The sequence below is a fragment of the Chryseobacterium sp. Leaf405 genome (genome assembly GCF_001425355.1).
Taxonomy (GTDB): domain Bacteria; phylum Bacteroidota; class Bacteroidia; order Flavobacteriales; family Weeksellaceae; genus Chryseobacterium.
Map to the genome: position 1 here is coordinate 461,370 of NZ_LMQN01000012.1, position 115,343 is coordinate 576,712.

Below are 115,343 nucleotides of genomic sequence, written 5' to 3' on the forward strand. Positions count from 1 at the left end.
CCTTTTATTCTTTGAATATTATTTAAATCTGTACCCTACGCCAGCTTGTAAAAATCCGATTTTAGTGGTAAAACCTCCTTTGTTAATTTCGATGAAGTTGAAATTGTATCTCGCATCTACAAATACATTATCCGTAATCTTATATTCTGCGCCTAAGAACGGGAATAAATTTAATGTTTTTACATTTTCATAATCGTGAGAAGTTGATCCGTTCACTACTTGATCTGTTTTTACTTTTTCAGACACATTAATTCCAAAGTTCATTCCGACGGAAGCTGATAAATTAGGAATGAAATAATATTTTACGGAAACAGGAACCTGAACCTGTGTAAGCTGATAATCAAACTTAATATTTCCTCTTTCAATAACTCCGAAGTCTGTAAAATCTACAACCGGAAAATACTGCTTCCCGCCAACCTGCGTGTACAGAGCTTCTGCCTGAATGCTGATTTTAGAAGATATTGGCTGCTCTGCAACAATTCCTGCATAGAAGTATGATTTTGAATCTAACTTTTCATCGAAAAATTTCATCGAAGACAGTGAATATCCTGCTTTTACTCCGAAGCTTAGTTTCAAATCGGATTCAGGTTTTGAAACTGTTGAGTTTTCTTGGCTGTTTTGAGCATTTGCTAATGCTGAAAATGATAATAATAGAGCGAATGCAAAGTTCTTTTTCATAGTTTTAAATTTGATAGTTTTAATTTTTTATGATAATAAAAAAGTACACGAAAAGTGTACTTTAATATGTTTTATAATTTGATCTGAATATTATCCGTGCAATTGTTTCCAGATTGCATCTTTCAGTTCCATAAGACCTTCGCTGGTAACTCCCGAGAAAAACAATGGCTGTTTATTTTCGGGGAATTCTGAAGCAATTTCTTTCTTCAGTTCATCATCTAAAAGATCAGATTTTGAAACGGAAATAATAAAATCTTTATCCAGTAGTTCAGGATTGTATTCTTTCAATTCGTTTTCCAGAATTTTAAACTCCTGGAAATGATCTTCAGAATCTGCAGGAATTAAAAATAATAGGATTGAATTTCTTTCAATATGTCTTAAGAATCTGTGACCAAGACCTTTACCTTCAGCAGCCCCTTCAATAATTCCCGGAATATCTGCCATTACAAAAGACTTGTAGTTTCTGTAATCAACAATTCCTAAATTTGGGGTTAAAGTCGTAAATGCGTAGTTCGCAATTTTTGGTTTAGCAGCAGAAACTGATGCTAATAAAGTAGATTTTCCGGCATTCGGGAAACCAACAAGACCTACATCCGCTAAAATTTTAAGCTCGAAAACCACGAAACCTTCCTGCCCGTCCATTCCCGGTTGTGCAAAACGTGGAGTCTGGTTGGTAGAAGATTTAAAGTGTTCGTTTCCTTTTCCACCTTTTCCACCTTCCATAAGGATGATTTCCTGTCCATCCTCCATAATTTCGCCAATGATTTCTCCTTCTTCGTTTTTAGCGATAGTTCCGATTGGAACATTAATGTAAACATCGGCTCCGTAAGCTCCTGTTAACTGGTTTTTTGCTCCGTTTTCACCACGGTCAGCTTTTACGTGACGTGTATAACGAAGCGGAAGTAAAGTCCATTCCTGAGAATTCCCTCTCATGATAACGTGACCGCCTCGACCTCCGTCTCCGCCATCAGGACCACCCTTGGGAATATACTTTTCACGGCGAAGGTGAGCAGAACCTGCACCTCCGTGACCGCTTTTACAATGAATCTTTACGTAATCTACAAAATTTGACATAATTTTTTGTTGTCAGTTAATGGTTGTCAGTTGATTGCTGACAACTATCAACCATCAACTATCAACTGTTTTTTATTTTACTTTTTCTACTTCAGCAAAAAGTTTTTCAGAAATCTCATTGATTTCTCCTACACCGTTGATCTCTACATATTTACCTTGTTGTTTGTAAAGTTCGGCTACTTCTGCTGTTTTTGTGTAGTATTCTTTTATTCTGTTTTCGATGATCTCTACATTGCTGTCGTCTGATCTTCCGCTGATTTCACCTCTTTTTAGTAATCTTTCTACCAAAAGAGTATCTTCAACCACTAATGAAAGACAAACATCGATCTCATCATTCAGTTCTTCTTTTACAATTTTTTCCAACGCTGCCGTCTGAACTGCCGTTCTAGGATATCCGTCAAAAATAAATCCTGCTGCATCGGTCGGTTTTTTGATTTCGTCAATCAGCATATCTGTCGTTACCTGATCCGGAACCAATTCTCCTTTATCGATGTATGATTTAGCCAGTTTCCCAAGCTCAGTATCATTTTTCATGTTGAATCTGAAAAGATCACCTGTTGAGATTTGTTTTAAATTAAATTTCTCGATTAAGTTTTGCGCTTGAGTACCTTTTCCACTTCCCGGAGGACCGAACAGAACAATGTTTATCATAATGTTGTTTTGCTTTGGCAATTGGCGATGTGCTTCCTGCTTTTAGCTTTTTTAGTTAATATTTACTTTTTATTGAGATATAATTTTAAAGCTAATAGCCGAAGCTAAAAGCTTACAGCAATTTAATGGTTAATTTGTCCGTCTTCTAATTGGTAAAGATTCGGTAAGTTTCTACCTAATTCATCGTAATCCAATCCGTAACCTAAAACAAATTTATTTGGAATTTCCTTTCCGATATAATCAAGTTTGAAATCTTTCTTATATACTTCAGGTTTCAGTAAGAATGAAGCAATTTTTACAGACTTCGGACGTTGCGTTTCGTTAAAATATTTGAAAAGACTTTCAACGGTATTTCCAGTGTCTACGATATCCTCTACCAAGATAATGTGACGGTCTTTTACATCTTTCGTTAATTCCATTTTCTGGTAAACGATTCCTGTAGATTCTGTTCCGGCATAAGAACTCATCTGGATAAATGCGATCTCACATTCTCCCGGATAATGCTTCAAAAGGTCTGAGAAAAACATGATAACTCCGTTCAAAACCCCAATGAAAACAGGAACTTCATCCTTATAATCTTCATAAATTTTTAAAGCTGTAGCTTTTACAATCTCCTGAATCTCGGCGTCGTCCAAATAAGGAACAAAAGTTTTGTCGTGAACTTTAATACTTTCCATAAAATTTTTAGTAGGCGGCAAAGTTACGGATTTTTGATGAAAGTTTCTTATGACTTTGAAGGGATTGTATTTTAGGGTATTAGAGTTTTTTGTGTTAGTGAGTTTTTTCCCTTTGTGCCATTCAAAACGAATCGTAGTGGAGTAAAGAATTCATTTTAATATAAAGTTGACAAATTTCTGCTTGAAATTGTTGTGTATTTTTTATTAGTAAAGGCGTTTGACTACGTCGAATCTTCGATTTCACTTAGCAAAGACTTTGAAATCGAAAAATTCCCCTCCTTTGGAGGGGTGGCAAAAATTTTAAAGAAATTTTTGATGGGGTGGTTTATTTAAGCATAACTAACTACTCCGTCTTTTTGCTTCACAAAAATTAACTCTTTTTAAAGGAGGGGAATTTTCGAAGTCTATTACTAATCTTCGAAGTACAAACTGAAACCTTAGCCCCGATTGCAGTGAAAATCCTTTTTTGAAAAAAAAGATTGCAACGGAAAGCGGGAAATAGCTTCAAAAAAATAGTTGAAAATTATTATCTTTATACCTCACAAACCCCAAAGTAACAGGATGTAGGATACAATTTCTTTCAGATTTAATAAACAATAGCAGAATATGTTATTGCAGTTTAACTTTAATTATAGAAAGAAATTATGCTTTTTCTACACAATATATCTTTTGGGTTTCCTGCGGGGAATCTGCTTTTTAATTCTATCAATTTAACAATACAAACTCACACAAAATCGGCTTTAGTTGGGAGCAACGGCACGGGAAAATCGACCTTGCTGAAAATCATGGCGAATGAAATTCAACCTTTAGAAGGAAATGTCGATAGTCAGGGTGATTTATTTTATGTTCCGCAAATGTTCGGGAATTTTAATGATCTGACGGTTGCAGAATGTTTGAAAATCGATAAAAAACTCGAAGCCCTACAAAAGATTACGAGTGGGGAAGTGAATGAAATTTATTTTGAAACGTTGAACGATGATTGGGACATCGAAGAACGTTGCCAACAAGCTTTACAATATTGGAAACTCGAAAATTTAGATTTAAATCAAAAACTTGAAAGCCTGAGTGGCGGACAAAAAACAAAGGTTTTTCTTGCAGGAATTCAAATCAACCAGCCTGAAATCATTTTATTGGATGAACCAACGAATCATCTCGATTTGGAAGGTCGAAATCTGTTGTACGATTTTATTGAAAAAACGAATTCAACCGTTGTGCTTGTCAGTCATGATCGTACTTTGCTGAATTTTGTCGATACAATTTTTGAATTAAGCAATCAGGGAATTTCAACGTATGGGGGGAATTATGATTTTTATGCTGAACAAAAAGAAATTGAAAATGAAACCTTGCAAAATGATATTCATTCCAAAGAACGGGCGTTGAAAAAGGCAAAAGAAAAGGAACGCGAAACCGTTGAACGAAAGCAAAAACTTGATGCACGAGGAAAAGGAAAGCAGGAAAAATCGGGCGTGGCGAGAATTATGATGAATACACTGCGAAATAATGCCGAGAAAAATTCTTCGAAATTAAAATCCGTTCATGCCGATAAAATCAATGATATTTCCGGTGATTTGCGGGATTTGCGTTTGTCGGTGAAAAATGTGGATCAGATGAAAGTGAACTTTAATGATTCGAATCTGCATTCGGGGAAAATTTTGATTTCGGCGGAGGAAATTAATTTTAAATATGACCAAGAAAATCTTTGGAAAGAAAACCTCAATCTTGAAATCCGAAGCGGTGACAGAATTTCAATTAAAGGTTCAAACGGTTCAGGAAAAACGACTTTGATTAAGCTTTTGTTGGGAGATTTGCAGCCGTCAGTCGGAACCATTTCAAGATCGGATTTTCAGACGGTTTATATTGATCAGGAATATTCTTTAATCGATAAACAATCAACAGTTTACGATTTTGCCCAACAGTTCAACGATCAAGCGTTGCAGGAATCTGAAGTGAAAACCTTATTGTCAAGATTTTTATTCGGAAAGGAAACCTGGGACAAAAAATGTGATGTTCTAAGTGGTGGAGAACGCCTGCGACTTCTTCTGTGTGGACTTTCCATCAGCAATAAAGCGCCCGATATGATGATACTCGATGAACCGACAAATAATTTAGATCTTCAAAATGTGGAAATTCTGACGAATTCTATTAAAGATTATCATGGAACTTTGGTGGTGATTTCGCATGATGGGGTGTTTTTGGAGGAGATTGGGGTGAAGAGTGAGGTTTTGTTGAAATGAGATAAAAAAAGCTTTTCAAAATACCTGAAAAGCTTTTATTTTAACAGTTTTTATTTAGTGCCAAAAAAATAGGCATATAAGTATTTTAAACCAATTATTATTATTGCAACTGTTAAGCTTATTAATACCTTTCCTGATATATCTTTTATAATATTTTTATTCTCTATTTTTAATTCATCATTATAGGCTTCGTCACCTTTAGTTATTAAAATACCTGACGGAATTTTAAATTTGCCGATTTTTCTACTGAATTGATTTGCAAAGAATCTGGATAAAACTAAACCTATACTTGTTATTGTTGCACCAATCAGCAATGTTCTTTCTAATGTTATGAGGTTTAAATCTTTAGAAAGATCTAATTCTTTAATGATTAAATTTTGATATATAAAACCTAAAAATAGAATTAATAAAGGGCAAAAATATAAAATTGATTTGCTAATATACCCTTCATATTTTTCCAAAAATGACTGGAAATTATTTTTACGTTCAATTGTTTTTAAGCCTTCATTCCATTCGTTAACTATATTAATAAGTTCGTTTCCTAAAACCTGATTAATAAAATCAACTTTTACCATTCCTTCTGCACGCATACTTAAAAGATCACTCGTTTCATCAGTGTTTAACATAAAGTGGAAAAGATCTTTTGGTGGTATAGCACTACCAATTCTAACTTTTAAAGTATGTCGTTGAGGAAGATGATAATTCGGTATTGAAAATGTTAAATCCCATGTAATACTTATGGTTTGTGTTCTTTGATTAATAAATTGCCAATTTTCTCTACTAAATTCATCCCACGAAGCATATTCTCTAATATTACCTTCTGTAAGGACAAAATTTAAAGTAACTAAAAATGTTTCAATGTTGTGGTTTTTTAATTTATTTCCAATTCTAGTATTTAACTCATGGATGTCAGAAAGTGAAATGATTTTTCTTTCTCTAAATAGTTTTAATTGAGTGTCAGGTTTAGCATTTGCCCAATAATAAATTGATTTAAAAGCATCAATGTCGAAAGTTGTTCTTTTTTCTGGAAGATTTTGACTGTTTTTTTCAACTAAGTTTGTTTGTGTTTCTGGTAAACTTTCAAATTTCATGTTTGTTATGTTTTATGGTTAGTTTTGTTCAAATATAATAAAAGGTAATCACATGATTCCCACTCAACCCAAAAATAAAATCCACCACAAATTTGCCCACCCAATTTTTTAAAAGTAATTTTGCATGAATCTAAAATAAAAGTAAAATATGTCAACTTACGTAGTTGTAGGTCTTCAGTATGGAGATGAAGGTAAAGGAAAAATCACGGATGTTTTATCGGCAAAATCGGATTACGTTGTACGTTTCCAAGGAGGGGACAATGCTGGTCACACAGTTTATGTAGGGGATGAGAAATTCGTTTTGCACCTTCTTCCATCGGGAGTTCTTCAGTGCAAAGGGAAGTGTATCATTGCAAACGGAGTAGTGGTAAATCCTAAATCTTTCATTAAGGAGGTGAATCAGATCGAAAGCAAAGGCTTGAGAACAGATCACATTTTCATCAGCAGAAGAGCGCATGTAATCATGCCTTACCACATTCTTTTGGATACGTACCGTGAAGAAGAGCACGGAGGAACGCAGATCGGAACGACGAAAAAAGGAATCGGACCTTGCTATGAAGATAAAATTGCAAGAGTAGGTATCAGAATGATCGACCTTCTGAATCCTGAGATTTTAAGAGATAAAATCGAGAAAAACTTAAAAATTAAGAATTCTCTTTTTGAAAAATACTACGGAAAACCGACTTTAGACGTTGAAGAAATCTACAACGAATATTTAGAAATAGGAAAACAGCTTCAAGACAGAATCGTTGATACGGAACTGGAATTAAATGAAGCGATCAGAGACGGTAAAAACGTTTTATTCGAAGGAGCGCAGGCTTTGATGCTTGATATCGACTTCGGAACGTATCCATACGTAACTTCATCTTCTCCGTCAACTGGAGGGGTTTGTACGGGCGCGGGAGTTCCACCAACGTCACTTCAAAACTTAATCGGTGTTGCAAAAGCATACTGTACAAGAGTTGGAAACGGACCTTTCCCATCAGAATTAGATAACGAATTAGGAGAAAGCATCAGACAAATTGGTGGTGAATTCGGAGCAACAACAGGAAGACCAAGAAGAACAGGTTGGTTAGACCTTGTTTCTTTAAAACACGCTTGTATGATCAACGGAATCAATAACTTAGTAATTACGAAATTAGACGTTCTTACAGGAATTGAAAACCTTAAAATCGTTACGCATTACAAAACTGAAGACGGAAAAATCATCGATTATTTCACTTCTTCAACAGAGAAATTGTATAACTACGAGCCAATCTACCAAGATTTACCGGGTTGGACTGAAGATTTAACGAAAGTAAGAAGCTACGACGAACTTCCTGACACAGCTCAGAAATACATCGAATTTATCGAAAAGTATTTGGGAATCAACGTTTACTTAGTGTCTGTTGGTCCTGAAAGAAGCCAGAACATTATCAGAAAAGAATTATTCTAAGGAATTTTTTAATAACATAGGAAGAGACTGTCAATTTTGATGGTCTCTTTTTTATTTGAAGCTATTTCCCGCTTTCCATTGCAATCTTTTTTTCAAAAAAGGATTTTCATTACAATCGGGGCTAGGGCGTTTGTCTGTCAATGCAATATTCGGTCGTACAAATATTCTTCTATAAATTTCATAAAAAATTGATTTTAATTGTTTTATCTGCGAAAGATTAGATAATTGTTATTGTTAGCATTGTTAAATTTAAATATTGTCATGTTAAAATTATAAATATTAACATTTTGTTAAAAAATTGGCAAATTTTTTGATATTGGATTAAATATTGTCAACGAGAAATGAAAGAATGATAATCGAGTAATTTTAACAGTTTAAATATTTATAGTAATGAAACACATGCAAAATCAAGAGTTTCGATTAAACGAAATCCTTTTCGAAAACCGTAACAAAGAATATGGAGCATACGCTTTAAGAAATGAAGCAGACAGAATTCTAACAAAATCACTTTTTATCGGAGTAAGCTTATTGGCTGCAGTATCTATTACACCAATGATTATTTCGGCATTTAGAACTGCGGAAGTAATTCCTAACAAGGATATTTATGAGTTGCCACCTCCGGTGTTTATTCCAAATGATCCTACGGTTAAACCACCAGTTACAGTAGTTCCACCTCAACCTGCTTCTGCTGCTGTAAAAACTTTTGATAACAGAGTTCCTGATCCAACAGCAAATCCAACCAACGAGCAAGTTATTGAAAAAATTGAAGGTGCCGTGGCTGGAGTAAAAAATAATTCTGATGGTATCGTTGCTCCACCAAATATTCATGTTAATACAACTCCAACAATTGGGACAGGACCTGTAATTAATACTGTTCCTCCACAAGTAATTACTCAGCCTGTTGATAGAAATAAGATTGTAGATCCTAAAGATTTGGCGCAAGAGGCTAATTTTGGTGGAGGTTTAGAATCTTTCAGAAATAAGGTAATGAATACCTTCGATGGTTCAGGTTTTGAATCCGGAGATGTGATGAGAACAACCATTACTTTTATTGTAGAAATAGACGGAACGATTTCAGGAATTAAAGCGAATGGTGCAGATGCAGACTTTAATAGTGAAGCGATAAGAACCATTAGAGCTATTTCTGCAAAAGGAAAATGGACTCCTGGAAAAAACAAACAAGGTGAATCCGTAAGAAGCGCATTTAAATTTCCAATAACTATGAAGTTTGATAATTAAGATATAAAAATCAAATCCTGAACAGTTATCCACAAAGAATTTTTTTTGTGGATAATTTTTTTTAATGTTAAAACGCTTATTAACAATATTTTAACTCAATTTTCATTTTCTTCATTCATTAAGAGCAAAGAAAAAAGTGTATTTTTGAATCTTAAAGTTCAAGCAATGGGAAAAATTATAGGTATCGCTAATCAAAAAGGAGGAGTTGGGAAAACCACTACAGCTGTGAATTTAGCAGCGGCGTTAGGGGTATTGGAGAAAAAAATATTAATCATTGATGCTGATCCTCAGGCTAATGCAACTTCAGGTTTAGGGGTTGAAAATGTTAGATATTCTACTTATAATCTCTTGGAAAATAGCGTAGACACTATAAACTGTATCAAACAAACAACGACTCCGAATTTGGATATCGTTCCTTCTCATATCGATTTGGTAGCAGCCGAAATTGAACTGGTAGACAAAGAAGACCGAGAATATATGCTGAAAAAAGCATTGGCGACGGTAAAAGACGATTACGATTATATCATTATCGACTGTGCTCCGAGTTTAGGTCTTATCACGGTAAATGCCCTTACTGCCGCAGATTCTGTGATCATCCCGATTCAGTGTGAATATTTTGCATTGGAAGGTCTTGGGAAGTTATTGAATACCATTAAAAATGTTCAGAAAATTCATAATAAAGATTTAGATATCGAAGGGTTGCTTCTTACGATGTACGACAGCAGATTGAGATTGTCTAATCAGGTAGTGGAAGAAGTAAATTCACATTTTCCCGAAATGGTTTTTGAAACGATTATCAGCAGAAATGTACGATTGAGCGAAGCACCAAGTTTCGGAGAAAGTATCTTAAATTACGATGCCGAAAGTAAAGGAGCTGTACAATATATTCAGCTGGCGGAAGAGGTTTTATTAAGAAATGAAAAATTAGTAAAGAATTAATAGGGTTTGGAGCATAATATGAAGGACAAGAAAAGAGCTATGGGACGTGGTTTAGGGGCAATTCTAAGTGCAGAATCCAAAACCATGATTAATTCTGCTACCGATGAAGGTGCAGACAAATTTGTGGGGAATATTGTGGAAATATCTTTAGATGATATTTATCCCAACGCTACCCAGCCAAGAACTTATTTTGATGAAAAAGCATTAAACGAACTTGCTCTCTCCATTAAAAATTTAGGGGTGATTCAGCCTATTACGTTAAGAAAAGACGGAGAAAAGTTCGAAATTATATCTGGGGAAAGACGTTTCCGAGCAAGTAAAATTGCAGGTTTAGATTCGATTCCTTCTTATATTCGTCTGGTAAATGATCAGGAGCTTTTAGAAATGGCTCTTGTTGAAAATATTCAGAGAGAAGATCTTGATGCTATTGAGATTGCATTAACATATCAAAGATTGATGGATGAAATTGGTCTTACTCAGGAAAATCTCAGCCATAGAGTAGGTAAAGACAGAAGTACTATTACCAACTCTATCAGATTGTTACGATTGAACCCCGATATTCAGAATGCGATCAGAAGCGGTGAGATTTCTGCAGGACACGGAAGAGCAATCATCAGTCTTGAAAATGAAGAGCACCAGCAGGTCTTATTTGAAATGATTATTCAGGAAAGACTGAATGTTCGTCAGACAGAACAGGCGGCGGCGGCTTTGAAAAATCCAAAATCACCTGCTGCAAAAAAAGCAAAAGCAGAGCTTTCTAATAATTATAAAAGAGTTCAGAAAACAATTTCTGATATTTTAGATGTAAAAGTGGAGATAAAAGCTTCTCCGAATGGTAAAAAAGGTAAAATTGTTCTTGATTTCAAAAATGAAGATGAGCTTGAATATATTTTATCTCATATTAAATAAATGAAAAAAATACTTTTCACTTTTTTCTTGTGTCTGTTTGCTGTAGCATATTCACAGGTAAATCCTAACGATACGATCCGGGTAGAATATCACCCGAAAGACAGCGTGTCTATAGAAAAAAACAATACCAAGCCAAAGTCTGAATCGAAAGTCATTGCAGATCTTGAAAAAGCAAACGGACCGACGACGAAAACTTTAAAACTTAATCCTACGAAAGCGGGTTTATATTCCGCTGTACTTCCGGGATTGGGACAGGTTTATAACAAGAAATATATCAAAGTTCCCATCGTTTTGGGAGCGGTAGGAACCGGAGTTGGGATTGCAATTTGGAATGATAATCAGTATAAAAAATATAGGGAATATTATCTGGCAAAACTCAACGGAACGCCTAACGAATTTGTTGACAGCCATCCTTGGTTAGATAAAGTAGCGTTGGCAAATGTTCAGGACAGGGCAAAAAGACAAAGAGATTATGCGATTGCAATAACGGGTTTAATTTATATTTTGAATATTGTAGATGCCGTTGTAGATGCTCATTTATATCAGGCTCGCCATGATCCGGATTTAACTTTTAATCCTACAGTCATTCAGGATCAATACGGAATTACTCCACCTAAAACGGGTTTAAGTTTAAGTTATAGATTTTAATAAGGATATACTGTTTTAATTCAATACGTCTTTGCTAAGTGAAATCGAAGATTCGACATAGTCAAACACCTTTGCGAACGAAAAAATATGCAGATGGATTTTAAATGAAAACTTTGCGATATTTGCATTAAAATTAAAAACATATAAATAAAAAATATGAAAATAGCATTAGTTGGATATGGTAAGATGGGTAAAATCATTGATGAAATTGCTACAAAAAGAGGTCATGAAATCGTTGCCCGATTAAAAGAAACCCCAACTGCTGAAAATCTTAATAATCCGGATGTTGTCATAGAATTTTCTTTGCCGGAAGTGGCTTATCACAATATTAAAGCTTGTCTTGAAAATAAAGTTCCCGTAATCTGTGGAACAACGGGCTGGCTGGAAAAGAAAGAGGAAGTTGAAAAACTGACTGTTGAAAATGACACGGCTTTTTTATATGGTTCTAACTTTAGTTTAGGTGTAAATTTATTTTTTGCTTTAAATGAAAAGTTAGCCGATTTAATGAAAAATTTGGATGAATATTCTTGCCAGTTAGAAGAAATTCATCACGTTCATAAGCTTGATGCACCGAGTGGAACAGCGATTTCCATTGCAGAAGGTATTTTTAAAAACAATCCGAAATTTGACGCTTGGAAACTGGAAGAAACTCAAGGGAATCAACTAGGTATTTTTGCAATCCGCGAAGATGAAGTTCCGGGAACTCACAGTGTTTTCTACAGAAACGAGGTGGATGAAATTGAAATCAAACATACCGCTTTCAATAGAAACGGTTTTGCATTGGGGGCAGTTGTCGCTGCAGAATGGATTAAAGATAAAAAAGGAAATTTCGGAATGAAGGATGTTTTGGGGCTTTAATTTTGTAACAAAATCCCTACATTGCGAACTAATAGTAATAAATAAAGAGCAGTAAAAATTACTCATTGCTCATTACCAATTACTCATATTATAGATTAGGCACAAAAATTTATGAATTATTTTTTAACGTATACAGTTTATGTTCTCATCTTATCAGTATTGATGGGGATTTCCACTTGGAAGCTGTTCAAGAAATTGGGGTATAGTCCGTTATTCGCTTTTATACCTTTTTACAATTATTTCATTATCCTTAAAGAAACAAAACATCCGAAATGGTGGGCACTTTTATCGTATTTGCCAATCGTGGGACCGATTATGATGTCTGTTTTTCATTTGTATTTAATGAAAAAATTTGGAAAAACTCTTTTCAAAGATCAGTTATTGACGGTACTTCTTCCGTTTATTTATATGGCAACGGTAAATTATGGTAAAGATGTGGAATTGGAAAATGAGACAGAAAATGATTTATTCTTAACTGATGAAGAGAAAGAAGCGAAAAATAAAAAGAAGGATTCTTTCTTCGGATCTGTGACTTTTGCAGTGGTTTTCGCAACAATTATCCACGTTTTTGTTACGCAGCCTTTCGGAATTCCTACAGGATCTATGGAAAGAACTTTATTGGTGGGTGATTTCCTTTTCGTAAACAAATGGAGCTACGGATACAGACTTCCGATGCGTCCTTTAGCAATACCTTTCCTGCAGGGAACAATCACAGATACAGGTGAAAAAGGAAATCCTAAAGATGATCCTAAATCTTATGCTGACGGTGTAAAATTACCTTACGCAAGAATTTTCCAATTCAATAAACCTCAGAGAAATGATATTGTTGTGTTTAATTACCCGAGGGATTCTGTTCATACAGCAATTGATAGAAAAGATCCTTATGTTAAACGATGTGTTGCAGTTGCGGGTGATACTTTTGAGATGAGGAACGGAAAAATGTTTGTTAATGGAAAGCCAGAAACGGTTTTAGGTGACCAAGATGTTCAGCATGCTTTTTTAATTGAAGCAAGTAGTGAGATTGATGTTCCTGCATTGTATAAACGCTTAGGATTTATTTCTATCTTAGTATTAGATAATGAAAGACTTTTCTCTCCTGGAGCCCCTAATAAATACAATATTAATCCAAAGAATATTGTATACATGATGCAACTTACAAATTCTAGACTTAAGGAAATTAAGGCCTTGCCTCAGGTGGTTTCTGCTCATGAAGAAATTATGAATAAAGGTGATGGAGGAGTTGCTTATCGAGATCAGTTAAGAACTAAAATAGATACAACAAATTCTATTTTCCCTATTAATAAAGGGTGGAATCAAGATCAATATGGACCCCTTAAAATTCCTAAAAAAGGAGACATTGTAACGATTAGTCAGGAGACATTGCCAGAATATCAATGGATTGTAAAAAATTATGAGCATAATACATTAGAAAATAAGAACGGAAAGATTTTCATCAATGGGAAAGAAACAAATCAATATACCATCCAACAGGATTATTATATGATGGTTGGAGACAATAGAGATTCTTCTTTGGATGCAAGATTCTTTGGCTTTGTTCCGGAAGAAAATATTGTAGGAAAACCGATGTTTACTTGGATGAGTATAGAAGGAGTTTTTAATGACTCGCAATCTTCATATCAGGCTGACGGATGGAGAATCCGTTGGGACAGAATGTTTAAAGCAACCAACACTGGAGAAGCTAATAAAACTTCTTATTGGTGGGTTGCAGTAATGATTCTTATCTTATTCTTCGGTTGGGAATATTTTATGAAGTTATTCGGAAAGAAAAAAACAGAAGACGATTTATAAATTAAAATAAATAAGAAAATAAAATGAAGTATTTGAAAAAATACTTCATTTTTGCATTATGAATATGAAGAATGTATTATTACCGGTATTTTATTTACCACCAATTTCATGGTTTTCAGCATTTTTAGATGCTGAGAATGAGATTTTATTTGAACAGTTTGAGAGTTTTCCGAAGCAAACATATAGAAACAGAACCAATATTTATGGTGCCAATGGAAAATTGTCATTAATAATTCCGATTGCTCATAATAATAAAAGAGAATTTAAGAATATTGAAATTTCTTACACCGAAGATTGGAGAAAACTTCACTGGAAGTCAATAAAAACAGCGTATCAAAGTTCTCCTTATTTTGAGTTTTACGAAGATAAATTCAGAAAAATATTTGATTTGAAAGAGAAAAATTTATTAGATTTTAATCTTAAAAGTCTTGAGATTATCCAGCAGATTCTTAAAACGGAAAAGGCACACTCTTTGAATATAGAATATATCAAAAATCCGGAAGAACTCAATTTAAGAGAAAGTTTTTCGGCTAAAAATCCTTCAGAATTTGAGATGAATGAATATTATCAGACATTTTCAGATAAGCTTGGATTTTTGAAAGATTTATCAATTTTGGATCTGATTTGTAACAAAGGACCGGAATCTTTGACTTATATTAAAAATATTAAACAATCATACTAACATGAAAAAGGTATTATTAGCTGCTGTTTTTTTAGTGGGCTTTAGCTATTCTTACGCTCAGGAAGCGCAACTGAAGGCTGACCAGAATGAAGATAAAGATCTTAAAACTTGGTATCATAAAGATTTTGGAACAACAAAAGTATACGGAGTAAATACTGAAAATGCATATAAATTTTTAGAATCTAAAGGTCTTAAACCTAAAACAGTTGTTGTCGGAGTGCTAGACAGCGGAGTGCAGGTTGATCACCCTGGATTGGTGAAAAATGTATGGACAAATCCAAATGAAGTTCCTAATAACGGTAAAGATGATGACGGAAACGGTTACATCGACGATATTCACGGATGGAATTTCATCGGTGGTAAAAACGGAGACATCGGAATCGATAATATGGAAGTAACGAGAGTTGTTGCTAAATACAAACCAATTTTTGAAGGTGATGATTCTACTAAAAACAAAGCAAACCAAGCTAAAATGCCAGAAGAGTTTGCGATGTATATGAAGTCTAAAGAACTTTTCTCTAAGAAAAGTGTTGATGCTAAACAAGGTTTTCAGACGTATACTATGATTAATAATGCCATTCCAACAATGGTAAAATTGTTAAATGGAAAGACTGTTACTCCTGAAAATGTTGCTTCAATAAAACCTGCTGAACAAAAAGATGCAATAGTTGTTCAGGTTTTAAATCAAGTTGCTCAAAGCCCTGAGTTTAAAGGAAAATCTCCTGCTGAGTTTGAAAAAATAATGAAAGAGCAAATGAAAGAAGCTTTGGATTATTTCGGACCTCAGGCAAAGCAGTATGATCTTACTTACGATCCAAGAAAAGAAATTGTAGGTGATAATTACGATGATTATTCTGAAAAATCTTACGGAAACAACCATTATGAAGGTTCTGATGCAGAACACGGAACTCACGTTGCGGGTATCATTGCAGGTCTTCCAAACGGAAAAGAGGTTCAGTACGGTGTTGCTTCAAAAGTGGCAAAAATCATGTCTGTAAGAACAGTTCCTAACGGTGACGAAAGAGATAAAGATGTTGCTAATGCAATCAGATATGCAGTGGATAATGGTGCTAAAGTTTTAAATATGAGCTTTGGTAAACCGGTTTCTCCAGGTAAGAATGTTGTTTGGGATGCGTTCAAATATGCTCAGGATAAAGGAGTTCTTTTGGTAAAGGCTGCGGGTAACGAAAACGAAGATGTTGCAGAACATATTGCCTATCCAACTAACTTTAAAAATGTTACCGATGAAGCGCCATTCGTAAATAACGTTTTGGTGGTAGGGGCAAGTACAAACAAAAATGATGCTTTGAGAGCTGGTTTCTCTAACTATAATAAGAAAATGGTGAATGTTTTTGCTCCAGGTGAGGAAATCTATTCTACTGTTCCTCATAACGAGTATAAATATTTACAGGGAACTTCAATGGCTTCTCCTGTAGTAGCTGGTGCTGCCGCTGTTTTGTTAGCGTACATGCCAAATCTTACTCCGGCTCAGATTATTGAGTCATTGGTAAAATCTAGTAATTTAAGTACTGTTGGTCATTTTGGTGACTATTCTCAGGCTGGTGGTGTTATTGATGTTAAAAAAGCGGCAGAATATGCATATTCAAAATTTTACAACGGAAAATCAGGTAATATGAAGACTGAAAAATCCGTAAAAAAGGCTGTTAAAAAATAATTTATCTTCCTGTTTTTAAGGTAGAAGAATAAAAAGTCCGAAATTTTCGGACTTTTTTTATTGATAATTTAAAAATTTGGCACGGTTTTTTGTAACTTTAAACTAACAAATAATAAACAACAAAAATGAAAAAGTTACTACTTGCAGGTGTATTGGGAACTTCACTTTTCGCAGTGTCTTGTTCCGGGGTTAAAAATGCTCAAACGGCTCAGAGCCAAAGATCAGAATTTCTTAAAATGAAGGGTGATTGGCAGATCACAAGCATTAATTATGATAAGAGTTTCAAAATTAAACCTTTCGATGATGGTGTAGATGCACAGTGTTTCGTAGGAAGTCACTGGAGGTTGATTCCAAATAACTGGACGGGAGCTTATACATTAAACGGAGGCGGATCATGCGGAGCAGGTTTTACACAGCCTATTAAAGTAGATGTGGTAAGCGGAAATACATTTAATTTCAAAAAAATCGCAGACGGTACAAAAGCCAAACAAAATACTGCAGGATATGCGTTAACGCTTACAAACCAAAGTACAGATCAATTCTCATTAGAACAGAATATTCCTTTTGACGGAGAAAATGTAAGAGTTGTTTACAACTTCGAAAGAACAGGAATGAAATAATTTAAACTTTAAATATTAAAAAAAATGAAATTTTCAAAAACATATATAGGTGCTCTTTTCTTATCATCAGCTTTATTGCTTACAAGTTGTGAGGCTGTACAGAATTCTAATCATCAGCAAAGAGGTACGGCAGTAGGTGTGGCATCGGGAGCTGTACTTGGAGGGATTTTAGGAAACAATGTAGGAAAAGGCGGAAATGGAGCTATTGGTGCTGTTTTAGGTGGAATTATCGGTGGTGTTGCAGGTAACGTAATCGGTAATAAAATGGATAAGCAGGCTAAAGAAATTAAAGAAACTTTACCGGGAGCTCAGGTGGAAAGGGTAGGAGATGGTATTAAAATTACTTTGAATGAAAGTATTGTAAACTTTGCTTTCAATTCTTCGGATCTTACTGCTGTTGCAAAAACAAACTTGGATAAATTATCTCAGGTTTTAGCAAATAATCCTGATACGAATATCAATATTTACGGCTATACAGACAGCGTTGGATCAGATTCTTACAACTTAAGTCTTTCTGAAAGAAGAGCAAATTCGGTAAAATCTTATTTACTATCTAAAGGGATTACTTCTAACAGAATGTTTGCTAAAGGTGAGGGAGAAAGTTCTCCAGTCGCTACCAACGATACCGATGAAGGTAGAGCAAAAAACAGAAGAGTAGAATTTGCCATTACTGCAAATGAAAAAATGATTAATGAAGCTCAACAGGGGCAATAAATTAATTAACATATAAATATTTTCGTAAATAACCGCTATTGCGGTTATTTTTGTATTTTTATGGTGATTATTTTTGAAATCATTACTTTTGCATTTGAAATAACATAAATGAAGAAATATTTAAAGCTGCTCCGCATAGAGCAATGGGTGAAAAACCTGTTTGTTTTTGTTCCCCTATTTTTCTCAGGTAATATCAAAAACATTGATTTACTTTCCAAAAGTATTTTTGCCTTTATCATCTTCTCGTTGGCAGCAAGTGTTGTTTATATATTAAATGACTACAACGACATTGAAGCAGATAGACAACATCCCGAAAAAAGAAGAAGACCATTGGCAAGTGGAGCCATCTCAAAACAACAGGCTATTGGTATTTTTATTGGTCTTATTGCTGCCGATATTGCGCTTGTATTCTTTGCTCAGGCCTATTTTCATCAACCCTTATGGAAATTTGCCACAATTGTAGGCTTCTATTTTGTGATGAATCTTGCCTATACTTTTAAATTAAAACACGTTCCGATTATTGATATTTCTATCATAGCAGTCGGATTTGTGTTAAGAGTTTTGGCGGGAGGTTACATAACAGGAATCAGTATTTCCCAGTGGGCAATTCTATTAACGTTTGTTTTAGCATTGGTTTTAGCAATTGGAAAAAGACGTGGAGAATTAATTAACGCTCAGGTTTCGGGTAAAACTAGAAAAGCTTTGGACGGTTACAACGTTCAGTTTGCAGACATCGCACTTTCGATTTCCGTAACATTGGCAATTGTATGTTATTTAATGTTTACATTATCACCGGAGGTTCAGGCAAGATTTCACGAAAGAGTTTTTTATACGGTAATTTTTGTGGTTTTTGCTTTTTTGAGGTACTTACAGCAGACATTAGTCTACAACAGAACAGAATCCCCTACAAAAATTGTTTACAGAGACAGATACATTCAGGTTACTCTATTACTATGGGTGGCTGCATTTCTAATTCAAATTTACTTTAAAAAATGAAGCCGAATTTTATACAGAAAGTCACCAATTGGGGCAATTTTCCCATAGTAGAAAAAGAAATGAAGTCTGAAGACAGCTTCAAAAATATAAGAGAATTTGTATTAAATAATAATGAAGTCATTGCAAGAGGAAACGGAAGATGCTACGGAGATGCTTCTTTGGGCGAACATATATTTTCAACAAAAAAATTAAATAAATTCATCAGTTTCGATCGTTTGAACGGAATTATTGAATGTGAATCGGGGGTTTTGCTTTCTGATGTTCTGGAAATTTCTGTTCCGCAGGGATATTTCCTGTATGTAACGCCGGGAACAAAATTCGTTTCTGTGGGAGGTGCCATTGCTTCTGATGTTCATGGTAAAAATCACCACGCAGAAGGTTGTTTTTCGGAATATGTGATTGAATTTAAATTGATGATCGAAAACGGTGACATCATTACTTGTTCAAGGGAGGAAAATGCAGATAAATTCTGGTCAACGATCGGCGGAATGGGTCTTACGGGAATAATTCTTACCGCAAAATTCAAATTGAAAAATATTGAATCCGCATATATTCGTCAGGAAAGTATTAAGGCGGAAAACTTAGATGAAATTTTCCAATTATTCGAAGAAAGTGAAAATTGGACGTATACTGTTGCTTGGATCGACTGTCTTCAAAGAGGAAAAAATATCGGAAGAAGTATTTTAATGAGAGGTGAGCACGCTTTTCAACACGAATTACCTGAAAAATTTAAAGAAAAACCTTTACGGTTAAGTAAGAAATTTGAGCCAACTGTTCCGTTTTACTTTCCCGGGTTTGTTTTAAATGCTTTAACGGTGAGGATTTTTAATTTCCTGTACTATAAAAAACAGTCGAAAAAAGAAGTTAAGAATTTTACAGATTATGAAACTTTTTTCTATCCGTTGGATTTTGTTCAGGATTGGAATAAAATTTATGGAAAGTCAGGATTTATTCAATATCAGATGATGATTCCTAAAGAAACCGGAAAAGAAGGCATGAAGAGAATCTTGGAAACAATTGCCAATAGTGGAAACGGATCTTTTTTAGCGGTTCTGAAATTGTACGGAAAAGAAAATCCGCAGGCATATAATTCTTTCCCTTTTGAAGGATATTCTTTGGCACTGGATTTTAAAGTGAATTCTAAGCTGAAAAAATTAATTGATCAGTTGGATGAAATTGTTCAGCAATATAACGGAAGAATTTACCTTACAAAAGACAGCATGAGCAGATCGTCTTTGACCAATTATCTGAAAAATGTTCAAAGTTCCAAATTTGTTTCTTTACAGCACAAAAGAATCTTAAATAATATTTAACACAAATGATCGTTTTAGGAAGTACATCGGAAGTAGCACAGGCTTTTGTAGAAGAAGCATTACAGAAAGGAGAAAAATTTGAAAAAATATTTCTTTTTACCTCAAATAAAGAAACGACCGAGAGATTTGCAAGACATATTGATGTGAAATTTCTTCAACAGACACAAGTTATAGAACTTGATTTAATGAAAGAAATCGACTATAATCAGTTTGAAAATATCAATTCAAATCTGTTATTCTGCGCAACCGGATATTTAGGCGACGGAACAGAAGAAGGTTTGTATGATAATAAGAATACAGAGAGAATTATTGATATCAATTACTCAAAATTGGTTCCTGTGATAAATTATTTTGCTCAGAAATTTGAAAGCAGAAGATCGGGAACAATCATTGGTTTGTCTTCTGTGGCTGGTGATCGAGGAAGACAGAGTAATTTTATTTACGGAAGTGCAAAAGCAGCTTTTACAGCATATTTAAGTGGATTAAGAAATTATCTTTTCGATAAAAAAGTTCATATTCTGACTGTAAAACCAGGATTTATGGCAACCAAAATGACAGAAGGTTTACCCCTAAATCCTAAATTAACGGCAACTCCGAAACAGGCAGCAGCGTATATTTTCAAGGCGTATAAAAAGCAGAAAAATGTTGCATATGTTTTGCCGATCTGGGGAATTATAATGATGATTATCAGGAATATTCCTGAATTTATATTTAAAAAATTAAAGCTTTAAGTAAAATGAAAAAATTGTATTGTTTTGATTTTGACGGAACTTTGACTTACAAGGATACCATGTTTATGTATCTGAAATTTTATGATCCTGCAAAATTCCGATTACAGTTTTTAAAACACGTTCCGCTTTTTGTTTTATTAAAATTGAAGCTTGCCGAAACCGAAAAGGTGAAGAAAAGTTTTATTGGTTCTATTCTAAAAGGGCAAACTCAAGAAAAAATAGAGAAAAAATCTAAGCAGTTTTTTGAAGAAAATTATCCCAAAATTGTGAGGGAAAATGCGCTTGACTTTATTCAAAATATAGATAGAGATCATACGAACAGTCTATTAGTAACTGCCTCTCTGGATATTTGGGCAAAACCCTTTGCCGATGCATTCAAAATGCAGCTTGTAGCCACAAAAGCCGAGTTCCAGAACGGTGTTTTCACAGGAAATTTCATTGGAAAAAACTGCAATGGAAAAGAAAAATTAGTGAGAATAAAAGCTGAAATTAACGATAATAAATACGATAAAATCATTGCTTTTGGAGATACTTCCGGAGATAAGCCAATGCTAAAATGGGCAAATGAAGGACATTATCAATTTTTTCACTAATTTTGAGCGGTAAAAATGTAAGAATCAAAAGATACTTTGAATTTCATAGATCGGATGATTTTGGGCATTTTGTGTAAATCATATTCCGTAGAAACTAATATATTCAAAGTAAAAATGAATAAAATATACTTAGATAACGCTGCGACAACGCCGCTTTCAGAAGAAGTTATCGATGCAATGGTTGGTACCATGAAGATGAATTTTGGGAATCCGTCTTCAACGCACAGTTTTGGGCAGGAAGCAAAAATTCTTATCGAAAACGTAAGAAGACAGGTTGCAGATTATCTTCACGTTACCCCCGCAGAAATTATTTTTACCTCTTGCGGTACCGAATCGAACAACATGATCATCAAATCCAGTGTAGAACATCTTGGAGTTGAGAGAATCATCAGTTCTCCTTTGGAGCACAAATGTGTTTCTGAAAGTATTCTGGATATGAAATCTCGTAAAGGTGTAGAAGTAAACTATATCCGTCCAAACGAAAAAGGAGATATTGATCTTAATAAATTAGAAGAATTATTAAAGTCTTCCGACAAAAAAACGTTGGTAAGTCTAATGCATGCCAACAATGAGATCGGAAATCTTATTGATATTAAAAAAGTTGCAGAATTGTGTAAGGCAAATAATGCAATTTTTCATTCAGATACAGTACAGACAATGGCTCATATGAACTTGGATTTCTCTGATATTCAGGTTGATTTTGCATCTTGCAGTGCTCACAAATTCCACGGACCGAAAGGTGTGGGTTTTGCTTTTATCAGAAAATCAAGCGGTTTAAAAGGTATCATTACGGGCGGACCACAAGAAAGAAGTTTAAGAGCTGGAACTGAAAATGTTGCAGGAATTGTAGGTTTAGGAAAAGCATTAGAACTTTCTCTTAATAATCTGGAAGTGTACACAAGCCATATGCAGGAAATTAAAAGTTATGCTGCAGAAAGGCTTACAGCTGAGGTTCCGGGCATTAAATTCAATGGGAGAAGTTCTGAGGAGGAGAATAGTCTTTATACGGTTTTAAGTGCTTTATTGCCTTATAAAAACCCTTTAATCGGACTTCAATTGGATATGAAAGGAATTGCTATTTCTCAGGGAAGTGCATGTTCTTCAGGAGCTTCAAAACCTTCAATCGTAATGATGATGGTTTTATCTGAAGATGAAATGGATCATTGTACACCACTCCGTATTTCTTTCAGCCATATGACAACAAAAGAAGAGATAGATGCTTTGGTGGCAGCTTTAAAAGAGATTTCTCAGAATTTCGTTATAGAAAATACAAATGTTGAGCATAGATAATCCTATTACTCAAAAAGCGTAATTTTGAATATCCAAATGAAGGATAATCAATAAAGAATAATATTAATTTAAATAAAAGAAACAAAATGGCTTTAGAAATTACAGATAGCTCATTTCAAGAGGTTTTAAAATCAGACAAACCGGTATTAGTAGACTTTTGGGCAGTATGGTGCGGACCATGTAGAACTTTGGGACCAATCATCGAAGAAGTAGCAAACGATTTCGAAGGAAAAGCAGTAGTTGGTAAAGTAGATGTTGATAACAACCAAGATATTTCTATGAAATATGGTATAAGAAACATTCCTACAGTTCTAATTTTTAAGAACGGGGAGGTTGTTGATAAATTGGTTGGAGTAACTCCAAAAGAGGTGATTGCTGAGAAATTAAGTGCACACTTATAAAAAAATAACTTTGATAATGAATGTCTTCCATTTTTGGAAGGCATTTTTTGTGTAAATAGTTTGCAGGTAATAAAAAAAGTTGTAGTTTTGCAACCACAATAAACAGAGAAGCATTTAGCGTTATTGTATAAGAGATCCGGTAGTTCAGCTGGTTAGAATGCCGCCCTGTCACGGCGGAGGTCGCGGGTTCGAGTCCCGTCCGGATCGCAAAAGTTTTTTTTCAATTTACTTTTAAAACAAAATTGATCCGGTAGTTCAGCTGGTTAGAATGCCGCCCTGTCACGGCGGAGGTCGCGGGTTCGAGTCCCGTCCGGATCNTTCAATTTACTTTTAAAACAAAATTGATCCGGTAGTTCAGCTGGTTAGAATGCCGCCCTGTCACGGCGGAGGTCGCGGGTTCGAGTCCCGTCCGGATCGCAGAAAGTTTTTTTCAATTTACTTTTAAAATAAAATTGATCCGGTAGTTCAGCTGGTTAGAATGCCGCCCTGTCACGGCGGAGGTCGCGGGTTCGAGTCCCGTCCGGATCGCAACTACATTATCAAAATGTAATACAAAAATCTTTAAAGCATATGTTTTAAAGATTTTTTGTTTTTAGACCATTTAAAAAGAGTCAAAATCTATAGAGGAATTAGAATAGTTATATACTGCAAGAAATTTCTATATTGTATTTTTGAAAAATGGAAAGCAAGAATATCACATTTATATCTAATTACAAAAAAATAGGATTTACTCATTTTAATCAGGATGATTTGGAATTGATAAATGGAGATTTTTACAAGCCATTTATCAAAATTGTTTTTGTACCAGAAAATTATATCATCAAGATAGATTTTAAGGTGTATGAAATTGAACAGCCAGCATTGTTTTTCATCAATACCAATCAATATTTTTCGGTTGTTAAGGCTACAGAAAAACCAGCACATTTAATTTATTACAATCGAGATTTTTATTGTGTACAGATTCACGATGCAGAAGTAGCTTGCGATGGATTATTATTCAATAATATTTTCGAAATTCCAAAAGTCAATCTTCAATTGAATGAAGCTAAACTTGTTGAGCAACTTTTACATCAAATTAAAGATGAGCTTAATGAAAAAAATAGTTCTTCTGAGGAAATGTTCGTGTCTACCTGAAGCAAACCATCATCCGCGCCACACGAGAATGGAAGAAGCAAAATCTGGCTACTGAGGAAATTATGGTACCACCTGCAGAACAGGATTTCTTTAGGAATTTCAGTCGTTTGGTTGAAATTCATTTTAGAGAAAAGCACAGCGTTGCTGAATATGCTGAATTGCTCAATCTTGCTCCGAAAACACTTTCTCACAAACTCAAAAAACTGAATCTGGAAAATCCAAACGAAATCATCAAAAACAGAATTCTATTGGAAGCTAAACGTCTGTTGGTGTTTACAGAGTTAACCATTAAAGAAGTCGCATACGATTTAGGTTTTGATGACCCGGCATATTTCAATATAATATTTACACAGAAAATTGGAATTACACCGGCAGGTTTCAAAAAAGAATTAAAAACCGAATAAATTACATCGAGGGAAAAAAGTACAATTAATTCTGACTTTTATGTCTTTTTTAGGATTTTACGTCGCCATAACTTTGCTCTATCAAAATACAACAATTAAAATCATAGTTATGAGACGTACATTTTTAAAAGGCATCGCCTTATCAGCAATTACTTTGTTTACATTCAATTCAAACATTATGGCACAGCAAATAGTACCTGCAGCGCAAGACCCAAATATCATTGAAGATATCAGAGGTTTTTTAAAAGTACTGAACAGTGGCGACGGAAAACCTTTGGAGCAAATGTCCCCCGAAGATGCAAGATTAGTTCTGGTAGGCGCACAAAAATCTGTAACCTATGACTATTCTGATATTGAAGAAACAGAAAAAACCATTACACAAGATGGATTGAGTATAAAAATTCACGTTGTAAAACCTAAAGGAGCAAAGGCAGGTTTACCGGTATTTATGTTCTTCCACGGAGGCGGTTGGGTTTTAGGCGATTATCCTACCCACAAAAGATTGGTGAGAGATTTGGTTATAAACAGTGGTACCGTTGCGGTTTTCCCAGATTATACACCAGCTCCTGATGCTCATTTTCCGGTACAAATTAACCAAGCTTATGCAGCTACAAAATGGGTAGCCGAACACGGAAAAGAAATCGGTGTTGATGCCACAAGATTAGCTGTTGTCGGTAATAGTGTTGGAGGTAATATGGCTGCAGTTGTTGCACTAATGGCTAAAGATAAAAAAGGACCGAAATTGACTCAGCAAATTTTATTATGGCCAGTTACAGATGCTGATTTTAGCAGACCATCTTATACTTCATTCGCCCAGGAAAGATTTTTAACAACGCCTTTGATGAAATGGATGTGGGATAATTATTTACCCAACGCCAATGACCGAAAAAATAAATATGCTTCTCCAGTACAAGCCTCTTTAAATGAGTTACAAGGTTTACCACCAGCATTGGTTCAGGTTGCAGAAAATGATATCTTACACGATGAAGGTGTGGTTTATGCAAGAAAATTAGACGAAGCTGGTGTACCTACAACCATTACAGAATACAAAGGATTTATTCACGATTACGGAATGCTCAATCCTTTAGGGCAAATACCTGCAGTACAAAATTCTATTAAAGAAGCAGCTGTAGTTTTACATAATGCTCTGTTTGTAAAATAATTGATTTACTTCTATAAAATTAAACCTCCAGCTATAATGTAGTTGGAGGTTTTGTTTTAAAGATGAAATGCTCAAAATCTAATTTTAATGCAACCTAATTGACGGATTGTGATATTCCAAATTACATTGTTTCTGTTTTCTATATATAGTGAATGAAATATAAAAAGCACGATATATAGTGTTTCTTATATTGGTTAATTTTATTGTAAGTTATTGATATATAAATTTTTATAACCATTGGCACACGGTTAGGAATAACTTTCATAATGTTTTATTTTAAAGTTAATTATGAAAATCATTTCTAAACTGATGCCAATGGATGTAAGTGTTTGTTTAATAGTATTTTAATTGTTGTTTATTGAGTTGTTTGTTCACTTTATATAGTGAATACACGAAGCCTGTCACTACAAGTAGTGATATTGTTAAGAAGTATTTACTACAGGATATGTATTAGACAAATCTTTCTATTTGCGTTACAGATTGATAGGTACGCTGCAGATTATTCTATCATTAAAAAATTCTGGCAATTTGCAATTCTGTTTCAAGAAGCAAAATTTTAATTTTTTAGCATTATACAGGTTTTAACATAAAAGACTTTCACATAACTATTTTTATTCTTAATTAGACAGACAATTCTATTTATTGACCTCTGAATTTGAAAGCTTGTTCTTTTAAAATTTGAAGAATTATGGAAATCTGAATCAAGGATCGTTTACAAAAATAATTTCAAAAATATTTTGGGCAACATTGAGTAGAATGTCAAAGTAAAATATATTTTAAATTTTGATTCGAGATGTAATTTAATATTTCTTTATTCGATTTATTTTCTGCAATTATCTAAATAAAAAGTTACTTAAAAATGAAATTTCAGCTGTACTCTGATTTTAATTTTTTAAAGGTTGATGCCCTTAGTTAATTAATATTTAATACAATTTCTTTATATTTAATAAATATGATGTTTATTTTTAAATACTATATCGGGCTATCTAACATAAATATAATGAAGTTTGAAAAAAAGATTTGTGTTCCTTTATTGGTGTTATTTTTCTTTCTCCCTCTAAGGGCTCAAAAAATAATCTCAAAGGATGTGGTCAATCATTTGTTGCAAGAGGGGGATTCTCTATCTGATCAACTTATTTTTAATAAAAGTTTACAAGCGTATAAAAAAGCTAGTTCCTTTTCCAAAAAGATAAATTTTCAAAATGGTGCTATTGAAAGTGATCTTAAAATTGCACGTACACTTAACAATTTAGGATTTTATAAAGATTCTTTCAAGTATCTTGACTCCATTGAAAAAAAATATACGGATCAAATATCAGAAAGACCGGAGTTTAAATACCAAATCATTGAGATTACAGGTCTGAATTATTTAAAGTATGATTTTAAACGCGAGGCTGTTGTAGAATTTAGAAAGTTACCGCCGTTAGTAAATCTTTCCTTTAAAGAAAATACTGCTAGACTCAATGCAAAAATAAGGACCAACGTACTTATTGCTTCCTGCTATGAGTTTGTCAACAACGATACAGCTTATCACTATATGAGAAAAGCTGAATCAATCATAAAATCAGAAAGGCTGGATAGAACTTTAGATATTCCGAAGATTTTTCAACGCAATGTTTTATCTGTTTACAGAAATTTGGCAGACTATCAGCAATATTTTTCTAAAAACCTGGATTCAGCATACTATTATAGTGATAAAGTACTTGCTTTGGGAGAATATATTAAATCTCCCTATATGTATATATATTATAGACAGAGAGCACAGATCCTTCATTCCGATAAGAAACATAAGCAATCATTAGTATTTTGTCGAAGGTCTCTGAAGATAATAAAGGAAAAAGCAGTGAAAGAAGATCTTATTGATGTTTATAAACTAATGTATGAAAACTATACCTCGTTGGGTGACGAAAAAAATGCAGCATTCTACAGGGCTAAATATGTGCCTCTGAAAGATAGTCTGGTAGGTACTCGTACGGAAGGTATTATTGTGTCATCGGATCACATGAATTCCAAAAAGAAAATGATCAAATCTCAATACAAGAATAAAGACAGGAATTTTGTTATTGTTGGATTTTTTGTGATAATATTTTTCATTTTTATAATATATATTGTAATCAATAGAAAAAAACAAAAAGAATTAAAAGAAAATATAGAACTGAAGAAAAAAAAGTTATTAGAGAAAGAAAACGAAACTCAGGAGCTGAAACTCAAAGTAAAGGAAGGCTTTGAAGAGGTCGTTTTGCTTGCAAAGACGAATAGTCCCGAATTCGTTACACTTTTTATTTCGGTCTATCCCGACTTTTACCAGGCACTTCTTACGGTCTATCCAGATATCAATACAGAGAATTTAAAATTTTGCGCATTATTGAGACTGAGCTTTTCTTCAAAGGATATAGCAACATATAATTTCATTACACCACGCGCTATACAATTGCGGAAGAACAGATTAAGGAAAAAGTTGGGAATTTCATCGACAGAAGATATTTATGGATGGCTCAACAGGTTGGATAACAAATAAACTAGTCGGTGGATCAATAGTGATATAAGCAAAATATTGAAAACTAAAATTACTTTTTTACCATTATAAACGGATTTCACATAACAAGCCTTTTATCATATCAAATAATAAAAAATGGCAAATAGTTAAATACGAAGTCCACAGAAATCTATCGGGTCAGATTGAAAAATCTATGCTGAAATGACACGCAACATTTAAAAATTCTCACCTTTCAAATGTGACTTCTTTTCTTTAGATATCGCGGAACGATTTTTTATCCCACTCTCAACTACTTTAACTATAAAACATAATCGGAAAACAGCCTTATTTTTCTGCATTCTGAAATTTATTATGTTAAATACAATATTACATTAAAATTTCATTGATTTATTTTAGTAATGTAATATTTTGATTTTCAGAATATTGAAATTTTAGATATTTTTGAGATAGGTGTTTTTTTTGCATTTTAGAAAGTTTTATCGTGATTTGTAACAGAATTTATTGCCAGACGGAATTAATTTTACAAAAACATAAAAACAATGAAAATGCAATTTTTTTTTATAAGATTTTTTACAGTCCTTATCAGATCGATAATGTGTTTTAAGCCATGGAAACAGCCTAAGTTAATTTACCAAATGCCCTCACATTTTTCTTTCACATAAAAATAAATAAATAGAAAGGCAATTTTTATTCTAAACTATAACTCCTTCATAGAATATCCTCAGTCATTAAAGAAATTGTAGTGCCATTTTTTATACGTCAGAAATGATTTAGCCAGCTTATATTTTTATCACATTCATTTACTAACACAAATTTATATAGTTGCTGTCCTGTATTCTCTTTTTAGAGATACAGGTTAGGCAATCCTCAATTCAAAAGATTTAAAAAAAATAATACACAAATAAATTCAAAAACATGAAAGTTATTTACATTACGGCCTTGTTGTTATCAACAATGGTGTACTCCCAAGTAGGAATTAATACAGAATTGCCAAAAGCTACCCTGGACGTCATGGCAACGCCAGCAGATATTACCAAAACAGATGGACTGATAGCGCCGAGGTTGACTGGTAATGAATTGAAAGCTAAAGACGGTTTATATGGTGCGGATCAGCTTGGAACGATTATCTATGCCACATCAGCAGCATCACCGGTGACTACGAAAACCGCCAATGTGACCTCTTCAGGCTATTATTATTTTGATGGAAGTATTTGGGTAACGTTTACGCCTGCTTCCACAGGACAGATAGAACCTTGGAATGTACAGGGCGGAACAACACCTGCCACGATCAATGCGCAGAACATTTACCAGACCGGTAGCGTAGCCATTGGTAAAAATGCCGCATTAGCAGGCACCAGGCTTGATGTGGCTGGTGCAGTTAGAATAGGAGCTGCTCATACGGGAACTGTTGGCGCTAACTCTGCAGCCTTTGGAGAAAATAATACCGTTTCTGGCGAAAGTGCAATGGCTTTTGGCGTAGAAAATCAGGTTACTCAGTTTACGGGTGCTGCGATAGGTTTTGCCAATTCAGTTACTCAAGAATATGGTATCGCATTTGGTCAATCGAATAAGGTGCTTGTCGGAACAGGAAGTTGGGGTTCTGCAGCATTTGGTCAAAACAATACGATAAGCGGCAGTAATTCTCAGGTTTCCGGTGTAAGTAATAATATTTCTGGGGCGAGTTCTACTGCTTTTGGTCAAAATAATGTTGTCACTGCAAACTTCGCACAGTCTTTTGGTTATGCAAATAACGTAGGTGGGACAGGTTCTTCTGCATTTGGTCAAGAGAACAAAACACTTGGCACAGTGAGTGCTGTTTTTGGAATTGGTAATATTGCCGCATCGCCAGGCGAATTGGTTTTGGGCAGCGGTAATGGTATTACTGTAAGCTCTGTACCTTCAAATGCCTCAAATGGTGCGGGCATTGTGCTAGGAGCTTCAACTGATCCGATTTTTCAGATTGGTAATGGCAACGGTACAATGATCATGGTACCTTCTGCTGGCTATCAGGTAAGATTTACAGCAACTTCCACTGAAAATTTCACTGTATTGGCAACAGAATCTGGAGGGTCAGGTAGCGGAAATGTCACCAATGTGACCATACAAAAAATATAAAACTCAAAGTATTTAGAGATAAATATTCGAAAAACACAAACGATGAAAATTGTTTACTTTACAGCATTATTTGCTTCTTCTTTATTGGGAGTTAATACAGAAAGAATTACCCAAAGCTACACTCGATGTCATGGCGACGCCGGCGGATATTACCAAAACAGATGGACTAATTACGAAACTGTAATAGGAATAAATAATGCTATTGCCGTAAGTACTCCTAATTTATTCATTCCTACAGATCCTATTTTTCAAGTAGGGAATGGGTTTAGCAATCCAGCATGGTTTAATGCGATGACAATTTTAAAAAATGGTAAAACAGGTGTAGGAATTGTAGGAACGAAAGCTGCTGCAAAACCAACAGAATTATTAGATATCGTAGGTGCTGCAACAGCAGGTAATGGTGGTGTTAAAATAAGAAATATAAATTCCACTGCATACACAGGGAACAAAAGCTACTGATAAAGTGGTTGTAGCTGATGCGAATGGTGTTTTAAAACGGTAGTAAATCCTCTAAAACCAATGGTTTTTGGTACATTAAGCCAAGATCAGATTCCCGTGGCAAGCAACAAGCTAATTGGTCACCATATAACATTGCCTCAGGGTAAGTGGCTGATTTATTTAGGGGAATTAGTTTTATCAGACACTGCTGCAACTGCGGATAACAAGCCTGACATTGAGTAGTAGTAATAGCGTTATAAATCAAACCGGGTTTAATTTTATGCTTAATAAATATATTTCAGGCTGGTTATCTCCATCGGTTAGTAACACGCAAGGTTATGGCTACAGCTATCTGACTGGATTTATTCCTGTCGAAGTTGCAACTTCTTCAGCTACATTATATTTATGGTTTAAAAAGTGCTATCCCACAAGTGAAACTCCACCTGTATCATATGTTTGGTCTAATGACGAAAATTAAATATTTGCGGTACCTGCTTACTAACCAAACCCGAATACGTTTTGTATAACCTAAAAAACATTCATATAGGATTATTAATAACCAAAGAGTTACAGAAAGCGGGATAGAGATATCCCGTATCTGTAACGTATTACAATGTTATTCGAATTCTATGAGCCAACTCTTTCAGTGCGATTTAATACTCATCTAAAATAAATTAAAAAATATACTAAAAAGTTTTTTTTATTGTACTTTTTAGTATATTTTTGTATTGTAAAATTTATTAATATGCTTACTAAAGCCGAAAGAACAAAGCAATTTATCCTGGAAACAGCGGCACCTATTTTTAATCAGAAAGGAATATCCGGGGCGAATATAGACGATGTGCTAGCTGCTACGAACCTTACTAAAGGTTGCCTTTACGGTCATTTTGAAGGTAAAGAAGACCTTGCGCTACAGGTTGTCGATCACATGCTGAATGCCAACACCGAAAAAATGTTGTTAACTATCAATAAAAGTAAAACAGCAAAAGGTAAGGTATTTGCCTATTTCGATTTTTATAAAGACCCGTTGAATACTTACCTTAAAGGTGGGTGTCCTGTATTTAATGTTGCCGTGGAGTCCGATGATAACTTTCCCGCCGTTAAAGAAAAAATAGCCGGTGTCATTCGTCAAGGACAGGAAATATTTGTCAGTATATTAAACCAAGGCATTAATGCGGGTGAGTTTTCTGACAAACTTGATCCGGCCGTTTACGCATTTAAAGCAGTCGCCGCCGTAGAAGGAGCCCTTGTGATGTGTAGGGCGATGAATACCGCAAAACCAATGGGCGGCGTGCTCAGGAGCCTGAAAGCAGAATTAGAGAGCTATGCGCTTTAATTCTTTTTTTTAATATAAAATATACTAAAAAGTCTAAAATAAAGAAATTATGAAATTAAAAGGAAAAACCATATTAATCACAGGAGGTGCCTCAGGCATCGGGCTTGAAGCAGCAAAACAATTTTTAGCAAGAGGTGCCAATGTCATTACCACCGGCAGAAGCCAGGGTAAATTAGATGAAGCAAAGAAACTGTACCCTGCCATTACGGCGATTAAAAGTGATATATCAGATGTAGATGACGCAAAAAAACTTTTCGAACAGGTAAAGGAATTGGGCGGTATAGACATTTTATACAACAATGCAGGTGTACTTGCAGACCCAATTAACCTCGGCTTGACGGATGACCGGCATTTTGACGACGCTGCTTATGAGATAAACGTTAATTACCTATCGGTCATCAGACTTAATAATCTGTTTATGGAGATACTGAGATCAAGAAAAGACAGCGCGATCATCAATACCACATCCATACTTAGCTTTGTTCCGTCGTTGTTGGAAGCCACGTATGCGGCTTCCAAATCAGCACTGCATTTTTATACTGTATCGCTAAGAGAGCACTTAAAAGTGTTAAACAGCAGCGTAAAAGTGTTTGAACTGATACCGCCACTTGTTGCTACAGATATGGCAGCTAACATGGAGGGCAAAAGAATAACTACTGAAGCCCTGGTGAAAGCATTTATCACCGGCCTTCAGAAGGATCACTTGACTATCCGGGTAGGCGATACCAAATTAGCTTCTGTCCTCAACCGGCTTGCTCCAAAACTGATTTTTGGTTTGGTTAATCCTAAAAGAAGTTACAAAGCAATAGCATTACAGAATACCTTTCAACCATAAAAAACGCAGGCATTCAAAATATTCAACATTTTCAAAATATGTTTGGCAAATAGGTAGTTTACGTGTTTAATGATGTCGACTATATCAACTCGATATTCTAAATGTTTCTTTTAAAAGTGTAATTGAATTCGCAAAAAGATAAAATCAAATAAAATGAAAAGAGATAAAATAATTTATTGGGTAACTACAGGTTTAGTTGCAACCGGTATGCTATTAAGTGCATACCAATATTTTAGTGGTCCGCTTATGGCCGAAGCTTTTAAACAAATGGGGTATCCTGATTTTTTAAGAGTAGAAATAGGGATCGCTAAAATAATTGGAAGCATCGTATTAATCCTTCCGCAATTTCCTAATAAGATCAAAGAATGGGCTTATGCAGGTTTTGGCATATTGTTCTTTTCAGCAACGTTAACTCATTTTTTACTAAATGATGGTCTTGAAAGAAAGGTAACAGCAATTGTTTTTCTGATACTCATCATTATATCCAACCTATATTTTTCAAAAACTCATTACGACAAAAATGAAAACATATCAGGTAAAAAGATATAGTAAAACAGAGAGCCTACGGCTTGTTGAAGCACCGGAGCCAGTTCTAAAATCCAACGGGGTATGGGTACATTTGCCATTCAACTGGCGAAGCATTTGGGACATATGTTGCCACAACCACGAGTACGGCTAATGTAGATTGGGTTAAAAAGCTTGGCGCAGACCTTGTGATTGATTACAAAACAGAGGATTTTGAAACCAAACTTAAAGATTACGACCTAGTACTGCATAGTAGCCGTGACAAAAAAGTACTGGAAAAATCTTTGAGACTAATTAAAGCCACGAGGAATGTCGATCTCCCTAACCGGACCACCAGCACCTGAATTTACCTTGGGACTGGATTTTCCATGTAGTGATGAATTTACTGAGTTCAAATGCAAGACGATTGGCAAATAAGTTAAATGTGATCTTCTATTTCTTGTTTATGAAGGCCGGTGGAGCTCAGCTTTCCGACATTACCAAGCTTATTGAAAGCGGTGCTATTCATCCAGTAATTGACAAGGTTTTTCCGTTTGAACAGACTAATGAAGCAATGTCCTATGTGGAAACAGGCCGTGTTAAAGGAAAAGTAGTGATCAAAATTAAATAAAAAGTAATTCTTGTAGATCACAGCGGTTACAAGAAGTGCCCCAACTAGCAATCTCCGTTGTGTAATTAAAAATAAAAAATATTATGAAAGCAGTAAGATTCCACCACATTGGTGGTCCAGAAGTGTTAGTTTATGAAGATGTTCCACAGCCAAGTCCCAAAGCCGGCGAAGTACTGATCAAAATTGAAGCCGTGGGTTTGAATTTCGCCGCGGCGATACTTATCCTGTTCCTTCACCAACGCCATTTACGCTGGGCGCCGAGATCGCAGGTACTGTGGCAGAATTGGGTGAAGGTGTCACAGGTCTGGAGGTTGGTACTCCGGTTTTTGCTACGCCGGGTGACGGCGGATACGCTCAGTATATCTGTGTGCCTGCGGAAACTGTTATACCACTTCCTCCAGGATTATCACCAGAGGAGGCAGCAGCGCTGGTTGCGCATGGTCTTAGCGCAGTGATCGCCTTAAAAAAATCAGCACGCATTCAGCCGGGCGACACTGTTTTAGTAGAAGGTGCAGCTGGTGGTCTTGGTTCTTTCAGCATACAGTTAGCAAAAATTTACGGGGCAGCCAAAGTGATCGGCGCAGCGAGTACAACGGAAAAGCGGGAGATAGCAGAAAGATTGGGTGCCGATGCTACGGTAAATTATACTGATGCTAACTGGGCCGAACACGTGAAAGAACTGACCGGTGGCAAAGGTGTGGATATTGTTTTAGAAACTGCAGGAGGCGAGATTACTAAAGAAGCACTGACCGCTATGGCAGATTTCGGGCGAATGGTATTTATCGGCCAGTCAAGCGGTGACCATACTGAGATTGACCTTTGGAAACTGACAGAGCCTAATCATACCATTACAGGTCTGTACATTATGCCATACCTCGCAACACCCGGCTTCGCTACGGAAAGTCTGACCGAACTTTTCGGTTACCTGGGAAGCGGCAAACTATCGATTAATGTAGGGAAAGTTCTGCCCCTGTCACAGGCAGCTGAAGCGCACCGCCTGCTTGAGAACAGGCAAACTACCGGGAAAGTGATCTTGCAACCTTGGGCCTAACCATATTTATTTTTTATCCTAAAAACTGAATTTTAAAGTTTATTGGTAATACTTTAGTTTATAATCCATAATTTTTAATATCCTAGAGCTTTGGTATAATAAAGTATGTATTTACCTTAAACAATAAATACCACACCGTAATTCTGTGCTATTCTTCCGCTGATTTGAGCTACAAACGCAGATGCAATGCGAGATAACTTTGTCCTATCAAAATTAAAGAACAAAACAATTAAATTTTTTAAAATGGAAAAGACAATTTTTATCACAGGCGCGTCACGTGGATTTGGAAAACTTTGGACAGAAGCTTTCCTGAAAAGAGGAGACAAAGTCGCAGCAACATCAAGAAATATTGAAGCCTATAAAGATTTAGCAGAACAATATGGTGACCAATTCCTTCCGATTGCATTGGATATTACTAACAGAGATGCGGTGTTTGAAGCAGTAAACAAAGCAAAAAATCATTTTGGAAGTCTTGATGTAGTAATCAATAATGCTGGATACGGTGTTTTTGGGGCAGTTGAAGAAGTAGGAGAGAAGGTTACAAAAGATGTTTTTGATACTAACGTTTTCGGGACGCTTTGGGTAACTCAGGCAGCTTTGCCGATTTTCAGAGTACAGGGAAATGGTCACGTGATTCAGTTATCCAGTGTTTTGGGCGTTTGGAGTTTACCGACTTTGGGAATTTACAACGCTACAAAATTTGCTGTGGAAGGTTTTAGTGAGGCTTTGGCAAGTGAAGTAAAAGATTTTGGGATTCACGTGACGATGATTGAACCTAACGGTTATACTACAGATTTTGGAGGCAGCTCAGCGGTTCACGGCGATGCAATTCCTGCTTATGATACCTTGAAATCAAGCCTGGGAGAAGCAGAGGGTTTACTGCCTGAAGACTATGGAAAACCGGAAGCAACAGTTCCTGCTATCTTGAAATTAATCGACAGTGAAAACCCGCCTCTTCGTTTATTCTTAGGAAAAGTGGGATTGAGAAAGACGGAGAGAGTGTATGCAGAAAAACTTCAGGTTTGGAATGACTGGAAAGAAGTTTCCGAAGCGGCTCACGGATAAGCTGGTTATCACACAAAACAGAAGTGCCTGCCATTTCTGTTTTTTTATTTATTACATTTGATATTACTTAAAAACTTCTAACCCTAATTAAATATGGAAAAAATCAATCACTATAAAAGCATCGTAGAGTTGCATGAGAAAAGCGGTTTCGAACCTCCGAAAAATCCTCTTTTGAGTTTGATGACCTGCAAAGAGCTGATGACCTATTCTGTTGGAGAAGACCGATTCACAGGAGATTTTTATATGATTGGTTTAAAGAAAATCAAATCGGGTTATGTCTTATATGGCAAAACCAAATACGACCATAACAATGGTTCAGCAGTTTTTATGAAACCTCGACAAATTATAGAAGTACGCAATGTTCAGTTTGCTGAAAAAGGTTTTGTGATGTTTTTCCACGAGGATTATCTGTCGGGACATCCATTGAACGAGCAAATCAAAAGATACGGTTATTTTGAATATGAAATCAATGAAGCACTTCATATATCGCCTTCCGAAGAATTGATAATGTGGGAACTTTATGAGAAAATCAGAAGAGAGTATGAGGAAAACTCTGATGAATTCAGCAGGGAAATTATCCTTTCGCATATCGATTCAATTCTAAAATATTCTGACCGTTTCTATAAAAGACAGTTCATCGACAGAAGTATCAATATTTCAGGAACTATGGTAAAGAAATTCCTGACTGTTTTGGAAGATTATTTCAAAGAAAATAAACATCTTAAAGATGGCTTACCAAGTGTTAATTTTATGGCTAATGAACTGGCTGTTTCTCCCCGATATCTTAGCGATATCCTTAGGCAGGAAACCGGAAAAACAGCTTTGGAGCACGTTCACATTTATCTGATTAGTGAAGCCAAAAACCTTTTGTTGAGTTCAGAAAGTAACGTTGCAGGAATTGCCTATGATCTTGGCTTTGAAAGCCCATCTTATTTTACCAGATTATTTAAAAAAGTAGTTGGGATAACGCCTGTTCAATATAAAAATGAAGCAGTTAAATAAATTAAGAATTACATTCTGAACTTTTTTACAAACTAACATTGAGCTTTTTTACAAAGTTTATGTTTCATTTGTCATTTAATTTTGTACTATAAATTTTAGAAATGAAAACAGTAAACAAAATTTACATCAACGGCAAGTTTGTAACGCCACACGGAACGGAAATTTTCAATCTCATCAATCCCTCAAATAATCAAAAGATTGGAGAAGTCACGTTAGCTGATGAAACAGATACAAAAAATGCAGTTGCAGCGGCAAAAGAAGCGTTCAAAACGTTTTCTAAATCTACAGTCAGCGAACGAATTAAGTATCTGACCAGATTAAAAGTCGCAGTCGAAAAAAGGAAACAGGATTTCACCGACATAATGATTGAAGAGTATGGCGGAACGCATCAGTTTGTCACAATGAGCAATCAATATTCAGGAGCCTGGTTCGACAGTATGATCGGGGTCATTCAAACGTATGAATTCGAAAAAACCATCAATTCTTCATTGGTGAAAATGCAGCCTGTCGGCGTGGTTGGGATCATAACGCCGTGGAATGCCAGCAACAGTTCTGTTATTAGTAAAGTAGCGACGGCTATTGCCGCGGGATGTACCGTTGTTATTAAACCCAGTGAGATGAGTGCTTTGCAGACTCAGGTTTTGATGGAAGCCTTTCACGATGCAGGTTTGCCAAAGGGAATTATCAATTTTGTGACAGGTTTGGGAAATGTGGTCGGCACAGAATTAACGGTTAATCCTGCAGTTTCAAAAATTTCATTCACAGGTTCTACGGCGGTTGGAAAACTGATTGCGAAAACGGCGGCTGATACAATGAAAAGAGTTACTTTGGAGTTAGGTGGGAAGTCACCGAATATTATTTTGGATGATGCCAATCTTGAAGAAGTGATTCCAACAGCTGTTTTTGGAGCGTATATGAACAGTGGACAAGCCTGTATTGCGCCAACAAGACTTTTGGTTTCTGAAAATCAAATCGATAAAGTGAATGAAATTGCCAAAGCAACCGCAGAAAAAGTGATCGTAGGATTACCTCAAAATGATGATACGAATGTGGGACCGATGGTGAGTGTAAAACAGTTTGAAAGAGTTCAAAACTACATCAAAATTGGCTTGGCAGAAGGTGCAACCGTCTTAGCCGGAGGAGAAGGCAAACCTGAAGGACTGGAAGCCGGCAACTTTGTAAAACCGACCATTTTCACCCACGTAAACAATAAAATGAGAATCGCTCATGAAGAGATTTTCGGTCCTGTGCTCTCCATTATTCCTTATAAAACAGAAGAAGAGGCGATAGAAATTGCAAACGATACACCTTACGGTTTGGCGGCTTATGTAAGTTCACCGGATGTGGAAAGAGCTCAGAAAGTGGCTTCACAGATTGATGCGGGAAGGGTTTGTATCAACGGTTTCCGTCACGACCCAATGGTTCCGTTTGGTGGTTTCAAACAGTCCGGAATTGGCAGAGAATATGGCGTGTATGGATTGGAAGCTTATCTTGAACCGAAAGCTGTTCTGCAATAATATTTTGTACATTTGATAAAGCGTTGTTTTCAGAAATGGCGCTTTGTCTTTTAGCATTCAATCAATATGGAAAAATCTGATATTGTCTATTCCTGCTATCACGAGGTAAGCCGAAAAGGTGAAAATTTTGTTCCTCAGCACGTCCTTGCATTTCAAATTTTTGGACAATTTGTACTGTCTGACGGTCAGGAAAAATATGTTGCGAAAGAGGGCGATTTTAATTTAATCCGAAAAAATCAGCTGGTAAAATTCACGAAATGTCCGCCCGAAAACGGAAGTTTTGAAAGCCTGAATATTTATCTGAATCAGGAAGTTTTACAGAATATGGCGAAGGAATATCATTTTTCATCCAGTCATTCCGAAGTTTCCAAGCCTATGGTTGCTATTGAAGTGAATGCAGTGCTTCAAAACTACATCACATCATTGCAGACCATTCTGGAAAATCCAAAACTGTTGACCAAAGATTTCATTGACCTTAAAATTAAAGAGTTATTATTTATTTTAATCGGAACACAGCCTGAACTCAAAAATATTCTCTTCGATTTTTCAGAGCCTTTTAAAATTGATTTGGAGTCTTTTATGATTCAAAATTACAAATACAACGTCAATCTCGAGCGTTTTGCTTATCTCACAGGAAGAAGTTTAGCAACTTTCAAGCGTGATTTTGAGAAGATTTTTCACTCTTCACCACACAAATGGATTTTGCAGAAACGTCTGGACGAAGCTTATTTTTTAATGAAGGAAAAACAGAAATTGCCTTCGGAAATCTATGTGGATTTGGGTTTTGAAGACCTCTCTCATTTTTCTTATGCCTTTAAAAAACAGTTTGGATTCAGCCCGAAAAACCTGGCTGTAAAGCTTTGAAATGGCTTAATTAATTCTGCTCCGGAAACTGTTTTCTGAAATGCAAAGGTGAAATTCCTGCTTTGGTTTTAAAAATTTTAGTGAAGTGAGAGGGATGCTCAAATCCGAGTTCATAAGCAATTTCGCTTATAGATTTTGTAGTTCCCAGCAGGATATTTTTTGCTTTGTCAACCAATTTCAGATGAATGCGCTCTATCGTCGTTTTGCCTGTGAACTTACTTAGCAAATCTGATAAATAGTTAGGAGAAAGATTCAGTTTTTCTGCAAAATATTTTACTTCGGGAATGCCTTTTTCAGTCAATTGTTCATCATCAAAATAATTATTAAGAAGCCTTTCAAAACGTTGGATTAAATCATTTCCTGTTTTGTTTCGGGTAAAAAACTGCCGGTCGTAAAATCGGTCTGAGTAATTCAACAACATTTCTATCTGATTCAAAATCAAGCCTTGCGTATGACGGTCAATATTCTGGGAGTATTCTTTTTTGATTCTTACAGTCACTTCATCAAGCAACGCTTTTTCCTCTTCCGAAATATGAAGCGCCTCATTACTTTCGTACTGGAAAAAGCTGTATTTCTGAATTTTCTTTGCTAAATCTGAACCATAAATAAAATCAGGGTGAAATGCCAGAAACCAGCCTTCCTCAATCTCTGTATCTGCACTCGGACTCATCACCTGATTCGGAGCAGTAAACATCAAAGTTCCTTCCTGAAAATCATAATGTGAGCGTCCGTATTTTAAACTTCCCTTAAATTTTTTGTAAATAACGGTGTACAAATCAAGGCTGTAAAGATAGTTGGCAAAATTTTCGTCGGAACGGCTTACGTTTTTCAGATCAATTACCGTGATCAAAGGATGTTTAGGACTTCCACTAGTGTAAAAGCGATGAAGATCTGCAACAGATTTGATGGAAATGAAAGCTTCTGACATTTTTCTGATTTTAGTTAAAATTAAAGGTTTTAAGATTATTCCTGCATTAATTTCAGGAAATCTTCTTCAGTATTTTTGTTTTTCAGGTCGATATAAAACTGCGCATCTTCGCCAATCACATATCTTAATTTGGAAAGTTGGTCTGTTGCGGCACCAAAAATAGTTTGCGCAACTTCTTCGGCGCTTGCTTTTGGAAGATGTTCTGTGCGTTTGGTGAATTTTGGGATAAATGCTGCCAATTCTGCATTGTATTCTTCAATCGTGTTCTGAATCATCTCGATGCCGCTTCTGAAATTGGTGGAAATACTTCCGGGTTCTATAATTTTCACATCAATTCCGAAAGATGAAACTTCAAAATGTAAAGCTTCTGAAAATCCTTCCACCGCAAATTTTGAACTGTTGTATAAACTGGCAAAAGGTCCTGCCGTAACTCCTCCGAACGAAGAAATATTAATGATTGTTCCTTTTTTCTGACTTCGCATTATCGGTAAAACGGCTTTGGTTACATTCATCAGACCAAAAACATTCACCTCAAACTGTTTTTGAATCTGTTCAGGACTTGAAGATTCAAAAACGCCCATCAATCCGTAACCTGCACTGTTTAAAAGAACATCGACAGAACCGAATTTCGCTGTTCCCTGTTCAATTGCTTCCTGAATTTGCTGAGAATCTGTGACATCCAGTTTTACCAACAGAACATTTTCTAGGAGATTCAGTTCGTTTTCCGGGGAACGCATTGCCGCGATCACGTTCCATCCGTTTTGCTGAAATAATTTTGCGCTTGCTTTTCCCAATCCCGATGATGCACCGGTGATGAATACTGTATTTTTCATAATGAATCTGTTTAAAATTTCTCCAACAAAGTTCCGATAAGTAGAACTGAATCACTTGTCGATTTTACGGAATGTCTTATATATTTCTACGATTTGACTAAAGTAATTCTGTGCTATTATTCCGCTGAAATGGGCTACACTTTGGGCTTTGGGCGGAGCTAACTTTGTATCAACAAAACGAAACAGTTTAATAACATTTAAAAATCATAAAAAAAATGAAAACAATTACAGTTCCTGTCAAAGAACAACTTTCAGCAGAATCTCAAACTATCTTGGAATCAGTCGAGAAAAAAATGGGAAAAATTCCTAATCTTTATGCAACCATTGGTTATTCTTCGTCGGCATTAAAATCAATGTTGGAAACGGAAGCTGCACTTTCACATAATTCATCGTTTACTGCAAAAGAAAGGGAAGCAATCAATCTTACCGTTTCCCAGGTTAACGAATGTGACTATTGTTTGGCGGCGCATACAACTTTGGCAAAAATGAGAGGTTTTACCGAAGATGAAACCATTGAAATCAGAAAAGGAAATTCTGAGGATGTCAAATTGAAGGCAATCATCAAATTAGCTGAGTCCATTGCAAGCCACAAAGGAAATGCAGGAAATGGAGCTTTAGAAAATTTCTTTAATTCAGGTTATGATGAAAAAGCTTTGATTGAATTGACTGCTTTGGTGGCGTTGAGAAGTTTCACAAACTATGTATTTGCCAATACGCAGATTCCGATTGATTTTCCTTTGGCGCAGACTCTTTAATGAAGTTTTTAATATAAGTGTTTAGTTTTAAGTGCAAGCCTTTCGGATATATTTTCGGAGGGCTTTTTTATTAAGGCGAAACTGCCATTTTCTGATTAATGATAAAATCTTTCCTCAACTTTTCCTCAGTTTCTTTGATTTGAATTTTCTTTAAAGGCTTTCCTTCAAATCTTTCATAAACAGAATTATCATCATCAAATGAAATTTTCTCAACAGAATAAATTTCCTTCGGAATATTTCCACCAAACCAAACCTCATCCGGCTTTTGCTTCCACGTTACTTCATATAAAACTGCGTCTTTAGGATATTTGGAATCTGAATGTTGTTTTGCATAATCAAAAGCAATCTCATTTCCATACAAGGTAGACATTGTACTGTCTTTTGGCTGAATAAATGATGTGATAGGATGCATCAGCAAAGGATTCTCTTTCAATTCACTGCTTTGTTGAATTGAGGCATTGATATTAATTAATTCCTTAGGCTTTTCATTACAAGAAATAATTAGTGAAAGAATCAAAAACAAACTATATTTTTTCATTTTGTCTGAATTTTTTTGAGTTGAGAAATTAAATACAAAGACGATGTAAAAACATAATTCCGATTTTCCATCGGCTTGTGACATTCGATGCATTCTTTATCGAAATCCGGTGTATCTCCATAAGGTTTAAGCTTGTCTCCTTTCCAACGTCCCCATATCCAACCTTTGGTTTTCTCATATTTTTTTGCATCTTTTACCATTAATTCAACCTGAACAAATTCTCCGGTTGCCACACTTCCATCCTGTTTCACCAATTGTTTCCAGGCTGTTTTTGCGAATGCAGTTCCATCCGGCCAAGGATTCGTATTTTTCTCCTGAATCGCTTTTACTGCAATCTCATTTCCGAAAATAATTCGCATCGTTCCGTTGTCAAAACGGTCTGTGGTACTGATGGCTTTCCAGTTTCTATAATCGGGAATATATTGCAATCCGTTTGGTGAAGGCTTTACAGTGGGATTTTTCAATTCTCCATTAATCCAAGAATTATATTCTTTTTCTACAAAATTGATTTGCGAACTGTCCGAAACTTTTCTTGGAGAAAGTGACAAAGCATAATTTTTAAGAATTTCAATTTGACTGTCATTCAGTTTTGCGGAAGAATGTACCGCAGCATAACTCGGAATCGGCATTTCACCTGATAAAATTTTATTAATCGCGTAATAAATTGTGGAATTCTGTTGTGGTTTCGGCCACGAATTCCATTTAGAAAAGTCAAGCGCTTCACGACCTTCTTTGATGTGGGAAACCACTAAAAAATTAGCAGGCGTTATTTTATCATACCAACGCAAATTAGCTTCCGAAGAATGACAGTCGAAACACGAATTTCTGATAATGGTATTGACTTCTTTGGGAACATTTGCTAAGTCTTGCGTAGGTTTTCCCTCATTAATATTTTCCGGTCTGAAAAATTGAATGAGCAGAAAACCAGCAAGTAAAACCCAAATCAGTTTATTGATATTTTTCATTTTATGAATTTAGAAATTAATTATCAACTTATCATCATAACTTTCCACGCGGATCGTCGATATGAATTTTTGAAACATCATAACGAACGCCTTCCCGGTCAATAATTCTAACGTTTTTCACAACCGTACTCAAAGCTTTCAAAAATGTTTCCGAGTTTTCGTGTCGTTCATAAGCTTCTTCATCTTTCCAGCCTTCCAAAAGATGAAATGTATTTTCATCGGTTAAATCTTGTGAAAAAGCATAATAAATGCAGCCTTCCAGCTCGTTTGCCGCAATCATTTCGGGAATAACGGCATCAATGAAAATCTGTCTGTCATCGGGATGTACTTTGTAATAAGCGCTCACCGTAATCCCTGTGGTTTGTGTTTTATCATGGTTATCGGATGTTCCCATTTTTTCTGAATGATTCATATTATTTATTTAAAATTAATGATTAAAGAAAAGTCACAAATTCTTCAAATGGTTTGCGTACTTTTTCCAGTTTTAGATTCCAGTCATTTTCTTGGTCTCTGTATCCCAAAGCCAGAAGCATCGAACTTCTCAAACCTTTGGACGGAAGTTTCAAAAATTCATCGAGTGCTATTGGGTCAAAACCTTCCATCGGCGTTGAATCTATTCCTTCAGAAGCGGCTTCAACAATCGCTAAACCCAATGCAATATTGGCCTGTTTGGCTGCGTGATGAAAGTTTTCCTCGATACTCATATTCCCAAAAAATTGTTTTGAAAATTCTCTTTGCCTGTCATATTTAGCAGAATCAACATTCCGTTTTTCCGTAAGATAATCGAATACCTTGTCAATTCTCTCTTTAGAATATTCGTCCCAAACTGCGAAAACCAAAAGATGTGAAGATTCTACAATCGGAGCCTGGTTCATTGCAATCGGCAGAATTTGTTTTTTGATTTCGGGATTACTGATAACGATGATTTCGTAAGGCTGCAATCCAATTCCTGACGGAGCCAAATGAGCCGCTTCCAAAATGTTATTGATTTTTTCTGAAGAAATTTTCTCGCCTGTCATTTTTTTTGTGGCGTATCTCCAGTTCAACAATTCTATGATGTTTTTCATTATTTATAAATTTTAAAAAATCAAGGCAGTGAAAACATTCGATTGCCTTGATTTATTTTTAATTAAAAGATTCCTAACTGACCTAAAAGTATGGTTGCAGCGGTGTAGCAATGGAATGATTTTATTTTCCCGTTTTCGATTTTGAAAACATCACAACAAGGCGTCTGCATTGTTTTATTGGTCGCCGGAATCGTTCCCGAAGGTAGCTCAAGAGGTCCTTTGTGCGTTCCGTTCAACGATAATTCAACGACAACAGTATTCTCGTTTTCCAAAACATACAAATCGTATAATTCTCTGTGCATATCCGGAAAAGCGGTTGCATAAACATCTACAGTTTTTCCGATATCCTGTCCGTAATATTTGGTTCCCGCAGATACGTCCCAAAAATAGCCGTCTTCTGCAAAAAGGTCGACAAAACCTTGTGTATCTTGTTCTTCTGCGATTCTGTACAATTCACGGATTAATGTTTCGTTGGCGGAATTTAGATTGATTACTGATGCTTTCATAATTGTTTTTTTTAAATTGTTAATTGTTATTTTGATGTAAACTTTGATTGATGATGATTATTTTTTGTCAACAAAGACATATAATTTGACTGCTTTTCCGTTTTCGAAAACGAATAAATCCATTCCGGTTACAGCATCCGGTTTTTCGGTAGTTCCGTTTTGCCAATACAATCTTGCAATATTGTGATTGACATCAATTGCTTTGATGTGAGTGAATTTTGAATTTGCACTTTTCTTCTGCAAATCATCCACAAATCCATTGATTTCCTTGTGACCGACTGCGATAAAATGACTGTCTACCATTTCGATATCATCGGCATAGACTTCTTTCATTAATTTTTCACGTTTTGTAAGATCTTTTTCGTTCCAAATTGCCAAGTGCAAATCGACTAATGACCGAATTTCTGATTCTGATAATGTTTTCATATTTTTAGAGGTATTTGATTGTTCTGAATAATCTTTAGGAGACCAAAGTATCGTTGCAGGATTTTTTTTCTCATAGCCTTTTCCGTTTGGGTAAGAAACCAATTCCATTTTGGGAACCCCAAGGTGTTACGAAATAAACCCAGGTTTCGCCTTCTGTATCTCCCGATGGCATCAAAAACGGTTCTCCTAAAAATTGTACGCCTTTGCTTTTGAGATAAGCTACACTTTTGCCGATATCATTGGTGTAAAAAGCAATGTGACTAGCTCCGATATCGTCTCCTCCAGGTTGTTGTGAACTTCCTTTATTGTCCTGATATTCGAATAATTCGATGTTGGCTCCTGTTCCTGCTTTTACCATTTTGAATGATACCGGACCGGTTTTGGGATTCATACGATTATTCTTTTTCCACGCATCATTCAAAGGAATCGGACCTAAACTTGTTACTGCTGAAAATCCTAAAACATCAGTGAAAAAGTTCACCGCCTGTTTCATATCCGGAACATTGATTCCCACGTGGTCGATTCCAAGAATTCCTGTTTTTTCCTGTGCTGAAGTATTTGAAACTGCTGTTGATAATAAAAGTGCACTTGCGACTGCTGTTGCATTGGCTTTGATTTGTTTTTTTAAATTACTCATTGTGATAATTTTTGTTGTTATTTTATGAAGCAAATTTCTAACATTCAGTAGTCTTCTTCCATTGACAAAAGCTTGAAAAAAAAGCAAACAAATGTCAATGAAATGAGAAATTTCATATGGACTACAAACGACATAGCTCCGATTGCAACAGCATCCTTTTGTTGAGCATAGCGGAACAAAAGATATAGTGGAAAGCAGGATTAAGCTCCAAATAAAAACTCAAAGGCTGGAACGAAACATTCCAACCTTTGAGTTTTTATTTAAAATTTTAATTATTCGCTGTATTTAGCCAACCATTTTGCTTTCAATTCGGCTCTTGCGTTGATGAATTCCAAATCTGTTCCCTGCGCAACAGCACCCAATGGAAAACGTAATGGACGGGAACCTTCTTTCATCTGAATCAATTCTAAAATTCCGTCTGCAATGGTTTGGGGATTCATATTGAATTCTTTCATCTTACCGAATAACGCAGTGCCAATAGCATTGAATTGTTCTGTTGCAACAGGGTCATATAATTTCGCAATTTCTGGTTTATCTGCATTCACGCCAGCTTTTTCGCCTGTATTCATTTCAGTCGGATAAACGCCCGGCTGTATGGAAACGTTGTCGATATTGAACTGTTTTAATTCATCCTGCAAACCTTCTGTAATACTTTCAACGCCGAATTTAGATGCGAAATATGGAACCATAAAAGGCGAAGTATGCGCACTTGCTCCTGAAGTGATGTTAATAATCAAACCGCTCTTATTCTCCCTCATAGAAGGCAACACAGCTTGATAAGTTCGGATAACTCCATAGAAATTCACTTCAAACATTTGTCGGATTCTGTCCAGACTATACGCTTCCAATAATCCGAAACCTGAAACGGCAGCGTTGTTTACCAACACATCGATTTTACTATATTTTTGAAGTACTTTTTCGAAAGCATTGGTTACGGAGGAATCGTCGGTTACGTCAATTTCAACAACTTCCAAATTTGGTAATGCTCCCAATTCTTTGGCTACGGTTTCATTTTTCCCTGAAATGCCTCGCATTCCTGCGATTACGGTGTATCCTGCATTGGCAAGCGTTGTTGCTGTTAAATTTCCGAAGCCTGTGCTTGTTCCTGTAATAAAAACTGTTTTGTTCATTTTGTCTTATTTTTAATTGTTAATTTTAATAAGACAAAAATGCGCTCATAAAGGATTATTTTCCATTGACAAAAGCTTGAAAAAACAGCAAACAAATGTCAATGAAAATAAAGCGATTTATTTCTTTACCATATTTCTACGCAGTCTGGTAAGGGTTTCGGGAGTAATACCGATGTATGAAGCAATCATATGTTGAGGAATTCTGTTGACGATATTGGGATATTTTTCGAGAAAATTCTGATATTTTTCTTCTGCCGTATAACTGATATTAGCCAAAATCCTGTTTTGAGAAACAATAAAACTTTTCTGAATAATCTGATTGACCATTTGATTCAGTTGTGGAATTTCAGTACAAAGCTTTTCAAAGTCTGCTTTTTCGATTAAAATCAATTCTGTTGGTTCGATTGCATCGATATTCAAACGGGAAGGTGTTCCATTAATTAAACTTTCACGGTCGCCTGTCCAATAATTTTCGGGAGCAAAGTTGATGATATGTTCAGTTCCGTTTTCAGCGTTTGAAAACGTTTTTACCAATCCTCTGCAAATAAATGCGTTGTAATGCCAAACTTCGCCTTCCTGAGAAAGGAATTGTTTCTTGCGAAGTTTTTTCGGTTTACAGACAGATTCGATTAACTGCAATTCGTCGTTGGAAAGTTCTATTTTATCGGTAAGGTATTTTTGGAAAATCTCGAACATTTAATATGAGTTATAGAACAAATTTAATTATTATATCTAAAATTAATAAGATTTAAATTTCAAAACGTCATTCTGTGCTATTTTTCCGCTGAAATGAGCTACCTGTCCGGTTGGGTTTGATGATAACTTTGCTTTATTAAATAACACTAAAAAATTTAAAACAATGAGTAAAGTAATTTTTATCACAGGAGCATCAAAAGGATTTGGGAAATTATGGGCTGAAGCTCTTTTGGAACGAGGAGACAAAGTAGCGACCACCGCAAGAAATATTGCTGCACTGCAGGATTTGAAAGACAAATATGGCGACAATATTTTGCCTTTAAAGCTTGATGTAAACAGCCGTACAGAAGTTTTTGAAGTAACGGAACAGGTAGAAAAACATTTCGGAAGAATTGATGTTTTAATTAACAACGCCGGTTTTGGATTGTTCGGAACAACAGAAGAAACGACCGAACAGCAGGCAAGAGAACAAATGGAGACCAACTTTTTCGGGTCGCTTTGGGTAGCACAGGCTGTTTTACCGGTGATGAGAAAACAAAAAAGCGGACATATTATTCAGATTTCCAGTTTTTTGGGATTAACGACTTTGCCGCTTTTAGGATTGTACAACGCTTCAAAATTTGCAGTAGAAGGATTGATTGAAACGATTGGTTCGGAAACAGCACATTTGAGAATCAAAACCACTTTAATTGAACCTAACGGATTTGCAACGGATTGGGCAGGCGCTTCGGCAGTTCAGACTTCTTCGGATATCGCAGATTACAATCCGGTGCGTGCAGCCTTCGTAGAATCTGGCGACAATCCTGACACCTGGGGAAAACCGGAAGCGACCGTAGAACCTGTTTTGAATCTTATTGATAATCAGAATCCTCCACAAAGAGTATTGTTTGGTAAAATTGCTTATCACGTTGTTAATGAGGTTTACACTAAGAGACTGAATGATATTCAGAACTGGAAAGAGGTGAGTATCGCTGCGCATGGACACTGATTGAAATTTTAAACTTCAAATCTATAAGCAGCATTGTTTTTTCGTGCTGTTTTTCCGCTGATTTGTGAAATTTTTTTGAGTCTAATATTCTCAACTTTAAATCATAAAATAATAAACAAAATTTTAATACTTATGAAAACGACAGCCTTAAACGCAGAAACACAATTTGCAGAAATCAGCAACAGTAAAATTGCTTACAGACAATTCGGAAACGGAACTCCGCTGTTCTTTGTAAACAGATTCAGAGGGATTATAGACACCTGGGATCCATTATTTTTAGATTCTTTGGCAGAAAAAAATACCGTCATTCTTTTCGACTATCCGGGAATCGGAAGTTCAGAAGGAGAACTGCCTTTGGATATTTTCGAAGTGGCGGGTACAGTTCCGGCTTTGGCAGACCATTTGGGAATAGAAAAATTCAATGTGTTAGGTTGGTCGTATGGAGGTTTGGTAGCGCAGACTGTTACTTTCCAAAATCCAGACCGTGTTCTGAAAACCGTTCTGATCGGAACCAATCCTCCCGGAGAAAATGCTGTCCCTATTGAACCTGTATTTTTTGAGCACGCTTTGAAACCAGTCAATAATCTGGATGATGAATATTATCTGTTTTTTGAACCGGCTTAAGAAAAAAGCAGACAGGCGGCAAAAGAATCCCACGACAGAATTGCTGAGAGATTAGACAGAGATTTGATTCCTTCAACACAGGAAGTTTTCCAGAGATATTTTGCCGGGTCAGGTTTTTTCAGGGAAGACAAACTGAACTTCCGTGAAGGCTATAAAACCTTTAAATCTCCTGTATTGGTTATTTCCGGAGACCACGATATCAGCTTTGCGACCGAAAACTGGTTTCCTTTGCTGAAAAATGCACCCACGATGCAACATATTATTCTGAATGATGCAGGACACGGGCCTCAACATCAGTATCCGGAAATTTCTGCCGGTTACATCAATTTATTCTTGGCTTAAATTTCAGACAGCCAATGATATCAAAATCAGATTGTCGTACATTCGATTAAAATTAGAATTAGAATCAGATGAAACATTATAAAACCCTTACAGAACTGCACACCGGAAATGGCTGGGATGCCCCGGAACATCCGCTGTTCAGTATGATTGGCTGTCAGGCAGCCTGTCCGCTGGGTAACAGGGAATTCACAACGGACTGCTATATCATTGCATTTAAAAAAATAAAATCAGGGAAGTTTATGTACGGACGTACCCAATACGACCACGATAACGGCTGTCTTTTCTTTGCAAAACCTCGGCAAATCATCGAAATGAAAGACCTTGAGTTTGAAGAGAAAGGGTATATGCTGATGATTCACGAAGATTATCTCAATGGTCACGAGCTTTTTAAAAGCATTAATAATTATGGATTTTTTGATTACGATGTAACAGAAGCGCTGCAACTTTCTCCGAAAGAAGAACAGATAATTCTGGAACTTCACTCGAAAATCCAGGGAGAATATTTTAATAATCCCGATGAATACAGCCGTGAGATTATATTGAGCCATATTTCATCCATTCTGAAATATGCACAGCGTTTTTACAAAAGGCAGTTCATCGACAGAGAGCAGGTCAACGGAAGAACAGCATCAAAATTCAATGATGTCCTGAAGAAATATATCAATGATGGCGGTTTGGAAAAAACGGGATTGCCAAGCGTGACCTATCTCGCCGACCAATTGTTTATTTCGCCGCGTTATCTGAGCGATTTACTGAAACAGGAAACTGGCAAAACAGCTTTGGAACTCATCCACATCTTTCTGATTTCGGAAGCTAAAAATCTGTTGAGATTAGGAGAAAAAGGCGTCACTGAGATTGCCTACCATCTCGGTTTTGAAAATGCGTCTTATTTCACAAGACTGTTCAAAAAACAGACGGGAATGAAGCCGTTGGAATTCAGGAAAATGCAGATGAATTGAATTAAAATAAATTGTAATTATAAACAAGACTGTTTCGCTTTGATACAGTCTTTTTCATTTTTGTAATTCTGTACTATTCTTTCTGATAAATGGACTATTTATTCGCGCGTGTTCATTCTAACTTTGTCTTATCAAAATCATTGAAAAACAGGTCATAGCAGGAAATATGAAAACAAAATTAATTGCATTGGGTTTATTTCTAACATTCGCAAATTCTGCAAAATCACAACTGCAGGAAATTGCAACTTCCAGTACTGTCTGGAATGGTGTAACCACAACTTCAGACGGGCGAATATTTGTCAATTTTCCAAGAATTGAAGGTGATAAAGGAATGAGAATCGGAGAGATTCTAAAAAATGGTAAAATAGTTCCTTATCCCAATGAAAACTGGAACAATTGGGAAGCAGGAGCCGACGTGAATGAGAAATTTGTAAGAACCAACTCACTGCGGATTGAATCAGATGGATTTCTGTGGATTGTTGACACCGGAACTTCTTCAATGGGACAAAATCCGCTATCTGGACATGCTGCAAAATTGGTTGTTGTCGATTTGAAGAATAAGGTTGCGCAGATTATTCCATTGAATAAAGTTTCAAAGAATGCTACTTTTATTGATGATTTGAGAATTTTGGGTAATACAATTTACCTCACCGATGCAGGCGAACCCGCATTAATTGTTTTAGATAAAAGAACCGAAAAGGGTAGACGTATTTTAGAAAATCATCCTTCAACAGATACTATTCCTATAAAAGCTGAGGGTGAAATTATGAAAGATATTGATGGTAAAGATGTTCATATCCACGCAGATCAACTGGAAATTTCGCCTGATGGAAAATGGCTGTATTTCCAGCCTGCAAGCGGTCCGATGTGGAAAGTTGAAATTCAATATTTAAATGATGAAAATCTAACGGCAAAAGAATTGTCTTCCAAAGTTTCATTGTTCTACAAAACACCGTCAACAGGCGGAACGGCTATTGATGCAGAAGGAAATATCTATGTGAGCGATGTCAACCTCAAACAAATTATCAAAATCAGTCCGGAAGGAAAAGAAACGCTGGTCATAAAAGATGACAGATTGCTTTGGGCAGATGCTTTGTGGATTGACGAAGATGGCTATTTGTGGATTCCTACAGGTCAGTTGAATCGTTTGTCAGTCTTTCAAAACGGAGTGGATAAAGTGAAATTTCCGGTAACGATTTATAAACTGAAAATAGGAGCGAAACCAACAGGAAATTAAATCAAAAATTAAGATTAAAAAAATAGTATGAAAGCAATTGTATTAAAAACAGCAGGAAGCGTAGAAAACTTGGAATACGTTGATTTAGAAAAACCAACCATTAACGAAGGTGAAGTTTTAATGAAAGTAAAGGCCATCAGCATCAATCCGGTGGATGTTAAGAGTCGTCAAGGGAAAGGGGTTTACGGAAGAATCAAAGAAGAAAATCCACTGATTTTAGGTTGGGATATTTCCGGAGTTGTGGAAGAAAGCACAAGTTCGGAATTTAAAATTGGTGACGAAGTTTTCGGAATGGTCAATTTCCCTGGTCACGGAAAAGCGTATGCAGAATATGTCACAGCTCCGGCGAATCAATTGGCTTTAAAACCAAAAAATATTTCTTTTGAAGCAGCGGCTGCGTCTACTTTGGTGGCATTGACTGCTTATCAGGCTTTGGTTCATAACGCCAATATTCAAAAAGGTCAAAATGTGTTGGTTCACGCTGCATCAGGCGGAGTAGGACATATTGCCGTTCAGCTGGCAAAACATTTAGGGGCAAAAGTGATAGGAACATCTTCTTTGAAAAATAAAGATTTTGTACTAGGTCTTGGTGCCGATTCGCATATCGATTATCACAGTTTTGATTGGAAAAATGCCGATGAGGAATTCGATTTTGTTTTGGATACCATTGGCGGAGATAATATTGATCATTCTTTGGAAGTTACTAAAAAAGGCGGTTCCATCATCAGTATTCCGACTGGTCTGAATGAAGAAGTCACTGCAAAAGCACAGGCAAAAGGTGTAAAGGGTTACTTTATGATGGTGCAGTCAAGCGGAGAAGATATGAAGCAAATTGCCAACCTATTGGAAAGCGGAGCTGTAAAACCTCACGTTTCAAAAATATTTCCTTTCGGGCAAATGAGAGAAGCACATCTTGAGCAGGAAACAGGAAGAACTGTCGGGAAAATTGTGGTAACACTATAATTAAATGTAATCCTAAAATTTAAAGAAATGAACTTAAAAAAAATAGTAATTCTCGGCGTTGCATTGCTTTCATTGATTAATTGTAACAAACCTTCAAATCGGCATTCCACACGAGCAAATACTGAAGTTTCTCCTAAAAATGCTCAGTTAGAGGAAGTTTTTGCTGACGGCACTTATCAGTTGACAGGCGTTGCAGTTTCGAAAGATAACCGAGTTTTTGTGAATTATCCGTATTGGCTCGACAATCACTCTTATTCGGTGATTGAGGTGAAAAACGGAAAAGCGGTTCCTTACCCGAATGCCGAATGGAACAGCTTCAGGAAAGGTGAAGACGGACAGAATAAATTTGTTACGGTACAGTCTGTGGTGACCGATGATAAAGGCTTTCTTTGGGTGGTAGACGCAGCAGGAATCGGGCTTGGAAAAGTGTATCAACACAGTGCTAAAGTTTTGAAAATCAATTTGGCTAATAATAAAATTGAAAACATATACCGCTTTCCGGAAAATGTAGTAGGAGAAGATGTTTACATCAATGATATCCGGGTAGATAACGAAAATGGTTTTGCTTATCTCACGAATTCCAATACCGGAGGAATCGTTGTTTTGAACATTAAAAATGGTGAGTCTAAGTTGGTTTTAGCAAACTCAACTTTGGTGAAATCTGATGCAAATTATCATTTTTCTCCTCTTGGAACGGAGCTGAAAAAAGTTGACGGCTCTTTATTAAAAGTTAATTCAGATGGAATCGCTTTAACGCCGGATAATCAATATTTATACTTTAAGCCTTTGACGGATAATAAATTGTATAGAATTAAAACCGATTTGCTGAGAGATTTTAAAAGTTCAGAAGATGTTTTAAATAAAAGTGTGGAAGATTTAGGCAAATTCGTGACCACAGACGGAATGATTTTCGACAAAAAAGGAAATCTTTATTTGGGTGATTTAGAGAAAAGCTCCATCGTTAAAATTACACCTGATTTGAAAATGACAACGATTGTTCAGGATAATGAAAAACTGATTTGGCCGGACAGTTACAGTATTTCAGATGATGAATATCTGTACATTTCCAATTCTCAGATTCAGTTAATGCCTTGGTTTCACGATGGAAAAGAGCAGTTTAAAAAGCCCTTTAAAGTGTTTAGAGTTAAAATTTAAAATCATAAAATTTAAGTTTAGCAAGTCTTTCAGCCGGAATATTGTCAGCGCAGAATGTTCAGACATTCACTTTGAAAAAATTACCATCGAAGCCAGTCAATGAATTACTGACCCGTGGAATGATTTCAGGAGAACAGGGAACTATTGGGCATTTAACGTATAAAAAAGGTGCTTTAGTTCCGACTCATCAACACATTAATGAGCAATATTCTCTTATCACAAAAGGAAGTGTGAAAGTTCAGATTCTTGATAAAGAATATATTGTAAAAGCTGATGACAGGATTATTATTCCGCCCAACGCAACGCATAGTTTTACAGCGTTGGAAGACGACACCATTGATATTGATTTCTTTGCACCTTCCAGAACTGATTGGATTGAAGGAAAAAATAATTATTTTGAAAAGAAATAGGCTTTAATAGATACAATCAAACTCAATAGTTATTATGAAAAAAAATAAAATGAAGGGGCAAGCGGTGGTTAAACTTTGAAAGTATAAAGGAAAAGATAAAAATTTAGGCAAATACATATTTGAATGTACTTAATCAAATATGTATTTGCCTAAATTTTTATCTTTGATAGTCTGTGTTTTAAAAATATTTGTGATTAAAAAAAGAATGTTTTTTTGCGAAAATTAAAAAAACGCCTATATTTGCACCAGTAAAAACAAACAGTCTCAATCTTGTTTACAATAGTGACCTACAAAACAAGAGAATAGTATTAAAGCTTACGGATAGGAAGTTTATTGAAGATTATACAAGTCCCGTCCGGATTACAAAAGTTTTTCATTCAATTTACTTTTAAAACAAAATTGATCCGGTAGTTCAGCTGGTTAGAATGCCGCCCTGTCACGGCGGAGGTCGCGGGTTCGAGTCCCGTCCGGATCCCTACAATTTTTTGTAGGATTTTTTTATTATACTTTTCCTTCGATATTTTCTTACATTTCTTTCATAATTTACAGCGATTTGATAATCCCCGTATTTTTACGGTAATTTCATGAAGCGTGTTTATAATTCAATTTTAGGTCTGATATTTGTATCAATAGAAAAATTAAAACGACCTAATTATTTATGAAAAACATATTCGTGAAAAAAACATTTCTATATCTTTTTTTTATTTCATTAATGGTAGTTTCCTGCAAAAAGGAAATTGAAAAAATCAACGATAAAATTCAGGATACATCATCTTCAGCCAATGATCCGGATGTGAAGAATGATTCTGTGGTTGCAAAAAAAGATTCTGTCATTCAAAAAGAATCTGTTCCTCCGGCAATGCAGGAAGACGGCTTCTATAATGCGTTTGTACTTCCGAAGGATAAAAAGATGAGAGACTCTATCTACGCTGCGTTCAGCAAAAAATATTCTGAGAAAGAGCGTTACGCAATTTTAGCTTTAAACAGATTAGATTCAAAAAATAAATGGAACTCTGATACCTTAGTTGTTCCGGCAAAAATAGATACAACGTTGATGTCTTACTCGCCGTTTCCAATGCAATTGGATGTATTGAGCGGTGTAAAGAAATTTGTAGTTTTTTCTTATCCTCTACAGGCATATGGAGTGTATTCAAGCGGAAGTTTGGTAAAATGGGGACCGACAAGTATGGGTAAGAAAACGGCTAAAACAAAAACAGGTTTAACTTTTGCCAATTGGAAAAAACAATTAGCCATCTCAACGGTAAGCAGCGAATGGAAATTGCCTTATAATTTTAATATTTTTAATCTTGACGGAATTGGATGGCATCAGTATGATCTCCCTGGTTATCCTGCGTCTCACTCATGCTTACGACTGTTGCTAAAAGATGCTAAATGGTTGTACAGTTATGCAGATACCTGGGTTTTAAATCCTGGTGGAGCGACGACAAAAGCAAGAGGAACGGCAGTTTTGGTGTATGGAGATTATGGCTGGGGTAAAAGAAAACCTTGGAGAAATCTATTGAATGATCCTAATGCCAACAATGTTTCGATAGAAGAAATGACCAAAATGATCGAACCAAACATTGAGAAAATCATAAAAGAACAGGATAACAGAGAAAAAGTGGTAGATTCTATAAAAGCTGCAAGAGCTGTAATTGAGCAAATGCCTCAAACTACAAAAACTGTTGCTCCTTAATTAATCCATTTTTTCAAACTGTAGGGTAGATTCTTCAGCAAATCTTCTGAGCTTTTGCATTTCCTCTTTACCTTTATGCTGCCCGAATCTTGCGGCGGCATACGTTAAAGCAATACAAATAAGCATCAGAAAAGAAGCATATATTGCCCAGGGAAATTCATGGCTGTTGATTTGTTTTTCGACATAATACATCGAAAAGAAAGTCATCCAGAAGATTGAAAAAGTAAAATATAGAAACATAAAGAACGTCCAAACTGCGGAACTGGGTCCAAAAACACCTCGTATAGCAGTTTTTTCGTCTTCAATCTCAATTCTCAACGCCAATCTGGGTTTCCAGTAATTGTCATATTCTGTTTCTACACAGATGGTTGCAATTTCTTTGTTAATATTCCCTGAAAATTCATCTTTGTGTTCAGCGATATATCTTTTTAGGTTTTCGGCATATTCCTCCTTGGATAGATGCGTAAACATTTTGAACCTCGGTCGGGTTCTTATTTTATCTAAAGTGGTTTCTTCTGTATTCATATTAGTCTTGATAGGGTATTGGATCTTCTAACGTAAAACTTAACGCCATTTCTTTATTTTTTCTTTCGATAATCATATTAATGCTTCTTCCTTCGTCGGATTTCATCATTTCCGTGATTTTCTGTAAAGTCATATCTACAGTTTTCTTGCCATTAATGCTGATTAGTCGGTCATCTTTTAGTAAACCTGCTTTTGAACCCGGCGAATCTTTCCGAACTCCGGCAATGGAAAAGATAGGTTTTAATACAAAATTATATTGCAGATTGTTATTAATCACTTCATAACCACTTGTCGGATTATCCTTATTTTTTGTGGAAAGACTTACCATATCTTTTGTCCATTCCATTCCGTCTTGTTTGAAATCTAATCCGCTCATATTAAAATGAAAAGGATCATTATAATTTCGGTTTCGTTTTAAATACATTTTATTGTTAGGATAGTCAAAAGCAACTGTAAAACGTCGCATGATATCACCGCCAATCGAACCTTTTCTGTTTTCAACAAAATTGACGTGTTGAATAGAAAATTCGTCGGGCATTGCAGTCAGCGGTTTTTCAAATTTAAAATGTCCCAGATAAAAATTATGAATTCTACTTCTCTTCCCATAGACATCTCCATTAAAACCTCTACCCAAAAAATCATCAATATTAGGGCGGTTATATATGAAATTTTTAATCAGAGTAGGGAAGAGCCAGATCGCATCACTGTTGCCGAGATCAATAAGCAATTTTGAATTTTTTTTCTCATTGGTCATTTCTACATCAGCCAGAAAATAAGGTTTATTTCTTTCAATACTTATCTTAAATTCATTAAAGTTTTTTACTTTTTTATTAAATAAATCTTCGTCATTATAAATGGTGATTCTTTTTGAAGTATAATCAATGACAACAGGATGATTTTTGAAGAAATGATACCCAATAATACCATTTACCGGAATTCCTACATGAGATGAAATATTGAAATCCTGATCTGTAATGATGTAAAGCGTCATAGAAGAATTAACATAATCTTTTCCGCTTCTGGCAATATTATTTTCTGAAATAAATCCGTCGATACTTGCATTTCCGCCTAATCCCGAAAACCGTATTTTTTCAAGATTCGTTAGTTGTAATTCCTGATTTTCCAGACTGAAAAGAGATGTTTCTGCAACACCAGTGTCCAATAAAAAGGTAAGATCTACACCGTTTACATTAATAGGAATGAAAATTAAGTTGTTGATTAATTTAAAAGTAATAACTGTTTTCTTAACGTTCTGTACTTCAAATGAATTTTGAGCATTAATGAAAATGCTTACGAAAAAAATCCATAAAAAATACTTCAGTTTCATATATTGAATGTAGTGAAATTATCTTTACGGAAAATAAAAAACATTCCCAAAATTGAGAATGCTTGTTTATGTTATAATGAATTGAAATAAATATTCAATTTTTCATAAATTATTTAGAAAAGAAATCCATCAGATCCATATAATTTTTCTGATTCACACCGTGACCGCTCATATATTCTCTGAAAGTGAAATAACAACTTAAATCATATAATAAATCCGCTGCTTTTTTTCCCCATTCAAAAGGAATTACAGCATCATCTGTTCCGTGGGAAACAAAGAAACGAAGTCTTTCTAATTTTCTTTTGTCTTTTACAATATCAGTTAATAATTTCTCTTCAGGATAACTGCTGAGACATGCTACATAGTTAAACATCTCAGGATATTTTAGAGCTAAGGCGTAACATAAAATTCCGCCCTGACTAAAACCGCAAAGGTGTGTTTTCCCTTCCGTGATGCCGTAATGGTTTACAATTTTCAGAATATTTTCTAATACGGAATTTAATGATTCTGTTGCCTGTGGAACATCAACAAACTTTTCCGGATCATTAAAATCTATATCATACCACGAAAATCCTTCAAACTGAGTGGCTCTCGGTGCTCTGAAACTCACGATAATCCAGTCTTCGGGAAGGGTTTCTCTGAAGCTAAAAAGATCTTGTTCATTACTTCCGTAGCCGTGAAGCATAAAAAGAATAGTAGTATTGGGCGTAATATTTTCGGGCTCTCTTACGATGTAATCTAAATTCATAAAGCAAAGATAATTAATAATGATTTATTTTAGTTTGATAATGTAAAAATGAGACCATTTGAAAATTCATGACAATATGGCTAATTTAAGATGTAGTTTCATTCAAATATTTCAGTAAAAGTTGCGTTATAAACATTTATTGATTTGATATTATTTAGAAATCTTTGTTGGAAAATTTTCATAAAAGTTATTTTTATATTGATAAAAAACCTATATTTGAAACATTAAAAATCTATTTGGAGAAATGAAGCAATTTTACAAATCAAAAAGTTTACTTAGACTTTCCTTTTTATTCATTATTTTATTTTCTGTAATTTCTGTTGTTAATTCTTGTAAAGATGATGACGAAGATCAATATACAGATCATATTGTTAAACTTGAAGCTAAAATTACTACGGGCGGCCCGCCATCAACTCCACCAGGTTCTCCTACAGGTGATTTTAAAGCTGTAGCTACTCAGATTGGAACGGCTCCAACGACGACTTTTAACCCCACAGGAATTACCTGGAGTACAGGCGATATATTTGTAAATTCAAGCCAATCTCAGGTAAGTATCGCAGCTAATGCTGTTCTTCCATATGCAGATTCAGAATTAACTGTTAATATTTATGTTGATGGAGAAATCGCAAAAACTAAAAAAGTTGTAGGATCTGGAGAGGTAAATGTTTCTACATTTTACAGTTTCTTAGAATTATAAAATAATAATTTACATATTATACAAAAGCTGTCGAAATTCGATAGCTTTTTTTATTTGCACTTAAGTTGAGAAAATAATTAGGGGCGGCAAGATGAAATCTTGCCGCCCCTAATTATTTTATATAAATTGGATAATTTAAACCACTTTAACAATGAAGTAACTTTTCTTACCTTTCTGTAAAAGAAGGAATTTTCCATCAATAAGATCACTTTCATTAGCAGTAAAAGTATCATTTACTTTTTCTTTGTTTACAGAAATTGAATTTCCTTTAATTTCTCTTGTGGCCTCACTTTTTGATTTTAAGAAACCAGATTTTTCAGAAAGAAGATCAATAATATTAATGCCCAAGACATCTTCTTTTGCTACTTCCTTTTGAGGAACACCATCAAAAACCTCTAAAAAAATTTCTTCATCAAGACTTACTAAATCTTCAGCAGTTGATTTTCCAAAAAGAATTTCTGAAGCTTTCACAGCTTTTTCATATTCTTGCTTTCCATGAACCCAAATGGTAACTTCTTCAGCTAATGCTTTTTGAAGTTTTCTCTCATGTGGTGCTTCTTTATGAATAAGAATAAGATTTTCAATGTCTTCTTTTCCTAAGAAAGTATAGAATTTAATAAATCTTTCCGCATCATCATCTGTCGCATTTAACCAAAACTGATAGAATTTATAAGGTGACGTTTTCTTTTTGTCTAACCAATAATTTTCTCCGCTTTCAGACTTTCCAAATTTTGAACCGTCAGCTTTTGTAATTAAAGGAACTGTTAACGCAAATGCTTCTCCCTGAGCTTTTCTACGGATCAACTCTGTACCTGTCGTGATATTTCCCCATTGGTCAGAACCGCCCATCTGAAGTTTCACTCCATTATTTTGATATAAATGTAAAAAATCAAATCCCTGAATCAATTGGTAAGTAAATTCCGTAAAACTCATGCCGTCTACACCAGCTTCTCCGGAAAGTCGTTTCTTCACCGAATCTTTCGCCATCATATAATTAACGGTAATATTTTTCCCGATATTTTTAGCAAAATCGAGGAAAGAAATATTTTTCATCCAGTCATAATTGTTCACCAATTCTGCTTTATTGGGTTCACTTCCTTCAAAATTCAAAAACTTTGAAAGCTGATTTTTTAAACAATCAACATAATGAAGAAGGGTTTCTTCATCCAGAAGATTTCTCTCTGCAGATTTTCCTGAAGGATCACCAATCATCCCTGTAGCGCCCCCTACCAAAGCAATCGGCTTGTGACCGTGCTGTTGAAAGTGAGCCAAAATTTTTATCTGAATAAGACTTCCGATATGTAAAGAATCTGCAGTAGGATCAAAACCGATATAGGCAGTTGTCATTTCCTTATTCAGTTGTTCATCCGTTCCGGGCATCATGTCGGCAAAAAGCCCGCGCCATTTCAGTTCTTCAATAAAAGAGTTCATTATTTTTAACTTTAAAATTTAATGAGCAAAGATAAGAAATTCAGGGTTAATAAATAAGGAAAGTGAATTCCTTCATCAGCTTATTTGGCTTTTCACCAAAATCAATTATATTTGTTAATAATGAACGACGAACAATTATTTTCCCTTATTCAAAAGGCAAAAGAGAAAGACCAAAAAGCACAGACAAAACTCATTAATGTTTTTTGGGTGGATGTTTTTTCTTTTGTGATGAAAAAAGTACATGACGAAAATGATGCAGATGAAATAACAGTAAATGTTTTCTCTAAAGTTTTGTCGAAATTGGATATGTTTGATCCGCATTTTCAATTTAAAACCTGGATTTTAACGATTGCACAAAATACAATTATCGATTTTTGGCGCAGAAAAAGCAGAGAAAATCAAGATCCGACCGAAAATTTAGACGAAGTAAAAAACCAATACGCAAAATCTCCGGAAGAATTAATGATTTCTGATGAAGAACAAAAGAAAATCATTAAAACCATCGAATCGTTAGACGCTAATTACCAGGATATTATCAAATTAAGATTTTTCGAGGAAAAAAGCATTAAAGAAATCGCCGAAGAATTGGGAATTTCTGTCGCCAATACAAAAGTACGGGTGATGCGAGCCAAAAAAGTCTTAGCCGAATTGTTGAAAAATAATGAGTTTGGAGAGGATTAATTACAAATAGACTGTTTCTTTAGTTTGTGGCAGAACAATTTTTCTTTGTTTATCAAGATTTCTGTTCTGAAGATTTATTTTTAAACCTTTTTTTACAAAAGTTTCTTTTTTAGATTTCCCATATTCCTTGGTATTGTCTACTTCTTTTTCAAAAATCAATTGTCCGGTAGATAAATTAAAATCAACATCTGTCCAATATTCTTCAGGTTTTCCGCTGCTTGATGAATAGCCGATGAGTTCAAAATGTCCGTTCTGAAACCTATACTTGTCTGTATAACCCCATTTCCAGCTGCTTCCTCCGGCTTGAGTAATTTCCAGAATGCCATTCTTTATTTCTGTACTTTGATAAGGATCGCCCATCATGCCGCCGTCATTGCTTTTCAGAATAGCATTTCTAGATTTTTCTAAAATTGTCCACTTTCCATTTGTTTTTTTAAGTATCTGCAGTTCACGGATATTTCCGTAATCGGTCGTATCTTTTGTATTATAAATAATTACTTTTTCCGGAATTTTGTCACCATCCAAATCTCCGTCAACTGTTTCGATAATTGTTGAACCTGCCGGTTGAAATTCTTTTTGAGCATAAGAAAGTGTACTGAAAATAATACACAGAAAGCAAATTGCTGTTTTCATAAAATATTTTTGGATTTTAAAATTACAAAATTATACGTTTCATCAATAGCGGTCTTTGATTGTTTCGATAAAAAAATCACTAACTTTGAACCTCAATTTGAGAAATAAATGGAGAATTTAGTTCAAGATACTACCGTTCAAAAACCAAAATGGATTCGTGTAAAACTTCCTACAGGAAAAAATTACAGAGAATTAAGAACTTTGGTTGATAAATATAAATTAAATACAATTTGCCAAAGCGGAAGCTGCCCGAATATGGGTGAATGTTGGGGAGAAGGAACAGCAACTTTCATGATTCTTGGAAATATCTGTACAAGAAGTTGTGGGTTCTGCGGTGTAAAGACCGGAAAACCAATGGATGTGAATTGGGATGAACCGGAAAAAGTGGCGCGTTCTATCAAATTAATGAAAATCAAACACGCCGTTTTAACTTCAGTTGATCGTGATGATTTGAAAGATATGGGTTCAATTCTTTGGGGTGAAACCGTAAATGCGGTGAGAAGAATTTCTCCGGGAACGACGATGGAAACTTTGATTCCTGACTTTCAAGGTTTGACGAAACATTTAGACAGAATGGTGGATGTTGCTCCGGAAGTAATCTCTCACAATATGGAAACGGTAAAACGTTTGACTAGAGAAGTGAGAATTCAGGCGAAATATGAAAGAAGCCTTGAGGTTTTAAGATATTTAAAAGAAGCCGGACAAAACAGGACAAAAACGGGGTTAATGCTTGGTTTGGGTGAAGAAAAACATGAAGTTTTCCAAACAATCGAAGACATTAGAAATGCAAATGTTGATGTAATTACAATGGGGCAGTATTTACAGCCTACTAAAAAACATCTTCCTGTGAAGAAATTTATTACGCCGGAAGAGTTTGATGAATTCGGGGATTTTGCAAGAAGCTTAGGTTTCCGACACGTTGAAAGTTCACCTCTGGTAAGAAGTTCTTATCACGCAGAAAAACATATTCACTAAAATATAAATCGCTTCAAATTTGGAGCGATTTTTTTATTGTCATTGCGGAGAAAGCGAAGAAATAATTTCGGATTACCAATAAATTTCTTAGAATGCTAATCTTTTAACCGACTATTTTTGTCAAGTGTTTTTTCTTAAACGCTGAAGGAGTTTCTCCGATATATTTTTTAAATAATTTATTAAAATAAGACAGACTTTCAAACCCCACCTGAAAACAGATTTCTGTGATGCATTCATTTTGCAGTAAAAGTAATTTTGCCTGATTGATTCTGTAATTATTCACAAAATCGGTAAAAGTCATATTTGTTTGCTTCTTAAAATACCGACAAAAAGCAGGCGTACTTAAATTAACATTTTCAGCAATAATATTTACATTGGGATTTTTATCATAATTTTCGTGAATGTAATCATAGATCGTTCCCATTCGGATTTTATCATTTAGAAACCATTTTATCCGGGTATCTTCATTGTTGAGTTCTTTTACTTCATCTGATGTAGCGAGAATATTTAAAATTTCAATTAAACCCATAAAAGATGTGAAAGAATTTTTATTTTTAATTTGATGAAGTTTTTCAACAACAATTTTCTTCGTTTCTCCTGAAAAGGATAAACCTAAGTAAGACCGCTCCAATAATTTTTTAATATTTTCAAATTCAGGAACGGGAAAAATAATTTCATTAAGAAAATTCTCTCGCATTTGCAAAACCATTTGTTTGCATTCGGTCTGGATTTTATAATCGAAATTGAGGTGAGGAACATTGGTACCAATTAATAACAATTCACTATCCTGAAAATCAGAGATACTTTTTCCAACGTGTCGAATTCCTTTTGAAGCTTCCACATATACTAACTCAATTTCAGGATGATAATGCCAGAAAAAACAGTTTTTAAGTGACGGAGAAAACAACTTGAAAGATTTCCCATCTTCAAAATCAATAATTTCTTTCTGAATTTTCATTATGTTCTCTTTTGATTAATAATTAATTTAAATGTAATTAAAAAGGTTAATACAGAGCAAATTTATATCATTTCTGTTAAAGTTTAAATGATTATTTCTATCGAATTTTGCATTTTGAAAGAGAGAATGAATTATTAATCAATTCGATGTAAATAGCAAATGAAGATAGATAAAAGAATTATACCGTTGGCAATAGGCGGTTTAGGTATTGGGACTACTGAATTTACCGTGATGGGATTACTTCCTGATATTGCAAAAACATTGCAGATCACTATTCCACAAGCGGGACATTTAATTGCGGCTTACGCAATGGGTGTCGTAATCGGAGCACCATTTTTAATAGGATATTCAGTGAAATTTCCACCTAAAAAAGTATTGATTGCTTTGATGGTGATTTTTACAGTTTTTAATGCGCTGTCTGCGATTGCACCGGATTATAATTCAATGTTAATCATCAGATTTTTATCGGGACTTCCGCACGGAGCATTCTTCGGAGTGGGAACAGTTGTGGCGTCGAGAATGGCGGGCAAAGGGAAAGAGGCACTTTATATTTCATTAATGTTTACGGGACTTACGATTGCTAATCTGGCAATGGTTCCTTTGGTGACGTACATCGGGCATATTTTTCATTGGCGTTGGTATTTTGCAATTGTTGGAGTCATCGGTTTATTTGCACTATTATTTCTGAAGCTTTGGCTTCCTGTTCTGGATACCAATAAAGATTCTCATTTCCTTGAAGAATTGAAGTTTTTAAAGAAAAAACAATCATGGCTGGTTTTAATGATTACTGCGATTGGCTTTGGCGGACTTTTCACATGGTTCAGTTATATTACACCTTTAATGACCATAATTTCAGGAATTAAAGAAAACCAAATGGCTTACGTGATGATTCTCGCCGGTGCCGGAATGGTGGTTGGAAATCTTGCCGGAGGTATTTTATCAGATAAATTAGGCCCGGAAAAAACCTGTGTGTTATTATTATTTTTAATGATGATCTCTTTGGGAGGTGTATTTTTTCTTTCAGAGTATCAATATATTTCGTTAACGCTTACTTTTATTTGTGGAGCTTTGTCGATGTCGGTTGCTGCACCCATTAACATCATGATGATGAAAGCAGCACCAAAAAGTGAAATGATGGCAGCAGCTTTTATGCAGGCAGCTTTTAACTGTGCTAATGCAATGGGTGCTTTTCTTGGCGGAATTCCTTTGGAGAAAGGATATGCCTATAATTATCCTTCGCTGGTAGGAGTGGTGATGACATTTATCGGTTTGATTATCGCTTTCAGGTATAAACAATTATATAGTTCCCGAAAAGAGAAAATAAAAGAAATTTCTGAAGAGTGTGTTTCTTTGATTGATAAAAAATAAAAAGAAGGCTGTTTCAACCGAAACAGCCTCTTTTCTTGATGAAACTCTTGTTTAGAACTTAAAGACACAGCCGCAAACGCTCATTTTGCCTTCTACAACTGTTGTCCATTGTCCGTTCCATGTACCTCCGTAAGATGCACAGATGGACGGGCAAATTTCTTTAGCGTCTTCGTTGCTCCAGATCGGACCAGCCAATACGTCTAATGTGTACTCTGAATCACCTGTCGGCTGAGTGTTCAGCTCAACTTCGATTACGCTCATTTGGCTTTCAACAATGGTAGACCATTGTCCTGTGAACTTTCCTAAATGCGCTGCTGCGATACGTGGTCCTAATTTTTGTGCTTCGTCGTTGCTCCAAAGTGGACCTGCAATGATGTTAATTTTGAATGTTGACATGGTTTAAAGTTTTTGTTTGTTTAACATTACAAATGTAGTCACGATTATGAGAAATAATTTAAGTGAAATGTACTAAATTGATAATTAAGTGTTTATACTTAGTTGCCCGATGTTTAGGAAAATAAAAAAGACTGCCTCAAAGAGACAGTCTAAGTTGTTTTAATAATAAGCTGATTAAGCTTCTACTTCATTACCGTTGTTGCACCAATACAATGCATTATAAAGATTTTCTTTAGGAAAAGATTTAAATTCTCCCGGCATCAGAACACTGAAAATATCAGTAAAATTCTGTACGCCTTCTTTATCTGTCACAATAGCGGCACGGTTCCATTTTGTTAAATTTTTTAATCCCAGAAATACGTCCTGCAGCCATGCACCCATCGTAAAATTATCAAGATCTGTGTCAAGATAAAGAAGATAATTCAATTCATTATATTGATCAACCTTTTGTTTTACTAAAGGGATAACAAGGCTTTCAAAATCTTCTCTGGTTACTTCTCCCGTTGCATTAAAAGCGGCAACATTTTCGGGAGATCCTGGAATAATCGTTATCATATTGTATATTATTAAAGTGGTTTGGTTTTAGGTCATAACAAAAAGTAAACCATTATTTAATACCGAAATCTTAGGATGTAAATCTTGTGTGGTTCAGAAGCTAAAAGCTGCAATTCTTAAAAGAAACTTGCAGCTTCACAATTACAAAAGATTGCGTTTTTATATTAGCAATTTTAAGTTATCTGCTGTAATATTGTATCTGTAGGTCTTTCGGATATTTTATTTCGTAGGAGAAATTTATTTTTTCTGAGCCTCCGCTGCCTATTGTTCTGTTCCATAAAATACTTCCTGTTTTATCATCATAGTTTCCGCCATTAATTTCTGTTGCTTTTACTACAATTTTAGAATTTTCACTAATTGGCACTTGGTCGAGAATTTCCAGATTAATACTTTCTTTTGTATTATTTCTGATGTTGATCTGATACTTTTCTGTTCCCCATATATTAGAATTGTAAGTTTTTTGGGATGTTTTATCTTCTAATTTTGTTCTTTTTACCACAATTCTTTCATCCACTCCAAGAGAAATCGGGAATTCATCTTTTATGTAATTGCTGGTGATAATAGTTTTGCCGATGTAATTATCTTCAAAATAAATATTGGCTTCTCCTGAAATAAGATTAAGATTCTGCCAGTTTTTAACAAATGCCATCAGAAAAACCTGATTGCTGAGTTTGGGAACCGTATGAAATCTGTAAGTGGCATCGATCTTTTTTTTATCAAGAATTACATATTGTTCTTTTTCCTGGCTAATGATATTCTGGTTATATTTCAGTTCATACAAAATATTCATCTGGCTTTCAGAAACTGTTGCAACAGGAATTTGGCTCGGTTTAGCAGCTTCATCTCTCATTTGATAGGAGTTCATTTTTGCAGAAGATTCTTTCAGTTTATAATTCATGGTTTCTGCCTGTGAATTGTACGGCGTATATTCTGCGACATACAGCGGCAGCAAAATCGGCCTGTTTTGATTGTATGAAGGTCTGTATGTAGAAACAAACAGCTTTATATTATTCCAGTCTTGTCCTGTTTTTTGATAAATTTTTCCTTTGTAAACAATTTCCAACGGATTTTTTATGGACTCTGCTCTCAGATCATAAGAAGGAACCCATCCTGCATTGGCGACAACGTAGCTTATCCCAAGATTTAAGTTAATTTCGTTTTCTGCTAAGATTTCCAACAAAAGTTCTTTGGTATTCGTATTTTGGTGAGGTTGATTTTCTGCAATTTTTTGATTAATCTTTGCAATATTTTCATCGAAAACACTTTTCTGCTCGTTCAGAAGAAAAACCTGATTGTCTATCTCGAGCATTCGTTTTCTGTAAAATTCGGTAAGCTTAATGAGCTGCTTTTGGGGAGTTTCTCTATCGTTGGTAGAGATTTTGAGATTATCATTAATGATATTTTTTTCGCCTTCAAGATTATTTATTTTAATGCTTAGCAGATCTGCCTGCCGTTGGATTTTCTTTCTTTCAAGATCAAGTATTTTATCGCTTTGAGACAATTCACCGGTTTTTAAAACAGCTGTTTGTGGAGTAATCGAAAGAAGGGTAGTCGTTTTTTCAAGATTTATTTTATATGTATTTTCATCGAGATCATTCGGGAGATTGGTAATCCGTACCGTATTTTTTCCCTTTTGAAGATTTACATCGGTACTTCCGAACACTTTGGCTCCCTGCAGAAATACAGTGGCTTGTTTTACATCAATTTCTTTCTTTATTTCCTGTGCCTGGAACATAGAAACATAGAATAGAATACATATTAAAAAATATTTCATAGTTTATTTATTTTTCCTGAAATAAAATTACGCCTTACCGGAAGTCGTTTTTTGGAGACTTGGTGAAAACAGACTTTCACTTGGTGAACATTTTCAATAAAAAAAGACAGCCGTTTCAGACTGTCTCTATTTATTTTAAAGAATTTCATATTTTGTTTTAATGCTGTATTTCAGCTTGATGTTTTCAATGTTATCAAACGAATAATCTACATTGGTATCCGCCGCTTCCATCTGAACATTGGCAACTTTGCTTCTATATGCCATCGGAACGATCATATCGCTTGTATAATCTTCAATTTCTGTAATTTCAAGAGGTGTTCCGACTTTTTTACTGATGCTTTCCAACAGGTAATCTGCTTTTTCTTTTGCTGCTTTTAACGCATTAATCTTAACGGTTTTCCTGAAATCAGCAATTTTAGTATTCTTGATTTCAGCAATATTGATGTTGCTTACCCATTTTTGATTCAGACTTTCAAAAAGATTTCCCATTTCTGTCTTTTTACTTACTTTAAACTGAAAATTTTTCGTAAAAAATTTAGGTTTAGAATAAATATTTTGATTCATCGATTTGAATTTGATGTCTTCATTTTTTACTCCATTATTTTTCAATGTTTCAAACAGGAGTTTTTCGTTATCGGCAAGCTGGTTTTTGTTATCGCCTTTTATTCCGACGTTGAAGATAATTTCATCCGGTTCTACTTCCATTTCTGCAACTCCTGTTACTTCGATAAAATTCTTTTTAATTTCCTGTGCATTAATCAGACTTCCAAATGTTAACAATCCGATCAATAAAAAAAGTTTCAATTTCATAATTTCCTGTTTTAATTTTAAACTTCTACTGTAAAATTACCAGGATTTGAAAACGAAAATTCCCAGACTTGGTGAATGGGAAGTTTGACTTGGTGAGTTTTCGGTTTTGGCGGCAAAGCCGCCAAAACCGAAAACTGAAAAAGCGGGATTAAGCTTCAAATAAAAACAGTTCCTGAGAACTATTTATCTATTAGTAAAAATGACAGATCTTCCATTTCGGGTGGTGAGTTTTTTCTCTTCGGAGAATAATTTTGTTCTTATAATAAGTCCGTCCCCATGTTCTGAAATGTTATAAGTATTTGAAGTAAAAAGTGCATCATTGATGTAATGCTCAAACAATTTCGTAGAATCTGACTGGCTGACGGCATAAAAATCTACCTTATAATTATCAATTCCCGTCTGATAATACTTGTAAATGATTTTTTCGTTCAGATCGCTTGAAATAATTTTGGTCTCGATGAAATTGTTCTGCTCCAGGAAAGAACAGTTTTGCAGCAATAGCGCAGGAAGCAGGAAAAAGTAAAGATGTTTTTTCATAGTTATATTTGTTTAGTAAATGTAATCATTGCTAATCTGTTGATTGTTAACGGAATTTCAATTCTCAGTTTACGAAATGTTTATATACAATCGTTAGTGAAAATCATAAAAGACAACCCGAAAGCTGTCTTTAATAATATTTAATAATAATATTGAGGATTTTTCTTTGGAGAATATTTTAAAGCAATGTCATAAACTCTTTTCAGATCTTCATCGTTTTTATCGCAAAAAGATTGGTAATAATCTATAATATTTTGCATTGATTTTTTGGTATTTCCCATATTATTTTGTGAAAAATCTTTTGCCGCTTTTTTGAGTTCCGTTGTCATTTTTGCAATCTGAAAGTTTTTCTTCAATTCTTTTTGAGTCGCTTCCGTTAATGCATCATATCCTCTTTTTGACGAAATATTTTTCGTTTCATCATTTTTTTCGTAGGTTAAAGATGCAGTAATCGTAGAGTTTTCCATTTCATTTTTTTCAATTTCCATTAGAAAAATCTGGGTTTGCCCGCAATCAAGATTTTCCAGTTCAACTTCTATCTTTTGGTCAGAAATATATTGGGGTTCATATCCATAGAATTTTTTGACTTTCATGCCTTTTGGGATATTAATCGTCAGTTTTGGCTTTTTCCCGATATTGTAAAGAAGACTTTCCAGTTCGTCTTTAAATGTTTTTTGAATATCGATTTCATTTTCTCCGATGAAATAATTTGAACCTCGCCCATACGTTGCAATTTTTCTTAATAAATCAAAATCCAGCTGTTGCCCGACTCCGATGGTGCTGATGTCGATTCCCTTGTCATTAAATTCTTTTGATTCCTTTAAAATCGTTTCAGGATCAGTGATGCCAGAGTTTGTCATTCCGTCAGTCAGGAGAATCACTTTGCTGTTATATTCCTTTGTATTGTGTTTTTGTGCTTCAGAATATCCCATCATCATCCCCGAATGAATATTGGTAGATCCGGACGGATAAATACTTTCGATAATATGGTCTAAATTTTCTGCAACATCTTTCAGTTTTGATGATTTTAAAACAAGATTGGCTTTATCATCAAATTTTATAATTGAAATCATATCATCAGGTTTTAATCCTTTTACGAAAACTTTAAGAGCTTTTTTCACTTTCTCCAATTTCCCGCCACCCATTGATCCGCTGTTGTCGATCACCACAGAAACATTAACTTTATTAGCATTTTCTCTGCTCGTTACATTCTGCGTTGCCAATCCGATTTGTAATAAATAGGTGTCGTCTGAATTCAGAATCGCATTGTCATAATCAATACTTAAAGCTACCTCATTTTTCTTCGGAATTTTAATCTGATGTTTATGATAATTCATAAAATCTTCTATGATAATGGTATTTTCGTTGAGAAACCCTCTCTCGTTGTTGCTGGAAAGTCCGTTACTTACCGCATGAGCGACAGAACCTGTAGAAACTCCCAGTTGCGCTTTTGAAGTAGTGAAAATGAATGCTGCGGCGAAAAGATAAGCCAATGTGCTTTTGTTTAAAACAGATAAATTTTTCATGATTGTTAAATTTGAATTATGCTACAAACTTAGTCTCATAATCGAAGTAGAGTCGGGGAAACTTGGTGAAAGCCGATTTTGGCTTGGTGAATCGTTTTTTACAAACTATATATATGTATATCTTTGTTTTATGAAAATGTGTCATCTTCTTGCTGTCTTTTGTTTATTCACTTTTGGGAATGTTTTTTATGCCCAGAGCAACAAACCTGTGGAGGATATTCAGATGGAAACTAAAAAACTGAAAAAAGCATTCGATGTAAAAGATGAAACATCGCAGGCAGATTCTTATTACAATATTGGCGATACATTTTTCAACGATGGTAATTTTCAGAAAAGTGAAGAATATTATAGTAAAGCAAAAAATATCTACGAGAAATTAAATGATAAACCGAATATTGAAAAAACAAGTAGAAAATTAGCGCAATCTCAGGAAAAACAGAATAAAATTACACCGGCAATCAGCAATTACAGCAGAGCGGCAGAAGTAAGTTTGCCTAAAAGCAAAGCTGTAAATTCCAACGATGCCACAAGGCTTTCTACAAATTCTTCTGCGGTTAGAGAAGAAGCTATTTTAAATAATATTCAGCTTAATGAAAATGAAAAAAATAAAGGCGATTTGGCAGCAAGTTACAGCCAGATGGCAGATGTAAATATTCAGCAGAAAAATATTCCGAGGGCAGAAAAAAACCTGAATGATGCATATAAAATTTCCAAAAAGGATGCGCCTCAACAAGCGTTGGAAATCAATCAGAAATTAACTGATTTTTATGTTGAAAATAAAAAGTTCGACAAAGCAATTGAAGCTAAAAAAAAGGTTCTGAAAGAAGATTTTGTAAAAGGAAATTCTCAGAAAGAAGTCGAGCAGATTCAGGAATTGGCAGACATATATATCAAAAAAAATGATGCTGAAGAAGCCATTAATTTATTAAAAAAATCCTACGGAATTGCTTTGGATAAAGGACATACTTTGGAAGCACAAAAGAGTGTAAAAAAATTAGACAGTCTTTATAATGTTTCAGGAAATATAAATTCATCAGTTAAGTTATACCGTGATTTTCTCGGAAAATTGCCGGATTTGGTTTCTAAAGATAAAAGTTTGGTGGATAATAAAATTCTTGAAGATACAGAACAGAGAATTGTTCAGTTGGAACAGGAAAAAAAGTTAAAAGATGAATTAATCCGCAAAAAAAATCTCTTTAACTATAGTTTAATTTTTGCATTGATTATTTTAATTGGGTTAATAATTTTCATTTTCAGAACCTTGAAAAAAGTTCAGATTAAGAATAAAAAAATAGCATTACAATCGCTTCGCCGTGAGATGAATCCACATTTTATTTTTAATAGTTTGAATTCTGTGAATCATTTCATCGCAACCAATAACGAACTGGAGGCTAACCAATATTTAACCAAATTTTCGAAGTTAATGCGTGGCGTGATGGAAAATTCTACGGAAGACTTTATTCCGTTCCAGCAGGAATTTGATTTGCTTCAAAATTATTTAGCCTTAGAAAAAACTCGTTTTACCGACAAATTTGACTATGAAATTGATGTTGATGAAAGTTTAAATATCCACAATCTGAAAGTTCCCGGAATGTTGGTTCAGCCGTTTCTTGAAAACGCAATCTGGCACGGACTTCGGTACAGAACGACAAAAGGATTTTTAAAATTAAGTTTTGAAAAAGAAAATCAATATTTAAAAATTACTATCGATGATAACGGAATAGGAATTGAGGAAAGTAAAAAATTAAAAACCGAACATCAAAAAAACAGAGAGGGTCGCGGAATGAAAAATACGCTGGAAAGAATTATCCTTCTGAATGATTTGTATCAGCAGGAAATCCAATGCAAAATCACAGATAAGAAAGATATACAGGGCGTATTTGTAGAAATCAGCTATAAATTGGTGAATAAATAATATGAAAGTGAATCTTAACTTAACCTGCAACCTAAAATCTACTCCCTAAAACCTAAAAAAATGAAAATAAAAGCCGTAATCGTAGACGATGAAGTCATTGCAAGAGATGTTTTGAGGAATTATATCACAAAATATTGTCCGCAAGTCGAGATTTTGGGTGAAGCTGAAAATATCAAAGAAGCAGTGCCATTGATTGCTGAAAAGCAGCCTCAATTGGTTTTTCTGGATGTTGAAATGCCTTTCGGAAATGCTTTCGATGTATTGGAAGCGACGAAAGAATATTCTTACGAAACGATTTTCATCACGGCATTTTCACAATATTCTCTGCAGGCTTTGAATAAATCGGCGAGCTATTATATTTTAAAACCGATTGATATTCAGGAACTGATTGTAGCGGTAAATAAGGTCGCTGAAAGTTTGGAAAGCAAAGAAGAGCTTAACCGAAATAAAATTCTTCTCGAAAACTTGAAGTTAAAACCCGAAAAACAGCAATTAATTCTCCCAACACTGCAAGGTTTTGATGTGGTAAAAACGGAAGACATTGTAAGGCTTCAGGCGGATGGAAATTTCACTCAGGTTTATCTCACGGATGGTTCAAAAAAAATGGTCTGTCGTTTTTTAAAGCATTTTGATGATCTGCTGGAAACTCCTTTTGTGCGGGTTCACCGTTCCCATATTATCAATACCAGTTTTGTGAAATCTTATCATAAAAGCGGTACGGCAACACTTTCCGACAGTACAGAAATCGAAGTTTCAGGAAGTTTTAAAGACAATTTCCTAAAAGTTTTTTCGTGAAAAAATCTTAGTTCCCTTAGCGTTAAAAAACGAAATATTTTCAGGCATTATTTTTGAAGAATTCTCGTACCACAAAATATTTTATTATGAAGACTCTTCAAAAGATAGCAATACCTGTTTCTCTGGGTATTTTAGGATTAATTATTTTCAATTCTTGTTCCGTAGGACTTCCAAAAGGAGCGACGGCTGTTCAAAATTTCGATGCAGATAAATATCTCGGAACCTGGTACGAAATCGCCCGCTTCGACTACAAGTTTGAAAAAAATATGGATAACGTCACAGCTACGTACTCCAAAAATCCAAACGGAACGATAAAAGTTGACAATAAAGGCTATAATTACGTCAAAAAAGAATGGAAAGAATCGGTAGGTGAAGCGAGATTTGTTAAAGCTTCTACAGAAGCTCAGCTTAAAGTTTCTTTTTTCAAACCAATCTGGGCTGGGTATAATGTCGTGGATATTGATGAAAACTATCAGTACGCCTTGGTGATGGGAAACAGTTTGCAATATCTTTGGATTCTCTCCAGAACAAAAGAAATCCCCGAAAGCATTAAACAGCGATTTTTAGCAAAAGCAAAAAATATTGGCTATAAGACGGATGAATTAATTTGGGTAAAACATAACTAAAAATCAAGTATTAAGAGAATTTGTCATTCTGACGAAGGAAGAATCTATTTATTTAGATTCTTCAATACTCTTGCTTCTCAGAATGACAAACTTTATTTTAATTCAAATTTTTAAATTCTTTCCATTCTTCAAAACGGTAATCAATAACCTGTTTCATCAAATCGTAGTTTTCGTAAGTATCTTCGATATGATAAAAAGTTTCATATTCATAGTCGTTTTCCTCAGCTTCAGTATCAAAAAGATTCACGTAATCATCTGCAAACGAACTGTATCTGTTTCCAAATTCGGTGTCATCTTTATAATAATCTTTTGCAAAACTGTTTCCTAAGTCATTGAGATCTTGCTCAGAAAATTTTCCATCCAATGAATCCATGACAAATTCTGCCCCAGTCATTTCTCTTCGTTTCAATTTTTCAATTTCTTCTTCCGCATCTTCTTTTAATTCAACCGAGATAAAATCGCGGTTAATACACCAGTTCAGGAACATTCCTGTGTGTGTTGCTCCGTTTTTTTCGGAAAGTCCTTCAGGGAAATCGCCGCCTGAATGCCAGGACGCATCGTCATATTTAGACATAATTCTTACTTATAGTTTTAAACAATTTTAGTCAAAAATAGAAAAAATCAATTTATATTGCCTGTCATAGAGAATTTTCCGTCATTTGCAGGAGAATTTTTTTCAAGAATTACAATATGGAAAATGCTGTTTTGATTACTATTGGTGACGAAATCTTATCCGGAAATACCGTAGATACCAATTCCAACTTCATTGCTACTGAACTTAAAAACATTGGGATAAAGGTCTCACAGATCCTTACCATTTCAGATGAAATCGAAACCATTAAAAACGCTATACAATCTGCTTTTGAAATTGGAGATTTAATTATCACAACAGGCGGTTTAGGTCCGACAAGAGATGATAAAACCAAGAAAGCCATCGCCGAATTTTTTAATGATGAAATTGCTTTAGATGAGGTAACGTTCAATCATCTGAAAGAATATATGGAAAAACGGGGTCGTCTGGAAATTTTGGAAAGAAACCGTGAACAGGCTTTTGTGCCAACAAAATCTACCGTTTTTCAAAATCATTTTGGGACGGCACCTTGTATGATGATGGAACAGGATGGTAAATTGTTGTTCAGTCTTCCGGGCGTTCCTTACGAAGTAAAACCATTGATTAGAGATCAGATTGTTCCTTATCTGCACAAAAAATTTAGCTTAAATTTTATTTCTACAAGAATTGTTTCTGTTGTCGGAATTCCGGAAAGTATTCTGGCAGATATTATTGAAGACTGGGAATTGGCTTTACCTGAAAATTTAGCCTTGTCTTATCTTCCGGTTGGAACTCGTGTAAAATTGAGATTAACGGCGACAGGTATAAATGAAAATCTTCTTCAACAACAGCTGGAAGACGAAATTCAAAAATTATTACCTTTAATTAAAGATAACGTCATTGCCACTTCGGAAGATAAAATTGAGAAAATTCTGGGCGAACTTTTAAATGATAGAAAATTAACAATTTCCACGGCGGAAAGTTGTACGGGAGGAGAGTTGGCAAGATTAATTACATCAAATTCCGGAAGTTCAAAATATTTTCTTGGCGGAATTATTCCGTATGCAACCGAAAAGAAAATTGAAATTTTAAAGGTTAAAAAAGAAACCGTTGATGAATTTACAGTCGTAAGCGAGCAGGTTGCCATGGAAATGGCAGAAGGTTGTCAGAAATTATTCGAGACTAATATTTCACTGTCAACAACCGGAGTTGCCGGTCCGGGAAAAGGCGAGGACGAGAAAGATATCGGAACGGTTTTCTACACCATCAGAATTGATAATAAGGAAGTGACTTCAAAATTATATATGCCTCATCTTGATCGACAGGATTTAATGCACTTTGCTTCACAGAAAATTATTCAGGATTTGGTGGGAATTCTTGTCAATAATTAGGTGTAAACTTTAATTTTAATATTTTTTTAATTAAATATGATGTAGTTTTTCACACTTTTTGAAATCCTTTGAGAAATATCATAATCGTGGAAAACTCAAAACAGATTTTTCAGACGGACAGCAAAAAACGTTGGAGAAACGTACAGTGGGGAACTCGTATTTTCATCTTCGTTGGGGCGTTGCTTTTTTTGGCTTTAGGCTTGATGATGAGATTCGACAAAAGCCCCAAAGTACCTTTCAAAGAAGATTACAAAGCGGTAATTACGGCGAGTAAGCCTTATCTTCAGGAGAATAAAATTTCAAAAGAATATAAAGGTTTTAGAAGTTTCATTTCTGAAAAAACAATGCACACAAGCCTCGCCAAAATCGAGAGAGCAAGAGCCGAAAGACTTAAAAATCAAAACAGAAACTGGGCACAATTTCCCGGCGGAATACGTTCTGCATTTTATGTTGCATGGGATCCGCAGTCACTGATGTCTTTAAAAAGAAATATCAAACATATTAATCTCGTCTTTCCGGAATGGTTTTTCCTTGATCCGAAAACTGGAGATCTTAAAACAAATGTCGATTCCGAAGGTTATAAAGTTATTAGAAGAACGGGCGTTGCAGCAATGCCCATGCTTAGTAATAATTTTCAAGAGGAATTCCGTTCTGAAGGGTTGGGTAAAGTGTTGAAAAATCCACAGAAAAGAACACAACTGATTCAAAAACTCACTCAACAATGCCTTAAATATCAATTTAAAGGAATCAATATCGATTTTGAGGAAATGAATCTTGATTCTGATGATAATTTAATTGCTTTTATGAAGGAGCTTTCTGAAACTTTCAAGCAAAATAAATTACTCGTTACGATGGATGTCATGACGGATAATGATGATTATAATATTCAGAAACTAAATCCGTTCGTAGATTATTTTGTATTGATGGCTTATGATGAATATACTGTGGCCAACGATGCAGGACCCGTTTCTTCGCAAAAATGGGTGGAAGCTCAAACAGAAAAATTTTCGCAAAAAACATCTCCTAGCAAAATTATTTTAGGTTTGGGAGCTTACGGTTATGATTGGAGCACAGATAAAGATCAAAACAATTCTGTAACATACATGGAGGCGATTACAAAAGCGAGTGCAAGTAAAGCAGTTATTAATTTTGATGATAGTACTTTTAATTTAAATTATTCATATACAGATTCAAAAAACAATACACATACTGTATTTTTCAATGATGCGGTTTCTATTTTTAATACTATGCGTTTTTCTTCGGAATACCCTTTGGCAGGAACAGCACTTTGGAGACTGGGAAGCGAAGACAGCCGAATCTGGAATTTTTATGACAAGGATCTGACTTTTGCGGGGTTGTCGAAATTCAATCTAAAAACCCTTGAAAATGTAAAAGGTCAGACAATGGTCGATTATATTGGTGATGGTGAAGTTTTGGATGTTCTAAATACACCTCATGACGGAAAAATTGCATTAGAAATTGATCCTAAAGAAAAAATAATTACAGACGAAAATTATGTGACCTATCCAAGTTCTTATGAAGTGAAAAAATATGGAGAAGCCCCTCAGAAAGAATTGGTTTTGACTTTTGATGATGGTCCCGACGAAACCTACACGCCACAGGTTCTGGATATTTTGTCGAAATATCACGTTCCTGCTGCGTTCTTTTTAGTAGGTTTAAATGCTGAAAGAAATCTTCCTTTAGTTAAAAGAATTTACAGGGAAGGACATGAGATAGGAAATCATACTTTTACCCACGAGAATGTTGCTAAAGTCAGTCCTCAAAGAGCTTTACTTGAAATGAAACTGACAAGATTGTTGATTGAATGTATCACAGGACACAGCACCATTTTGTTCAGAGCACCCTATAATGCAGATTCTGAACCGACAACTTCTGAAGAAATTGTTCCTGTTGCGTTGGCGAGACAGCAAAACTATTTAGACATTGGGGAAAATATTGATCCTGAAGACTGGCAACCAGGAATAAAAGCAGGTGAAATTGTAAAACGTATAATGGCAGGATTGAAAGCAGAGAGAGGAAACATCATTCTTCTTCATGATGCAGGAGGAGAAACACGGGAAGAAACGATTAAAGCATTAAAAATTCTTATTCCGACCTTACAGAAACAAGGATATCATTTCACAAATCTTGCGACGATTTTGCATAAAAATGAAGCAGAATTAATGCCCGCAGTTCCGAAAACGAGATCTTATTATGTAATGCAGCTTAATTTGGTATTAGCAACGATTATTTATTGGATTAGCCATTTTTTGATAGCATTATTTACCATTTTTATCGGATTGGGATTAATAAGACTCATTATTATGCTGTTTTGGGTTTTTAAAGAAAAGAAAACAGAGAAAAAATTAGAAAACTTTCCGGTTTTGGAATCTTATCCCAAAGTTTCAATTATTGTTCCGGCCTATAATGAAGAAGTGAATATTATTTCATCACTGCATAATTTATTACAGCAGAATTATCCAAATTTCGATATTATTATGGTTGATGACGGAAGCAAAGATTCTACCTACAAAAAAGCAAAAGCAGAATTTACGGATCATCCGAGATTAAAGATTTTCAGTAAAATAAATGGCGGAAAAGCAACGGCTTTGAACTTTGGAATTTCTCAAACCGATGCGGAATATGTTGTGTGTATTGATGCAGATACAAAATTGGAGCAAAATGCTGTAAAATATTTAATTGCAAGATTTTTAAATTCAAGCCCTGAAGAAAAAATCGCTGCTGTTGCAGGAAATGTAAAAGTTGGAAATACGGTAAATTGGTTAACGAAATGGCAATCTATAGAATATACAACCAGTCAGAATTTTGATCGATTGGCGTATGCAAATATCAACGCGATTACGGTAATTCCGGGAGCTATCGGAGCTTTTAAAAAATCTGTGATCGATGAAATTGGAGGGTATTCTTCCGATACATTAGCAGAAGATTGTGATATTACCGTGAAGATTTTGCGAAACGGATATACTGTTGCCAATGAAAATCGTGCAGTTGCCGTAACGGAAGCCCCTGAAAGTGTAAAACAGTTTTTAAAACAACGTTTCAGATGGACGTACGGAATCATGCAGATGTTCTGGAAACAAAGACACACTTTCCTTAATCCGAAATATAAAGGGTTAGGACTTTGGGCGATGCCGAATATTTTATTGTTTCAATATATTATTCCGTTTTTCTCTCCGCTTGCAGATGTTATCATGTTTTTGGGGATTTTATCGGGAAATGGCGACAAGATATTCAGCTATTATTTAATTTTCCTTTTGGTAGATGCATCATTGGCTTTGATGGCATTTATCATACAGAGAGAAAAATTGGTCAATCTGTTATACATTATCCCACAGCGGTTCGGCTATCGATGGTTGATGTATATCGTACTGTTCCGAAGCTTGAGAAGGGCTCTGAAAGGCGAAATACAGACCTGGGGATTCCTAAAACGAACCGGAAATGTAAAAGAAGTTGCCGCTTCTTAATATTTAATTAAATTTGTTTTCATAAAAAAGTAACGAAATTAAAAAAAGTTATACTTATTATTAAATTGTAATTATAATGAAAAAATTAACGCTTTCTTTGGCTTTATTAGCAGGAATCGGTTCACAGACGGTGAACGCTCAGGCGACAGACAAAGGTTTAGACCTTAGCTTGATGGATAAATCAGTGCGTCCGCAAGATGATTTTTATAACTATGTGAGTGGAACTTGGATGAAAACTGCCAAAATTCCTTCTGATAAACCAACATGGGGAAGTTTCAATAAATTGGCTGATGATACAGACAACAATTCAATGACGATTTTGAATTCTCTTTTGAAGGATAAATTTGCTGACAGAACAGAGGGTAAAAAGATTCAGGATCTGTACGCAACGTACATGAATATGCAGAAGAGAAATGCAGACGGAATCAAGCCTATTCAGTCAAATATCAACAAAATTGATGCGATTAAAAACCTTAAAGATCTTCAGAATTATTTAACTTCTGTAACCAAAGAAGGTGAAAATACACTGTACGGTTGGGGAATAGATGCAGATTTGAAAGATTCTAAAATGAATGCTGTTTATTTGGGGAATGCATCTCTTGGTTTAGGAAGAGATTATTACCAGAAAGTAAACGAAAAAAACACAGAAGCTCTTGCAGAATATACAAAGTATGTGGCTTCTATGTTGAAAGAATTAGGATATAAAAATGCTGACGCTGCTGCAAAAGGAATTGTAGACTACGAAAAAAGCATTGCAAAAACATACCTTACCAACGAGCAAAGCCGTGACAACACGCTTCAGTACAACCCAAGAACAATGGCTGAGCTGAAAACTCTGGTAAAAGATGTTGATCTTCCTGCTTATCTTAAACAAGTTGGCGTAAACACAGATAAAGTAATCATCGGAGAAATCGGATATTATAAGGATTTCGATAAATTAGTGAATGAAAAAACTCTTCCTGTAATTAAAGATTATTTGAAATTTCACATGATCCACGGAAGTGCCTCTTATTTAAGCGAAAAACTGGGTGACATAAAATTTGCTTTCTATGGTAAATATTTGAGAGGGCAGCAGGAGCAGAGAGCTTTGAATAAAAGAGGATATGAGTTAATCAATGGTTCTTTAGGTGAAGCTTTCGGAAAATTATATGTTGAAAAATATTTCCCTGCTGAAGCGAAAGCGCAGATGGTGGAATTAATCGATTATTTAAAGAAAAGTTTTGCCGTTCACATCAACGGATTGACTTGGATGTCTTCTACAACGAAGGTAAAAGCAATGGAAAAACTGAATAAGTTCACTGTAAAAGTGGCTTATCCCGACAAATGGAAAGATTATTCAAAATTAAATATCACTTCTGAAGCTAAAGGTGGAAATTTATATTCTAACCTTCAGAATATTTCAGAATGGCAGTATAACAAAGATTTAGCAAAAATCGGAAAACCGGTTGACAAAACAGAATGGGGAATGACTCCGCAAACTGTAAATGCTTACTACAACCCGGTAAACAACGAGATCGTTTTCCCTGCTGCAATTCTTCAGCCGCCTTTCTTCAATCCTAAAGCTGACGCTGCAGTGAATTTCGGTGGAATCGGTGCGGTTATCGGTCACGAAATGAGCCACGGATTTGATGATTCCGGTGCACAATTCGATGCAGATGGTAACTTGGTAGATTGGTGGACTCCAGAAGATAAAGCTAACTTCGAAAAAGCAACTAAAGCTTTGGCTGCTCAGTACGACAAATATGAGCCGGTAAAAGGAACTAATGTAAACGGAACTTTCACAAACGGTGAAAATATTGCCGATTTAGGTGGTGTAAATATCGCTTACGATGCATTGCAAATGTATTTGAAAGATAAAGGAAACCCTGGATCGATTAGCGGTTACACACAAGATCAGAGATTTTTCCTAAGCTGGGCAACGGTTTGGAGAACATTGTCTAGTGAAAAATACATGGTAAATCAAGTGAAAACAGACCCGCACTCTCCTGGATATTTCAGAAGTTTCGGACCGTTAACAAATGTTGATGCTTTCTACAAAGCATTTGATGTAAAAGAAGGAGACAAGCTTTATAAAAAGCCAGCAGATAGAATTAAAATCTGGTAATCAATACCAATAAATAGCAAAACCGTTCAGCAATGAGCGGTTTTTTTGCTTTTTATTTGAAGCTTTTTACTGCTTTCCACACTCGCTACAGTATAAAAATTAACTTTTAAACTGTGTTTCTGAGTGTAAGGATCTCTGATGAAATTATTCACCTAAAGTTTGCCAAAACTCCTAAAATTACCCCATCATNGGCGGCGGCTTTGCCGCCGCCGAATCCTAAAAATAAATTCAAACATTGTTTGAATCGGGCTATAGTTTCACTCTTTCATTTCAAAATCCGGCTTTAGCCAAAACTTAATTTGATATATGTTCTTAAAATATTTATGCAATTCGTGTTTAAACAAATCATTAACCATTTATAATCTAAATTCGTATATTTGGTAAGTGTGTGTAAAATCAAAATTATTTTTAATGAAAAAGCTAAATATTGGAATACTTGCCCTTTCGGGTTTGGTATTTTTAAATTCATGTGGAACAACAAAAACTGCCAGTACTCAAAAATCTGAGCCGATGAATGGATTAGAAATTGTAAAACCTGAAAAACTGGAAGTGAAAGAAGAGGGCATCAATTTATCTTATATGGATAAAACTGTTCGTCCGCAGGATGATTTTTTTAGCTACGTAAACGGAAATTGGGTGAAAACCACTCAGATTCCTTCTGATAAAGCGAGTTGGGGATCTTTCAATGCGTTGAGAGAAAATGTAGATGATGCTTCTTTGGATATTTTAAATAAAATTTTATCCGAAAAATATGAAGCGGGTTCTGAAGGTCAGAAGATCCAGAATCTGTACGCTTCTTTTATGGATACAAGTAAAAGAAATGCAGACGGTTTAGCACCAATCAAAGGAGATTTAGCAAGAATTGATGCGATCAAAAACCTTAGTGATCTTCAGAAATATTTGTTGGAAGCAACAAAACTGGGTGATAATTCTTTCTACGGATGGGGCGTAAGAGCAGACATGAAGAATTCTAAAATGAATGCAGTCTATCTTGGCGGTCCGGATCTTGGATTGGGAAGAGATTATTATCAGAAAGTAAATGAAGCTAATACAAAAACTTTAGCGGAATATCAAACGTATGTCGGAAAATTATTCGGAGTTTTAGGATATAAAAATTCTGATGTAGCGGCGAAAAATGTTGTTGAATTCGAAAAACAATTGGCAAATTATTTATTGACTTTAGAGCAAAACAGAGATGCTAATTTAAGATATAATCCAAAAATGATATCAGAATTACCGGCTTTGGTTAAAAATATCAACCTTCCGAAATATCTAAAAGATGCCGGAGTTAATACCGATAAAGTGATCGTTGGTGAATTGAAATATTACCAAAATATGGATTCTTTTTTAACTCAAAAGAACCTTCCTTTGCTGAAAGATTATTTGAAATATCATTTAATTAATGGTAATGCTAGTAATCTGGATGAAAATTTAGAGCAGATCAGATTCGATTTCTATTCTAAATATTTGCAAGGTCAGAAAGAACAGCGCCCGATGGACAAAAGAGGACTTTCTTTGGTAAACAGTGTTTTGGGTGAAGCTTTCGGAAAATTATATGTGGAGAAATATTTCACTCCTGAAGCAAAACAGCAGATGGAAACCTATATTGATTACATTCTGAAGTCATTCAAAACGCACATCAATGATATGGATTGGATGTCTCCTGAAACGAAAGTGAAAGCTCAGGATAAATTATCAAAATTCACGGTAAAAATTGCTTATCCTGATAAATGGAAAGATTATTCCCAATTAAAAGTGGAATCTTCAACGAGCGGTGGAACTCTGTATTCTAATCTTCAGAATGTTTCTGCCTGGCAATATCAGAGAAGTTTAGATAAAGTAGGAAAACTTGTTGACAAAACTGAATGGGGAATGACACCGCAAACGGTAAATGCTTATTACAACGGTTCAAATAATGAAATTGTTTTCCCTGCTGCCATTCTTCAACCTCCTTTCTACAATCCAAAAGCAGATGCTGCAGTTAATTTTGGTGGGATCGGTGCGGTTATCGGTCACGAAATTTCTCATGGTTTTGACGACAGTGGTTCAAGATTCGACGGAGATGGAAACTTGAATAATTGGTGGACGGATGCAGACCGTAAAAACTTTGACGCAAAAGTGGGACAATTGGCAGCTCAGTATAGTGCTTACGAACCGGTAAAAGGAAGTTTTGTAAACGGTAAATTTACAAGCGGTGAAAATATAGGTGACCTTGGCGGAGTGGCAGTGGCTTACGATGCTCTTCAAATGTATCTTAAAGATAACGGAAATCCGGGCTTAATCAGTGGATTCAATCAGGATCAGAGATTTTTCATGAGCTGGGCAACCGTTTGGAGAACAAAGTCTACAGATCAGTATATGACAAATCAGGTGAAAACAGATCCGCACTCACCGGGAGTTTTCAGAGCATTCGGTCCGTTGGTAAATCAGGATTCTTTCATCAAAGCATTTGATATAAAACCGGGAGATAAAATGTATAAAGCTCCTGAGGAGAGAATAAAAATTTGGTAAGACAAGCCAAAAATTGTTAGAAAAGAAAACGTATCAGAAATGGTGCGTTTTTTGTTTATTTTTCCTAGATTAGTGACATCAATAGAATTGTAAATTTGATTGATATTTAATCTATTAATTTTATATTTCAAGAAAAATCTTAACAAAATTTTGTATGTTACAGTTTTTTTTTAAATTTAAACATTGGATTGGTCAGTTATTTGATGCTGATAAAAACGATTCACACCAAACAAAAAAATCTCAAAATAATAATAATATGGCAATGTTTAATTATGGCGTTGGCGGAAACGAGGTAAAAGTAGACGCTAATGAAGCTATTCAGGAGATACAGGAGAATAAGTCGCTGATTGTAAGCCAGCTTACAACCGATGAATCTTACGTCCCTGAAATTGTAACAGGATTAAAGACTGTGGATGACGTCTTCAGACATTTCCAACCTTCTGTGGCTGTACAGCACGAGACGGAAGATGGCAACGTGGTAGAAGAGGAATTCCGTTTTCAGAATCTTGCGGATTTTACTCCCAAAAGTCTTACTCAGAAATCAGATTATTTGCAACAGCTCAGCATGGAGCAAGAACAGTACAACAAGATTGTGCGCCAGCTGAAAACGAATAAAATTCTGCGTAATATGTTGGAGAATGATCAGACCAGAGCTGCATTCATTGAAGTACTGAAAGATGTGGCACAAGAACTTGAAAAATAATCTAAAGACTTTACATTAATCATGGATAGCAAATTACAGGCAGCTGAAGGCCAACAACAAGGTCAACAGCAACACGCAGGTCAACCGAAGGGTAATCCGCTTGCTGAACTTAATAAAATAGGTGGTTTTGGTTTTGTAGAATCCGTTGTAGACGGAATCGCAAACATGAACCCGACGAGAAAAGCCAGGAAGGAAATTTTCCTTACCGATGCCAATAAATCAGACGAAAGAAAAGAACTTCTACAGAAAATTAATCTTTGGATGAATCTTCTGGAAGGAAACGAATCTGCTGATAAAATGGCTGATGTCTGCAAAACAAAAGCGCAGGCAGCAGATCAAAATTTAAAAAAGAATTTAAAAAATACCTTGGACTCCGTTCGTCAGTTGGAAACAAACTACAGAACTGTTGCTCAATTCTATAAAAATACCGAGCTTGATAAAGTTGATAATGTAAGCATTGTGAATGCAAGTCTGGAACAGGTTTCAGATTTGGATAATCCTTTGTTTATCGACGCTGTTGCCGAAGAATTTAAAAATTATTATGACCGTTTAGATCTTAGAGATAATTATTCTATTCTTGCAATTCCGGGTTATTTGGGATCAAACAAAGTGATTGAAAAATGGGCGAAGATCTGTAACGAGAATAAAGTAATGATGGTTACGGATTTTGCTAATCTTGATAAGCCGGATGATGTGGTAGATTTATTCCATTCTGCGAATCTTACAGGTGGCGAATTGCACAGAAGTAATGTAATTATGACGTGTAACTGGCTGGTAGGTCGTGGAAAAGCTGAAGAAGTGGGCGAAGAAGAAAACGTAGAGCTTCCACCTTCAACTTCATTGGCAGGAAAAATTCATAAAACATTAATGTCTCAGGTTGCTGCGGGTAAAAAACATGGTAACATTAACGAGGTTGATGCCGTAAAATTCGAACTGAAGAAAAGCGAAATTTCTCAGTTAGAAAAAATGGGATTGGTTCCTATGGTTAATGAATATGGAAAAATCATGGCTTTCTCCGCAAAAACTTTATTTACAGGAGATAATATTGGTCTTCAGACCTATTCAGTAGTTCGGGTATTCGATTATGTTACGAAAGTTTTACTTGATTTCTTAAACAGAAGAGCTTTCGAAAACTGGAATGCAAAGAACGAAGACGATTTGAGAAGACAAATTGTTACTTTCTTAGACGGTATAAAAGGAGCAGACAAACTGATTGAAAAATTCAAAATCGTTCGTTTCGAGCAGGATAGAGTAAATAAAGACAGAGTTTGGCTAGATATTCGTTTAACACCTTATTTCCCAACAAAAAGTTTCGTTATTAAATTGGACGGACACAAAGGGGATGACGGAAACGAATGGGATGCAGAATATATTCAGGATTAATATAATTCAAATTATAATAAAGAAAACCGATGCAATTTTACATCGGTTTTTTTCTACCAAATCATTAAAATTAGTACTATGAAAGGCAGGTTATTTTACATTTTGCCAATACTACTGGTCGCTTTCAGCTGTGAAGACAAAAAAGTGCAGAAAGATTTCAAAGTTGATCTTTTTGCAGATGAAAGAGTAGAAGGAAAAGCTTACATTATGAAACCTCAGGAATGCTTCGATGCCAGTGATATGGTAGTTTCGGGTTCTGATATTAATCTGATCGATCAATCTACAGATCGCGGACAGTCGGTTTTTATTTATAAGGTTACTTCCGGGAAAGTTCTTAAAACAACCCGTGATTCCGTCGTGATTTTTCCGATGCAGTTTCTTTCCAATCAGAAATTACAATTTAAAAAATATTCTACTTCTTACATTTATCTTAAAAAATTAGAAGGATATCGCTTCATTGCCAAAGAAATGAATCTTAAATATCAATGGTTAAAAGCAGCACCGGTTTATTCTGTGAAAGCTGATAAATAAAATTTTATCTTTGCATATATTAAAAGATGCTGAGCAGAGTTGAAGCATTAAAAATGAAGAAGAAACTTTTGGAAAAAATAGAAAACTCAGACTTTAGGCATATCGGCAATAAACTTCTCAGTTGGTACAAAGAAAACGCCAGAGATTTGCCTTTCAGACAGACGAAAGATCCTTATAAAATCTGGATTTGCGAGATTGTTTTTCAGCAGACAAGAATTGCTCAGGGTTTAGGTCATTACAATAATTTTGTTAAAAGATTTCCGGATGTAAAAACCTTGGCAGAGGCTCAGGAAGATGAGGTTTTGCTCTATTGGAAAGGCTTGGGATATTATTCCAGAGCGATTAATATTCATAAAGCCGCTCAACAGATCATGACCGATTATCACGGAGTTTTCCCTCATGAATACGAAGAAATTTTAAAATTAAAAGGTGTTGGGAAATATACGGCAGCAGCAGTTTCCAGTATTTGTTTTGATGGAAAAATGCCTGCAGTTGACGGCAATTTTTATCGTGTTCTGAGTCGAATTTTTGCGGATGATTTTGATATTTCCAATTCAAGGGCTTTCAGTTATTTTTCTGAATTGGCACATTTGGTTTTACCTGAAAATGTAGGCGATTTTAATCAGGCAATGATGGATCTGGGTTCAGAAATCTGTAAACCTAAAAATCCTCTTTGCGGAAAATGCCCATTGAATAAAGACTGTTTAGTTTTTTCGTTAAATAAAATCTCAGAATTTCCTGTGAAGACAAAAAAAGTAAAGGCAGAAGATTTACAGTTGAAATATTATTTCGTTCACAGAAATGGTAAATTTTTAATTCAGCAAAGAAAGGATGATTTTATCTGGAAAAAACTATTTGAATTTTTACCTGAAATTTCCAATGAATTAGTTCCTTTTATTAAAAGTGTAAAAACGATCAATCACAAACTGACTCATAAAAATTTAAGCATAGAAATTTTTAATGTTGAGGTTGATTCAGAATCGGTTTGGGAAAATATTATTGCTGAAAATAATTATATTGTAACTGATGTTGAAAGTTCTCACGAAAAATCATTCCCAAAACCTCTGGAAAATTATATCCAAAATTATCATATGGCGTATCGAATTCTGTAATGTCGTTGCGAGGAGCGAAGCGACAATCTCTAAAATGTAATTGAGATTCTTCACTTTGATTATGCTTTGTTCAGAATGACAAACGTGATGTTCTTTGTTAAGTGAAATGCATTTGCGAACATAAAAAGGTTAGGAGTCAAAAAAATCTTAGTGCCTTGTGCGTTAAAAATAATTTTATTCAGACCAAAACCCATTGAAATCCTGAAATTTGTCTCTCGAAATCTGAAATCTAATTTGTACTTTTGCAAAATGATTAAAAAAGTCATCTTTATATTTGCTTCATTGCTTTTATTTTCCTGTGGGAACAAGGATGCTGTTCCAAAACCTTACGGAGAACTCCGTTTGGAATATCCTGCGCCGAAATATCAGAAATTTGAATCAAACTGTAATTATACCTTTGAATACTCAAATTTTGCTAAAATGACGGATGCCAAGCGTCCTTGCTGGTATTATCTGAATTATCCGAAAATGAAAGCAAAGCTTTTTGTGACGTATTATCCGATTCAAAACGACTTTGCTGATCACATTAAAGAAGCTGAAAAAATGGTGTACGAACATACCATTAAAGCCAGTTCAATCGATACAAAATCTTTTGAATATCCTGCAAAAAAGGTATATGGAAATTTCTATGAACTGAAAGGACAAAGTGCTTCTAATCTTCAATTTTACATTACAGACAGCACAAAACATTTCGTGACTGCTTATTTATACTTTAACACAAGACCAAAACCGGATTCTTTGGCTCCGGCAGTAGATTATATCAAAAAAGATATGAAACATCTGCTGGACACATTTGAATGGAAAAATTAATTTACTTTTAATATACTTTGAAAAAAAATATGAAACTTTTAGTTGTAGGAAGTGTTGCATTCGATGCAATCGAAACACCATTTGGGAAGACAGATAAAATTTTAGGAGGGGCAGCAACATATATCGGAATTACGTCGTCTATTTTGGGCGTAAAATCTGGAATTGTTTCTGTAGTAGGAGAAGATTTTCCACAGGAACACCTTGATATGTTTACAGGCAGAGATGTAAATATAGAAGGAATCGAAATCGTAAAAGAAGGAAAGACATTCTTCTGGTCAGGAAAATACCACAATGATCTTAATACAAGAGATACTTTAGCGACTGAAGTGAATGTTTTAGAAAACTTCGATCCAAAAATTCCTGATTCTATGCAGGATGCAGAGATCTTATTATTAGGAAACCTTCACCCTGGCGTACAATTATCAGTTCTTGAAAAAATGAACAACCGTCCGAAATTGGTTATCCTTGATACAATGAATTTCTGGATGGATTCTGCGTTGGATATTTTGATGGATATGATTGCTAAAACAGATGTAATAAGCATTAACGATGAAGAAGCAAGACAACTTTCAGGTGAATATTCTTTGGTGAAAGCTGCTAAGAAAATCCACACAATGGGACCGAAATATGTTATCATTAAAAAAGGAGAGCATGGTGCTTTACTTTTCCACGATCATAAAGTATTTGCCATTCCTGCGTTGCCATTGGAAGATGTTTTCGATCCTACTGGAGCGGGAGATACTTTTGCAGGAGGTTTTGCAGCGTATTTAGCTAAAAAAGGAACAATTGATTTCGAAACCATGAAATCTGCATTAATCGTTGGTTCTGCAATGGCTTCTTTCACGGTTGAAAAATTCGGGACAGAAAGAATTCAGGAAGTAAATGAAGCAGAGGTGTTCAGCAGACTGAAACAATTTAAAGAATTAACAACTTTCGACCTTGAAGTACAATAAATACGTCTTTTTTAAGAAATATTTATAATAAAAAATGCAATGTAATTCATTAAGAATTCTAAATTTGCAACTTGTTTAAAATAGTAAAATGACAAATAAACTTAAGATCACTTTTCTTTTTGGAATTTTCGTTATGTTGTTCGCAACAAATATGATGAAAGCTCAGCTGAAGCCGGGAGAATTAGTGGATGGTATTGCTGCTGTAATCGGTGATGAAATTGTGCTGGAATCGGATGTAAATGAGCAGATGAACTATGCAAAACAGCAGGGAGCTTCTAATATAGATAAGTGCGAGTTTTTGGAAAATCTTTTGAATAATAAGCTTCTTGTTTACGAAGCAAAAAGAGATACTTTAATTGATAACCGTACGGCTTCAATTAAAGAAGGCGTAAATTCTAAATATCAGCAGTTGCTTTCTCAGTTTCCTGACGAAAAATCGATGTTGACGGCTTACAAATTCAGAAATGGTTATGAAATGAAAAATGCCATCGAGAAAATTGATACCGATCAATACTACGGACAGGCTAAATATCAGAAAATTACAGAAAAAGCAGATGTTACTCCCAATGAAGTAACAGACTTCTTTAATCAGTTTAAAACACAGTTACCGGAAATTAAGGATGAAGTTTCATTATCTCAGATTGTGATGAATCCTACGTTGACGGAAGCTCATAAAGAAGAGCTTATCAACAAGCTTAAAAAGATTAAAAAAGATATCGAGGGAGGAGAAACTTTTGAGAGCCAGGCAAGAATTTATTCTGAAGATGAAGGTTCTGCGGCGAACGGTGGTTTTTACAAGAACATCAATAAAGGACAGATGGTAAAGCCGTTTGAAGCTGCTGCGCTTAACTTGCAGGAAGGTGAGATGTCTGACCCTGTAGAATCTGAATTTGGTTACCACTTAATTATGTTGGTTAAAAAATCAGGTAAAGTATATGATGCGAGACACATTTTGTTGAAAGCCACACCTACGGACGGTGAGATTGCTACAGCAAGAAAAAAACTTGATAGTATCCGAACGTTGATTATTGATGGGAAAATTTCATTTAAAGATGCTTCTTACAGATATTCTGATGATAAAAAAACGAAGTTCAATGCCGGGGTAATTCCGGGGTCTGATGGTTCTAATAAGATCGAAAGAGAAACAATTCCAGGAACAATCAGCTATGAATTGGCAGGTTTGAATAAAGGAGATATCACGACAGCTTTTGATGATGAAGATGAAAGAAAGAGAAAAGTGGTGAAAATTGTAAAAATTGAAGATGTTATTCCTGCTCACCAAATTACTTTGGAAACAGATTATGACAGGATAAAACAAATGGCGCTTAACAAAAAGCGAAATGAAATGGTTGAAAAGTTTGTCAATTCAAAACTTCCGACAACATTTATTTCCATAGACGGCCGTTATGATTCTTGTAATTTTAAAGGAAGCTGGAAAAAAGATTCAATTAAAAAATAAAGAAAAAAACCTTCAGAATTTCTGGAGGTTTTTTTATGCTTAAAGGTCTTCTGAGACGGTAGTTTTTATTATTTTTACGCATGAGCAATTTCATAGATTTTAATTCAGCAAAAAAGCTTCACGAGATGCAGTCACAACAAAATAAAATTACACAGCTATTTAATATACAATATCCTATTATTCAGGCAGGAATGATCTGGCATTCCGGATGGAAGCTGGCTTCTGCGGTTTCAAATTGTGGCGGATTGGGTTTAATTGGTTCAGCAAGTATGTATCCCGATATTTTGCGAGAAAACATTCAGAAATGTAAAAAAGCGACCAATAAACCTTTTGGCGTAAATGTCGCCTTGCTTTATCCAAATTTAGAAGAAATTATCAATATTATTTTGGAAGAAGGTGTGAAAATAGTTTTTACATCTGCCGGAAGTCCTAAAGCCTATACTGAAACTCTTCAAAAGGAAGGAATAAAAGTAGCTCACGTAGTTTCTTCAACAAAATTTGCAGTGAAATGTGAAGATGCGGGAGTTGATGCTATCGTTGCTGAAGGTTTTGAAGCGGGCGGTCACAACGGTAGGGACGAAACAACGACTTTCTGTCTAATTCCTAACGTGAGAAAACATATTTCAAAACCATTGATCGCGGCAGGTGGAATTGCTTTAGGTTCCCAAATGAAAGCGGCAATGATTCTCGGTGCAGACGGAGTTCAGATCGGTTCTCGTTTTGCGGCAACTGTAGAAGCAAGCGCACACAACAATTGGAAACAAAAAATAACAGAACTTCAGGAAGGTGATACCCATTTAACGTTGAAAGAATTAGCACCTGTAAGAATGGTTAAAAATAAGTTCTTTAATGAGTTGGAAGAGATCTATAATGTTGGAAGAAATAAAGAATCTTTAATTGCTTCTTTAGGGCGTGCAAGAGCCAAAAAAGGAATGTTTGAAGGTGATATGGAGGACGGCGAACTAGAAATCGGACAGGTTTCTGCTTTGATTGATGATGTTTTACCAGTGGAAACTGTTTTTCAGAATTTGTTGAAAGAATTTAATGAAGCAAATAATCCAAGTTTATAATATTAATGGAAGATAGGATTATCGATGTAAATGGTAAAAAACTTTATATAGAATACAATAATTCATTTAAAAATAAACCGACGGTTGTCTTTTTGCATGATTCTTTAGGCTGTACTCGGCTTTGGAGGGATTTTCCTACAAAATTGGCGGAAGCAACACAATGTAATATTTTAATCTATGATCGTTTGGGTTACGGAAAGTCTTTTCCAATGTTGAGTCACGAAAGAAAAAATAATTATATGCAATCTGAGGCTGATTTGTTGAATGATTTACTAAATGAATTAAATATAAAGGAAACAATTCTTTTCGGTCATAGTGACGGAGGGACAATTGCATTAATCGCAGCCTCAAAATACCCTGAAAAAGTAAAGGCTACCATTTGTGAAGCCGGACATATTTTCGTTGAAGATGTAACGGTAAATGGGGTGAAAAGTGCTTTACAGGCTTATCGTACGACAAACCTTCCTGAGCGTTTACAGAAATATCATGGGGATAAAGTAGAAATGATGGTGAAAGCATGGACTGAAATTTGGCTGAGTGATCGTTTCAGATCTTGGAATATAGAATATTTATTAAAAAACATTACAAATCCATTACTTTTCATTCAAGGAGAAGCCGATGAATACGGAACATTACATCAGGTTGAAAAAACAATTTCTCAGGTAAGCGGAAATGCTGAAAAATTTATCATTCCCAATGTCGGTCATACACCGCATAAAGAAATTCCGGAGCTGATTTTGGAAAAATCAATTGAATTTATAAATAAAATTTAAATTCAAAGCAAAATAATTGGCTTTAGCCAAAACTTAATACCATTCTATAAATGATCAATTTCAAGTTGAATATTTTCTCTTGCCTGAACTTCATATTTTTCTCTAAAATCTTCTGTTTTGAAAATATCCTCCAGTTCCAAAAAATGCTTTAAAACTTTTTTTCTTCCCGGTTTATATAAAAGGTCAGGATAAATAGAATATTCTTTTCTGATTTTTTTCGTGTAGTCAAGATAAGTTTTCCAATCTTTTCCGAGAATTGAAAGATCGGCATCTAATAGATAATTAGTGTCATTATCTTCAGAATTTCGATGAGATTTTGTAGCGATAATTTGATCTGAAATTTGTTCAACAGAATCTTGATCTAAGTTTAATTTTTGCAATCTTAATTTCCCAAACTCTGCACTTTTTTCTTCATTGGATTTAGAAGTTGAATCATAAATAACATCATGATAAAAAACTGAAAATGAAACATTGGAAAAACTTGAAATTTTGTCTTTTACAAAATCAAGTTCAGTAAACATATTTTCTAGATGTTCAAGATTGTGATAGTGCCTGCCTTTTTCAGAATATTTCTTTTCAATTTCAGACCATAAATTTTCAATAAGATTTCGATCCTGAGTAAATTGAAAGCAGTTTTGCAGAAATCTTTCTTTCAGATTCATCATTAAAATAATTTAGATAAAAAAAGGAACTTAAAAAGTTCCTTGATTTGCTTCAATTGTAGCTTTCAATTCAGCCCAGCCTCCGCCGTTATGACCGTCTTTCAAGCCTTGAGTGTTTAGATATTCCAAAGCTTTCCCGCTTCTGTTTCCGCTTCTGCAGAAAATAATGACCGGTTTTTCGAAAGAAAGGATTTCATCCTGTCTTTCTTCCACTTCACCTAAAGGAATATTTTTAGCACCTTCTATATGACCGTCCATTTCCAATTCCATTGGTTCACGAACGTCGATTAATTCATAATTTCCTGATTTTAAAACTTCTGATAAAGACATAATTATATTAATATTTAAGAGTTAAAAATTAGATCCGAACCATCTGAAAAAGCCATACAGCAATTCGATCGTTCAAAGTCCAAACAAATTTATAAAATAATCTTAGTTTTGCAAGGTAAAATAATGAATTCGAACGCTGAAAAATATTCACAACTCATTAAATCCAAAGCAAAAAGTTTTGGATTCCAGAATTGTGGTATCTCAAAGGCAGATTTTTTGGAAGAAGATGCAAAACCTTTGGAAAATTGGCTAAAGAATAATTTTCATGGAGAAATGAAATATATGGAAAATTATTTCGACAAGAGACTTGATCCTAGATTATTGGTAGAAGGTTCAAAATCAGTAATTTCTCTTTCCTATAATTATTTTCCTGAAGAAAAAATTTCGACGTTAGAGAATTTCAAGATTTCAAAATATGCCTATGCAGAAGATTATCATGAAGTGATTAAAGATATTCTGCGTGAAATGGTTACGGAACTTCAGGAAGAAATCGGAGAATTTAGTTTCCGTGTTTTCGTAGATTCTGCACCGGTTTTGGAAAGAAGCTGGGCGAAAAAATCAGGAATCGGATGGGTAGGGAAGAATGCTAATTTAATTACAAAACAAAACGGTTCCTTTTATTTTTTGGCTGAAATTATCTGTGATCTGGAATTGATTCCGGATCATGAAACTACCGATCATTGCGGAACTTGCAGAAAATGTATCGATGCCTGTCCTACCAATGCAATTGTTTCAGACAAAATCGTAGACGGAAGCAAGTGCATTTCCTATGCGACGATTGAATTGAAAGATGCAATTCCCGATTATTTTAAAGATAAAATGGATGATTGGATGTTTGGCTGCGATGTTTGCCAGGATGTTTGCCCATGGAACAGATTTTCTGTGCCCAATAAGCAAAGTAAATTCAAACCTAATGAAGCGTTGAAGAATTTCAAGAAAGAAGAGTGGAAAGAATTAACACAGGAATTATTTTCAGAAATTTTCAGAAAGTCACCCGTGAAACGAACGAAATTTGCAGGATTAAAGCGAAATATAGAATTTTTAGGAGAGTAATTCGGAAGAATTTTTCGAAATAAGATTAAAATTTTTGGTGATAAAACCTCATCTGGAATTTCAGGTGTTCCAAAGTAAAGAGGTTAAACGACCATTCCTTGAGTTTTTAGATTCAAAGAGGTAAAGATTTTATAGTAATAAAAGGAAAAACTGATTTTCAGGAAATCAGATCTTCACAAAAATCAACGTTTTTTCTGCGTTCTTTTTGGAGCTACTTTTACTCTTACTTTTAATCTTTTGTTTGATTTTACGTTTTTGTGCATATTTGTGTGTATTTCGTAACTAAATGTAGCAATTTTTCCAATTAAAACAAATACTTTTACTGAAAATTGTAGATTAAATTTTTATTAATATAATTAAAAACATGACTGTGAAAAAGATGCTGTTTCTCATTCTCAAAACTTTAGGAATTATTATAGGGATCGTTGTTTTGTACGTTGCGATGGGATTTTTATTGCCTTTCATAGAGGTTTCAGCGAAGGATGACGGACAGAAAAAAGAAATTCCGATTTATATTTATACCAACGGTGTTCATACCGATATTGTGATGCCTGTGAAAAATGATTTGCAGGATTGGAGCGCAAAAATTCCTTTCAACAATATAAAATCTAAGAAAACCGATTATAATTATGTCGGGATTGGCTGGGGCGACAAAGGTTTCTATCTCGACACCCCGACTTGGGCAGATTTAAAGTTTTCAACAGCATTTAAGGCCGCTTTTTGGTTGAGCGAATCAGCAATGCACTGCTCATATTACAGAACGATGAAAGAAGGTGATGACTGCAAAAAAATAATGATTAGCAAAGAGCAGTATAAAAAATTGGTTGAGTTTGTTGAAAATAAATTTGAGAAAGATCAAAACGGAAACTTTATTTTGATTCCTACCAATGCAGTTTATAGTGATAATGATGCTTTTTACGATGCCAACGGAAAATACAGTTTCCTTGATACCTGCAATACCTGGGCAAATAATGCATTGAAATCTGCCGGACAAAAAGCAGCGCTTTGGACTCCTTCTGATTATGGAATATTTTTACACTATAAATAATTTTTAACGAAAATTTTTAGTCTGATTTTTGCATACCTGTTTTTGTTTTTATTAAAAGCAGAATTAAGATGGATAAGGAAGCTTATTTTCATCATCATTAAAATCTGCTTTATGAATTATCATCAAAAATAAATGTAATGAAGCACCGACTTTATCGCGAGCAGCAGCTTAATTGTGATATAAAAACTGCCTGGAAATTTTTCTCAGCAGCCAATAATCTATCGGAAATTACTCCGAAAGAAATGAAATTTACTGTATTGACTCATTTTGAAAACGATGAAATTTTTGAGGGAATGATCATTGATTATTTCGTTTCGCCATTATTGGGAATAAAAATGAAATGGAAAACAGAAATCATTCAGGTTGATTTTCAGAAAAGTTTTACCGATTTTCAAAAGAAAGGACCTTACAAACTTTGGCATCATCATCATGAATTTATAGAAAATGAAAACGGCGTTTTGATGAAAGATACGGTAGATTACGAATTACCTTTAGGCTTTTTGGGAGAAATTGCCCATATAATTTTAGTAAAGAAAAAGCTGGAAGATATTTTTAATTACCGTTACCAAATTTTAGAAACCAGATTTAATAATAAAGTGTAAATATGCCTGAAAATTTAAATAAAATAAATATTTTCTGGTTCCGCAGAGATCTACGACTTGAAGATAATACGGCGTTACATCAAGCTTTACAGTCGGGATTGGAGGTATTACCAATTTTTATTTTTGATACTGAAATTCTAAGTCATCTTGAAAATAAAGCTGATAAAAGGGTAGATTATATTCATCAGGCTTTAAGTGAAATTCATGATGAATTGAAAAAACATAAGAGTGGTATTTCAACATTTAAAGGAAAGCCTGCGGATATTTTTAAAAATTTAGCCAAAGAATTTAACATTGATTCTGTTTTTTGTAATAGAGACTACGAACCTCAGGCAATTAAAAGAGATCAGGAAATCGCTGCATTTCTTCATGAAAATAATATAGGTTTTAAGGATTTTAAAGATCAGGTGATCTTTGAGAAAAGTGAAGTAGTAAAGAAAGACGGATCGCCTTACAGCGTTTATACACCATATTCTAAAGTTTGGAAAGAAAATTTTAAAGCTTTAAAATTTGAACATTTTAAAACTGATTTTTCGAAATTTTTAAAATATTCTGCTCCTGCTTTTCTCAGCCTTAAAGATATTGGTTTCGAAAAAACTGATATTGAGTATAAAAAACCAACCTTGGAAAAATCAATTATCGATGACTATGGTCGGTACAGAGATTTTCCGGGCTTGAATCATACAACTCGTTTGGGCGTGGCTCTTCGTTTCGGAACAATTTCTGTCCGGCAATGTGTTGATTTTGCTTTGAAACATAATGAAACATGGTTAAATGAATTGATCTGGAGAGAGTTTTTTATGCAGATTTTATTTCATTATCCGAAAGTTGTTCATCATTCTTTCAAAGAAAAATATGAAAATATCGAATGGCGAAATGATGAAAAAGAATTTAAGCTCTGGTGTGAAGGAAAAACGGGCTATCCGATTGTAGATGCGGGAATGCGACAGCTGAATGAAACCGGATTTATGCACAACAGGGTTCGAATGGTAGTTGCAAGTTTTCTTACCAAACATCTGTTGATCGACTGGCGATGGGGCGAAGCTTATTTTGCTGAAAAATTACTGGATTATGAATTGTCATCGAACAATGGAAACTGGCAGTGGGCAGCAGGTTGTGGATGTGACGCAGCACCTTATTTTAGAGTTTTTAATCCATCTGAGCAAACTAAAAAATTTGATAAAGATTTAAAATATATTAAGTCGTGGCTTTCGGAAAAAGATTTGAAAACCGAACCGATTGTGGAGCATACTTTTGCCAGAAAGAGAGCTTTGGAAGTGTATGCAAAAGCAGTTAAACAAGAATAAGAGTTTGTCTGATAATCTGATTTAACACAAAATTTTAAATTTTTCACTTAAATTATTTCATTCTATCAGGTTACTAAATAAAAAAATCCGTCTCAGTTTTGAGACGGATAATTTATTTCGTTAAATGTAATCAATTAACGATTAGTTTATTTTAAGGATATTAAGACCATCCTTTCCTGACGCTACAAAAGCAAGGTTATTGTTGATGTAGATGTAGTTTGCAGAACCATTCAGTTTATAGTAACCTACTACTTTAAATGAGTTTTTGTTCAGAACGATTACACCATCTGTACCGTTTGCAAGATAAAGATAGCAGTTGTTTACAGCAACAGCATTGGTAAGTCCAGTCTGGCTGAATACATTCTGATTATTTACTTTAAAGTTTCTAGGTACAAAAGTACTCATCAGCTGACCATCGCTTAGTCTTATTTTTGCAACCCCTTTGTCGCTTAATGCAAGGTAAACATATTCATCATCAAGAACAATTGCATTCTTTCCGTCAGTAACAGTTTGTGTAAGAGTATTATAAGTGTATACTTTTGCGTTAGATCCGTCATTATTAGCAATTCTAAGTGTAGCACCGTTTGCCTGAGTAGCTAAAAATACCTGATAAGTATTATTGTGCGCTACATATTTTGCTCTGTCTCCTGCAAAGTTAAATTGTTCTGCTACAGAATATCCGTCATTAGGATTAAGTTTAAAGAATCCTCCACCTGTTGTTCCAGTTGATGCATACAGATAATTATTGTAGAAATATGAATTTTTTGCTGTCGAGCTTGGAAGCTTATAGTTCAGGAATGAAGAAAGATCCTGAGTATTGAATATATTGTTATAAAGCGGAGCAGTAACTAGTTTTGCACCGTTTTTATCTCCACCTACTGCATAAAGCTTATTGTTGGCAACATCCACATTATTAAACTCAATATTATTGAACAATGCTTCGCTCACTAATGAAGGAGAATTATAATCAGTTACATTAATGATTCTGATAGCACCTTTTGTATTGTTTCCGGCAGTTGCATCATTTGTATGGTAAGATACATAAGCGAAACCGTTATTCATCGTAACACCCGTTGCGCTAAGTGTAGTGCTGGTAACCGAAGGGCTTACTACATTTGCCACTAATGTGAACTGTAACTCAGTATCTGCACAAGGAGCAATTCCTTTTTGCGGAGTACATTCTGCAGCAGGGATAAATGCGTTTGAATTTAATGTAACCTGATTGTTGATTTTATTATTGCTCTGTAATACAGAATAAGAAGTATTCACAAAGTTCATGTCGATAAATCCTGTGAAAGCAGGAGAAGCATTAAGATTTGCGAAAGACATATTTGAAAAATCCATTCTTGCAAAAGTGCTTCCGGTGTTGCTTACTTTACCGTCTACCGATACACTTCCGCCTGTTACTTCAGTATACGACTGAGGCTTCAGATTCAATACTCCTGAACCGTTTACATTAAACCCTTTGGAGAATGTAAGATAACCTTCGTTATTCAGGTTAGAGTTCAGGTAATTGTTTTGTGCATTGAAAACCATTCTGCAACGATTATTGACTGTAGATCCTCCGTTAAGACTTACAGAATTGCTGAAGTTCAGATTATTAAAATTATTAATGGTTCCATCTACAGATCCTGTACTGTAAGTTGCAAATCCGTAGTTATCCAATGTTCCTCCTGAATTCAGGTGAAAATTAGCTGAACTTGAGATTTTACCATTATTTCCTACTTCTACTTTACCACCATTGGGAACATTGATCCAGTTTGATCCTCCCAGCTCACCAAGAACGATGATTTTTCCTGCAGAGTTAAAATTGAATCCTCCGGTAAAGGTTGTACCTTCCGCAATGTAATACGTTTCTCCGTTGTTGATATTATACCAGTTACTGCCAACCGCTGCTATGGCACCGGAAAGATTGGGAGTATAGGTTGTTTTGTTCGTTGCTGCAGAAAGTTTCTGCCCGCTTTGGTCGAATTTAATAAAATCAACTGCCGAATTCTTTAATTCGATATTTTTGGCTAGGTCGCCCCCATATCGAAGAGTAATATCTCCATTGGTAATAGAATTGGAGCTCTCATTGTTTTCAGAAAGAGAAGTGTCTTCTGAAGAACACCCGGTTGCAGCAACAAGAAGGAATAATCCCATTGCTACGCTTAGTTTTTTAGTCATTAAGAATAAATATTATTTTATAAAGGTTTTTTTTATTGTTGAAAGGTCATGCACCGAATTCACGAGCTTTTTTAGAGGTTTTTTGAGGATTCCACGGATCTTTGTAAGAATCAAAAAAGAAGAATTCATCTAAATAGGCAATTGTTCGTACGATACGCATAAAATATCCCATGTATAATGGATAAAGAGGCACGTATATAATTTTGGATAAAAATTTTTTTTTATTTTTTACTATTAACAGGCAAACGAGGAACTGCATGAAATAGAGCAGCAAATATACTAAATATTTGAGAGGCAGCCAAAAAAGTAAGAATTCTGGGTTCTCAATTATTATTCGAAACATATAAATCATCCAGGTAATATCTAAAACCAATCCGAAAAATACATTTTCAAAGAAAGAGAAGAAATTTGACCATCTGAAATTCTTGTTAGGAATCCATATATCAGAATGTTTTCTAAGCCTGAAACGAATCAGTGAACGAGACCAGCGTAATCGTTGCTTGGCAAGTTTGGCCCAATCTACGGGAACATGCGTATTGCATATTGCTGTCTGCTCAAAATGAATATTGTATCCTATCTTTCTGATCTTTACGGTTAAATCACCATCAAGACCGGGTCCTACATCCCATCCGCCAACTCTTTCAAGTACCTGTCTCGGAAAGACCCCAAAGGCACCTGAAATAATTTTGTAAATTCCGAGTGAAGAAACTACAATTCTTGATATGCTTATTGATTGTTGGTATTCTAAATACTGCATGGTTGATGTAAGAGAGTCGTTGTCATTTCTTACCATCAGATTTCCGCCTACACCTCCAAGATCTTTGTAGATATAGAAAGGGAGTAAAGATTTTTCTATGGCATCATTATCAAGTGATGAATCTGCATCAATGTGAACAATAAATTTTCCTTTCGAATACTTCAGACCGAGATTGGCTGCTGATGCTTTTCCGCCTCGTATTTCGGAACGCAAAAATTTTGAGATCATACCTTTCTTCTCAAAAGTTGCTCCTATTATCCCGGTATAATCAGTAGAGCCGTCATCTACTACAATAATTTCGATATTCTTATAGGTTTGCTTCTGCATCGACATTACCATTTTATGAAGGTGCTTACCCTCATTATGTCCGGGAACCAAAACCGTTATCAGTGGAAATTCGTTCATTAGCTTTTCACGAGCAGCTTTCCATTTGTCTTTGCTAATGAAACGCTTTCTGAAGGTTACAAAAAGAACGACAATTTCGAGAATAAGAAATCTTGGTATGTCTATAAAAAATACATACCATCCCCAATTAAAAATTGTAGACCAATCTGAATATCTTAGATTAGAAAATATGATTTCCCAGAAACTTTCCACGCTTATTTTTAATTGAATATTTCGTTAATCGCTTTCTGTGTAAGCTCATAAGTATAGATTTTTTCCACATTCAGTTCAGAAGGGGTCTGTTCCGTCTTGCAGTTGATGCAATGCACTCCGATTAAAGGTTTCTGAAATTCATTTCCACATATGTCGTTCAGACAATAGAATATTTTACCGGGTTTGTCATAATCTACCCCGAGATTCTTCAACTCCATACTGCATTTGGGGCATACCAGTTTTTCTCCTTTTACAAAATTCTGTTCAGTAGCTACATGAGCACATCTGAAATGATGGATCAATACTCTTACCTGTAAATTGTGTTCTCGACACTTCGGACACTCTTCTCTGTAATTCAGAAATCCGGAATTACATTTATGGCAAATATGAGAGGTATCTGCATAATTTCTGCGAAGGAGATCACTTTTATAGCCAATATATAGTAAAGTTCTGCCGTTGGCATATGCATCGATAGTACCATCATAGCAGGCTTCAATTCTTGGGTAAGAATATCCGCTAAGAGCATCAGAACTTTCATAGAACTCTATATTTTTATTTCTTGAATAATAATATAATATGTTTTTCTTCAGCAGATTATCTTCCTGCAGAACAACTTCATTCAGTTTCTTTATAGCATTTAAAATAAAACTTATATAAGGTATTTTGTTCTGAATATTTACGTTCTGGATATAACCGTCACATAAATATTTAAGATTGTAGTTTTTATATTCTTTATAAAATTTCTTTAAATCTTTTTGCAGAAAAATCGGTTTAAGAAAAATTTTTGGATCTCGATGTCTGATCACAGAGATTAGAAATTCTCTTACTTCCCAAGCTTTTTCATTATTAATAATCCATATATCTGCACTGTCGGCATCAGGAATTTCATTTCTGTCTATACATTCATCCAGTAATTGAGCTCTGATTCCGTTTTCAAGGGTCAGTATTCTTTCGGGCATAGTTTATGTAAATTTAAGTTTCCTTACTTTCACAGGAATATTACTGATTTTCACGTCTTCCCAAGGCTTTCCGTCTATTGGTACAATATCAATAACCACTCCGTATTTATTGTCATCTATCGTTTTATTAATCACGGTATTATCCTTTATTTCGGAGATAGAGTAGATTTTTCTCACTTTTCCGGTAAGGGTTTTGTTGAATCCGTACGGCAGCTTAATGGCAACACGATCTCCTTCATGAAATTCATCCAGATCTCCAATATCAATATATGCCTGTACAAACTGTCTTTTGCGAATCACCGATGTAATAATATCTGATTTATAAGCAACCTGACCATCTGTGACGCGGAAACGGTCTACTTTCCCATTCACAGGCGACACATAATAGTTTTTGATATTAGAAACTATATTTTCAGCTTTTGCTCTAATGTTTTTGTTGTTATTAATCGCTGATGTTTTAAGAATCTCACTGTTAAGTGCTTTAATATCAGCATTCAGAGAGGTAATCTCATACTGAAGATCATCAATAGAGCGGTCTACATTGGCAAGCTCATTCGGTGTGATCTGATTGATATATACCAGTTTTTCTTTTCTGCTTTTTTCGCTTTTCCAGAACGATACTCTTTTTTTCAGATCAGCAACAAGACTTTGTTTTTTTAAAACCTGAGAAGTTAGCTCAGCCTGATGATTTTCAAAAGTAGCATTGCCAACAAGATTTTTTAATGAATCCTGAAGGGTGTTACGGCGAAGATTGGTATCGTAGAATTCATAGCTAAAAAGTGTATCCCCAATTTTTATGGGAGAATCTTCTTTTATATTATAATTAAGAATTCTTATATCTGTTGTAAATTTTACATCAAACTGCTGCTGCTTTAGAAATCCGTCGGCATAATCAAAAATCCAAGAAGATATAAGCCATTTAAGAACAGAGAATATAATCAATAGTAAAATAGCAAAGTATATCCAACGGTCCCACTTCCTCTTTTTTACGGGTTTATCGTAGGATACCTCCGTAATTTTATCGTCGTTAAAATTAATATCCATTATTATGGTTTGAAATTATTCATTTGGGAAAGATCATAATATCCTAATTTTGTAACACCTTCGGACTGAACCGTCGTTTCAGCATTCAGAAGATCATTAAAATCATTAAAATCGTTGATACGAAATACCCAAACATAATAATCGGGACCCAGTATGTCTCTTATAGTTAATGTCTTGTTCAGTTTTTTATCCAGACTTAGAACGTCGTAAGCCATGATATAGGTCATAACGTTATTATTGTGTAATGCCGTGGCAACCTCAGCCGGCAACTGCATCGGAACGCTTACTCCCAAATCCATATTATTCTGATTGCACCAAATTTTTGAGTTGGTAAAAAGGTTGATTAGCCTTTGCGCATAAAGATCAATATTGGTTTTATAGTCGTCAAAAGTATGCGGCTCAATATCGAGGTGTATTCCTGTAAAACCCTGAATCTTTGCCTCCTCCAGCAAGATTTGTAAATCTACAAAACCATTGTCCGTTTTTGCGAAAGAATTTTCACCGATCAAACGGTATACCTGAATATTATTTTCTGAAGCCATCGCCATAAAGTCTGCGACTTTCGCCATATCGGTTACTTTACCTACAGAAAGAAAAACACGGTTCACATGCCAGTGAGTCATCTGGTCGATAATATAGGTATTTGAATAATTCGTAAAGAAACTGCTCCAGATATAGGTTTCGTGCCCTGCATTGTCATAATTGGCTACACTGTCTAAACCTTCTGTTTTATAATCTGTTCCAGATGTCATTCTGTATTCAAGATATTTTTCGTAGAGATCAGATTTTTTATCACATATCTGTATTTGGTTGTTTAAAAATTTTTCAGCGGTTGCCAGGTAATATGCGGGACTGAATGTATTGCTCTTTTCGTTGGCAGAATTTACTTTAAGTTCAGACTGCAGATAATTACTTTCACTTTGCAGGATTTCTATTTCTGATTTCAGAAGGTAATATTCTCTGAACATAGTGCTCAGTTTGTCGCGATAGATAGTCTTTATATCCTGAAGCGTATTTTTCTTTGCCTGAAGATCGTTTTCACTTTCAATATCATTTTTATTTCTGCTTACGGGAAGATTAATTGTAGCTCCTACGCTGGCAAAATTTCTGTCATTCGACAATGTTGAGTAATAATTGTAACGAAATTTTAGCCTAAGATCAATCTGTTTATCTCTTTTGTTTTTAATATCCAGTATTTCTTTCTCCATTTTTAAGGCAAATTCCTTATCCTTTACCAATGTATTGAAATTTATATTTTCTACCGGAGTAAGATCAGGAATATCAGCCGTAAGAATTTCTTTCGTAACGGTATTTTTATCTTCTGTTTTCAGAAGACTTTCCAGCGACTTTTTCTCAATAGAAACCTTGTCCAGAAGATATTTAGACTGTGCGGTTTCTGCGTCATTTTTAAGCCCGCTCTTATTTTGATTGATCGTAAAATCGTTTAGAAGTTTTAAAATTTTCTCATAATCGGATAAAAGACTGATCTTTTTCTGATCAAAAGTCATTCTTACCTGATCAAGATCTGCCATGTGGCTGATTTCTTTTTTGTATTTCAATTTTTCTAAAAGATCAATTTTTCTTACTCTTTCATTTAAAGAGTTTTGCATTCTTTGGTTTTTTGAGCTTCCTTCTCCCAAAGCCAGCCAGTCCAGTCCAGAAGATACTCTTGCACGGTAAAATACATTGTCTTCATCACCAAATCCCGGACTGAAATTGTAGTTCATGTCAGAAACCCAGTTAAGATGTATTTTATTTTTTTGTTCCAGGCTTTTTGTATGTAAAGAAAAATCAGACTTATTCAAAGAAAGACCGGAAGGTTTAAAATCATAATTCTTTATTTCAGCCTTCGTATCAGGAGTGGTCATTAGTTTTGAAATGATTTCCTTTGCAGACTGATATATCTTGTGATACTCTGTTGCGAGCGTGCTTAATGATATAGAATTGATGCTTAGATTTGACTTGTTTTGAGCATTAAAAAAAATGAAAAAATTCAGTATTAATAGAATTAGTATCTTTCTCCGCATATAGTAAATTAATTTTTTTTGCAAATTTATAAATTTTACTTCAAATTTTTTTAAATTAGTGTGGTATGTAAGGATAATTTTAATAAAATTTTAAAAATAACTAAAATTTTCAAAAAGATAAAAAGGTTAGAATCCATGGTAAATTGGGCATTATTATTACTAAATCAAGAATATATATTTAGTTATAGATTTTTTCTAATTCTGATTTGTGATTATTTAAAGCACACAAAATCTACTAAAATTTCATGTTGATTCTTAGTCTTTTTATCAATAAGTAGGTTATTACAAAATATTGTAATAAAAGAAAAAATCAAATTTTTTAAATATTGTTTAAGCTCTTTTTCTGCACATATATGATTAAATAATTATTTGAATTATGCAGATGTAAGCTATTCAGTGAAAATGGTAAAAAAACAGTAATTCATATAAAAGTTTTCAGAGATTAGTTGTCGAAATTTGCAGTAGATTTACTAAATGTATGCTGACGAAATATTATTTTTAGAAAAAATTCTTATAAATTTTGACAATGGATTATATCCTATTGTAGTTGTACATAGGTAAGAATGGGTATAAAAATTGGTGTTACCAGCATGACCAATCAGTATTACAATTCATTTTTAAGTAGTCCTGTCATAGAACGTTTTATTTTACCACCGTTATCTATAAGCTATACGATTTATAAAAATGAAAAAAAATTGATATTGTATTTAATTTCTATATAATTTTAAATAAGAAAAAATATGTTGAGCTTTTCTCATCCGAAGGTAAATTTTAGGAAAGCTTTTTGAAATGTTGTCATTAAACACTAACTAAAATAATAATTATGGAAGGAAAAGAACATTATAGCAGAAGAAGCTTTCTCAAGGTGTCCGGATTATTGGCGGCTTTTGCAGCAATTCCGGTATCTGTAAAAGCATTTTATCAGGATGTTAAGCAATATCTGATCCCAAAGAAAAACGTATCCAGACTTACATTGTCTATTAACAAGACAACTCATACATTATATGTAGACACCCGTACAACAGTGTTAGATCTAGTAAGAGAACAACTTAATCTCACAGGATCAAAGAAAGGATGTGACCACGGTCAATGTGGTGCCTGTACAATACATATTAATGGTGAAAGAGCTTTAGGTTGTCTTACATTAGCATCTATGACACAAGGAAAAGAGATCACAACAATAGAAGGTTTAGCCAATAAAGGAGAACTACACCCAATGCAAAAGGCGTTCATCGAGTGTGACGGCTTTCAGTGCGGATATTGTACGCCCGGGCAGATCATGTCTGCGGTTGCCTGTGTGAATGAAGGGCATACAAATTCTGTTGAGGAAATAAAGGAGTATATGAGCGGTAATCTTTGCCGTTGTGGAGCATATAACGGTATTGTTCAATCCATTCAAAAAGTAGCAGCGAGATGAGACCATTTAATTTAGAAAAAATAAAAACGGTTGCAGAGATTTCAGGTGTAAAATCCGCAAATCGACAATTGATTGCGGGGGGTACCAATTTGGTAGATCTGATGAAAAAAAACGTTGCTCAGCCTGAAACGTTGATAGATGTAACTTCGGCATTATCTAACAATGTGACTTTCCAAAAAGAACATCTTACTATTGGAGCAATGGCAACGAATACCCGTGTCGCTACTGATAAAGACGTGATTGAAAAATTTCCACTCATTTCTAAAGCTATATTAGCCGGAGCGTCCCCTCAAATCAGGAATATGGCGAGTTCTGCGGGTAATTTGCTGCAACGTACACGTTGTCCTTATTTTTATGACATTACAACGCCTTGCAATAAAAGAAAACCCAACAGTGGCTGTAGTGCTATTGAAGGAAATAACAGAATGAGTGCAGTGGCGGGATATAATGATCAATGTGTGGCAGTTCATCCTTCCGATTTTTGCGTGGCTTTAGCTGCACTGGATGCTAATGTAAAGGCAGTTACGGCAGATCAAAAGGAAATTGTTATTTCATTTAAAGATTTCCATAAGCTACCTGAAAATACACCTTGGCTTGATAATAATCTACCTTCGGGTGCCGTAATCACCGATATAAATATACCATCCAATAAATTTGATAAACATACTTCCTATGTTAAGTTGAGAGACAGAACGTCTTATGCTTTTGCCTTGGTGTCGGTTGCGGCGGCATTGGATATGAGTGGAAAAATAATCTCAGAAGCACGATTGGCATCGGGCGGGGTAGCACACAAGCCTTGGCGTTGGTATGATGCGGAGAAATTTTTAAAGGGAAAACGTGCAACAGAAGATGTTTTTGTAGAAGCTGTAAAACTGGCGACAAAAGATCTCAAACCATTATCAGAAAATGGCTATAAAATACCAATGCTTCAGGGAGCACTTGTCACCGCATTAAAAAATTGTGTCAATCAATAATTTAATGTGCAACTAAAAAATTAAATATTATGGGACTACTTAATATACTAAATTTTAAATCAAAAAAAACTGAAGGACGTGTAGAAGGTTTTGCAAAGGTGACAGGAAGCGGAAAATATACTGCAGAATATGACGTGAAAAATATCTGCTATGGTGTTTTAGTGGGAAGTACCATTCCGTCTGGAATTATAAAATCAATCTTAGTAGATAAAGCGAAAGAGGTAGAAGGTGTTATCGATGTTATTACTCATTTAAATAAGCCTGCAGTACAGGCTTTTTCTACTGAAGAAAAAATTAAAGAGGCAAAATTTACTTTACCGGTTTTTCATACAGATAAAGTTTTCTTCAAAGGGCAGCCCATTGCAATGGTGATTGCAGAAACATTGGAAGATGCCACATTTGCCGCATCGCTGGTAGAAGCTGAATACCAAAAAAGCGATTTTATGGTTGATTTTGATTCTGCAAAAGAATCTGTTGCTCTAAAGCCATCAGGTAAAGAAAGAGGGAGCCAGGATGTTTTTAAAGATCTTCCTTTCACTGTAGACGAGCAGTATAATATAAAGGCAGATGTTCACAATCCTATGGAAATGCACGCCACCATTGCCCATTGGACTGGAAATGATACGTTGCGCCTTTACGACAAAAATCAGGGGGTTAATAATGTGCAGAAAACATTCGCAAAATTGTTTGGTCTTCCGGAAAAGAATGTGGAAGTTTTCAGTGAATTTGTTGGTGGCGGTTTTGGTTCAGGATTACAAGTCTGGCCACATACTTTGGCAGCGATATTAGGAGCGAAAAAGGTAAACAGACCTGTAAAGCTTATGCTTACAAGACCTCAAATGTTTGCGGCAACAGGTTACAGACCTGCCTCTTGGCAACACATACAATTGGGTTCCGACAAATCTGGTAATCTATTGAGTATTTTACATCAGGCAAAAAATGGAACTTCGGTATTTCAAAATTTTAATGATAATATTACTGGTGTTACCCGTTTAATTTACAAATTTCCAAACTTAAAGACAGAATCTGCCACTGTTCCTTTAAATCTCAGTACGCCCACATGGATGCGAGGTCCGGGCGATTGTACAGGTGTTTTTGCAGTGGAGTCAGCGATAGATGAATTAAGTTATAAATTGAAAATCGACCCTGTTGAATTACGTCTAAAAAACATTTCATTGGACAAGCATCCCGAATCTGGATTACCTTGGTCGACCCACTTTTTGGATGAAGGTATGAAAAAAGGAGCAGAAATGATCGGATGGAATGCCAGAAAATCTATACCGGGGTCAACCATCGATGGCGACTGGTATATTGGCTATGGAATGGCTGTAGGAATGTGGAACGCAGGTAGGCAGGAAGCCAAAGCAGCCATTATTATGAAGAAGGACGGAAACATCATTGTACAAACTGCAATGACGGATATCGGAACAGGAACGGGAACAGGAATGCAGAATATTGCCCACGAGATTACAGGAATTTCAAAGGATAAAATCAGTATTGAGCTTGGAAATTCAACACTGCCACCTGCACCCAGTCAGGGTGGGAGTACAGGGTTGTCGTCAGTGAGCGGTGCTGTATTTGATGCCAGCAATCAATTAAAATTAAAGTTATCAGAATATGCCTCTTTAGTCAATGAAAAATTCAAAGGTGCTACTCTCGATATTATTTCGCTTTCCGATACGGGAATCAGTTTAAAAAATGATTCTAAGACTGCTGTGGAATATAAAGAACTCTTTAAAAAAAATAATCTGAATGAGGTAAGATTGGAAGTGGCTTCAAAACCTGGGAGTGAACGTCAAAAATATGCATTCGGGTCTTCTGCAGCTCATTTTTGTAAAGTAAGAGTCAATAAAAGAACAGGAAAAGTAAAGATTGATAAATTGGCAGTTGTTGCAGATGGTGGTAAAATCATCAACAGTCAGGCGGCAGCTAATCAAATGTCTGGAGCGGCTGTGGGAGGTATTGGAATGACATTGATGGAAGAAAATTTAATAGACCATAAATTAGGAACTTTAATTGGAAATGATTTGGCTGGATACCACTTTGCAGTAAATGCGGATGCGCCTATCATAGAGGTTGATTTCATTCATAAACCGGACCCAAATATCAATCCATCTGGCGCAAAAGGACTGGGAGAAGTTGGAATTATAGGAACTGCTCCAGCGATTGCAAATGCAATTTATAATGCAATTGGTTTGAGAATGAGGGATTTGCCTATTACACCGGATAAAATATTAATGGCGTTTTCTAAATAATTGATGGCTAAAGAAATAAACTCCTTATTGAAAAAAATTCTGAATCTTTTACCGATAAATTTTTAACTCGGTAGAAGATTCAGTTTTTTATAGTATTACTTTTATATTAATTCAAATTACGATACTCATTCGGCGTAATTCCGGTTTTCTGCTTAAAAAGTCTTGTAAAGTGTTGTTGGTATTTGAAGCCCAATTCATTGGCAATATTGTTCATTGATTTGGAATGATCAAATATTCTCGACTTCGCTTCCTCAATTAATTTTGTTTGAATGTAGTCTAAAGCCGTACTACCGGTTTCTTTTTTAATAAGATCTCCAAAATAATTTGGCGATAAGTGTAATTCTTCTGCACAGTAGGTGACGCTTGGCAAACCTAAAAGATTTGGTTTGTCTGATGTAAAATAGTCACGTAACAAAGCTTCGAATCTTACTAAAATATCCTTATTCACATTGCTTCTTGTGATAAACTGTCGGTCGTAATACCGCATACAGTAGTTGAGTAAAACCTCAATATTTGAAACAATGAGCGTTTTACTATGCTTATCTATATTTTGGTCAATTTCATTCGAAATTTTTTCCAGACAGTCAGAAATGGTATTTCTTTCTTTTTTTGATAGGTGTAAAGCCTCGTTAACTTCATAAGAAAAAAATGTATAATCCTTAATAATCTTTCCTAATGAGGTGCCGGCAATCAAATCCGGATGAAACAGCAATCCGTATCCTGAAGGTGTGACGGCAACACCATTACTATCAATGCCGTACACTTGCCCTGGAGAAACAAAAACCAATGTTCCATCCTCATAATCATAGGGTTGGCAACCGTACATTATATCTCCACATTTTATATTTTTCAGAAATATCGCATATAATCCCATGTATCTTCTAAAAGAATGGAATGTTGGTAACTCATTAAAATTAATAACACTTACCAATGGATGCAGAGTGTCTGTCCCTGTCAGCTCGTGATATTCTCCAATCGTATCTATCCTTTCTATTGGTTCCATATTGTCATTATTTACAAACAAATTTAGGAAACCTTTTTCTGTATTTGTTTCATTGCCAGTAAAATCCGTAAAAATGGTAAATAAAACTGTAATCTGTATAAATATAAATTATAGTAAAGAGGGGAACTTTGCACCTGTAAGGTTTGTAAGTGAAAACCTGCAATTCAACTAAAATAAAAAATGAATAAAAATCAAAATAGAAAAGAAAACCAGCCCAAATGGATGGCGGTATATGCAGTTGCTTTGGGTGTTTCAGGGCTAATTACTTCAGAGTTTTTACCGGTAAGTATTCTTTCTCCAATCGCAACAGACCTAAATATCACAGAAGGAATGACTGGGCAAACAATGTCTGTAACTGCTTTCGTAGCAATATTTTCGAGTCTTTTCATTGCAATGATTACAAGAAAAATAGACCGCCGTTGGATGATTCTGTCTTTTTCAATATTACAGGTGATCTCCAGTTTGTTGGTCGCATTGGCTCCAAATTTTTTTATTTTAATGTTGGGAAGAGTGTTTTTAGGTATAGCTGTAGGAGGATTTTGGGCTTTGTCAATTTCCATTGCGATGAGATTGGTTCCGGAAGAATCTGTTCCTAAAGCTATGAGTATTGTGTACAGTGCAGTCTCTATTGCGACGGTAATTTCCGGACCACTTGCAAGTTTTTTGGATGGATTTTTTGGATGGAGATTTGTGTTTATTCTGGTAGCCGTTTTGGGAGGTATTTCATTCGTCTGGCAAACGATTTCTCTGCCCTCTATGCCACCAGCTACACCTCCAAATTTAGGTTCACTTCGTGATTTATTAAAAATAAAAAGAGTTAGGATTGGGCTATTTGGGAATATGTTTGCTTTCGTCGGATATGCTGTATTTTTTACCTATTTAAGACCATTTTTAGAAAATGTGACCCATCTGGTTGGGAATTCCATCACCATCGCTTTATTAGTGTATGGGGTCGCCAATCTTTTAGGGGCTATCTCGGCAAAATATTTTCTTCAGAGAAGTATTCTTGCAACATTGACTGTGGCTCCGCTTGTGATGGGATTGTCAATAGTTTTGATGATTTTTCTGGGGGCTGATTCTACGTTTGCCTACATCGTCATCTCGCTTTTTGGTTTTGCGTTTGGAAGCATTCAGGTTGGGTGGCCCACGTGGCTCACGAAAGCTTCCGGTGAAGAAGCAGAAAGTGCAGGAAGTTTGTTGGTGGCTTTTACGCAAATTGCTTTAACGGTAGGTGCCGGCGTTGGAGGTTTGATATATGACAGTCTGGGAATTTATGTTGCACTGGGATTAGGATCTGCAATTTTATTATTAGCTTTGATTTTAGCAGTTATCGCACTCAAAGAGCCACAAGTAATTCAGGAATAATCTTTGAGATTAAATAATTTAATATTGCGTTTAAGTATAATTTTAGTTTGATAATATTCATATTCGGTTTGATAATCATAGTTAATCATCACAAATGTTAACTATATTTGTTAGAGTAGAAATTATTTAATTTTCACAAACATCCAATTCTCAATGACTGAAATCGGAAAAATAATTGCGTCATACCATAAGGCAAAATCTGAAGGAAAAAAAACTGCTTTGGCAACGGTTGTCAAAGTTGAAGGTTCTTCCTACAGACAACCAGGCGCAAGGATGCTGGTTACTGAAGACGGCTTTTTAACGGGAGCCATCAGCGGAGGATGTCTGGAAGGCGATGCATTAAGAAAAGCATTACTTGCCATTAATCAAAAACAAAACAAACTGATTACTTACGATACCAGTGACGAAAGTGCTATGGAATTCAGTGTACAGTTAGGTTGTAACGGGATTGTTCATATTTTATTTGAATTTATTGATGCTGATGATTTTCATAATCCTTTGGAAATCTTAAAGAAAGTCGAAGAAAACCGTGCTGATTCAGTGGTTTCAACTCTATTCTCTTTAGAAAGAAATGCACGCCAAATCGGAACAGTTAACGTTTATCAGGAAAATAAAATATTTGTTGATGACCTTTATTCGCTTGAAAAAGAAATGTTGAATGTCTTTCAAAATAAATCTACACAGATTAAAAATATTAAGATTGAAAATGAAGAACAAACTGCTTTGATTCAATATATTGCGCGATCAGTCTCACTAATTATTGCTGGAGCCGGAAATGACGTACAGCCTGTCGTGAAAATGGCAGATTTGTTAGGATGGGAGGTCACTGTTGGAGAAGGAAGGGTTACTCATGCTACTCAAAAACGTTTTCCGGAAGCGAAAAAAGTTGTGGTTGCATCACCGGAAGAGCTTATTCAAAATGTAATGATAGATGACAGAACATTTGTTGTATTAATGACTCATAACTACAAATATGATTTGAAAGTTTTAAAATTAATTTTGAAAACAGATTGTCAGTACATCGGTATTTTGGGACCAAAAACAAAATTGCAGAGAATGTTTGATGATTTAAATGAAGAAGGAATTCATCTTACCGAAAATGATTATAAAAGAATCTACGGCCCGATTGGTCTGGATATTGGCGCTGAAACGTCAGAAGAAATTGCCCTGTCCGTAATTTCTGAAATTAAAGCTGTGATGGAAGACCGAAAAGGAACTTCTCTCCGCTATAAAACTGATAAAATTCACGGGTAGTACATCTGCCTCAAATTGATTAAAATGATTAAAGATACTTTCGGAAGAGTGCACGATTATCTGCGGGTTTCTCTCACAGATAATTGCAATCTGCGTTGCTTTTACTGCATGCCAGAAGAAAAATATGCCTTTGCTCCAGCCGCAAAACTGATGCAGGCAGACGAAATTGAAACCATCGCAAAACTTTTCGTAAAACACGGTGTTAAGAAAATCAGACTGACAGGCGGAGAACCTTTGGTAAGGAAAGATGCTCCAAAAATCTTAAAATCATTAGGGAAACTAGACATTGAATTAGCCATAACCACCAACGGAATCCGTGTTGATGAAATGTTGACTGAATTGTTAGAAGCTAACATCAAAGCCATCAACATCAGCCTTGATACGTTAATACCAGAGAAATTTCTAAAAATAACAAGACGCGATTTGTTCCATAGGGTAAGAAACAATATCGATCTGCTTCTGAAAAAAAATATTCGTGTTAAAATTAATGTAGTTGTGATGAAAGGTCTGAATGATGACGAGATCCTTGATTTCATTGCTCTGACAAAGCATAACAATATCGAAGTTCGGTTTATAGAATTTATGCCTTTTAGTGGTAACAGATGGACGAGCAATCAGGTTTTTACTTTACAAGAAATATTAATGAAAGTGAATTCCAAATATGATATAATTCCTGTTCAGTCTGAACCTAATGATACTTCTATTAGATATAAAATTGATGGGTATTTAGGATCATTTGCCGTA

At 35.0% G+C, this 115,343-nt stretch carries 111 protein-coding genes, 5 tRNA genes and 1 pseudogene (1 of these 117 only partly in view); 80 read left to right on the forward strand and 37 right to left on the reverse strand.

Features of this window, described 5'->3' with window-relative positions; genetic code table 11:
- Positions 1-18 precede the first annotated feature (18 nt).
- From ASG22_RS08285 to hpt, 4 genes are all read right to left on the reverse strand, one after another.
- Entirely contained in the window at positions 19-678 is a 660-nt protein-coding gene (locus tag ASG22_RS08285) for a porin family protein (protein ID WP_055982926.1), read from the reverse strand.
- 90 nt (positions 679-768) lie between these two features.
- Complete coding sequence (obgE, locus tag ASG22_RS08290; protein ID WP_055982928.1) at positions 769-1,752, reverse strand: GTPase ObgE; 984 nt, start codon at positions 1,750-1,752, stop codon at positions 769-771.
- Between the two features lie 72 nt (positions 1,753-1,824).
- Positions 1,825-2,403 carry an adenylate kinase gene (locus tag ASG22_RS08295; protein ID WP_055982930.1) on the reverse strand — a complete coding sequence of 193 codons (579 nt, stop codon included), beginning with the start codon at positions 2,401-2,403 and terminating at the stop codon, positions 1,825-1,827.
- A 122-nt stretch (positions 2,404-2,525) separates the two neighbouring features.
- Positions 2,526-3,080, reverse strand: a complete 555-nt coding sequence (gene hpt / locus ASG22_RS08300) for a hypoxanthine phosphoribosyltransferase (RefSeq protein ID WP_055982932.1) — start codon at positions 3,078-3,080, stop codon at positions 2,526-2,528.
- A 644-nt stretch (positions 3,081-3,724) separates the two neighbouring features.
- Between hpt and abc-f the strand changes: the two genes are divergently transcribed.
- Positions 3,725-5,314, forward strand: coding sequence for a ribosomal protection-like ABC-F family protein (gene abc-f / locus ASG22_RS08305; protein ID WP_055982934.1), 1,590 nt, complete (start codon positions 3,725-3,727; stop codon positions 5,312-5,314).
- A gap of 50 nt (positions 5,315-5,364) precedes the next feature.
- Here the strand turns inward: abc-f and ASG22_RS08310 are convergent, their stop codons facing one another.
- A complete protein-coding gene (locus ASG22_RS08310) occupies positions 5,365-6,405 on the reverse strand; it encodes a hypothetical protein (RefSeq protein WP_055982936.1) in 1,041 nt (346 codons plus the stop codon).
- Positions 6,406-6,553: 148 nt separating this feature from the next.
- Between ASG22_RS08310 and ASG22_RS08315 the strand changes: the two genes are divergently transcribed.
- The 38 genes and pseudogenes from ASG22_RS08315 (at position 6,554) to ASG22_RS08485 (ending at position 39,812) form a co-directional block, all read left to right on the forward strand.
- Complete coding sequence (locus tag ASG22_RS08315) at positions 6,554-7,840, forward strand: adenylosuccinate synthase (RefSeq protein WP_055982938.1); 1,287 nt, start codon at positions 6,554-6,556, stop codon at positions 7,838-7,840.
- A gap of 390 nt (positions 7,841-8,230) precedes the next feature.
- Entirely contained in the window at positions 8,231-9,079 is an 849-nt protein-coding gene (locus ASG22_RS08320; protein ID WP_131726170.1) for an energy transducer TonB, read from the forward strand.
- 165 nt (positions 9,080-9,244) lie between these two features.
- Positions 9,245-10,018, forward strand: coding sequence for a ParA family protein (locus ASG22_RS08325; RefSeq protein WP_055983501.1), 774 nt, complete (start codon positions 9,245-9,247; stop codon positions 10,016-10,018).
- A gap of 18 nt (positions 10,019-10,036) precedes the next feature.
- The gene (locus ASG22_RS08330) at positions 10,037-10,927 is read left to right on the forward strand and encodes a ParB/RepB/Spo0J family partition protein (RefSeq protein WP_055982943.1); all 891 of its coding nucleotides are present in this window, start codon (positions 10,037-10,039) and stop codon (positions 10,925-10,927) included.
- Complete coding sequence (locus ASG22_RS08335; protein WP_055982945.1) at positions 10,928-11,575, forward strand: DUF5683 domain-containing protein; 648 nt, start codon at positions 10,928-10,930, stop codon at positions 11,573-11,575.
- 156 nt (positions 11,576-11,731) lie between these two features.
- A complete protein-coding gene (gene dapB, locus ASG22_RS08340) occupies positions 11,732-12,433 on the forward strand; it encodes a 4-hydroxy-tetrahydrodipicolinate reductase (RefSeq protein WP_055982947.1) in 702 nt (233 codons plus the stop codon).
- Between the two features lie 111 nt (positions 12,434-12,544).
- Complete coding sequence (gene lepB, locus ASG22_RS08345; RefSeq protein ID WP_055982948.1) at positions 12,545-14,242, forward strand: signal peptidase I; 1,698 nt, start codon at positions 12,545-12,547, stop codon at positions 14,240-14,242.
- A 58-nt stretch (positions 14,243-14,300) separates the two neighbouring features.
- A complete protein-coding gene (locus tag ASG22_RS08350) occupies positions 14,301-14,924 on the forward strand; it encodes a WbqC family protein (protein ID WP_409991371.1) in 624 nt (207 codons plus the stop codon).
- A gap of 1 nt (position 14,925) precedes the next feature.
- A complete protein-coding gene (locus ASG22_RS08355) occupies positions 14,926-16,599 on the forward strand; it encodes a S8 family serine peptidase (protein WP_055982950.1) in 1,674 nt (557 codons plus the stop codon).
- 125 nt (positions 16,600-16,724) lie between these two features.
- Positions 16,725-17,219 (forward strand): lipocalin family protein, encoded by a 495-nt coding sequence (locus tag ASG22_RS08360; RefSeq protein ID WP_055982952.1) that lies wholly within the window; start codon positions 16,725-16,727, stop codon positions 17,217-17,219.
- Between the two features lie 24 nt (positions 17,220-17,243).
- Positions 17,244-17,933, forward strand: a complete 690-nt coding sequence (locus ASG22_RS08365; protein ID WP_055982955.1) for an OmpA family protein — start codon at positions 17,244-17,246, stop codon at positions 17,931-17,933.
- Positions 17,934-18,041: 108 nt separating this feature from the next.
- On the forward strand, positions 18,042-18,929 hold the full coding sequence (locus ASG22_RS08370; protein WP_055982957.1) for a decaprenyl-phosphate phosphoribosyltransferase: 888 nt from the start codon (positions 18,042-18,044) through the stop codon (positions 18,927-18,929).
- Positions 18,926-20,242 carry an FAD-binding oxidoreductase gene (locus ASG22_RS08375; RefSeq protein ID WP_055982958.1) on the forward strand — a complete coding sequence of 439 codons (1,317 nt, stop codon included), beginning with the start codon at positions 18,926-18,928 and terminating at the stop codon, positions 20,240-20,242. Before ASG22_RS08370 ends, ASG22_RS08375 begins: the two co-directional genes overlap by 4 nt.
- Before the next feature lie 5 nt (positions 20,243-20,247).
- Positions 20,248-20,973: an SDR family NAD(P)-dependent oxidoreductase gene (locus ASG22_RS08380; RefSeq protein WP_055982960.1), complete on the forward strand. Its 726-nt coding sequence runs from the start codon at positions 20,248-20,250 to the stop codon at positions 20,971-20,973.
- Positions 20,974-20,978: 5 nt separating this feature from the next.
- The gene (locus ASG22_RS08385; protein WP_055982962.1) at positions 20,979-21,566 is read left to right on the forward strand and encodes an HAD-IB family hydrolase; all 588 of its coding nucleotides are present in this window, start codon (positions 20,979-20,981) and stop codon (positions 21,564-21,566) included.
- 114 nt (positions 21,567-21,680) lie between these two features.
- Positions 21,681-22,856 carry a cysteine desulfurase family protein gene (locus tag ASG22_RS08390; protein WP_055983505.1) on the forward strand — a complete coding sequence of 392 codons (1,176 nt, stop codon included), beginning with the start codon at positions 21,681-21,683 and terminating at the stop codon, positions 22,854-22,856.
- Positions 22,857-22,918: 62 nt separating this feature from the next.
- Positions 22,919-23,257 (forward strand): thioredoxin, encoded by a 339-nt coding sequence (trxA, locus tag ASG22_RS08395; protein WP_409991374.1) that lies wholly within the window; start codon positions 22,919-22,921, stop codon positions 23,255-23,257.
- A gap of 133 nt (positions 23,258-23,390) precedes the next feature.
- Positions 23,391-23,464, forward strand: a tRNA-Asp gene (locus tag ASG22_RS08400).
- Positions 23,465-23,501: 37 nt separating this feature from the next.
- Positions 23,502-23,574: transfer RNA gene (locus ASG22_RS08405), tRNA-Asp, on the forward strand.
- A 26-nt stretch (positions 23,575-23,600) separates the two neighbouring features.
- Positions 23,601-23,674: transfer RNA gene (locus tag ASG22_RS08410), tRNA-Asp, on the forward strand.
- Positions 23,675-23,711: 37 nt separating this feature from the next.
- Positions 23,712-23,785, forward strand: a tRNA-Asp gene (locus ASG22_RS08415).
- A 150-nt stretch (positions 23,786-23,935) separates the two neighbouring features.
- On the forward strand, positions 23,936-24,391 hold the full coding sequence (locus ASG22_RS21355) for a hypothetical protein (RefSeq protein WP_238586877.1): 456 nt from the start codon (positions 23,936-23,938) through the stop codon (positions 24,389-24,391).
- A gap of 62 nt (positions 24,392-24,453) precedes the next feature.
- Complete coding sequence (locus ASG22_RS21360) at positions 24,454-24,795, forward strand: helix-turn-helix domain-containing protein (protein WP_238586878.1); 342 nt, start codon at positions 24,454-24,456, stop codon at positions 24,793-24,795.
- 40 nt (positions 24,796-24,835) lie between these two features.
- Positions 24,836-25,957, forward strand: a complete 1,122-nt coding sequence (locus ASG22_RS08425; protein WP_117590782.1) for an alpha/beta hydrolase — start codon at positions 24,836-24,838, stop codon at positions 25,955-25,957.
- A gap of 1,000 nt (positions 25,958-26,957) precedes the next feature.
- Positions 26,958-28,475 (forward strand): helix-turn-helix transcriptional regulator, encoded by a 1,518-nt coding sequence (locus ASG22_RS08430; protein WP_131726171.1) that lies wholly within the window; start codon positions 26,958-26,960, stop codon positions 28,473-28,475.
- Between the two features lie 1,152 nt (positions 28,476-29,627).
- Positions 29,628-30,569 carry a hypothetical protein gene (locus tag ASG22_RS08435; RefSeq protein WP_131726172.1) on the forward strand — a complete coding sequence of 314 codons (942 nt, stop codon included), beginning with the start codon at positions 29,628-29,630 and terminating at the stop codon, positions 30,567-30,569.
- A gap of 42 nt (positions 30,570-30,611) precedes the next feature.
- Positions 30,612-31,028, forward strand: coding sequence for a hypothetical protein (locus tag ASG22_RS08440; RefSeq protein WP_055982970.1), 417 nt, complete (start codon positions 30,612-30,614; stop codon positions 31,026-31,028).
- A gap of 724 nt (positions 31,029-31,752) precedes the next feature.
- Positions 31,753-32,343, forward strand: coding sequence for a TetR/AcrR family transcriptional regulator (locus ASG22_RS08445; protein WP_055982971.1), 591 nt, complete (start codon positions 31,753-31,755; stop codon positions 32,341-32,343).
- A gap of 49 nt (positions 32,344-32,392) precedes the next feature.
- Positions 32,393-33,178, forward strand: a complete 786-nt coding sequence (locus ASG22_RS08450) for an SDR family oxidoreductase (RefSeq protein ID WP_055982973.1) — start codon at positions 32,393-32,395, stop codon at positions 33,176-33,178.
- 153 nt (positions 33,179-33,331) lie between these two features.
- Positions 33,332-33,727, forward strand: a complete 396-nt coding sequence (locus ASG22_RS08455; RefSeq protein ID WP_055982975.1) for a DoxX family protein — start codon at positions 33,332-33,334, stop codon at positions 33,725-33,727.
- Between the two features lie 164 nt (positions 33,728-33,891).
- The gene (locus tag ASG22_RS21465; RefSeq protein ID WP_262483948.1) at positions 33,892-34,047 is read left to right on the forward strand and encodes a hypothetical protein; all 156 of its coding nucleotides are present in this window, start codon (positions 33,892-33,894) and stop codon (positions 34,045-34,047) included.
- A gap of 32 nt (positions 34,048-34,079) precedes the next feature.
- Complete coding sequence (locus ASG22_RS21470) at positions 34,080-34,313, forward strand: zinc-binding dehydrogenase (protein WP_055982977.1); 234 nt, start codon at positions 34,080-34,082, stop codon at positions 34,311-34,313.
- 244 nt (positions 34,314-34,557) lie between these two features.
- Positions 34,558-34,698, forward strand: a pseudogene (locus tag ASG22_RS21645) (alcohol dehydrogenase catalytic domain-containing protein); the annotation flags it as partial.
- Between the two features lie 66 nt (positions 34,699-34,764).
- Positions 34,765-35,364 (forward strand): zinc-binding alcohol dehydrogenase family protein, encoded by a 600-nt coding sequence (locus ASG22_RS08465; RefSeq protein WP_262483950.1) that lies wholly within the window; start codon positions 34,765-34,767, stop codon positions 35,362-35,364.
- A 243-nt stretch (positions 35,365-35,607) separates the two neighbouring features.
- Entirely contained in the window at positions 35,608-36,429 is an 822-nt protein-coding gene (locus tag ASG22_RS08470) for an SDR family NAD(P)-dependent oxidoreductase (protein WP_055982978.1), read from the forward strand.
- Between the two features lie 93 nt (positions 36,430-36,522).
- On the forward strand, positions 36,523-37,431 hold the full coding sequence (locus ASG22_RS08475; protein WP_082504973.1) for a helix-turn-helix domain-containing protein: 909 nt from the start codon (positions 36,523-36,525) through the stop codon (positions 37,429-37,431).
- A gap of 101 nt (positions 37,432-37,532) precedes the next feature.
- Positions 37,533-38,948 carry an aldehyde dehydrogenase family protein gene (locus ASG22_RS08480; RefSeq protein WP_055982980.1) on the forward strand — a complete coding sequence of 472 codons (1,416 nt, stop codon included), beginning with the start codon at positions 37,533-37,535 and terminating at the stop codon, positions 38,946-38,948.
- Positions 38,949-39,014: 66 nt separating this feature from the next.
- Positions 39,015-39,812 (forward strand): helix-turn-helix domain-containing protein, encoded by a 798-nt coding sequence (locus ASG22_RS08485; protein WP_055982982.1) that lies wholly within the window; start codon positions 39,015-39,017, stop codon positions 39,810-39,812.
- Positions 39,813-39,822: 10 nt separating this feature from the next.
- On the opposite strand, the gene ASG22_RS08490 is transcribed toward ASG22_RS08485, so the two are convergent.
- Both ASG22_RS08490 and ASG22_RS08495 read right to left on the reverse strand, forming a co-directional pair.
- A complete protein-coding gene (locus ASG22_RS08490; protein WP_055982983.1) occupies positions 39,823-40,740 on the reverse strand; it encodes a helix-turn-helix domain-containing protein in 918 nt (305 codons plus the stop codon).
- Positions 40,741-40,775: 35 nt separating this feature from the next.
- On the reverse strand, positions 40,776-41,573 hold the full coding sequence (locus ASG22_RS08495; protein ID WP_055982985.1) for an SDR family oxidoreductase: 798 nt from the start codon (positions 41,571-41,573) through the stop codon (positions 40,776-40,778).
- A gap of 215 nt (positions 41,574-41,788) precedes the next feature.
- On the opposite strand from ASG22_RS08495, the gene ASG22_RS08500 reads away from it, so the two are divergent.
- Positions 41,789-42,328 (forward strand): carboxymuconolactone decarboxylase family protein, encoded by a 540-nt coding sequence (locus tag ASG22_RS08500; protein WP_055982987.1) that lies wholly within the window; start codon positions 41,789-41,791, stop codon positions 42,326-42,328.
- A 70-nt stretch (positions 42,329-42,398) separates the two neighbouring features.
- Here the strand turns inward: ASG22_RS08500 and ASG22_RS08505 are convergent, their stop codons facing one another.
- The 9 genes from ASG22_RS08505 to ASG22_RS08540 all read right to left on the reverse strand — a co-directional run bounded on the left by ASG22_RS08505 (position 42,399) and on the right by ASG22_RS08540 (position 48,293).
- A complete protein-coding gene (locus ASG22_RS08505) occupies positions 42,399-42,866 on the reverse strand; it encodes a hypothetical protein (RefSeq protein ID WP_055982989.1) in 468 nt (155 codons plus the stop codon).
- Entirely contained in the window at positions 42,863-43,831 is a 969-nt protein-coding gene (locus tag ASG22_RS08510; protein ID WP_055982991.1) for a heme-binding domain-containing protein, read from the reverse strand. The genes ASG22_RS08505 and ASG22_RS08510 overlap by 4 nt, the downstream gene beginning before the upstream one ends.
- Positions 43,832-43,865: 34 nt before the next feature.
- Entirely contained in the window at positions 43,866-44,243 is a 378-nt protein-coding gene (locus ASG22_RS08515; RefSeq protein ID WP_055982994.1) for a putative quinol monooxygenase, read from the reverse strand.
- Positions 44,244-44,265: 22 nt separating this feature from the next.
- Positions 44,266-44,898, reverse strand: coding sequence for a nitroreductase family protein (locus ASG22_RS08520; RefSeq protein WP_055982996.1), 633 nt, complete (start codon positions 44,896-44,898; stop codon positions 44,266-44,268).
- 62 nt (positions 44,899-44,960) lie between these two features.
- Entirely contained in the window at positions 44,961-45,404 is a 444-nt protein-coding gene (locus ASG22_RS08525) for a nuclear transport factor 2 family protein (protein WP_055982998.1), read from the reverse strand.
- Between the two features lie 57 nt (positions 45,405-45,461).
- Entirely contained in the window at positions 45,462-45,938 is a 477-nt protein-coding gene (locus ASG22_RS21370) for a nuclear transport factor 2 family protein (protein WP_238586879.1), read from the reverse strand.
- Positions 45,901-46,467 (reverse strand): VOC family protein, encoded by a 567-nt coding sequence (locus ASG22_RS21375; RefSeq protein ID WP_238586880.1) that lies wholly within the window; start codon positions 46,465-46,467, stop codon positions 45,901-45,903. The genes ASG22_RS21370 and ASG22_RS21375 overlap by 38 nt, the downstream gene beginning before the upstream one ends.
- A 272-nt stretch (positions 46,468-46,739) precedes the next feature.
- Positions 46,740-47,597, reverse strand: a complete 858-nt coding sequence (locus ASG22_RS08535) for an SDR family oxidoreductase (RefSeq protein WP_055983001.1) — start codon at positions 47,595-47,597, stop codon at positions 46,740-46,742.
- Positions 47,598-47,714: 117 nt separating this feature from the next.
- A complete protein-coding gene (locus ASG22_RS08540) occupies positions 47,715-48,293 on the reverse strand; it encodes a Crp/Fnr family transcriptional regulator (RefSeq protein ID WP_055983003.1) in 579 nt (192 codons plus the stop codon).
- A gap of 163 nt (positions 48,294-48,456) precedes the next feature.
- Here ASG22_RS08540 and ASG22_RS08545 point away from each other — a divergent pair, with 163 nt between their 5' ends.
- The 10 genes from ASG22_RS08545 to ASG22_RS08585 all read left to right on the forward strand — a co-directional run bounded on the left by ASG22_RS08545 (position 48,457) and on the right by ASG22_RS08585 (position 56,667).
- A complete protein-coding gene (locus tag ASG22_RS08545) occupies positions 48,457-49,281 on the forward strand; it encodes an SDR family NAD(P)-dependent oxidoreductase (RefSeq protein ID WP_055983005.1) in 825 nt (274 codons plus the stop codon).
- Between the two features lie 132 nt (positions 49,282-49,413).
- A complete protein-coding gene (locus ASG22_RS21380) occupies positions 49,414-49,905 on the forward strand; it encodes an alpha/beta fold hydrolase (protein ID WP_238586881.1) in 492 nt (163 codons plus the stop codon).
- 63 nt (positions 49,906-49,968) lie between these two features.
- Positions 49,969-50,247: an alpha/beta fold hydrolase gene (locus ASG22_RS21385; RefSeq protein ID WP_238586882.1), complete on the forward strand. Its 279-nt coding sequence runs from the start codon at positions 49,969-49,971 to the stop codon at positions 50,245-50,247.
- Positions 50,248-50,315: 68 nt separating this feature from the next.
- Positions 50,316-51,206, forward strand: a complete 891-nt coding sequence (locus tag ASG22_RS08555) for a helix-turn-helix domain-containing protein (protein ID WP_055983007.1) — start codon at positions 50,316-50,318, stop codon at positions 51,204-51,206.
- A gap of 166 nt (positions 51,207-51,372) precedes the next feature.
- Entirely contained in the window at positions 51,373-52,443 is a 1,071-nt protein-coding gene (locus ASG22_RS08560; protein WP_055983009.1) for an L-dopachrome tautomerase-related protein, read from the forward strand.
- A gap of 27 nt (positions 52,444-52,470) precedes the next feature.
- On the forward strand, positions 52,471-53,406 hold the full coding sequence (locus ASG22_RS08565; RefSeq protein WP_055983012.1) for an NADP-dependent oxidoreductase: 936 nt from the start codon (positions 52,471-52,473) through the stop codon (positions 53,404-53,406).
- Positions 53,407-53,433: 27 nt separating this feature from the next.
- On the forward strand, positions 53,434-54,561 hold the full coding sequence (locus ASG22_RS08570; RefSeq protein ID WP_082504974.1) for an L-dopachrome tautomerase-related protein: 1,128 nt from the start codon (positions 53,434-53,436) through the stop codon (positions 54,559-54,561).
- A gap of 71 nt (positions 54,562-54,632) precedes the next feature.
- Positions 54,633-54,971, forward strand: a complete 339-nt coding sequence (locus ASG22_RS08575; protein ID WP_131726173.1) for a cupin domain-containing protein — start codon at positions 54,633-54,635, stop codon at positions 54,969-54,971.
- Positions 54,972-55,372: 401 nt separating this feature from the next.
- Positions 55,373-55,446: transfer RNA gene (locus ASG22_RS08580), tRNA-Asp, on the forward strand.
- A 183-nt stretch (positions 55,447-55,629) separates the two neighbouring features.
- A complete protein-coding gene (locus tag ASG22_RS08585; RefSeq protein WP_055983016.1) occupies positions 55,630-56,667 on the forward strand; it encodes a L,D-transpeptidase in 1,038 nt (345 codons plus the stop codon).
- Here the strand turns inward: ASG22_RS08585 and ASG22_RS08590 are convergent, their stop codons facing one another.
- The 3 genes from ASG22_RS08590 to ASG22_RS08600 form a co-directional block, all read right to left on the reverse strand.
- Positions 56,668-57,192 (reverse strand): hypothetical protein, encoded by a 525-nt coding sequence (locus ASG22_RS08590; RefSeq protein WP_055983018.1) that lies wholly within the window; start codon positions 57,190-57,192, stop codon positions 56,668-56,670. It lies immediately after the preceding gene.
- A 1-nt stretch (position 57,193) separates the two neighbouring features.
- Positions 57,194-58,519 carry a PDZ domain-containing protein gene (locus ASG22_RS08595; RefSeq protein WP_055983019.1) on the reverse strand — a complete coding sequence of 442 codons (1,326 nt, stop codon included), beginning with the start codon at positions 58,517-58,519 and terminating at the stop codon, positions 57,194-57,196.
- A gap of 109 nt (positions 58,520-58,628) precedes the next feature.
- On the reverse strand, positions 58,629-59,267 hold the full coding sequence (locus ASG22_RS08600) for an alpha/beta hydrolase (RefSeq protein WP_055983021.1): 639 nt from the start codon (positions 59,265-59,267) through the stop codon (positions 58,629-58,631).
- 244 nt (positions 59,268-59,511) lie between these two features.
- Between ASG22_RS08600 and ASG22_RS08605 the strand changes: the two genes are divergently transcribed.
- Entirely contained in the window at positions 59,512-59,964 is a 453-nt protein-coding gene (locus ASG22_RS08605; RefSeq protein ID WP_055983024.1) for a hypothetical protein, read from the forward strand.
- A gap of 135 nt (positions 59,965-60,099) precedes the next feature.
- Here the strand turns inward: ASG22_RS08605 and tyrS are convergent, their stop codons facing one another.
- Positions 60,100-61,395, reverse strand: a complete 1,296-nt coding sequence (tyrS, locus tag ASG22_RS08610) for a tyrosine--tRNA ligase (RefSeq protein ID WP_055983027.1) — start codon at positions 61,393-61,395, stop codon at positions 60,100-60,102.
- 120 nt (positions 61,396-61,515) lie between these two features.
- On the opposite strand from tyrS, the gene ASG22_RS08615 reads away from it, so the two are divergent.
- Entirely contained in the window at positions 61,516-62,076 is a 561-nt protein-coding gene (locus ASG22_RS08615) for an RNA polymerase sigma factor (RefSeq protein WP_055983028.1), read from the forward strand.
- Here ASG22_RS08615 and ASG22_RS08620 read toward each other — a convergent pair whose 3' ends face one another.
- Positions 62,077-62,709: a hypothetical protein gene (locus tag ASG22_RS08620; protein ID WP_055983030.1), complete on the reverse strand. Its 633-nt coding sequence runs from the start codon at positions 62,707-62,709 to the stop codon at positions 62,077-62,079. It lies immediately after the preceding gene.
- A gap of 108 nt (positions 62,710-62,817) precedes the next feature.
- On the opposite strand from ASG22_RS08620, the gene lipA reads away from it, so the two are divergent.
- Positions 62,818-63,684: a lipoyl synthase gene (lipA, locus tag ASG22_RS08625; protein WP_055983032.1), complete on the forward strand. Its 867-nt coding sequence runs from the start codon at positions 62,818-62,820 to the stop codon at positions 63,682-63,684.
- 103 nt (positions 63,685-63,787) lie between these two features.
- On the opposite strand, the gene ASG22_RS08630 is transcribed toward lipA, so the two are convergent.
- Positions 63,788-64,642, reverse strand: coding sequence for an AraC family transcriptional regulator (locus tag ASG22_RS08630; RefSeq protein ID WP_055983034.1), 855 nt, complete (start codon positions 64,640-64,642; stop codon positions 63,788-63,790).
- Between the two features lie 159 nt (positions 64,643-64,801).
- Between ASG22_RS08630 and ASG22_RS08635 the strand changes: the two genes are divergently transcribed.
- On the forward strand, positions 64,802-66,010 hold the full coding sequence (locus tag ASG22_RS08635) for an MFS transporter (protein WP_185113795.1): 1,209 nt from the start codon (positions 64,802-64,804) through the stop codon (positions 66,008-66,010).
- Between the two features lie 51 nt (positions 66,011-66,061).
- Here the strand turns inward: ASG22_RS08635 and ASG22_RS08640 are convergent, their stop codons facing one another.
- The 6 genes from ASG22_RS08640 to ASG22_RS08665 all read right to left on the reverse strand — a co-directional run bounded on the left by ASG22_RS08640 (position 66,062) and on the right by ASG22_RS08665 (position 71,608).
- Positions 66,062-66,406, reverse strand: a complete 345-nt coding sequence (locus ASG22_RS08640) for a mannan-binding lectin (protein ID WP_055983036.1) — start codon at positions 66,404-66,406, stop codon at positions 66,062-66,064.
- Positions 66,407-66,580: 174 nt separating this feature from the next.
- Positions 66,581-66,961 (reverse strand): STAS/SEC14 domain-containing protein, encoded by a 381-nt coding sequence (locus tag ASG22_RS08645; RefSeq protein WP_055983038.1) that lies wholly within the window; start codon positions 66,959-66,961, stop codon positions 66,581-66,583.
- A gap of 178 nt (positions 66,962-67,139) precedes the next feature.
- The gene (locus ASG22_RS08650) at positions 67,140-68,735 is read right to left on the reverse strand and encodes a DUF4139 domain-containing protein (RefSeq protein WP_082504975.1); all 1,596 of its coding nucleotides are present in this window, start codon (positions 68,733-68,735) and stop codon (positions 67,140-67,142) included.
- A gap of 135 nt (positions 68,736-68,870) precedes the next feature.
- Positions 68,871-69,545 (reverse strand): SIMPL domain-containing protein, encoded by a 675-nt coding sequence (locus ASG22_RS08655; RefSeq protein ID WP_055983042.1) that lies wholly within the window; start codon positions 69,543-69,545, stop codon positions 68,871-68,873.
- A 183-nt stretch (positions 69,546-69,728) separates the two neighbouring features.
- On the reverse strand, positions 69,729-70,082 hold the full coding sequence (locus ASG22_RS08660) for a hypothetical protein (RefSeq protein WP_055983043.1): 354 nt from the start codon (positions 70,080-70,082) through the stop codon (positions 69,729-69,731).
- A 140-nt stretch (positions 70,083-70,222) separates the two neighbouring features.
- Entirely contained in the window at positions 70,223-71,608 is a 1,386-nt protein-coding gene (locus ASG22_RS08665; protein ID WP_055983045.1) for a vWA domain-containing protein, read from the reverse strand.
- A gap of 130 nt (positions 71,609-71,738) precedes the next feature.
- Between ASG22_RS08665 and ASG22_RS08670 the strand changes: the two genes are divergently transcribed.
- The 3 genes from ASG22_RS08670 to ASG22_RS08680 all read left to right on the forward strand — a co-directional run bounded on the left by ASG22_RS08670 (position 71,739) and on the right by ASG22_RS08680 (position 74,944).
- Positions 71,739-73,523, forward strand: a complete 1,785-nt coding sequence (locus tag ASG22_RS08670) for a histidine kinase (protein WP_055983048.1) — start codon at positions 71,739-71,741, stop codon at positions 73,521-73,523.
- A 60-nt stretch (positions 73,524-73,583) separates the two neighbouring features.
- Positions 73,584-74,318 (forward strand): LytR/AlgR family response regulator transcription factor, encoded by a 735-nt coding sequence (locus ASG22_RS08675; protein WP_055983049.1) that lies wholly within the window; start codon positions 73,584-73,586, stop codon positions 74,316-74,318.
- Positions 74,319-74,404: 86 nt separating this feature from the next.
- Positions 74,405-74,944: a lipocalin family protein gene (locus ASG22_RS08680; RefSeq protein WP_055983051.1), complete on the forward strand. Its 540-nt coding sequence runs from the start codon at positions 74,405-74,407 to the stop codon at positions 74,942-74,944.
- Between the two features lie 97 nt (positions 74,945-75,041).
- Here the strand turns inward: ASG22_RS08680 and ASG22_RS08685 are convergent, their stop codons facing one another.
- Positions 75,042-75,518, reverse strand: a complete 477-nt coding sequence (locus ASG22_RS08685) for a hypothetical protein (RefSeq protein ID WP_055983052.1) — start codon at positions 75,516-75,518, stop codon at positions 75,042-75,044.
- A 116-nt stretch (positions 75,519-75,634) separates the two neighbouring features.
- Between ASG22_RS08685 and ASG22_RS08690 the strand changes: the two genes are divergently transcribed.
- The 13 genes from ASG22_RS08690 (at position 75,635) to ASG22_RS08750 (ending at position 93,779) form a co-directional block, all read left to right on the forward strand.
- Positions 75,635-76,885 carry a CinA family nicotinamide mononucleotide deamidase-related protein gene (locus ASG22_RS08690; RefSeq protein WP_055983054.1) on the forward strand — a complete coding sequence of 417 codons (1,251 nt, stop codon included), beginning with the start codon at positions 75,635-75,637 and terminating at the stop codon, positions 76,883-76,885.
- Between the two features lie 86 nt (positions 76,886-76,971).
- Positions 76,972-80,370 (forward strand): polysaccharide deacetylase family protein, encoded by a 3,399-nt coding sequence (locus ASG22_RS08695; protein WP_055983056.1) that lies wholly within the window; start codon positions 76,972-76,974, stop codon positions 80,368-80,370.
- A 76-nt stretch (positions 80,371-80,446) separates the two neighbouring features.
- Positions 80,447-82,474: a M13 family metallopeptidase gene (locus tag ASG22_RS08700; RefSeq protein WP_055983058.1), complete on the forward strand. Its 2,028-nt coding sequence runs from the start codon at positions 80,447-80,449 to the stop codon at positions 82,472-82,474.
- Between the two features lie 411 nt (positions 82,475-82,885).
- Positions 82,886-84,985 (forward strand): M13 family metallopeptidase, encoded by a 2,100-nt coding sequence (locus ASG22_RS08705; RefSeq protein WP_055983060.1) that lies wholly within the window; start codon positions 82,886-82,888, stop codon positions 84,983-84,985.
- A gap of 154 nt (positions 84,986-85,139) precedes the next feature.
- Complete coding sequence (locus tag ASG22_RS08710; protein ID WP_055983062.1) at positions 85,140-85,688, forward strand: type VI secretion system contractile sheath small subunit; 549 nt, start codon at positions 85,140-85,142, stop codon at positions 85,686-85,688.
- Between the two features lie 21 nt (positions 85,689-85,709).
- The gene (locus tag ASG22_RS08715; RefSeq protein WP_055983063.1) at positions 85,710-87,071 is read left to right on the forward strand and encodes a DUF5458 family protein; all 1,362 of its coding nucleotides are present in this window, start codon (positions 85,710-85,712) and stop codon (positions 87,069-87,071) included.
- A 78-nt stretch (positions 87,072-87,149) separates the two neighbouring features.
- Positions 87,150-87,602, forward strand: coding sequence for a hypothetical protein (locus ASG22_RS08720; RefSeq protein ID WP_055983065.1), 453 nt, complete (start codon positions 87,150-87,152; stop codon positions 87,600-87,602).
- A 53-nt stretch (positions 87,603-87,655) separates the two neighbouring features.
- Positions 87,656-88,714, forward strand: a complete 1,059-nt coding sequence (mutY, locus tag ASG22_RS08725) for an A/G-specific adenine glycosylase (RefSeq protein ID WP_055983515.1) — start codon at positions 87,656-87,658, stop codon at positions 88,712-88,714.
- Positions 88,715-88,963: 249 nt separating this feature from the next.
- On the forward strand, positions 88,964-89,524 hold the full coding sequence (gldD, locus tag ASG22_RS08730) for a gliding motility lipoprotein GldD (RefSeq protein ID WP_055983067.1): 561 nt from the start codon (positions 88,964-88,966) through the stop codon (positions 89,522-89,524).
- A 29-nt stretch (positions 89,525-89,553) separates the two neighbouring features.
- A complete protein-coding gene (locus tag ASG22_RS08735; protein WP_055983069.1) occupies positions 89,554-90,477 on the forward strand; it encodes a PfkB family carbohydrate kinase in 924 nt (307 codons plus the stop codon).
- A gap of 88 nt (positions 90,478-90,565) precedes the next feature.
- A complete protein-coding gene (locus ASG22_RS08740; protein WP_055983071.1) occupies positions 90,566-91,936 on the forward strand; it encodes a peptidylprolyl isomerase in 1,371 nt (456 codons plus the stop codon).
- Positions 91,937-92,016: 80 nt separating this feature from the next.
- Positions 92,017-93,006, forward strand: a complete 990-nt coding sequence (locus ASG22_RS08745) for an NAD(P)H-dependent flavin oxidoreductase (protein ID WP_238586883.1) — start codon at positions 92,017-92,019, stop codon at positions 93,004-93,006.
- 5 nt (positions 93,007-93,011) lie between these two features.
- Positions 93,012-93,779: an alpha/beta fold hydrolase gene (locus ASG22_RS08750; protein WP_055983073.1), complete on the forward strand. Its 768-nt coding sequence runs from the start codon at positions 93,012-93,014 to the stop codon at positions 93,777-93,779.
- Between the two features lie 44 nt (positions 93,780-93,823).
- Here ASG22_RS08750 and ASG22_RS08755 read toward each other — a convergent pair whose 3' ends face one another.
- Both ASG22_RS08755 and ASG22_RS08760 read right to left on the reverse strand, forming a co-directional pair.
- Entirely contained in the window at positions 93,824-94,444 is a 621-nt protein-coding gene (locus tag ASG22_RS08755) for a hypothetical protein (protein WP_238586884.1), read from the reverse strand.
- Positions 94,445-94,471: 27 nt separating this feature from the next.
- Positions 94,472-94,771, reverse strand: coding sequence for a rhodanese-like domain-containing protein (locus ASG22_RS08760; RefSeq protein ID WP_055983076.1), 300 nt, complete (start codon positions 94,769-94,771; stop codon positions 94,472-94,474).
- Positions 94,772-94,894: 123 nt separating this feature from the next.
- Between ASG22_RS08760 and queG the strand changes: the two genes are divergently transcribed.
- From queG to ASG22_RS08780, 4 genes are all read left to right on the forward strand, one after another.
- Positions 94,895-95,824 carry a tRNA epoxyqueuosine(34) reductase QueG gene (gene queG, locus ASG22_RS08765; RefSeq protein ID WP_055983078.1) on the forward strand — a complete coding sequence of 310 codons (930 nt, stop codon included), beginning with the start codon at positions 94,895-94,897 and terminating at the stop codon, positions 95,822-95,824.
- A 370-nt stretch (positions 95,825-96,194) separates the two neighbouring features.
- On the forward strand, positions 96,195-96,872 hold the full coding sequence (locus ASG22_RS08770) for a TIGR02117 family protein (RefSeq protein ID WP_055983520.1): 678 nt from the start codon (positions 96,195-96,197) through the stop codon (positions 96,870-96,872).
- A gap of 137 nt (positions 96,873-97,009) precedes the next feature.
- Positions 97,010-97,474, forward strand: a complete 465-nt coding sequence (locus ASG22_RS08775) for an SRPBCC family protein (protein ID WP_055983080.1) — start codon at positions 97,010-97,012, stop codon at positions 97,472-97,474.
- Between the two features lie 2 nt (positions 97,475-97,476).
- Positions 97,477-98,781 carry a cryptochrome/photolyase family protein gene (locus ASG22_RS08780; protein WP_055983082.1) on the forward strand — a complete coding sequence of 435 codons (1,305 nt, stop codon included), beginning with the start codon at positions 97,477-97,479 and terminating at the stop codon, positions 98,779-98,781.
- A 141-nt stretch (positions 98,782-98,922) separates the two neighbouring features.
- Here the strand turns inward: ASG22_RS08780 and ASG22_RS08785 are convergent, their stop codons facing one another.
- From ASG22_RS08785 to ASG22_RS08805, 5 genes are read right to left on the reverse strand one after another with little or no spacing between them, the layout of a single operon-like run.
- Positions 98,923-100,947 (reverse strand): hypothetical protein, encoded by a 2,025-nt coding sequence (locus ASG22_RS08785; RefSeq protein ID WP_055983084.1) that lies wholly within the window; start codon positions 100,945-100,947, stop codon positions 98,923-98,925.
- Between the two features lie 46 nt (positions 100,948-100,993).
- Entirely contained in the window at positions 100,994-102,301 is a 1,308-nt protein-coding gene (locus ASG22_RS08790; RefSeq protein WP_131726174.1) for a glycosyltransferase family 2 protein, read from the reverse strand.
- 8 nt (positions 102,302-102,309) lie between these two features.
- Positions 102,310-103,260 carry a hypothetical protein gene (locus ASG22_RS08795; RefSeq protein ID WP_055983086.1) on the reverse strand — a complete coding sequence of 317 codons (951 nt, stop codon included), beginning with the start codon at positions 103,258-103,260 and terminating at the stop codon, positions 102,310-102,312.
- A 3-nt stretch (positions 103,261-103,263) separates the two neighbouring features.
- On the reverse strand, positions 103,264-104,304 hold the full coding sequence (locus tag ASG22_RS08800; RefSeq protein ID WP_055983087.1) for an HlyD family secretion protein: 1,041 nt from the start codon (positions 104,302-104,304) through the stop codon (positions 103,264-103,266).
- 2 nt (positions 104,305-104,306) lie between these two features.
- Positions 104,307-106,172 carry a hypothetical protein gene (locus ASG22_RS08805; protein ID WP_055983089.1) on the reverse strand — a complete coding sequence of 622 codons (1,866 nt, stop codon included), beginning with the start codon at positions 106,170-106,172 and terminating at the stop codon, positions 104,307-104,309.
- A 982-nt stretch (positions 106,173-107,154) separates the two neighbouring features.
- Between ASG22_RS08805 and ASG22_RS08810 the strand changes: the two genes are divergently transcribed.
- Genes ASG22_RS08810 through ASG22_RS08820 form a run of 3 tightly spaced genes read left to right on the forward strand, consistent with a single transcriptional unit; the run spans position 107,155 to position 110,977 of the window.
- The gene (locus tag ASG22_RS08810) at positions 107,155-107,748 is read left to right on the forward strand and encodes a (2Fe-2S)-binding protein (RefSeq protein ID WP_055983091.1); all 594 of its coding nucleotides are present in this window, start codon (positions 107,155-107,157) and stop codon (positions 107,746-107,748) included.
- Positions 107,745-108,722: an FAD binding domain-containing protein gene (locus tag ASG22_RS08815; RefSeq protein ID WP_055983093.1), complete on the forward strand. Its 978-nt coding sequence runs from the start codon at positions 107,745-107,747 to the stop codon at positions 108,720-108,722. Before ASG22_RS08810 ends, ASG22_RS08815 begins: the two co-directional genes overlap by 4 nt.
- A gap of 29 nt (positions 108,723-108,751) precedes the next feature.
- Complete coding sequence (locus ASG22_RS08820; protein ID WP_055983095.1) at positions 108,752-110,977, forward strand: xanthine dehydrogenase family protein molybdopterin-binding subunit; 2,226 nt, start codon at positions 108,752-108,754, stop codon at positions 110,975-110,977.
- Between the two features lie 106 nt (positions 110,978-111,083).
- Here ASG22_RS08820 and ASG22_RS08825 read toward each other — a convergent pair whose 3' ends face one another.
- Entirely contained in the window at positions 111,084-111,980 is an 897-nt protein-coding gene (locus ASG22_RS08825) for a helix-turn-helix domain-containing protein (protein WP_055983096.1), read from the reverse strand.
- A gap of 180 nt (positions 111,981-112,160) precedes the next feature.
- On the opposite strand from ASG22_RS08825, the gene ASG22_RS08830 reads away from it, so the two are divergent.
- The 3 genes from ASG22_RS08830 to moaA all read left to right on the forward strand — a co-directional run.
- Positions 112,161-113,345 carry an MFS transporter gene (locus ASG22_RS08830; RefSeq protein WP_055983098.1) on the forward strand — a complete coding sequence of 395 codons (1,185 nt, stop codon included), beginning with the start codon at positions 112,161-112,163 and terminating at the stop codon, positions 113,343-113,345.
- A gap of 153 nt (positions 113,346-113,498) precedes the next feature.
- Entirely contained in the window at positions 113,499-114,599 is a 1,101-nt protein-coding gene (locus tag ASG22_RS08835; protein ID WP_055983100.1) for an XdhC family protein, read from the forward strand.
- Positions 114,600-114,623: 24 nt separating this feature from the next.
- Positions 114,624-115,343: the 5' portion of a GTP 3',8-cyclase MoaA gene (moaA, locus tag ASG22_RS08840; protein ID WP_055983102.1), read on the forward strand. 261 nt of this gene lie beyond the right edge of the window; 720 of the gene's 981 nt are visible here — the first part of the coding sequence; its start codon is at positions 114,624-114,626; its stop codon lies beyond the right edge, outside the window.

Bases quoted from the DNA above. Each gene is read 5' to 3' on its own strand.
- ASG22_RS08295 (WP_055982930.1), bottom strand. From the start codon at position 2,403: ATGATAAACATTGTTCTGTTCGGTCCTCCGGGAAGTGGAAAAGGTACT.
- ASG22_RS08375 (WP_055982958.1), top strand. From the start codon at position 18,926: ATGAAGCCGAATTTTATACAGAAAGTCACCAATTGGGGCAATTTTCCC.
- ASG22_RS08495 (WP_055982985.1), bottom strand. From the start codon at position 41,573: ATGAAAAATACAGTATTCATCACCGGTGCATCATCGGGATTGGGAAAA.
- ASG22_RS08475 (WP_082504973.1), top strand. From the start codon at position 36,523: ATGGAAAAAATCAATCACTATAAAAGCATCGTAGAGTTGCATGAGAAA.
- ASG22_RS08620 (WP_055983030.1), bottom strand. From the start codon at position 62,709: ATGAAAACAGCAATTTGCTTTCTGTGTATTATTTTCAGTACACTTTCT.
- ASG22_RS08830 (WP_055983098.1), top strand. From the start codon at position 112,161: ATGAATAAAAATCAAAATAGAAAAGAAAACCAGCCCAAATGGATGGCG.
- ASG22_RS08385 (WP_055982962.1), top strand. From the start codon at position 20,979: ATGAAAAAATTGTATTGTTTTGATTTTGACGGAACTTTGACTTACAAG.
- ASG22_RS08510 (WP_055982991.1), bottom strand. From the start codon at position 43,831: ATGAAAAATATCAATAAACTGATTTGGGTTTTACTTGCTGGTTTTCTG.
- ASG22_RS08380 (WP_055982960.1), top strand. From the start codon at position 20,248: ATGATCGTTTTAGGAAGTACATCGGAAGTAGCACAGGCTTTTGTAGAA.
- ASG22_RS08720 (WP_055983065.1), top strand. From the start codon at position 87,150: ATGAAAGGCAGGTTATTTTACATTTTGCCAATACTACTGGTCGCTTTC.
- ASG22_RS08325 (WP_055983501.1), top strand. From the start codon at position 9,245: ATGGGAAAAATTATAGGTATCGCTAATCAAAAAGGAGGAGTTGGGAAA.
- ASG22_RS08545 (WP_055983005.1), top strand. From the start codon at position 48,457: ATGAGTAAAGTAATTTTTATCACAGGAGCATCAAAAGGATTTGGGAAA.
- ASG22_RS08505 (WP_055982989.1), bottom strand. From the start codon at position 42,866: ATGAAAAAATATAGTTTGTTTTTGATTCTTTCACTAATTATTTCTTGT.
- queG (WP_055983078.1), top strand. From the start codon at position 94,895: ATGAATTCGAACGCTGAAAAATATTCACAACTCATTAAATCCAAAGCA.
- ASG22_RS08320 (WP_131726170.1), top strand. From the start codon at position 8,231: ATGAAACACATGCAAAATCAAGAGTTTCGATTAAACGAAATCCTTTTC.
- ASG22_RS08560 (WP_055983009.1), top strand. From the start codon at position 51,373: ATGAAAACAAAATTAATTGCATTGGGTTTATTTCTAACATTCGCAAAT.
- ASG22_RS08755 (WP_238586884.1), bottom strand. From the start codon at position 94,444: ATGATGAATCTGAAAGAAAGATTTCTGCAAAACTGCTTTCAATTTACT.
- ASG22_RS08485 (WP_055982982.1), top strand. From the start codon at position 39,015: ATGGAAAAATCTGATATTGTCTATTCCTGCTATCACGAGGTAAGCCGA.
- ASG22_RS08480 (WP_055982980.1), top strand. From the start codon at position 37,533: ATGAAAACAGTAAACAAAATTTACATCAACGGCAAGTTTGTAACGCCA.
- ASG22_RS08690 (WP_055983054.1), top strand. From the start codon at position 75,635: ATGGAAAATGCTGTTTTGATTACTATTGGTGACGAAATCTTATCCGGA.
- ASG22_RS08525 (WP_055982998.1), bottom strand. From the start codon at position 45,404: ATGAAAGCATCAGTAATCAATCTAAATTCCGCCAACGAAACATTAATC.
- ASG22_RS08705 (WP_055983060.1), top strand. From the start codon at position 82,886: ATGAAAAAGCTAAATATTGGAATACTTGCCCTTTCGGGTTTGGTATTT.
- ASG22_RS08285 (WP_055982926.1), bottom strand. From the start codon at position 678: ATGAAAAAGAACTTTGCATTCGCTCTATTATTATCATTTTCAGCATTA.
- mutY (WP_055983515.1), top strand. From the start codon at position 87,656: ATGAAGAAGAAACTTTTGGAAAAAATAGAAAACTCAGACTTTAGGCAT.
- ASG22_RS08585 (WP_055983016.1), top strand. From the start codon at position 55,630: ATGAAAAACATATTCGTGAAAAAAACATTTCTATATCTTTTTTTTATT.
- ASG22_RS08670 (WP_055983048.1), top strand. From the start codon at position 71,739: ATGAAAATGTGTCATCTTCTTGCTGTCTTTTGTTTATTCACTTTTGGG.
- ASG22_RS08425 (WP_117590782.1), top strand. From the start codon at position 24,836: ATGTCTTTTTTAGGATTTTACGTCGCCATAACTTTGCTCTATCAAAAT.
- ASG22_RS08455 (WP_055982975.1), top strand. From the start codon at position 33,332: ATGAAAAGAGATAAAATAATTTATTGGGTAACTACAGGTTTAGTTGCA.
- ASG22_RS08820 (WP_055983095.1), top strand. From the start codon at position 108,752: ATGGGACTACTTAATATACTAAATTTTAAATCAAAAAAAACTGAAGGA.
- ASG22_RS08740 (WP_055983071.1), top strand. From the start codon at position 90,566: ATGACAAATAAACTTAAGATCACTTTTCTTTTTGGAATTTTCGTTATG.
- ASG22_RS08635 (WP_185113795.1), top strand. From the start codon at position 64,802: ATGAAGATAGATAAAAGAATTATACCGTTGGCAATAGGCGGTTTAGGT.
- ASG22_RS08815 (WP_055983093.1), top strand. From the start codon at position 107,745: ATGAGACCATTTAATTTAGAAAAAATAAAAACGGTTGCAGAGATTTCA.
- ASG22_RS08555 (WP_055983007.1), top strand. From the start codon at position 50,316: ATGAAACATTATAAAACCCTTACAGAACTGCACACCGGAAATGGCTGG.
- ASG22_RS08440 (WP_055982970.1), top strand. From the start codon at position 30,612: ATGAAAATTGTTTACTTTACAGCATTATTTGCTTCTTCTTTATTGGGA.
- ASG22_RS08745 (WP_238586883.1), top strand. From the start codon at position 92,017: ATGAGCAATTTCATAGATTTTAATTCAGCAAAAAAGCTTCACGAGATG.
- ASG22_RS08825 (WP_055983096.1), bottom strand. From the start codon at position 111,980: ATGGAACCAATAGAAAGGATAGATACGATTGGAGAATATCACGAGCTG.
- abc-f (WP_055982934.1), top strand. From the start codon at position 3,725: ATGCTTTTTCTACACAATATATCTTTTGGGTTTCCTGCGGGGAATCTG.
- ASG22_RS08365 (WP_055982955.1), top strand. From the start codon at position 17,244: ATGAAATTTTCAAAAACATATATAGGTGCTCTTTTCTTATCATCAGCT.
- ASG22_RS08570 (WP_082504974.1), top strand. From the start codon at position 53,434: ATGAACTTAAAAAAAATAGTAATTCTCGGCGTTGCATTGCTTTCATTG.
- ASG22_RS21370 (WP_238586879.1), bottom strand. From the start codon at position 45,938: ATGGAATTGGTTTCTTACCCAAACGGAAAAGGCTATGAGAAAAAAAAT.
- ASG22_RS08805 (WP_055983089.1), bottom strand. From the start codon at position 106,172: ATGACCACTCCTGATACGAAGGCTGAAATAAAGAATTATGATTTTAAA.
- obgE (WP_055982928.1), bottom strand. From the start codon at position 1,752: ATGTCAAATTTTGTAGATTACGTAAAGATTCATTGTAAAAGCGGTCAC.
- ASG22_RS08760 (WP_055983076.1), bottom strand. From the start codon at position 94,771: ATGTCTTTATCAGAAGTTTTAAAATCAGGAAATTATGAATTAATCGAC.
- ASG22_RS08650 (WP_082504975.1), bottom strand. From the start codon at position 68,735: ATGAAATATTTTTTAATATGTATTCTATTCTATGTTTCTATGTTCCAG.
- ASG22_RS08605 (WP_055983024.1), top strand. From the start codon at position 59,512: ATGAAGCAATTTTACAAATCAAAAAGTTTACTTAGACTTTCCTTTTTA.
- ASG22_RS08715 (WP_055983063.1), top strand. From the start codon at position 85,710: ATGGATAGCAAATTACAGGCAGCTGAAGGCCAACAACAAGGTCAACAG.
- ASG22_RS08735 (WP_055983069.1), top strand. From the start codon at position 89,554: ATGAAACTTTTAGTTGTAGGAAGTGTTGCATTCGATGCAATCGAAACA.
- ASG22_RS08490 (WP_055982983.1), bottom strand. From the start codon at position 40,740: ATGTCAGAAGCTTTCATTTCCATCAAATCTGTTGCAGATCTTCATCGC.
- ASG22_RS08700 (WP_055983058.1), top strand. From the start codon at position 80,447: ATGAAAAAATTAACGCTTTCTTTGGCTTTATTAGCAGGAATCGGTTCA.
- ASG22_RS08350 (WP_409991371.1), top strand. From the start codon at position 14,301: ATGAATATGAAGAATGTATTATTACCGGTATTTTATTTACCACCAATT.
- ASG22_RS08810 (WP_055983091.1), top strand. From the start codon at position 107,155: ATGGAAGGAAAAGAACATTATAGCAGAAGAAGCTTTCTCAAGGTGTCC.
- ASG22_RS08310 (WP_055982936.1), bottom strand. From the start codon at position 6,405: ATGAAATTTGAAAGTTTACCAGAAACACAAACAAACTTAGTTGAAAAA.
- ASG22_RS08390 (WP_055983505.1), top strand. From the start codon at position 21,681: ATGAATAAAATATACTTAGATAACGCTGCGACAACGCCGCTTTCAGAA.
- ASG22_RS08370 (WP_055982957.1), top strand. From the start codon at position 18,042: ATGAAGAAATATTTAAAGCTGCTCCGCATAGAGCAATGGGTGAAAAAC.
- ASG22_RS21470 (WP_055982977.1), top strand. From the start codon at position 34,080: ATGAATTTACTGAGTTCAAATGCAAGACGATTGGCAAATAAGTTAAAT.
- ASG22_RS08500 (WP_055982987.1), top strand. From the start codon at position 41,789: ATGAAAACAATTACAGTTCCTGTCAAAGAACAACTTTCAGCAGAATCT.
- ASG22_RS08470 (WP_055982978.1), top strand. From the start codon at position 35,608: ATGGAAAAGACAATTTTTATCACAGGCGCGTCACGTGGATTTGGAAAA.
- dapB (WP_055982947.1), top strand. From the start codon at position 11,732: ATGAAAATAGCATTAGTTGGATATGGTAAGATGGGTAAAATCATTGAT.
- lepB (WP_055982948.1), top strand. From the start codon at position 12,545: ATGAATTATTTTTTAACGTATACAGTTTATGTTCTCATCTTATCAGTA.
- ASG22_RS08615 (WP_055983028.1), top strand. From the start codon at position 61,516: ATGAACGACGAACAATTATTTTCCCTTATTCAAAAGGCAAAAGAGAAA.
- ASG22_RS08330 (WP_055982943.1), top strand. From the start codon at position 10,037: ATGAAGGACAAGAAAAGAGCTATGGGACGTGGTTTAGGGGCAATTCTA.
- ASG22_RS08445 (WP_055982971.1), top strand. From the start codon at position 31,753: ATGCTTACTAAAGCCGAAAGAACAAAGCAATTTATCCTGGAAACAGCG.
- ASG22_RS08795 (WP_055983086.1), bottom strand. From the start codon at position 103,260: ATGCCCGAAAGAATACTGACCCTTGAAAACGGAATCAGAGCTCAATTA.
- ASG22_RS08600 (WP_055983021.1), bottom strand. From the start codon at position 59,267: ATGAATTTAGATTACATCGTAAGAGAGCCCGAAAATATTACGCCCAAT.
- tyrS (WP_055983027.1), bottom strand. From the start codon at position 61,395: ATGAACTCTTTTATTGAAGAACTGAAATGGCGCGGGCTTTTTGCCGAC.
- ASG22_RS08315 (WP_055982938.1), top strand. From the start codon at position 6,554: ATGTCAACTTACGTAGTTGTAGGTCTTCAGTATGGAGATGAAGGTAAA.
- ASG22_RS08785 (WP_055983084.1), bottom strand. From the start codon at position 100,947: ATGACTAAAAAACTAAGCGTAGCAATGGGATTATTCCTTCTTGTTGCT.
- ASG22_RS08520 (WP_055982996.1), bottom strand. From the start codon at position 44,898: ATGAAAAACATCATAGAATTGTTGAACTGGAGATACGCCACAAAAAAA.
- ASG22_RS21380 (WP_238586881.1), top strand. From the start codon at position 49,414: ATGAAAACGACAGCCTTAAACGCAGAAACACAATTTGCAGAAATCAGC.
- ASG22_RS08645 (WP_055983038.1), bottom strand. From the start codon at position 66,961: ATGATAACGATTATTCCAGGATCTCCCGAAAATGTTGCCGCTTTTAAT.
- ASG22_RS08360 (WP_055982952.1), top strand. From the start codon at position 16,725: ATGAAAAAGTTACTACTTGCAGGTGTATTGGGAACTTCACTTTTCGCA.
- ASG22_RS08835 (WP_055983100.1), top strand. From the start codon at position 113,499: ATGACTGAAATCGGAAAAATAATTGCGTCATACCATAAGGCAAAATCT.
- ASG22_RS08640 (WP_055983036.1), bottom strand. From the start codon at position 66,406: ATGTCAACATTCAAAATTAACATCATTGCAGGTCCACTTTGGAGCAAC.
- ASG22_RS08780 (WP_055983082.1), top strand. From the start codon at position 97,477: ATGCCTGAAAATTTAAATAAAATAAATATTTTCTGGTTCCGCAGAGAT.
- ASG22_RS08685 (WP_055983052.1), bottom strand. From the start codon at position 75,518: ATGTCTAAATATGACGATGCGTCCTGGCATTCAGGCGGCGATTTCCCT.
- ASG22_RS08675 (WP_055983049.1), top strand. From the start codon at position 73,584: ATGAAAATAAAAGCCGTAATCGTAGACGATGAAGTCATTGCAAGAGAT.
- ASG22_RS08430 (WP_131726171.1), top strand. From the start codon at position 26,958: ATGAAGTTTGAAAAAAAGATTTGTGTTCCTTTATTGGTGTTATTTTTC.
- hpt (WP_055982932.1), bottom strand. From the start codon at position 3,080: ATGGAAAGTATTAAAGTTCACGACAAAACTTTTGTTCCTTATTTGGAC.
- ASG22_RS08355 (WP_055982950.1), top strand. From the start codon at position 14,926: ATGAAAAAGGTATTATTAGCTGCTGTTTTTTTAGTGGGCTTTAGCTAT.
- lipA (WP_055983032.1), top strand. From the start codon at position 62,818: ATGGAGAATTTAGTTCAAGATACTACCGTTCAAAAACCAAAATGGATT.
- ASG22_RS21375 (WP_238586880.1), bottom strand. From the start codon at position 46,467: ATGAGTAATTTAAAAAAACAAATCAAAGCCAATGCAACAGCAGTCGCA.
- ASG22_RS08515 (WP_055982994.1), bottom strand. From the start codon at position 44,243: ATGAATCATTCAGAAAAAATGGGAACATCCGATAACCATGATAAAACA.
- ASG22_RS08565 (WP_055983012.1), top strand. From the start codon at position 52,471: ATGAAAGCAATTGTATTAAAAACAGCAGGAAGCGTAGAAAACTTGGAA.
- ASG22_RS08535 (WP_055983001.1), bottom strand. From the start codon at position 47,597: ATGAACAAAACAGTTTTTATTACAGGAACAAGCACAGGCTTCGGAAAT.
- ASG22_RS08450 (WP_055982973.1), top strand. From the start codon at position 32,393: ATGAAATTAAAAGGAAAAACCATATTAATCACAGGAGGTGCCTCAGGC.
- ASG22_RS08335 (WP_055982945.1), top strand. From the start codon at position 10,928: ATGAAAAAAATACTTTTCACTTTTTTCTTGTGTCTGTTTGCTGTAGCA.
- ASG22_RS08775 (WP_055983080.1), top strand. From the start codon at position 97,010: ATGAAGCACCGACTTTATCGCGAGCAGCAGCTTAATTGTGATATAAAA.
- ASG22_RS08655 (WP_055983042.1), bottom strand. From the start codon at position 69,545: ATGAAATTGAAACTTTTTTTATTGATCGGATTGTTAACATTTGGAAGT.
- ASG22_RS21355 (WP_238586877.1), top strand. From the start codon at position 23,936: ATGGAAAGCAAGAATATCACATTTATATCTAATTACAAAAAAATAGGA.
- ASG22_RS08750 (WP_055983073.1), top strand. From the start codon at position 93,012: ATGGAAGATAGGATTATCGATGTAAATGGTAAAAAACTTTATATAGAA.
- ASG22_RS08665 (WP_055983045.1), bottom strand. From the start codon at position 71,608: ATGAAAAATTTATCTGTTTTAAACAAAAGCACATTGGCTTATCTTTTC.
- ASG22_RS08540 (WP_055983003.1), bottom strand. From the start codon at position 48,293: ATGTTCGAGATTTTCCAAAAATACCTTACCGATAAAATAGAACTTTCC.
- ASG22_RS08595 (WP_055983019.1), bottom strand. From the start codon at position 58,519: ATGAAACTGAAGTATTTTTTATGGATTTTTTTCGTAAGCATTTTCATT.
- gldD (WP_055983067.1), top strand. From the start codon at position 88,964: ATGATTAAAAAAGTCATCTTTATATTTGCTTCATTGCTTTTATTTTCC.
- ASG22_RS08630 (WP_055983034.1), bottom strand. From the start codon at position 64,642: ATGAAAATTCAGAAAGAAATTATTGATTTTGAAGATGGGAAATCTTTC.
- ASG22_RS08590 (WP_055983018.1), bottom strand. From the start codon at position 57,192: ATGAATACAGAAGAAACCACTTTAGATAAAATAAGAACCCGACCGAGG.
- ASG22_RS08710 (WP_055983062.1), top strand. From the start codon at position 85,140: ATGTTACAGTTTTTTTTTAAATTTAAACATTGGATTGGTCAGTTATTT.
- ASG22_RS08800 (WP_055983087.1), bottom strand. From the start codon at position 104,304: ATGGATATTAATTTTAACGACGATAAAATTACGGAGGTATCCTACGAT.
- ASG22_RS21360 (WP_238586878.1), top strand. From the start codon at position 24,454: ATGGTACCACCTGCAGAACAGGATTTCTTTAGGAATTTCAGTCGTTTG.
- ASG22_RS08660 (WP_055983043.1), bottom strand. From the start codon at position 70,082: ATGAAAAAACATCTTTACTTTTTCCTGCTTCCTGCGCTATTGCTGCAA.
- ASG22_RS08680 (WP_055983051.1), top strand. From the start codon at position 74,405: ATGAAGACTCTTCAAAAGATAGCAATACCTGTTTCTCTGGGTATTTTA.